114 protein-coding genes, 3 tRNA genes and 1 pseudogene (1 of these 118 cut by a window edge) are annotated in these 112,745 nt (G+C 55.2%); 47 read left to right on the forward strand and 71 right to left on the reverse strand.

Features of this window, described 5'->3' with window-relative positions; all coding sequences use genetic code 11:
• The 8 genes from cheR to AC4IC4_RS14175 form a co-directional block, all read right to left on the reverse strand.
• Positions 1–315: the 5' end (the start) of a protein-glutamate O-methyltransferase CheR gene (gene cheR, locus AC4IC4_RS14140; RefSeq protein WP_023312253.1), read on the reverse strand. 552 nt of this gene lie to the left of the window's left edge; the window shows 315 of its 867 coding nt (coding positions 1–315); its start codon is at positions 313–315; its stop codon lies off the left edge, out of view.
• A 19-nt stretch (positions 316–334) separates the two neighbouring features.
• The gene (gene tap, locus AC4IC4_RS14145; protein ID WP_491471354.1) at positions 335–1,936 is read right to left on the reverse strand and encodes a methyl-accepting chemotaxis protein IV; all 1,602 of its coding nucleotides are present in this window, start codon (positions 1,934–1,936) and stop codon (positions 335–337) included.
• A 44-nt stretch (positions 1,937–1,980) separates the two neighbouring features.
• Complete coding sequence (gene tar / locus AC4IC4_RS14150) at positions 1,981–3,648, reverse strand: methyl-accepting chemotaxis protein II (protein WP_491471355.1); 1,668 nt, start codon at positions 3,646–3,648, stop codon at positions 1,981–1,983.
• 84 nt (positions 3,649–3,732) lie between these two features.
• Complete coding sequence (locus AC4IC4_RS14155; protein ID WP_032647810.1) at positions 3,733–4,695, reverse strand: Csu type fimbrial protein; 963 nt, start codon at positions 4,693–4,695, stop codon at positions 3,733–3,735.
• Positions 4,692–7,076, reverse strand: coding sequence for a fimbria/pilus outer membrane usher protein (locus AC4IC4_RS14160; protein WP_491471356.1), 2,385 nt, complete (start codon positions 7,074–7,076; stop codon positions 4,692–4,694). The genes AC4IC4_RS14155 and AC4IC4_RS14160 overlap by 4 nt, the downstream gene beginning before the upstream one ends.
• Complete coding sequence (locus tag AC4IC4_RS14165) at positions 7,052–7,810, reverse strand: fimbrial biogenesis chaperone (protein WP_491471357.1); 759 nt, start codon at positions 7,808–7,810, stop codon at positions 7,052–7,054. The genes AC4IC4_RS14160 and AC4IC4_RS14165 overlap by 25 nt, the downstream gene beginning before the upstream one ends.
• 16 nt (positions 7,811–7,826) lie before the next feature.
• Positions 7,827–8,375 (reverse strand): Csu type fimbrial protein, encoded by a 549-nt coding sequence (locus AC4IC4_RS14170; protein WP_032647815.1) that lies wholly within the window; start codon positions 8,373–8,375, stop codon positions 7,827–7,829.
• A 12-nt stretch (positions 8,376–8,387) separates the two neighbouring features.
• On the reverse strand, positions 8,388–8,960 hold the full coding sequence (locus AC4IC4_RS14175; RefSeq protein ID WP_032647817.1) for a Csu type fimbrial protein: 573 nt from the start codon (positions 8,958–8,960) through the stop codon (positions 8,388–8,390).
• Between the two features lie 429 nt (positions 8,961–9,389).
• Here AC4IC4_RS14175 and AC4IC4_RS14180 point away from each other — a divergent pair, with 429 nt between their 5' ends.
• Complete coding sequence (locus AC4IC4_RS14180; protein ID WP_024909671.1) at positions 9,390–10,655, forward strand: dicarboxylate/amino acid:cation symporter; 1,266 nt, start codon at positions 9,390–9,392, stop codon at positions 10,653–10,655.
• Positions 10,656–10,761: 106 nt separating this feature from the next.
• Here AC4IC4_RS14180 and cheW read toward each other — a convergent pair whose 3' ends face one another.
• From cheW to flhD (AC4IC4_RS14210), 6 genes are all read right to left on the reverse strand, one after another.
• Positions 10,762–11,265, reverse strand: a complete 504-nt coding sequence (gene cheW / locus AC4IC4_RS14185) for a chemotaxis protein CheW (RefSeq protein WP_023312262.1) — start codon at positions 11,263–11,265, stop codon at positions 10,762–10,764.
• Positions 11,266–11,284: 19 nt separating this feature from the next.
• Positions 11,285–13,321 carry a chemotaxis protein CheA gene (cheA, locus tag AC4IC4_RS14190; protein ID WP_491471358.1) on the reverse strand — a complete coding sequence of 679 codons (2,037 nt, stop codon included), beginning with the start codon at positions 13,319–13,321 and terminating at the stop codon, positions 11,285–11,287.
• 4 nt (positions 13,322–13,325) lie between these two features.
• Positions 13,326–14,255, reverse strand: a complete 930-nt coding sequence (gene motB / locus AC4IC4_RS14195) for a flagellar motor protein MotB (protein WP_024909669.1) — start codon at positions 14,253–14,255, stop codon at positions 13,326–13,328.
• Positions 14,252–15,139, reverse strand: a complete 888-nt coding sequence (gene motA / locus AC4IC4_RS14200; RefSeq protein WP_008500417.1) for a flagellar motor stator protein MotA — start codon at positions 15,137–15,139, stop codon at positions 14,252–14,254. Before motA (AC4IC4_RS14200) ends, motB (AC4IC4_RS14195) begins: the two co-directional genes overlap by 4 nt.
• A 123-nt stretch (positions 15,140–15,262) precedes the next feature.
• Positions 15,263–15,841, reverse strand: a complete 579-nt coding sequence (gene flhC, locus AC4IC4_RS14205; RefSeq protein WP_008500416.1) for a flagellar transcriptional regulator FlhC — start codon at positions 15,839–15,841, stop codon at positions 15,263–15,265.
• 2 nt (positions 15,842–15,843) lie between these two features.
• Positions 15,844–16,194 carry a flagellar transcriptional regulator FlhD gene (flhD, locus tag AC4IC4_RS14210; protein ID WP_023336137.1) on the reverse strand — a complete coding sequence of 117 codons (351 nt, stop codon included), beginning with the start codon at positions 16,192–16,194 and terminating at the stop codon, positions 15,844–15,846.
• A gap of 795 nt (positions 16,195–16,989) precedes the next feature.
• On the opposite strand from flhD (AC4IC4_RS14210), the gene uspC reads away from it, so the two are divergent.
• Complete coding sequence (gene uspC, locus AC4IC4_RS14215; RefSeq protein ID WP_024909668.1) at positions 16,990–17,418, forward strand: universal stress protein UspC; 429 nt, start codon at positions 16,990–16,992, stop codon at positions 17,416–17,418.
• Positions 17,419–17,433: 15 nt separating this feature from the next.
• On the opposite strand, the gene otsA is transcribed toward uspC, so the two are convergent.
• The 5 genes from otsA to araF form a co-directional block, all read right to left on the reverse strand.
• Positions 17,434–18,858, reverse strand: a complete 1,425-nt coding sequence (gene otsA, locus AC4IC4_RS14220; RefSeq protein WP_417927555.1) for an alpha,alpha-trehalose-phosphate synthase — start codon at positions 18,856–18,858, stop codon at positions 17,434–17,436.
• The gene (otsB, locus tag AC4IC4_RS14225) at positions 18,833–19,636 is read right to left on the reverse strand and encodes a trehalose-phosphatase (protein WP_491471359.1); all 804 of its coding nucleotides are present in this window, start codon (positions 19,634–19,636) and stop codon (positions 18,833–18,835) included. The genes otsA and otsB overlap by 26 nt, the downstream gene beginning before the upstream one ends.
• Positions 19,637–19,812: 176 nt before the next feature.
• Positions 19,813–20,802 (reverse strand): L-arabinose ABC transporter permease AraH, encoded by a 990-nt coding sequence (gene araH, locus AC4IC4_RS14230; protein ID WP_193745657.1) that lies wholly within the window; start codon positions 20,800–20,802, stop codon positions 19,813–19,815.
• Between the two features lie 11 nt (positions 20,803–20,813).
• Positions 20,814–22,328 (reverse strand): L-arabinose ABC transporter ATP-binding protein AraG, encoded by a 1,515-nt coding sequence (araG, locus tag AC4IC4_RS14235; RefSeq protein WP_024909788.1) that lies wholly within the window; start codon positions 22,326–22,328, stop codon positions 20,814–20,816.
• Between the two features lie 71 nt (positions 22,329–22,399).
• The gene (gene araF / locus AC4IC4_RS14240) at positions 22,400–23,389 is read right to left on the reverse strand and encodes an arabinose ABC transporter substrate-binding protein AraF (protein WP_024909787.1); all 990 of its coding nucleotides are present in this window, start codon (positions 23,387–23,389) and stop codon (positions 22,400–22,402) included.
• Between the two features lie 787 nt (positions 23,390–24,176).
• Between araF and AC4IC4_RS14245 the strand changes: the two genes are divergently transcribed.
• Both AC4IC4_RS14245 and AC4IC4_RS14250 read left to right on the forward strand, forming a co-directional pair.
• On the forward strand, positions 24,177–24,680 hold the full coding sequence (locus tag AC4IC4_RS14245) for a non-heme ferritin-like protein (protein ID WP_024909786.1): 504 nt from the start codon (positions 24,177–24,179) through the stop codon (positions 24,678–24,680).
• A 157-nt stretch (positions 24,681–24,837) separates the two neighbouring features.
• A complete protein-coding gene (locus tag AC4IC4_RS14250; RefSeq protein ID WP_023336144.1) occupies positions 24,838–26,181 on the forward strand; it encodes an anaerobic C4-dicarboxylate transporter in 1,344 nt (447 codons plus the stop codon).
• A gap of 42 nt (positions 26,182–26,223) precedes the next feature.
• On the opposite strand, the gene AC4IC4_RS14255 is transcribed toward AC4IC4_RS14250, so the two are convergent.
• Together AC4IC4_RS14255 and azuC are read right to left on the reverse strand one after the other, a co-directional pair.
• Positions 26,224–26,475, reverse strand: a complete 252-nt coding sequence (locus tag AC4IC4_RS14255) for a DUF2766 family protein (RefSeq protein WP_008500405.1) — start codon at positions 26,473–26,475, stop codon at positions 26,224–26,226.
• A 107-nt stretch (positions 26,476–26,582) separates the two neighbouring features.
• Positions 26,583–26,666, reverse strand: a complete 84-nt coding sequence (azuC, locus tag AC4IC4_RS14260) for a stress response protein AzuC (RefSeq protein ID WP_014884364.1) — start codon at positions 26,664–26,666, stop codon at positions 26,583–26,585.
• Positions 26,667–26,900: 234 nt separating this feature from the next.
• Between azuC and yecR the strand changes: the two genes are divergently transcribed.
• Positions 26,901–27,239: a YecR family lipoprotein gene (gene yecR, locus AC4IC4_RS14265; protein ID WP_024909785.1), complete on the forward strand. Its 339-nt coding sequence runs from the start codon at positions 26,901–26,903 to the stop codon at positions 27,237–27,239.
• A 204-nt stretch (positions 27,240–27,443) separates the two neighbouring features.
• Positions 27,444–27,941 carry a non-heme ferritin gene (gene ftnA, locus AC4IC4_RS14270; protein WP_014884366.1) on the forward strand — a complete coding sequence of 166 codons (498 nt, stop codon included), beginning with the start codon at positions 27,444–27,446 and terminating at the stop codon, positions 27,939–27,941.
• Between the two features lie 36 nt (positions 27,942–27,977).
• Here the strand turns inward: ftnA and AC4IC4_RS14275 are convergent, their stop codons facing one another.
• The gene (locus tag AC4IC4_RS14275; protein WP_491471360.1) at positions 27,978–28,319 is read right to left on the reverse strand and encodes a hypothetical protein; all 342 of its coding nucleotides are present in this window, start codon (positions 28,317–28,319) and stop codon (positions 27,978–27,980) included.
• Between the two features lie 216 nt (positions 28,320–28,535).
• On the opposite strand from AC4IC4_RS14275, the gene tyrP reads away from it, so the two are divergent.
• Positions 28,536–29,747, forward strand: coding sequence for a tyrosine transporter TyrP (gene tyrP, locus AC4IC4_RS14280; RefSeq protein ID WP_024909783.1), 1,212 nt, complete (start codon positions 28,536–28,538; stop codon positions 29,745–29,747).
• A gap of 623 nt (positions 29,748–30,370) precedes the next feature.
• Here the strand turns inward: tyrP and AC4IC4_RS14285 are convergent.
• On the reverse strand, positions 30,371–31,039 hold the full coding sequence (locus tag AC4IC4_RS14285; RefSeq protein WP_491471361.1) for a YecA/YgfB family protein: 669 nt from the start codon (positions 31,037–31,039) through the stop codon (positions 30,371–30,373).
• A gap of 425 nt (positions 31,040–31,464) precedes the next feature.
• Here AC4IC4_RS14285 and AC4IC4_RS14290 point away from each other — a divergent pair, with 425 nt between their 5' ends.
• The 8 genes from AC4IC4_RS14290 to AC4IC4_RS14325 all read left to right on the forward strand — a co-directional run bounded on the left by AC4IC4_RS14290 (position 31,465) and on the right by AC4IC4_RS14325 (position 37,829).
• Positions 31,465–32,586 carry a branched-chain amino acid ABC transporter substrate-binding protein gene (locus tag AC4IC4_RS14290; protein WP_023312277.1) on the forward strand — a complete coding sequence of 374 codons (1,122 nt, stop codon included), beginning with the start codon at positions 31,465–31,467 and terminating at the stop codon, positions 32,584–32,586.
• Positions 32,587–32,685: 99 nt separating this feature from the next.
• Positions 32,686–33,600, forward strand: a complete 915-nt coding sequence (locus tag AC4IC4_RS14295; protein WP_032646250.1) for an ABC transporter permease subunit — start codon at positions 32,686–32,688, stop codon at positions 33,598–33,600.
• A gap of 11 nt (positions 33,601–33,611) precedes the next feature.
• On the forward strand, positions 33,612–34,886 hold the full coding sequence (livM, locus tag AC4IC4_RS14300) for a high-affinity branched-chain amino acid ABC transporter permease LivM (RefSeq protein WP_024909780.1): 1,275 nt from the start codon (positions 33,612–33,614) through the stop codon (positions 34,884–34,886).
• On the forward strand, positions 34,883–35,758 hold the full coding sequence (locus AC4IC4_RS14305; protein WP_491471362.1) for an ABC transporter ATP-binding protein: 876 nt from the start codon (positions 34,883–34,885) through the stop codon (positions 35,756–35,758). Before livM ends, AC4IC4_RS14305 begins: the two co-directional genes overlap by 4 nt.
• Positions 35,755–36,471, forward strand: a complete 717-nt coding sequence (locus AC4IC4_RS14310; protein WP_248165060.1) for an ABC transporter ATP-binding protein — start codon at positions 35,755–35,757, stop codon at positions 36,469–36,471. Before AC4IC4_RS14305 ends, AC4IC4_RS14310 begins: the two co-directional genes overlap by 4 nt.
• A gap of 154 nt (positions 36,472–36,625) precedes the next feature.
• Positions 36,626–37,117, forward strand: coding sequence for an Hcp family type VI secretion system effector (locus tag AC4IC4_RS14315; protein ID WP_024909777.1), 492 nt, complete (start codon positions 36,626–36,628; stop codon positions 37,115–37,117).
• Positions 37,114–37,593: a DUF2778 domain-containing protein gene (locus AC4IC4_RS14320; RefSeq protein ID WP_491471363.1), complete on the forward strand. Its 480-nt coding sequence runs from the start codon at positions 37,114–37,116 to the stop codon at positions 37,591–37,593. Before AC4IC4_RS14315 ends, AC4IC4_RS14320 begins: the two co-directional genes overlap by 4 nt.
• Complete coding sequence (locus AC4IC4_RS14325) at positions 37,590–37,829, forward strand: hypothetical protein (RefSeq protein ID WP_491471364.1); 240 nt, start codon at positions 37,590–37,592, stop codon at positions 37,827–37,829. Before AC4IC4_RS14320 ends, AC4IC4_RS14325 begins: the two co-directional genes overlap by 4 nt.
• A 117-nt stretch (positions 37,830–37,946) precedes the next feature.
• Here the strand turns inward: AC4IC4_RS14325 and AC4IC4_RS14330 are convergent, their stop codons facing one another.
• Entirely contained in the window at positions 37,947–38,624 is a 678-nt protein-coding gene (locus AC4IC4_RS14330; protein WP_491471365.1) for a DUF2076 domain-containing protein, read from the reverse strand.
• Positions 38,625–39,296: 672 nt separating this feature from the next.
• On the opposite strand from AC4IC4_RS14330, the gene AC4IC4_RS14335 reads away from it, so the two are divergent.
• Positions 39,297–39,938: a hypothetical protein gene (locus AC4IC4_RS14335; protein ID WP_248244507.1), complete on the forward strand. Its 642-nt coding sequence runs from the start codon at positions 39,297–39,299 to the stop codon at positions 39,936–39,938.
• A 496-nt stretch (positions 39,939–40,434) separates the two neighbouring features.
• On the opposite strand, the gene AC4IC4_RS14340 is transcribed toward AC4IC4_RS14335, so the two are convergent.
• From AC4IC4_RS14340 to uvrY, 6 genes are all read right to left on the reverse strand, one after another.
• Positions 40,435–40,521 (reverse strand) — tRNA-Leu (locus tag AC4IC4_RS14340).
• Positions 40,522–40,532: 11 nt separating this feature from the next.
• Positions 40,533–40,606, reverse strand: a tRNA-Cys gene (locus AC4IC4_RS14345).
• Between the two features lie 46 nt (positions 40,607–40,652).
• A tRNA-Gly gene (locus tag AC4IC4_RS14350) sits at positions 40,653–40,728 on the reverse strand.
• A 152-nt stretch (positions 40,729–40,880) separates the two neighbouring features.
• Positions 40,881–41,429, reverse strand: a complete 549-nt coding sequence (gene pgsA / locus AC4IC4_RS14355) for a CDP-diacylglycerol--glycerol-3-phosphate 3-phosphatidyltransferase (RefSeq protein ID WP_023336158.1) — start codon at positions 41,427–41,429, stop codon at positions 40,881–40,883.
• Between the two features lie 56 nt (positions 41,430–41,485).
• Complete coding sequence (gene uvrC, locus AC4IC4_RS14360) at positions 41,486–43,318, reverse strand: excinuclease ABC subunit UvrC (protein ID WP_024909772.1); 1,833 nt, start codon at positions 43,316–43,318, stop codon at positions 41,486–41,488.
• Positions 43,315–43,971, reverse strand: a complete 657-nt coding sequence (uvrY, locus tag AC4IC4_RS14365; RefSeq protein ID WP_013096026.1) for a UvrY/SirA/GacA family response regulator transcription factor — start codon at positions 43,969–43,971, stop codon at positions 43,315–43,317. Before uvrY ends, uvrC begins: the two co-directional genes overlap by 4 nt.
• Before the next feature lie 388 nt (positions 43,972–44,359).
• On the opposite strand from uvrY, the gene AC4IC4_RS14370 reads away from it, so the two are divergent.
• Positions 44,360–44,413 (forward strand): hypothetical protein, encoded by a 54-nt coding sequence (locus tag AC4IC4_RS14370; protein ID WP_418885776.1) that lies wholly within the window; start codon positions 44,360–44,362, stop codon positions 44,411–44,413.
• 25 nt (positions 44,414–44,438) lie between these two features.
• Entirely contained in the window at positions 44,439–44,663 is a 225-nt protein-coding gene (locus AC4IC4_RS14375) for a DUF2594 family protein (RefSeq protein WP_008500345.1), read from the forward strand.
• Positions 44,664–44,729: 66 nt separating this feature from the next.
• On the opposite strand, the gene sdiA is transcribed toward AC4IC4_RS14375, so the two are convergent.
• The 9 genes from sdiA to AC4IC4_RS14420 form a co-directional block, all read right to left on the reverse strand.
• The gene (sdiA, locus tag AC4IC4_RS14380; RefSeq protein ID WP_024909771.1) at positions 44,730–45,452 is read right to left on the reverse strand and encodes a quorum-sensing transcriptional regulator SdiA; all 723 of its coding nucleotides are present in this window, start codon (positions 45,450–45,452) and stop codon (positions 44,730–44,732) included.
• Between the two features lie 221 nt (positions 45,453–45,673).
• Positions 45,674–46,426, reverse strand: coding sequence for an L-cystine ABC transporter ATP-binding protein TcyN (gene tcyN / locus AC4IC4_RS14385; protein WP_008500343.1), 753 nt, complete (start codon positions 46,424–46,426; stop codon positions 45,674–45,676).
• On the reverse strand, positions 46,423–47,091 hold the full coding sequence (tcyL, locus tag AC4IC4_RS14390; protein WP_014884380.1) for a cystine ABC transporter permease: 669 nt from the start codon (positions 47,089–47,091) through the stop codon (positions 46,423–46,425). Before tcyL ends, tcyN begins: the two co-directional genes overlap by 4 nt.
• A gap of 21 nt (positions 47,092–47,112) precedes the next feature.
• On the reverse strand, positions 47,113–48,099 hold the full coding sequence (gene dcyD / locus AC4IC4_RS14395) for a D-cysteine desulfhydrase (protein WP_032646305.1): 987 nt from the start codon (positions 48,097–48,099) through the stop codon (positions 47,113–47,115).
• 106 nt (positions 48,100–48,205) lie between these two features.
• Complete coding sequence (tcyJ, locus tag AC4IC4_RS14400; RefSeq protein ID WP_023336163.1) at positions 48,206–49,006, reverse strand: cystine ABC transporter substrate-binding protein; 801 nt, start codon at positions 49,004–49,006, stop codon at positions 48,206–48,208.
• An 86-nt stretch (positions 49,007–49,092) separates the two neighbouring features.
• Positions 49,093–49,644 carry a flagella biosynthesis regulatory protein FliZ gene (fliZ, locus tag AC4IC4_RS14405; protein ID WP_008500339.1) on the reverse strand — a complete coding sequence of 184 codons (552 nt, stop codon included), beginning with the start codon at positions 49,642–49,644 and terminating at the stop codon, positions 49,093–49,095.
• Between the two features lie 54 nt (positions 49,645–49,698).
• Positions 49,699–50,418: an RNA polymerase sigma factor FliA gene (locus tag AC4IC4_RS14410; protein ID WP_014170714.1), complete on the reverse strand. Its 720-nt coding sequence runs from the start codon at positions 50,416–50,418 to the stop codon at positions 49,699–49,701.
• Between the two features lie 129 nt (positions 50,419–50,547).
• The gene (gene fliB, locus AC4IC4_RS14415; RefSeq protein ID WP_032646306.1) at positions 50,548–51,753 is read right to left on the reverse strand and encodes a flagellin lysine-N-methylase; all 1,206 of its coding nucleotides are present in this window, start codon (positions 51,751–51,753) and stop codon (positions 50,548–50,550) included.
• A gap of 62 nt (positions 51,754–51,815) precedes the next feature.
• On the reverse strand, positions 51,816–52,640 hold the full coding sequence (locus AC4IC4_RS14420) for a flagellin N-terminal helical domain-containing protein (RefSeq protein WP_023312294.1): 825 nt from the start codon (positions 52,638–52,640) through the stop codon (positions 51,816–51,818).
• 401 nt (positions 52,641–53,041) lie between these two features.
• Here AC4IC4_RS14420 and fliD point away from each other — a divergent pair, with 401 nt between their 5' ends.
• From fliD to amyA, 4 genes are read left to right on the forward strand one after another with little or no spacing between them, the layout of a single operon-like run.
• Entirely contained in the window at positions 53,042–54,466 is a 1,425-nt protein-coding gene (gene fliD, locus AC4IC4_RS14425; protein ID WP_491471366.1) for a flagellar filament capping protein FliD, read from the forward strand.
• Positions 54,467–54,487: 21 nt separating this feature from the next.
• Complete coding sequence (gene fliS / locus AC4IC4_RS14430) at positions 54,488–54,892, forward strand: flagellar export chaperone FliS (protein ID WP_023312296.1); 405 nt, start codon at positions 54,488–54,490, stop codon at positions 54,890–54,892.
• A gap of 6 nt (positions 54,893–54,898) precedes the next feature.
• Positions 54,899–55,273 carry a flagella biosynthesis regulatory protein FliT gene (gene fliT, locus AC4IC4_RS14435; RefSeq protein ID WP_024909767.1) on the forward strand — a complete coding sequence of 125 codons (375 nt, stop codon included), beginning with the start codon at positions 54,899–54,901 and terminating at the stop codon, positions 55,271–55,273.
• Between the two features lie 52 nt (positions 55,274–55,325).
• Entirely contained in the window at positions 55,326–56,813 is a 1,488-nt protein-coding gene (gene amyA / locus AC4IC4_RS14440; RefSeq protein ID WP_024909766.1) for an alpha-amylase, read from the forward strand.
• A 94-nt stretch (positions 56,814–56,907) separates the two neighbouring features.
• Here the strand turns inward: amyA and yedD are convergent, their stop codons facing one another.
• Both yedD and fliE read right to left on the reverse strand, forming a co-directional pair.
• Entirely contained in the window at positions 56,908–57,321 is a 414-nt protein-coding gene (gene yedD / locus AC4IC4_RS14445; protein WP_024909765.1) for a lipoprotein YedD, read from the reverse strand.
• A gap of 74 nt (positions 57,322–57,395) precedes the next feature.
• On the reverse strand, positions 57,396–57,710 hold the full coding sequence (gene fliE, locus AC4IC4_RS14450; RefSeq protein WP_008500329.1) for a flagellar hook-basal body complex protein FliE: 315 nt from the start codon (positions 57,708–57,710) through the stop codon (positions 57,396–57,398).
• Between the two features lie 228 nt (positions 57,711–57,938).
• On the opposite strand from fliE, the gene fliF reads away from it, so the two are divergent.
• The 14 genes and pseudogenes from fliF to rcsA all read left to right on the forward strand — a co-directional run bounded on the left by fliF (position 57,939) and on the right by rcsA (position 69,473).
• Positions 57,939–59,618, forward strand: a complete 1,680-nt coding sequence (gene fliF, locus AC4IC4_RS14455) for a flagellar basal-body MS-ring/collar protein FliF (RefSeq protein WP_024909764.1) — start codon at positions 57,939–57,941, stop codon at positions 59,616–59,618.
• Entirely contained in the window at positions 59,611–60,609 is a 999-nt protein-coding gene (gene fliG / locus AC4IC4_RS14460; protein ID WP_023312301.1) for a flagellar motor switch protein FliG, read from the forward strand. Before fliF ends, fliG begins: the two co-directional genes overlap by 8 nt.
• Entirely contained in the window at positions 60,602–61,309 is a 708-nt protein-coding gene (gene fliH, locus AC4IC4_RS14465) for a flagellar assembly protein FliH (RefSeq protein WP_024909763.1), read from the forward strand. The genes fliG and fliH overlap by 8 nt, the downstream gene beginning before the upstream one ends.
• Positions 61,309–62,679, forward strand: coding sequence for a flagellar protein export ATPase FliI (gene fliI, locus AC4IC4_RS14470; RefSeq protein WP_008500325.1), 1,371 nt, complete (start codon positions 61,309–61,311; stop codon positions 62,677–62,679). Before fliH ends, fliI begins: the two co-directional genes overlap by 1 nt.
• A gap of 21 nt (positions 62,680–62,700) precedes the next feature.
• Entirely contained in the window at positions 62,701–63,144 is a 444-nt protein-coding gene (fliJ, locus tag AC4IC4_RS14475; protein ID WP_023312304.1) for a flagellar export protein FliJ, read from the forward strand.
• Positions 63,141–64,373 carry a flagellar hook length control protein FliK gene (fliK, locus tag AC4IC4_RS14480; protein ID WP_491471367.1) on the forward strand — a complete coding sequence of 411 codons (1,233 nt, stop codon included), beginning with the start codon at positions 63,141–63,143 and terminating at the stop codon, positions 64,371–64,373. Before fliJ ends, fliK begins: the two co-directional genes overlap by 4 nt.
• 106 nt (positions 64,374–64,479) lie before the next feature.
• The gene (gene fliL / locus AC4IC4_RS14485; protein WP_024909761.1) at positions 64,480–64,950 is read left to right on the forward strand and encodes a flagellar basal body-associated protein FliL; all 471 of its coding nucleotides are present in this window, start codon (positions 64,480–64,482) and stop codon (positions 64,948–64,950) included.
• 4 nt (positions 64,951–64,954) lie between these two features.
• Positions 64,955–65,959 (forward strand): flagellar motor switch protein FliM, encoded by a 1,005-nt coding sequence (gene fliM, locus AC4IC4_RS14490; protein WP_023336184.1) that lies wholly within the window; start codon positions 64,955–64,957, stop codon positions 65,957–65,959.
• Positions 65,956–66,369, forward strand: a complete 414-nt coding sequence (fliN, locus tag AC4IC4_RS14495; RefSeq protein ID WP_008500318.1) for a flagellar motor switch protein FliN — start codon at positions 65,956–65,958, stop codon at positions 66,367–66,369. Before fliM ends, fliN begins: the two co-directional genes overlap by 4 nt.
• 2 nt (positions 66,370–66,371) lie before the next feature.
• Positions 66,372–66,746 (forward strand): flagellar biosynthetic protein FliO, encoded by a 375-nt coding sequence (gene fliO, locus AC4IC4_RS14500; RefSeq protein WP_032641435.1) that lies wholly within the window; start codon positions 66,372–66,374, stop codon positions 66,744–66,746.
• Entirely contained in the window at positions 66,746–67,483 is a 738-nt protein-coding gene (fliP, locus tag AC4IC4_RS14505) for a flagellar type III secretion system pore protein FliP (RefSeq protein WP_024909733.1), read from the forward strand. The genes fliO and fliP overlap by 1 nt, the downstream gene beginning before the upstream one ends.
• A gap of 9 nt (positions 67,484–67,492) precedes the next feature.
• Positions 67,493–67,762 carry a flagellar biosynthesis protein FliQ gene (gene fliQ, locus AC4IC4_RS14510; RefSeq protein WP_008500315.1) on the forward strand — a complete coding sequence of 90 codons (270 nt, stop codon included), beginning with the start codon at positions 67,493–67,495 and terminating at the stop codon, positions 67,760–67,762.
• Between the two features lie 7 nt (positions 67,763–67,769).
• Positions 67,770–68,562 (forward strand): annotated as a pseudogene (gene fliR / locus AC4IC4_RS14515) (flagellar biosynthetic protein FliR); the annotation flags it as partial.
• Positions 68,563–68,849: 287 nt separating this feature from the next.
• Entirely contained in the window at positions 68,850–69,473 is a 624-nt protein-coding gene (gene rcsA, locus AC4IC4_RS14520; protein ID WP_008500313.1) for a transcriptional regulator RcsA, read from the forward strand.
• Positions 69,474–69,574: 101 nt separating this feature from the next.
• Here the strand turns inward: rcsA and dsrB are convergent, their stop codons facing one another.
• Positions 69,575–69,763 carry a protein DsrB gene (gene dsrB / locus AC4IC4_RS14525; protein WP_008500312.1) on the reverse strand — a complete coding sequence of 63 codons (189 nt, stop codon included), beginning with the start codon at positions 69,761–69,763 and terminating at the stop codon, positions 69,575–69,577.
• 129 nt (positions 69,764–69,892) lie between these two features.
• On the opposite strand from dsrB, the gene yodD reads away from it, so the two are divergent.
• Both yodD and AC4IC4_RS14535 read left to right on the forward strand, forming a co-directional pair.
• On the forward strand, positions 69,893–70,120 hold the full coding sequence (yodD, locus tag AC4IC4_RS14530) for a YodD family peroxide/acid resistance protein (RefSeq protein WP_013097742.1): 228 nt from the start codon (positions 69,893–69,895) through the stop codon (positions 70,118–70,120).
• A 300-nt stretch (positions 70,121–70,420) separates the two neighbouring features.
• Positions 70,421–71,221: a mannosyl-3-phosphoglycerate phosphatase-related protein gene (locus AC4IC4_RS14535; protein ID WP_208763035.1), complete on the forward strand. Its 801-nt coding sequence runs from the start codon at positions 70,421–70,423 to the stop codon at positions 71,219–71,221.
• Here the strand turns inward: AC4IC4_RS14535 and dgcQ are convergent.
• From dgcQ to AC4IC4_RS14550, 3 genes are all read right to left on the reverse strand, one after another.
• Positions 71,218–72,906 (reverse strand): cellulose biosynthesis regulator diguanylate cyclase DgcQ, encoded by a 1,689-nt coding sequence (gene dgcQ / locus AC4IC4_RS14540; protein ID WP_491471368.1) that lies wholly within the window; start codon positions 72,904–72,906, stop codon positions 71,218–71,220. The genes AC4IC4_RS14535 and dgcQ overlap by 4 nt on opposite strands.
• Before the next feature lie 73 nt (positions 72,907–72,979).
• The gene (locus tag AC4IC4_RS14545) at positions 72,980–73,162 is read right to left on the reverse strand and encodes a YodC family protein (protein ID WP_463727156.1); all 183 of its coding nucleotides are present in this window, start codon (positions 73,160–73,162) and stop codon (positions 72,980–72,982) included.
• Positions 73,163–73,240: 78 nt separating this feature from the next.
• On the reverse strand, positions 73,241–74,152 hold the full coding sequence (locus tag AC4IC4_RS14550) for a DUF808 domain-containing protein (RefSeq protein ID WP_148769024.1): 912 nt from the start codon (positions 74,150–74,152) through the stop codon (positions 73,241–73,243).
• Between the two features lie 178 nt (positions 74,153–74,330).
• Here AC4IC4_RS14550 and yedA point away from each other — a divergent pair, with 178 nt between their 5' ends.
• Complete coding sequence (yedA, locus tag AC4IC4_RS14555; RefSeq protein WP_157189394.1) at positions 74,331–75,245, forward strand: drug/metabolite exporter YedA; 915 nt, start codon at positions 74,331–74,333, stop codon at positions 75,243–75,245.
• Here yedA and AC4IC4_RS14560 read toward each other — a convergent pair.
• The 3 genes from AC4IC4_RS14560 to AC4IC4_RS14570 form a co-directional block, all read right to left on the reverse strand.
• A complete protein-coding gene (locus AC4IC4_RS14560; protein ID WP_491471369.1) occupies positions 75,217–75,708 on the reverse strand; it encodes a very short patch repair endonuclease in 492 nt (163 codons plus the stop codon). The genes yedA and AC4IC4_RS14560 overlap by 29 nt on opposite strands.
• A complete protein-coding gene (locus AC4IC4_RS14565; RefSeq protein WP_491471370.1) occupies positions 75,689–77,104 on the reverse strand; it encodes a DNA cytosine methyltransferase in 1,416 nt (471 codons plus the stop codon). The genes AC4IC4_RS14560 and AC4IC4_RS14565 overlap by 20 nt, the downstream gene beginning before the upstream one ends.
• A 61-nt stretch (positions 77,105–77,165) precedes the next feature.
• Positions 77,166–77,867, reverse strand: coding sequence for a phosphohydrolase (locus tag AC4IC4_RS14570; protein WP_491471371.1), 702 nt, complete (start codon positions 77,865–77,867; stop codon positions 77,166–77,168).
• A 284-nt stretch (positions 77,868–78,151) separates the two neighbouring features.
• On the opposite strand from AC4IC4_RS14570, the gene ompC reads away from it, so the two are divergent.
• On the forward strand, positions 78,152–79,315 hold the full coding sequence (gene ompC / locus AC4IC4_RS14575; RefSeq protein ID WP_491471372.1) for a porin OmpC: 1,164 nt from the start codon (positions 78,152–78,154) through the stop codon (positions 79,313–79,315).
• Between the two features lie 55 nt (positions 79,316–79,370).
• On the opposite strand, the gene AC4IC4_RS14580 is transcribed toward ompC, so the two are convergent.
• The gene (locus AC4IC4_RS14580; RefSeq protein ID WP_208763038.1) at positions 79,371–80,234 is read right to left on the reverse strand and encodes an N-acetylmuramic acid 6-phosphate etherase; all 864 of its coding nucleotides are present in this window, start codon (positions 80,232–80,234) and stop codon (positions 79,371–79,373) included.
• A gap of 164 nt (positions 80,235–80,398) precedes the next feature.
• On the opposite strand from AC4IC4_RS14580, the gene AC4IC4_RS14585 reads away from it, so the two are divergent.
• Complete coding sequence (locus AC4IC4_RS14585) at positions 80,399–82,015, forward strand: sensor histidine kinase (RefSeq protein WP_024909744.1); 1,617 nt, start codon at positions 80,399–80,401, stop codon at positions 82,013–82,015.
• Entirely contained in the window at positions 82,012–82,731 is a 720-nt protein-coding gene (gene dcuR / locus AC4IC4_RS14590) for a two-component system response regulator DcuR (protein WP_491471373.1), read from the forward strand. The genes AC4IC4_RS14585 and dcuR overlap by 4 nt, the downstream gene beginning before the upstream one ends.
• Here the strand turns inward: dcuR and AC4IC4_RS14595 are convergent.
• Both AC4IC4_RS14595 and AC4IC4_RS14600 read right to left on the reverse strand, forming a co-directional pair.
• Positions 82,712–83,674 carry an FAD:protein FMN transferase gene (locus AC4IC4_RS14595; RefSeq protein ID WP_491471374.1) on the reverse strand — a complete coding sequence of 321 codons (963 nt, stop codon included), beginning with the start codon at positions 83,672–83,674 and terminating at the stop codon, positions 82,712–82,714. The two genes, dcuR and AC4IC4_RS14595, sit on opposite strands and share 20 nt — an antisense overlap.
• Positions 83,675–83,768: 94 nt before the next feature.
• A complete protein-coding gene (locus tag AC4IC4_RS14600) occupies positions 83,769–86,549 on the reverse strand; it encodes a flavocytochrome c (RefSeq protein ID WP_417927570.1) in 2,781 nt (926 codons plus the stop codon).
• 608 nt (positions 86,550–87,157) lie between these two features.
• On the opposite strand from AC4IC4_RS14600, the gene AC4IC4_RS14605 reads away from it, so the two are divergent.
• The 4 genes from AC4IC4_RS14605 (at position 87,158) to AC4IC4_RS14620 (ending at position 92,871) form a co-directional block, all read left to right on the forward strand.
• The gene (locus AC4IC4_RS14605; protein ID WP_073961501.1) at positions 87,158–88,666 is read left to right on the forward strand and encodes an anion permease; all 1,509 of its coding nucleotides are present in this window, start codon (positions 87,158–87,160) and stop codon (positions 88,664–88,666) included.
• A gap of 182 nt (positions 88,667–88,848) precedes the next feature.
• A complete protein-coding gene (gene fumA / locus AC4IC4_RS14610) occupies positions 88,849–90,498 on the forward strand; it encodes a class I fumarate hydratase FumA (RefSeq protein WP_048990634.1) in 1,650 nt (549 codons plus the stop codon).
• A gap of 281 nt (positions 90,499–90,779) precedes the next feature.
• Positions 90,780–92,078: an MFS transporter gene (locus AC4IC4_RS14615; protein ID WP_491471375.1), complete on the forward strand. Its 1,299-nt coding sequence runs from the start codon at positions 90,780–90,782 to the stop codon at positions 92,076–92,078.
• 1 nt (position 92,079) lies between these two features.
• The gene (locus AC4IC4_RS14620) at positions 92,080–92,871 is read left to right on the forward strand and encodes a substrate-binding domain-containing protein (RefSeq protein WP_491471376.1); all 792 of its coding nucleotides are present in this window, start codon (positions 92,080–92,082) and stop codon (positions 92,869–92,871) included.
• Here the strand turns inward: AC4IC4_RS14620 and psrA are convergent.
• The 20 genes from psrA to flgB all read right to left on the reverse strand — a co-directional run bounded on the left by psrA (position 92,846) and on the right by flgB (position 111,771).
• Positions 92,846–93,745: an L-proline-binding transcription factor PsrA gene (gene psrA, locus AC4IC4_RS14625; RefSeq protein ID WP_491471377.1), complete on the reverse strand. Its 900-nt coding sequence runs from the start codon at positions 93,743–93,745 to the stop codon at positions 92,846–92,848. The two genes, AC4IC4_RS14620 and psrA, sit on opposite strands and share 26 nt — an antisense overlap.
• A gap of 101 nt (positions 93,746–93,846) precedes the next feature.
• On the reverse strand, positions 93,847–94,368 hold the full coding sequence (locus tag AC4IC4_RS14630) for a chemotaxis protein CheW (RefSeq protein WP_491471378.1): 522 nt from the start codon (positions 94,366–94,368) through the stop codon (positions 93,847–93,849).
• The gene (gene cheA, locus AC4IC4_RS14635; RefSeq protein WP_491471379.1) at positions 94,365–96,296 is read right to left on the reverse strand and encodes a chemotaxis protein CheA; all 1,932 of its coding nucleotides are present in this window, start codon (positions 96,294–96,296) and stop codon (positions 94,365–94,367) included. Before cheA (AC4IC4_RS14635) ends, AC4IC4_RS14630 begins: the two co-directional genes overlap by 4 nt.
• The gene (gene motB / locus AC4IC4_RS14640; protein WP_491471380.1) at positions 96,283–97,188 is read right to left on the reverse strand and encodes a flagellar motor protein MotB; all 906 of its coding nucleotides are present in this window, start codon (positions 97,186–97,188) and stop codon (positions 96,283–96,285) included. Before motB (AC4IC4_RS14640) ends, cheA (AC4IC4_RS14635) begins: the two co-directional genes overlap by 14 nt.
• Positions 97,185–98,081, reverse strand: coding sequence for a flagellar motor stator protein MotA (gene motA / locus AC4IC4_RS14645; protein WP_491471381.1), 897 nt, complete (start codon positions 98,079–98,081; stop codon positions 97,185–97,187). The genes motB (AC4IC4_RS14640) and motA (AC4IC4_RS14645) overlap by 4 nt, the downstream gene beginning before the upstream one ends.
• 83 nt (positions 98,082–98,164) lie before the next feature.
• Positions 98,165–98,740, reverse strand: coding sequence for a flagellar transcriptional regulator FlhC (gene flhC / locus AC4IC4_RS14650; RefSeq protein ID WP_491471382.1), 576 nt, complete (start codon positions 98,738–98,740; stop codon positions 98,165–98,167).
• 2 nt (positions 98,741–98,742) lie between these two features.
• Positions 98,743–99,093 (reverse strand): flagellar transcriptional regulator FlhD, encoded by a 351-nt coding sequence (gene flhD / locus AC4IC4_RS14655; RefSeq protein ID WP_025759751.1) that lies wholly within the window; start codon positions 99,091–99,093, stop codon positions 98,743–98,745.
• Positions 99,094–99,454: 361 nt separating this feature from the next.
• A complete protein-coding gene (gene fliA, locus AC4IC4_RS14660; protein WP_491471383.1) occupies positions 99,455–100,180 on the reverse strand; it encodes an RNA polymerase sigma factor FliA in 726 nt (241 codons plus the stop codon).
• A gap of 158 nt (positions 100,181–100,338) precedes the next feature.
• Positions 100,339–101,964: a methyl-accepting chemotaxis protein gene (locus tag AC4IC4_RS14665; protein ID WP_491471384.1), complete on the reverse strand. Its 1,626-nt coding sequence runs from the start codon at positions 101,962–101,964 to the stop codon at positions 100,339–100,341.
• A 71-nt stretch (positions 101,965–102,035) separates the two neighbouring features.
• Entirely contained in the window at positions 102,036–102,929 is an 894-nt protein-coding gene (flgL, locus tag AC4IC4_RS14670; protein ID WP_491471385.1) for a flagellar hook-associated protein FlgL, read from the reverse strand.
• 10 nt (positions 102,930–102,939) lie between these two features.
• Positions 102,940–104,574 (reverse strand): flagellar hook-associated protein FlgK, encoded by a 1,635-nt coding sequence (flgK, locus tag AC4IC4_RS14675; RefSeq protein ID WP_491471386.1) that lies wholly within the window; start codon positions 104,572–104,574, stop codon positions 102,940–102,942.
• A 93-nt stretch (positions 104,575–104,667) separates the two neighbouring features.
• On the reverse strand, positions 104,668–105,588 hold the full coding sequence (flgJ, locus tag AC4IC4_RS14680; protein ID WP_491471387.1) for a flagellar assembly peptidoglycan hydrolase FlgJ: 921 nt from the start codon (positions 105,586–105,588) through the stop codon (positions 104,668–104,670).
• Positions 105,588–106,715, reverse strand: coding sequence for a flagellar basal body P-ring protein FlgI (locus tag AC4IC4_RS14685; RefSeq protein ID WP_491471388.1), 1,128 nt, complete (start codon positions 106,713–106,715; stop codon positions 105,588–105,590). The genes flgJ and AC4IC4_RS14685 overlap by 1 nt, the downstream gene beginning before the upstream one ends.
• A 1-nt stretch (position 106,716) precedes the next feature.
• A complete protein-coding gene (locus AC4IC4_RS14690; RefSeq protein WP_491472829.1) occupies positions 106,717–107,403 on the reverse strand; it encodes a flagellar basal body L-ring protein FlgH in 687 nt (228 codons plus the stop codon).
• Between the two features lie 62 nt (positions 107,404–107,465).
• Positions 107,466–108,248 carry a flagellar basal-body rod protein FlgG gene (gene flgG, locus AC4IC4_RS14695; RefSeq protein ID WP_491471389.1) on the reverse strand — a complete coding sequence of 261 codons (783 nt, stop codon included), beginning with the start codon at positions 108,246–108,248 and terminating at the stop codon, positions 107,466–107,468.
• A gap of 19 nt (positions 108,249–108,267) precedes the next feature.
• Positions 108,268–109,005: a flagellar basal body rod protein FlgF gene (locus AC4IC4_RS14700; protein ID WP_491471390.1), complete on the reverse strand. Its 738-nt coding sequence runs from the start codon at positions 109,003–109,005 to the stop codon at positions 108,268–108,270.
• Between the two features lie 9 nt (positions 109,006–109,014).
• Positions 109,015–110,214: a flagellar hook protein FlgE gene (gene flgE, locus AC4IC4_RS14705; protein ID WP_491471391.1), complete on the reverse strand. Its 1,200-nt coding sequence runs from the start codon at positions 110,212–110,214 to the stop codon at positions 109,015–109,017.
• A 22-nt stretch (positions 110,215–110,236) separates the two neighbouring features.
• Positions 110,237–110,941 carry a flagellar hook assembly protein FlgD gene (locus AC4IC4_RS14710; RefSeq protein ID WP_491471392.1) on the reverse strand — a complete coding sequence of 235 codons (705 nt, stop codon included), beginning with the start codon at positions 110,939–110,941 and terminating at the stop codon, positions 110,237–110,239.
• A gap of 8 nt (positions 110,942–110,949) precedes the next feature.
• Complete coding sequence (flgC, locus tag AC4IC4_RS14715; protein WP_259566646.1) at positions 110,950–111,354, reverse strand: flagellar basal body rod protein FlgC; 405 nt, start codon at positions 111,352–111,354, stop codon at positions 110,950–110,952.
• A gap of 6 nt (positions 111,355–111,360) precedes the next feature.
• Positions 111,361–111,771: a flagellar basal body rod protein FlgB gene (gene flgB / locus AC4IC4_RS14720; protein WP_491471393.1), complete on the reverse strand. Its 411-nt coding sequence runs from the start codon at positions 111,769–111,771 to the stop codon at positions 111,361–111,363.
• Positions 111,772–112,008: 237 nt separating this feature from the next.
• On the opposite strand from flgB, the gene flgA reads away from it, so the two are divergent.
• The gene (gene flgA, locus AC4IC4_RS14725) at positions 112,009–112,704 is read left to right on the forward strand and encodes a flagellar basal body P-ring formation chaperone FlgA (protein WP_491471394.1); all 696 of its coding nucleotides are present in this window, start codon (positions 112,009–112,011) and stop codon (positions 112,702–112,704) included.
• The last annotated feature ends 41 nt before the right edge of the window (positions 112,705–112,745 follow it).

The following is a 112,745-nucleotide window of genomic DNA, read 5'->3' on the forward strand; positions in this document are numbered from 1 at the left end:
GACCGGGAAGTGGTGGGCTTCACGGAAAAACGCCGTCAGGTTGGTGGTTAACGAGTTAATAAAAGCCTGCCACTCCGCGCTGTTCTGGTTCGCCTCGAGCATGCTCAGATAGCGGCCAAAATCATCCAGCCCCAGCGTGCGCAAGCGCCGCACCAGACGGTTGTAGACCATGTCGCGCTTATGATCCGCAAGCACGATCCCCGCACGCTGGTAGATTAACTGACATATCCGACGAAAATGCGCGTCGGACAGCGCGAGGCGCTGTGTCATCTGCAACAATAATGACGTTTGCCCAGGGGGCATTGGTGATGTCATAGCGCCTTCTTAATTACATTCAGGATACAACTGGCACGGCCTGCGACCGCCCGACTTCTGTTACTGCTTCAACGTGCTCTTTCACATTAAACACCGCGACCAGTCCGGTCAGACGATCTGCCTGGCTGGCCAGCTGATCGGTTGCCGCTGCCGCTTCCTCAACTAACGAGGCGTTCTGTTGCGTCACCTGATCCATCTGGCTGACGGCTTGTGCAACCTGTTCAATGCCGCGACGCTGTTCGTCCGACGCCGAGGCAATTTCGCCCATAATGTCGTTCACCCGCGTCACGGAGGTGACGATCTCGTGCATGGTTTTCGCCGCCGTATCCACAAGCGTTGAGCCCTGCTGAACGCGCGAGACCGACTCTTCGATCAGCACCTTAATCTCTTTCGCCGCGTTGGCGCTGCGGCTCGCCAGGTTACGCACTTCCCCTGCCACCACCGCAAATCCTCGCCCCTGCTCCCCGGCGCGCGCGGCTTCAACGGCGGCATTCAGCGCCAGAATGTTGGTCTGGAACGCGATACCGTCAATCACGCTGATGATGTCACCAATTTTCTGCGAACTGGTGGCAATCTCCTGCATGGTGCTGGCAACATGGGACGCCTGGTCTCCGCCTTTCTTCGCCGTCATCGCCGCCTGTTTTGACAGGTCAGACGCCTGACGCGCGTTATCGGCGTTCTGGCTTACCGTCGCGGTCAGTTGCTCCATGCTGGCCGCCGTCTGCGCCAGCGAAGCCGCCTGCTGCTCGGTGCGGGACGAGAGATCGTTATTGCCCGCCGCAATCTCTGAGATCCCGGTGTGCATGGCATAACTGCCCTGCCGCACGTCGCTCACCGTTTCCCGCAGCGATCCCTGCATCGCCTTCAGGCTGGCAAAGATCGCCGAAATTTCGTTCCTGCCGAACACCGCTACCGGACGCGCCAGATCGCCTTTCGCAATACTGTCGAAGTGGCTGCTGATAATCGCCAGCGGCTGGACAATCATTCTGCGCGACCAGAGCAGTGCGGCCCCGGTCAGCAGCCCTGCCAGAATCACCACCACGGCAAAGATGACGCCCGACATGTGATAGCTTTCACGGCTCTGTTCGCCGGCACGCTGAACAGACTGGTTAATATCCTGCTGCCACGCGTTAAAGCTGCCATCAAACGCCGCCTGCGAGGCCTGAACCGGCGCGGTCATAAAGTCCGACAGCTGGTTGTTCTCAAGCCACGTCGCCTGGTGGTCCAGATCGCTGTACCACTGTTCAAAGTTCGTCTTCATGGCGGCCTTCAGCGCTTTCTCTTTCTCGCTGTCGGCGGCCTGCGCCGTAAAAGCTTTAAACTGTGCGTCAGCCTGTTTCAGGCTGTCGCGCGCGGTCGCCATCAGCGCTTTAATGTCATCCGGCGGATAACTCAGCGCGGTTAAGGTTCCTGCCTTGTTCAGCGCAGTGCTTGCCTGCAACAGCACGGCACGCGTTTGTGCCAGTGCGGAGCGCTGCTGATTACTCGTCTCAACTTCCTGCAAATTCTGATAGCCATCGCGAAACGCCCAAAAAGACAACCCGTTACTGCCAACCTGCAACACACCGCAAAGGATCAGAATCAAAAACAGTGTGGTCGAGATACGAATACGATTTAACATCCACGCTCCCATCAAGCGGCAAGCAGCCGCGGTTTAATTGTCAGTCAAAATGTTTCCCAGTTTTCATCTTGTCCGGTCGTCGCGATGCGCGTACGGTTTGCAGCCGATTCAGCGGCTGGCGCGCGATACGTCGCCTGCGGGGTGACCGTGTTTCCAGCGAGTGAAGCGAGACGAAACGCCGAGACGGCCATCTTCAGACGGCTCGCCTGGTCTTCCAGCGCAGCGGCCGCCGCAGCGGACTCCTGCACCAGCGCGGCGTTTTGTTGTGTCACGCGATCCATTTCCGATACCGCCAGGGCAACCTGGTCGATACCACGACTCTGCTCATCAGACGCAGAGGCGATTTCACCCATGATGTCCGTCACGCGGGTGACGGCATTCACGATGTCATTCATGGTCTCCCCGGCGCTTTCCACCAGCACGGAGCCGGTATCCACGCGGGAGACGGAATCTTCAATCAGCGACTTGATCTCTTTCGCCGCGTTGGCGCTGCGGCTGGCCAGATTGCGCACTTCCCCGGCCACCACGGCAAACCCGCGTCCCTGTTCGCCCGCACGCGCCGCTTCCACGGCGGCGTTAAGCGCCAGAATGTTGGTCTGGAAGGCAATGCCGTCAATGACGCTGATGATGTCGGCGATTTTCTTCGAGCTGTCGGCGATTTCGTGCATGGTTTTCACCACGCCATCCACCACGCGACCGCCGCGCTGCGCCGTCTCGGAGGCGCTTTCTGCCAGCTGAGACGCCTGACGGGCGTTATCGGCGTTCTGCTTCACGGTAGCCGTCAGTTCTTCCATGCTGGCTGCGGTCTCTTCCAGCGCAGACGCCTGCTGTTCCGTACGGGAAGAGAGGTCGTTATTCCCCATCGCAATTTCGCTGGTGCCGGTATAGATCGCCTCGGATCCGTTACGCACGTTGGTGACGGTCTCCACCAGCGAGCGCTGCATATGGTCAACGCTGTTGGCCAGCTCGGTGATCTCATTGCGCCCGGACACGGTCAGCGTTTTGGTCAGATCGCCTGAAGCGATGTCGCGGATATGCGCAATCACGCGGCCCAGCGGGTTGAGAAGGATGTGACGAATGCCGTACCACACGGCTACCAGCACGATGACCAGCGCCAGCGCCAGCACGGCCATCTGCCATTTAGCGAAACGGTAGTCGTTCTGGCTTTCCGTAAATGCAGAGTGGTACAAGTCGCTGCTGGCTTTGGCATACTCACCCAGCGCCGCGCCGAGCGCGTTTTGCATCCCCTGCGTCGGCTGAGCGAAATAGGCATCCATGTTGCCGCTCTCCAGGAACTGGATCAGCTCCGTCAGCCCGGCAAAGTAGGCGTTGTACTTCTCATCAATGTTGGCGCTCGCCTGCTCCATCGCAGGCTGCGGAGCAATCTTTTTGAAGGCGTCGTAATGTTTTGCCGCGTCGGCAAGCGTCGCACGCGCGTTTTTCAACAGGTCCGTTTTCGCGCTGCTCTGCTGATTGTTGGGATCCATCATCATGCGCGCGGACGAGCGGCTCAGGTTGATACGCGTTTGCAGCATCAGATCCCACGTCGTGGTCAGTTCACTCTGCTGCAGCCGCAGATCGTTCGAGGCCACGAAGCTGTCCTGATTCTGTTTTAACGACGAGAAAAAGAGGCTACCGGAAATAAGCTGAAGAAGTGCGAAAATGACCAGCACCATCATGAGCATTGTGACAACGCGGATACGGTTCAACATACAACACCTTCTCATAGATTTATTAACGGTGTTATCGGCACTACCCACAGGAACTTTACATTTGAGAAAGGGAAAAGCGCGGGGCTAAAACGCCACGTCAACAATCAGCGTATCGGTGTAGGTTCCGGCGGGTGGCGTGGTCTGATTGGTCAGGACTTTCGCGGTGTAATTGTAGGTGCGCAGCAAGCCGTCGGTGCTGACCTGTGACGATACCGCGCTGGACCAGCGCTCGCTGCCGCTGCCTCCCCAGCGGTTACTGGTGGCTTCTTTATAGATGTCATAGCTCATGGCGTTGCTGCCGCTCACCATGCGCCGCACGTTGTTCAGCGCGTTAGCCCCGTTGTTAATGCCGATGGTATACGTACTGCCTTTGGTACAGGTGACGGCAATCGCCTGCGAAACGGTAGGGAAACTTTGTACCAGGGGTGCGCTGTTGAAGTTCACGTCCGGCGTGGTCATGGCGCTGCAATCGTTGGTAACAGTCATGTTCAGTAGAATGGTGGTCGTCGCGGTGCCCGCCTGATTGATTGTGCAAATGCCGAGCGCGCCCACGGAGCACACGCTGTAGTTAACGCTGAAGGTTAACTGCACCTGATATGGCCCGGCAGTGACGTTTTGTCCGGCGACGGTGCGAAAATAGAGCGGAATGTTGTACTGCTTTGACCCCAGCAGCCCCAGCAAGGTATTCCCACTCCAGGTATACGATTTACTTATCTGTACCTCGCTGCTGCTCGCGCAGCCCGAGAGTCCGCACAGCCGGGTGGGGATCACGTCCGTGATGGTCGCATCATCTGTCCGTTTCATGGTGGCCCGGCTGCTGCCCGAAACCGATGCGGCGGTGTAGGTCAGCGTCACCGAGTCGTTGGTCAGCAGATTCAGTATGGCATCACAGGACACCACCAGCGTGCCGGTGGTTTCCACCTCCCCGGTTCCGCTGAGCGCGAAGGAGGTGACGCTGCCAAATGAGGCATTGACCGTACTGACGGTACACGCCGCCCAGCCGCCGCCGGAGAACAGCAGCAGAATCAACAGCAGCAGGCGCGTCATGGCGCCTCCCGACAAATCAGCGGCCCGTAGGTTTTCAGCTTGTGTTCCGGATTGGCCCCCACGGTCAGGGTAGCCCTGCAGCGTTTTCCGTCAGGCGCTATCACCTCCAGCGGGTTCACATCACTAAGATTTTCCAGCCAGGCGATGCCGTCATACCCCACCACCGCATTGCTGCGCGAGACCCGTCGGACCTGGCTTCCCACCGGCAGCGCCTGCCCGTGCGCATCATGCAGAATAACGCTTGCCACCCGCTCCTGCTCCATCGGGAAATCAACCAGATAGCCGCTGTGACGGCGGATCGCGATCCGTCGCTCGGTCTCTTTCAGACGGGTATCCGCCGGCAGATTCAGGGTATCGATCCGGTAGCTTGCGGGGTAATACGCCGACACCCCGCTCACCAGCAGGTAGCCGTTGTTATTGGTTTTACCGACGGGCTGGTTCTCGTAGCTGACGGGCACATCCGGATGACCGTCGGTACTGATGACCACAAACGCATCGTTGATTTTATTCGCTGCAAACAGTTCGCCGTCCATCAGGACAATTGCGCCCATCGCCTCGCCCCACCAGGTCATGGTATCCCTTTCGCCATAACCGCCGCCCTGCAGCTCTATGTTGTTATTGCGCCAGCCCAGCGTCCCCTGTTGATAATCACTGGATCTTGACTGGTTGGCCCAGGCCATGTTCCAGCTAAACCCACCGTCAGAAGGCATGGAATGGTTATAGTTGATGCGCTGGGTACTGCCTGCATCCGGGGTATTTTCAACGGTGACGGCAGCGCTGTCGCGTGCACCCAGTGGCACCTGCAGCGACAGCGCGACCGTCCAGTCTCCCCGCTGCTGATCCCGGCTGCCGGCCAGGTAAATACTGCTCGCCCCCCACAGATTGCGGCTCCAGGAGAGATTGAGCAGCTCGGTTTTTTGGCTGTCGAAACTCTCCACGCCGATCCAGGCCGCACCGATGTTGCCGTACTGTCCCAGATTGAAGGTCAGAGAATACTGGTCCGTATTACGGCTGAAGCTGGCGATGGGTTTATCGTTTTCGTCATACACCATCGGCTGGTCGTAGAGGGCCAGATTGCCAAAGCCGCGGCCGCGACGCGTGTGCTGGGTGGCGACGCTAAACGCGCTGATGCTGTACTGGTAACCCCAGTTGATTTGCCCGCCCGCATCATCGCGCATGCGGCTCTGCGAGTAAGAGGTATTCACCACGCCAAACTGGCCGAGTTTTATCACGGTCCCCGCCCCACCCAGCGCCAGCTCCTGCGCCCCTTCCGCGTGGCCTTCCAGCGTTAGCCAGTCTGTTAGACCGTAGCGATACGAGCCGCTGCCCGCCGCGGAACCGTAGTCAAAATTCTTGATGCCGTAGTTACGCCTCAGGCTGCCCAGGGTCACGGCACCGTCGCTGAGCCCTTGTTTAAGCAGGTCGCTGGTGACGTAAAACGGTAGCGTGGTGCTCACCTGGCGCCCCAGCGCATCCGTCGTGACCAGCACCGCATCCCCGGCGCCGTTGATATAGGGCAGATTAGTCAGGGTGAAGGGGCCCGGCTGAAGCTGGGTTGAGCCGGAACGATAGCCATTGATAAAGAGATCGACCGAGGTGGGTACCGCGGCTTCCCCTGCGAACTCGGGCAGCGGCCACGTCACCAGATCGGGGCGCAGGGAGAAATCCCGCCCGACGCTGATCCCCCCCATCCGCACGCTGGAGCTCCAGCTCAGGGCATCGCTAATCACATCCCCGACGCTCCAGCTCATCGCGTCATCTTCGTTAGTGAACAGCAGGGTCGTGTCATAGCGAACATACCCTTCCTGCTGGCCGTCGTTACCGCTGAAATTTTCGCGCGCGTAGCCGGTGGAGGAAAAGGAGCCGTTCTCGTCGAAGTAGCGGAACTCATGCCAGAGCGACGCCTGACCGCCGATATGTTCCGTGTGGTTGGTGTAGAGATCGTAATTCAGCAGCGCCCCGCGCCCGTAGTGCGGTTTGGCCTGCGTCGCTTGCGCGCTGAACGGCGTCACCCGGGCCGTCACCCAGTCGCGGGGAACGGTCAGCAGCAGGCGCTGCGCGGCGCTGTCGTACTCCACCCGAACCAGGGCAAGCGAAGAGAGATTCACCTCTCCGGTGGGAACATGCGCCGGGGGCAGCCCCGCGCGCAGCAGGTCGGCGCTGGAGATAAAGAAAGCGCCTTTACGCTGCGTCACGGGCACAACCAGACCGGTATCGTAGTGGTTGACCACGAGGGCAAGCTGGAAAACCGCTTCATCATGTATCGCCTTTGCCTGGGGCGGCGGCGGTAAACTGTCGTCACCGGGCTCAGCCCAGGTTGCGGAACTGACGCAGAGCAGGATCATCATCGCCGGCTTCAGTTGACGGGCGTCGACTGCCATTGTGCGTCCCTGGCATTAATCTGCGCGCTCATCCGCTCTGGCTGACGAACGCCAGCGGGTACCGGCCAGCTGCGGGTGCTGCCCGGAAGGACGTAACCCAGTAATCCCTCCGCAACCGTGCGTTTCTGCCCTCCCTGCTCCAGCGCCACCTGGCTTAGCCTGACATGGACATCCCCGCGATTTCGGACCTCCAGCGCAGGCTGTCCACCCGCCTGCGTCACCCGCCAGCTCAGGTTTCGGGTCTCCACCAGCGCGTGGTGCGCGCCCTCTTTTATCGTCGGTATCCCCTGTCCATACACAAACAGAGGAATGGAGTATCGCATCTGCAATTTGAGGCCAATGGAGGGTTCGGCTTTAGCATCAGGCTGGGGGATTTCATCGACAATAATGCGGTAGGCCTGTTCGACGCCTGCGGGGACTGAAGTCTGTTTGATAAGGCGAATAAGCTGCTTGCTGCCCGTGCCAATCGTGACAATCGGCGGGCTGGCGACCACGTCCTGCTGCGCGGTATAACGCTCGTGTCCGTCCTCCTGCTTCCAGCGCACGATGCGGACCTGCATCGTCGTGGCGCTGTTTCCCTGGTTCTGGATCCACAGTTCCGTGGCATTGGCGTCCGCAGCAAGCCACGGATCGATCGGCCAGAGCAGAATGGTGGCTGCCGCCTGCGCCTGACCGGTTGCCACAGCCATTCCCAACGCGCCCGCCAGACAAACAGGTCTGAAAATTGGCTTCATCAACACTCTCCCTTTATTACCATGACAAGGTCACGGTGAGCTGATCGGAATACGTTCCTGCCGGGCTAAATCCGGTCAGTAGCGCCACGCCAAAAAGCGGCAGCGCGATGTTATTGCTGTTGCTATAGGTCACCGGTATCGCCTGGTTGACGCCAATTTCGCTGTTCGCGGCCAGCGAGCTGCTGCTGTAGAGCCGGTACGGCACCAGTTCTGTTCCGCCTGACCGCTTCATCCGGCGTACGGAGGCGTAATTCTGCCCGCCGTTAATGCTCATGCTCAGCGCCACGCCCGGCGTACAGGCGATAGACAACGCCCCGTTTGGCACAAAGCTGGTGCTGACCGGCGCGCTCTCGACGCCGTTATGGGTGCCAAAATCCAGCGTACCGAGAAGCCCTCCGCTACCGGTTGCTACCGCGCATCCCGGTACAATCGTCGCGCTGACCTTAAACGACTGTGATGTCACCGCATTCGCCGCGGGCATCATGAGCAATCCGACGAGCAGCGCGAAAAAAGGCTGCACGTGTCCCTCTGCGCATGTACGCAGACCTGTGAGAGTTGCCTTCATGGCTATTCGGGACTAATAGGTTACGCTGACGTTAATCGTGTCGGTGTAGGTTCCCGGGACGACCGTCACGCTGTTACCACCGCCGGTAATACGTCCGTAGAGGGTGTAGCTGTCCACCCCTCCGGCCGTTGAGGCGATCGGCAACGCGGCGTTGTTGGCAATCACGGTGTTAAACCCGCTGTCGCTGTACAGGCTGTAAGCCACGCCCTGGGCCGCGTTGGCCGTATTAACCAGATAGCGTTCAGGCGTACCCGGCGAACCGACAACGGTTCCGGGTGCCGTAGAATGGGTATTACCGGTGATCGCCACCGTGTAGCTGGCGGTCGTACATTGAATGGTGAAGGTGTTTCCGCCGCTGGCGCCGCTCAGCTGCGTCGTAAGAGTGGAAAAGGTTGCCGGATGGGTACCGAAATCGAGCGTACCGAAGTTAATGCCACTTTGCGCGGGCGATCCGTTTATCAGACAGCCATTTGTCAGCGTCAGCGTCGCGCCGATGGTGCCACTGCTGGTGACGGCCAGCGCCTGATGGGCCGTTGTCGCAGTCAGTAAGGTTCCTGCGCAGATCAAAAGGAGTTTTCTTTTCATTTACCACCCTCCAGAAGACGTCTCCGTTCCCTTGCCACATTTTATTTTTGTCGTTCAAGATGTTAGCCCCGCTTAAGGTTCCTTTGAGGGGGTTATTGAGAATTTAGTTTACGGATATCGCTTCGACCACCCGCCCCTCAACGCATAAGCCATATGTCTTATTGACTTAATTTCCTTATTAATAACAGAGAGTTAAATTTATTTAATCCGCGATTTTATTTTTTCCGGAGAGAATATATCCATTAAAGTGTGATGCAGATCACAATATATCGTCAGGGCAATAACAACAAAATTAATAAAACTTAAAAAGGTGTTGTATCCCCCTACACTTTGCGTCAATTTATGTGCCGAATAATTTCCTGCATCGTAATAAAAAATTTATATGTATCGATGCGGGCTACATCTGAAGCGCATAGAGGGTCTTTTTTCGTGGCAAGTGCAAACAAACTCACACTCTTCATCGTGATATTCATGCTGGCGGGTATTCTTTCAGGGGCAGCAATTCATGAATATGCATCTGCGGATGCCATCACAGCCTGGTCGGATAACATTACCCTTCTGACCGATATTTTCCTCCGTCTGATCAAAATGGTCATTGCACCATTGGTCTTCAGCACGCTCACCGTCGGCATTATGAAGCTGGGCGAAACCTCCACTATTGGCCGCGTTGGCGGTAAAGCGATGGTGTGGTTTATTAGCTCATCCGTGCTCTCCATTCTGGTTGGCCTGTTTATCGTCACGCTGGAGCATCCGGGAAGCGGTCTGAACCTGACGATCCCAACCGAAGCGGTGGATACCGGTCTGGCCGTTGGCGGCATGACGCTGAAAGCGTTCCTGTCGCACACCATTCCAACCAGTATCGCCGGGGCGATGTCGAACAATGAGATCCTGCAGATTGTGGTGTTCTCGATGTTCTTCGGCATCGGCGGCGCGTCGCTGGGGCAGAAATTCAACGCGCCGCTGGTAGCCGCGCTGGATGTGGTTTCCCATATCATGCTGAAGGTCACGGGTTACGTGATGTACGTAGCTCCGCTGGCCATTTTTGCGGCGATCTCCTCCGTGATTGCCACGCAGGGTCTGGGTATTCTGCTGAACTACGCATCCTTTATTGGCGGCTACTATGTTGCCATTCTTCTCACCTGCATGGTGCTGCTGGCCGTGGGTTACATGGTGCTGAAAAAAGAGGTGTTCCGCCTGGTCAGCATGCTGAAAGATCCGGTCCTGGTGGCGTTTACCACCAGCAGCTCTGAAGCCGCCTACCCTAAAACGCTGGAGCAGCTGGAGCGTTTTGGCTGCTCGCGCAACATCGCCTCTTTCGTTCTGCCGATTGGCTACTCCTTCAACCTGGTGGGTTCGATGGTGTACTGCTCTTTCGCTTCGATGTTTATCGCTCAGGCGTACAACATTCACCTGAGCTTCTCGGAAGTGACGGTTCTGATGCTGACGCTGATGCTGGCCTCCAAAGGGATTGCGGGCGTACCGCGTTCATCCCTGGTGGTGCTGGCCGCGACGATCCCAAGCTTTAACATTCCGGTGGCGGGTATTCTGCTGCTGATGGGGATCGACCACTTCCTGGATATGGGCCGTTCCGCGATTAACGTTCTGGGGAATGGTATTGCGACCGCGATGCTGTCGCAGAATGAAGGTGCGCGGGAAGCTGAAGCGGAAGCTGAGCTGGTAAAGCAGGAAGCGTAAGGGTATGAAAAAAGGGTGAGGCCTGATGCCCTCACCCCAACCCTCTCCCGCAGGGAGAGGGAGCAAACACAAAAAACGGCAACCTGGGTTGCCGTTTTGCATTTACCTACGCTACGTGACTCGCCGCGATATCCAGCAGCGCCATCTCATCGCTGTTCAGCAGCTTCTCGATGTTCACCAGAATCAGCATACGCTCGCCGAGCGCGCCCAGACCGGTCAGGTATTCGGTCGACAGCGTGACAGCAAACTCCGGCGCAGGACGGATTTGGTCAGAGGTCAGGGAAAGCACATCAGATACGCCGTCCACCACGATACCGACCACGCGCTGCCCCAGGTTCAGAACGATCACCACGGTGTTGTCGTCGTAGTCAACGTCGCCCTGGCTGAACTTCACGCGCAGGTCCACGATTGGCACAATAACGCCACGCAGGTTGGTGACACCTTTAATAAAAGCAGGCGTGTTAGCGATGCGGGTAACCTGGTCGTAACCACGGATTTCCTGCACTTTCAGGATATCGATGCCATACTCCTCATCGCCTAAAGTGAAGACCAGGAATTCCTGCCCTGATGGCTCGCCCGCCAGTTTCGTTACATTACTCATACCGGTCATGTTATTACCTTCTACTTAATCAGGCGGCTGTGTACGCCACACGTTGTTCACGATTTAATCCCTGAAGCGCCGACACATCGACGATCAGCGCCACGCTACCATCACCCAGAATGGTGGCGGCAGAAATACCCGGCACTTTGCGGTAGTTACTTTCGAGGTTCTTGACCACCACCTGGTGCTGGCCAATCAGCTGATCAACCAGCAGCGCGTAGCGGCGGCCCGCGCTCTGCAGGATCACAACGATACCCTGCGTGGCTTCTGTCTTCGCCCCGTCTACTTCGAACACTTTCCACAGTTCCACCAGCGGCAGGTACTCACCGCGCACTTCAAGAACGCGCTCGCCGCCCGCCAGCGGATGCAGATCTTCTTCACGCGGCTGGAGGGATTCCATCACGGCGTTCAGCGGCAGGATAAAGACTTCGTCTGCCACTTTGACTGACATGCCGTCGAGGATCGCCAGCGTGAGCGGCAGAAGAATGCGAATGGTAGTGCCGGAACCCTGTTTAGACTGGATCTCAACGTGGCCACCCATCTCCTGGATGTTACGTTTCACCACGTCCATGCCTACGCCGCGTCCGGAGACGTCGGTCACCTGCTCTGCGGTAGAGAAGCCCGGTGCGAAGATCAGCATGCCCACTTCTTCGTCGGTCATGTTTTCATTGACCGCCATCCCCTGCGAAATTGCTTTTGCCAGGATGCGCTCGCGATTCAGACCGGCGCCGTCATCGGTCACTTCGATGCAGATGTTCCCGCCCTGATGTTCCGCAGAGAGGATCAGGTTGCCGACCGGGGATTTTCCGGCGGCAATGCGGTTTTCCGGCAGTTCGATACCGTGGTCGAGACTGTTACGCACCAGGTGCGTTAACGGATCGATGATGCGCTCGATCAGGCTCTTATCCAGTTCGGTTGAGCTGCCCATCAGGGTCAGTTCAATCTGTTTATTCAGCTTGCTGGCAAGGTCGCGCACCAGACGCGGGAAGCGGCTGAAGACATATTCCATCGGCATCATACGGATGGACATGACCGATTCCTGCAGGTCACGGGCATTACGCTGCAGCTGGCCCATGCTGGTGATCAGATCGCCATGGGTGACCGGGTCGAGTTCGTTTGAACGTTGCGCCAGCATCGACTGGGTGATCACCAGTTCGCCCACCAGGTTAATCAACTGGTCAACCTTCTCAACGGCAACGCGGATACTGGTTGACTCGCTGGAGCGCGCGGCAGGTTTTTCACCACGGCCAGGCGCAGCGGCCTCTTTTGGCACTGCCTTCAGCGCCGGGGCCGCAGGCGTCACAGCCGGTGCAGCGGCCTGAGCGACAACAGCCACCTCTTCCGCAGCCGCAGGGTCGTCAACCGCAGCCGTTTCGGTTTCGAAAGCGATCTGGTCAGCTTCAATCACAAAGCACAGCACCGCCACGATATCGTCCTGGCCAATCCCGTCATCAAGCGTCGCGGCCAGGCTGTCTTTGCCTTTTACCACGTTGCTTAATTTCGCCAGGTTACCCAGCTCTTCTTCCAGCAGGTTGACTTCGTTCTCTTTCAGGCGTGACAGCACAACGCGCAGTTTGCCCGCCTGCGCAGCGGCTGGTGCGGCCTCGTCGGCAGCAACCGCATCGACAACGCTCAGTTTCGCGGCCGGAACCACCGCTGCGGCAACCTCACCTTTTGCTTCCAGCGCGAGCTGGCGCAGCGCATTGCAGATGTATTCAAAGCTGGCGGCATCAGGCTCTGCCGAACTTTTATAGGCGTCGAGCTGTTCCTGCATAATATCTTTGGTTTCCAAAAACAGGTTGATAATGTCGGTATTGAGCTGCATCTCACCGCGTCGTGCTTCATCAAGCAGGTTTTCCATTAAATGGGTCGTTTCCTGCAGGATGGTAAATCCAAACGTTCCGGCTCCGCCTTTAATAGAGTGCGCCGCACGGAAGATGGCATTGAGCTGCTCGGAGTCCGGTGCTTCGGGCACCAGGTCGAGCAAGTGTTGTTCCATATCGGCCAACAATTCGTCGGCTTCATCAAAGAATGTCTGGTAAAAATCGCTAATATCCATGCTCACGCTATCACCTCGGATTGGCTGGTGGCGATGTTGGAACGGCAGCCGAAGGAACGGCCCCAGGCTGTTTTAAATCGTCCAGTGACTCATTCTGACTTTCGGCGTTTTCATGCAGGATGGCCTGCTCCGCCTGCTGGTTCAGCACTAAAAGACTGATACGACGGTTGATGGCATCATCCGGCCCGCGGTCGGAAACGCGCATGGTTGCGGCCATGCCGACTACGCGCAGTACCTTGCCATCATCAAGCCCACCTGCCACCAACTCGCGACGCGAGGCGTTGGCACGATCGGCAGAAAGCTCCCAGTTGCTGTATCCCTTCTCCCCATTGGCGTACGGGAAATCATCCGTGTGTCCTGACAGGCTGATTCGGTTAGGAATGCCGTTCAGCACCGGTGCAATACCGCGCAGAATGTCGCGCATGTACGGTTCGACTTCCGCACTCCCGGTTTTAAACATTGGGCGGTTCTGGCTGTCGATAATCTGAATACGCAGCCCTTCCTGCACCAGGTCGATCTTCAGATGTGGGCGCAGCGCGCGCAGCTTCGGATCCGCCTCAATCAACTGATCGAGATCGCCACGCAGTTTCTTCAGACGCGCCTGCTCCATCTTTCTTTTCAGCTCGTCGATGTTCGGCTCTTTTTTCACCTCACCCTTCTGCTGGGTGTAATCATCGCCGCCGCCCGGGATTGGGCTTTCGCTGTTAGAAATACGCGGCCCACCGGCCACCGCCGTTGCCAGCGGTGTGCGGAAATATTCGGCAATCTGGATCAGTTCTTTTGGACTGGAGATGGAGATCAGCCACATCACCAGAAAGAACGCCATCATTGCTGTCATAAAGTCGGCGTACGCAATTTTCCACGAGCCGTGTGCGCCATGCCCGCCGCCCTTGTGCTTGCGTTTTTTTACGATGACGATCGGATGGGACTGGTTTTTCATGCGTCCTCAGTTGTCGTCTGTTGGTTTGGGTTTTTCACCGCACGCACGTGTTCTTCAAGCTCGATAAACGACGGACGCTCGCTGGAGTAAAGCGTTTTACGGCCAAACTCAACCGCGATCGGTGGCGCGTAACCGTTGAGGTTAGAGAGCAGCGTGATCTTCACGCACTGCATCATTTTGGTGGTTTCCGCGCTCTTCTGGCGCAGAACGCTTGCCAACGGAGAGATGAAGCCGTACGCCAGCAAAATACCGAGGAAAGTCCCCACCATCGCATGGGCAATCAGCGCACCGAGCTCGGCTGCCGGACGGTCTGCCGAGGCCAGAGCGTGAACTACCCCCATTACCGCAGCAACGATACCGAATGCCGGAAGCGAGTCGCCGACCAGCGCCAGGCTGTTGGCCGGCACTTCAGATTCGCTTTCGTGAGTTTCGATCTCTTCGTCCATCAGCGCTTCGATTTCGAAGGTATTCATGTTGCCGCTGATGATGAGTCGCAGATAGTCGACGATGAAGTCCAGCATCATGGCATCAGCAAGAATGCGCGGATAGCTGGCAAAAATTTCGCTCTCTTTCGGGTTTTCAATATCCCGTTCAAGCGAGAACATCCCCTGCTGACGCGACTTCGCCATCAGGCGATAGAGCAGTGCCAGCAGATCCATATACATGCTTTTGGTGTATTTCGAGCGACGGAACAGCAACGGAATCGCTTTCAGCGTGCCCTTGATCGATTTACCGTTGTTGCCAACGATAAAAGCCCCTACCCCTGCACCGCCGATGATAATAAGTTCAGCCGGTTGATAGAGTGCTCCAAGGTGCCCGCCGGTCATCATGTAACCGCCGAAAACTGTACCGAGAACTACCAGGTAACCTAATAAGATAAGCACGACATCATCCTTCCGCTAGTGACTATGGCAAGGACGTCCAGCTCGCAGCGTTGACCGTTTGCGGGGTAAAAAAAAGCAGCGGTAATTGCTTACCGCTGCTGGAATCTTTCCCACACGTTCGGGTTAAACAGCTTGTTCGATCTGTTCATCCAGCAGTTGTGGAATAATATCGGCAGCATCCCGGGAAAGTTTACGTCTTTTTACTGCGCGGGATGGAGGCTGACATAAACTACAGGCGAAGCTGCCTGCAGGCTGATGAGCGTGGGTAATAAAATTGCCGTTGCAGCAGTTGCAGCGCGACAGCTCAAGCATTCCGCTCTCAACAAAACGCACCAGCGTCCATGCGCGGGTCAGCGCCAGCAGAGGGCCTTCTTCCTGCTGTGGGCATTGTTCAAGGTAAAGTTTGTACGCTTTGATTACGGCGTCAACGCCGCTACACAAACCAGTTTTGAGAAGATACTGCCAGGCATTACAGAACATGGAAGCGTGAATATTCTGCTCCCACGTCATAAACCAGTCGGTAGAAAACGGCAGCATGCCTTTCGGCGGGGGACTACCACGTAACTCTTTGTACAGCTTGATGAGACGGCCACGGCTCAACTGAGTCTCGCTTTCCAGCATTTGTAAACGAGCACCCAGTGTAATCAGCTCCATGGCCAACTGTATGTCACGCGCTTCCTGAACAATGCTTTTCTCGCTCATTGCTAGGCCCTTTTCTTACGGGCTGCGTCATCAGGCTGGCTGATTTCGTTAAGCAAGCGAGTGGAGAGAAGAATACCGGTATGGATCTGTTGAAGATCGTCCACACGGGAATCCTGCGTCAGACGCGTTATTGTCTGCGAATCATCGAAACGGAACTGGCAAACCAGTTGATTCGTTTCAGCCAGTTTAACCATCTGCGGGAGGGTTAAGCCGCCCAGCATGGTTGCCATCTCTTCGTTAATACCCAGACGAAACATCGCGGACGCCTTGTCCTGACTAATCAAACGCTGCGCGAGCAGTAAATACGACAAATTGATGTCATAGATATGTTTTAGCAACTCGGATGTATGCATTGTTCCCATCCCGAATAACCAACTATTATTTTTATGCGGAAAGACCGCACCCCGTGATGTCGCCGGGAAATCACCCGGTATAAAAAAGAAAAGGCTAAATGCATAGTTGAATTTAGGTTTGTATTCACTGAAACGCGTAAGAGAGAAACCGCGAATGCGTCTCTTACATGTTTTATCATTTCTTACAAATAACTAAGATTTTTCCTAATTCGACGCAAACTCTACTCGTCAGTTTTGTCACATACAATCCAGCCACCCTCAAATTTAAAAAAAATGTGATCCACGTCACACAATTTAAGTGAATATGCCCCATAAATCCATCAGTATGACTTGTAATTTGTTTATTTTTTAACCAATCAGTACTGTTTTGTATTCTTAATTGACGAATACTCATGCAGACGGGCGATCCGAACTGGCATGCAACGTGCTTTAACCGCCGTAAGCGCTACGCTGAAACATTTACAACAACCCCCTCTCCGGGAAACATTTTTCTTACCGTGAAAAAACATATAGTTATGCAGGTAGCACAAAAAAGATGTTTCAGGACGTGATCATTCGAAATGAGTTTGTAACGCGCCAAAACGATTTAACAGTTAAAGCGTGAATTTGTGTGATTTACGTTAAGTTGTTAATTTTTTTCATTTAGGCGCATTTTTCAGTTATTCTTCTTATAAGAATAATTAATGAATAATTATGATAAGCTTCACACTAATGTCGTAATCAGCTCTTGCAGAACCAGGGAATTCGCGGTAAAGGTGATCAAACGCTGTCTGACAGACACCTAAGGAGTGCGCCATGAGTTACTCCCATCTTCTTGTTTCCGTTGCAGTTTCTCCAGAAAGTCATCAACTCGTTGCCCGGGCCGTTTCCATTGCCAGACCCCACAATGCCCGCATCAGCCTCATCACGCTCGCCGCAGAGCCAGAGATGTACAATCAGCTGGCCGCCCCCATGCTGGAGGATATTCGTGAGGTCCTTCAGGAAGAAACGCAGCAATTTCTGCGCGAACTGGTGGAAAAGGCACAATATCCGGTTTATGAGACAATTATTGCGACCGGTGAACTTAACGCCCATATTCTCGACATGTGTCGTAAACAACATATTGATTTAGTGATTTGCGGGAATCATAACCACAGCTTTTTATCGCGCGCAGCCTGTGCGGCGAAATCCATTGTCGCATCGAGCCAGGTTGATGTGCTGTTAGTGCCACTTGGGGGGAGTTAACCCCCCAGTGGAAAATCAGGCGAGTTTAGGGAAGGTCGCGATCTTTTTTTGCAGATCGCCTTCATGACTTTGCGGGGTGATATCCCGGAGATCCTGAATAAAACGTGCCTGCCAGTGGTTAATGTCGTTCTTACGGATCGTCTCCATCATATCAGCATGACGGGAAATACGTTCCGTGAGCGGCATAGTCAGGGCACGATTCAACGCGTTTGCCACATCGTCCCTATCATAAGGGTTAACGATAAGCGCCGACGTGAGCTCATTTGCGGCGCCGGCAAACTGGGAGAGCACCAGAACCCCCGGGTCGGCAGGATCCTGGGCCGCCACATACTCTTTCGCGACGAGGTTCATCCCGTCGCGCAGCGGCGTAACCAGGCCAACATCCGCGTAGCGGAAGACCTTCATCAGAATCTTACGGTCAAAGTGCTGGTTCAGATAAAACAGCGGCGTCCAGCCCAGCTGCCCATAGCGGCCATTAATGCGCCCTGCTTCTGTCTCCAGCTGGTGGCGAATATCCTGATAGGCCTGAACCTCACCGCGCGACGTCGGCGCAATCTGGGTATAACGGATTTTACCGTGATGCTGCGGATATTTATCCAGCAGCGTTTCATACGCCAGGAAGCGTTCCGGCAGCCCTTTGGAATAATCAAGACGCTCAACCGAGAAGATATTTTTCACGTGTTTGAGTTCATTCTTAAGCTGCGCCAGCTTCGGCGGCAGCGGGCCGGAAGCCTGCTCCGCGATTTCGTCAGGTTCAATCCCAATTGGATACACTTCGGTGTGGAACGTTTTCCCCCACGCCGTATGGGTTTTCCCGCCTTTGGTCACCAGACGCGCTTTACCTGACACGGAGTCAAGGAATGCGAGGCGGTCATTTTCGGTCTGGAAGCCCAGCAAATCGTAATCACACAGCGCCTCGAGCAGCTCTTCATGCGGCGGGAGCGCGGTAAAAATTTCCGGCGTCGGGAACGGGATGTGCAGGAAGAAACCAATCCGGTTATTTACCCCTCTTTTTCGCAGCTCTCTGGCGAAGGGCAACAGGTGATAATCGTGGATCCATAAAATATCGTCTTCTTCGATTAATGGCAGCAGTTTATCCGCCAGCAGCGCATTCACGCGCGAGTAGCCTTCGAAGGATTCACGCTGGAATTTGACCAGGTCAAGACGATAGTGAAACGCGGGCCACAGGACGGCATTCGAGAACTGCGAGTAATACTCGTCGTAGTCTTTCTCTTTCAATGCAAATGAAGCCCACGTAATGTTTCCGCGCGTCACCTTTTTGAGCGGTTTCTCTTCTTCACTGATTTCCCCACTCCAGCCAAACCACAGCCCGCCAGCGGCTTTTAAGGCACCTAATACCCCTACCGCCAGGCCACCCGCACTGGCTTTTTTATCGTCAGGCGGTGCGATTCGGTTAGAGACGACGACTAAGCGACCCATAATGGTTTCCCCCTTTGCTTTGCGCTATTTGTTGTTGTTGCTGGTTAGCGATGTCAGATATCCACTGCCAGACGCTGGCGACATCCGCCAGTCGCCATTCGGCAACAGTGTCACCAGGCCCCACCTTGACGGCGATCCCTCCGGCCTGATTCACCACGCGAAACCCGGCCTCGTCGGTCAGGTCATCCCCAATGAAAACGGGCGTTCGCCCTTTGAAAGGCGGCGACGCCATAAACGCGGCGATGGCCGCGCCTTTATTAATCCCTTTCGGTTTTAACTCAACCACGCATTTGCCGGGCTGCAACGCCAGCTGTGGATGCGCATCTGCCACCCTCTGAGCAAGCGCAAGTACGGCCTCCTCATGCTGCGGTGCCTGACGATAATGCAGGGCAAAGGCCATGCCTTTGGCTTCCAGCTCGGTGCCAGGCAGCGCTTCCAGCGCGTCAGATAGCTGCTTATGGAGCGTTTGCGTGAGTGCGTCGGGGAGTGAAACGATATGCGTTTGATCATGGATGTCGCGGCGCTCCGCTCCGTGTACACCGGCTAGCGGAAAGTGGTATGGACTGGCGAGCAGATCCAGCTCGGCCATTGAGCGCCCTGATATCAATGCCAGTGCTCCCTCATTCATGAGTGAGAGCTGATGCAAATCCTGTAACACCGCCTCCGGAATAGACACCTGATCGGGGTGCGGTTTTATCCCGGCGAGCGTGCCGTCGAGATCAAAAAAGAAAGCATAGTGTCCGGGCAGTACAGGCGGTGCGGTTAACATGTCAGCCACCCTTTTCCTCCTTACGGTTTACGAGAGGTAAACGCCTTTACCTCTTTCATAGCCATGTAAGTATAGACAGTGTGACGTGGCTCGCCATTTGACAACCGCCCCGCCAGTATTACTGGCGGGGCGGTTAAGGGGTCAACTAAGGTTATAAGTTGAGCAATAAAAGACAGGAAAAAGGGTTACACGGTACGCTTCGCTTTTTGCTTGTAACGGTCGAAAATCACCGCTGCCAGCAGGATCAGACCACGAACCACGTACTGCGAGAACGGTGAAATATTCAGCAGGTTCATGGCGTTCTCCACCGTCCCTAAAATCAGGATACCGGCCACCACATATGAGATTTTTCCGATGCCGCCCTTGAGGGAAACGCCCCCTAACACGCAGGCCGAAATGACGATCAGCTCGTAACCGATAGAGGTCATCGGCTGACCGCTGGTCATACGCGACGCCAGAATAATCCCCGCTGCGGCAGAAACCAGCCCTGAGAGCACAAAGATAATAATTTTAGTGCGTACGACCGGCACCCCAGCCAGACGGGCGGCCTCTTCATTACCGCCAATCGCCAGCGTATTACGGCCAAAGGTGGTCCGGTTGAGCAGGAAGCCGAACAGGATCAGGCAGGCCACCGTCAGCCAGATAGGCGCAGGCAGACCCAGCCAGTTGGCATAACCCAGCGTAAAGAAGCGCTCGTCTTCAATCCCCACCGCTTTACCGTCGGAGATGATATAGGCCAGCCCGCGGACAATTTGCATCGTCGCAAGCGTGGTGATCAGGGCGTTAATCTTCAGGCGCGCGATAACAAAACCGTTCACCAGACCGCTGATGACGCCGAGTAACAGACCGGCTAAGACGCCAATCCACAGGCTCTCCGTCATGTTGATCACCACGGCCGTCGTGACGCCCGCACAGGCAATCACCGACGCCACCGACAGGTCAAAATCGCCGGAGGCCAGGCAGAACAGCATCCCGCAGGCCACCATCCCGGACATGGAAATGGCCAGCCCCAGCCCCTTCATATTAATGAAGGTGGCAAAATTAGGGACAAAGATCGCGCAGGCAAGGAACAGTGCGGCAAAAACCACCAGCATGCCGTACTGATCCCAGATACGTCCAATACTCAGCGCCGACTTCGACTTCGGCACTCCGGATGTAGTAACAGAGGACATCATTAACTCCTTACTCAGGCGACAGCCTGGCTAACTTTAGGCATGGCGAGGTTCAACGCCTGTTGTTCATTCGCCTGTTCATGAAGTAATTCGCCGGCAATTTCGCCTTCACGCATCACCACAATGCGGTCGGCCACGCCAAGCACCTCCGGCAGATCGCTGGAGGCGAAGAGCACCGCCACGCCGCGTTTTGCCAGCTCATAGATCACGTTATAAATCTCGTGTTTTGCCCCCACATCGATACCGCGCGTCGGCTCGTCCAGCAAAATGACCTTCATATCTTCTGACAGCCAGCGGCCTAAAATTGCCTTCTGCTGGTTTCCGCCTGACAGATTCATGATCAGCTGTTCCGGACCCGGCGTTTTGATATTCAGCGAGCGAATATGGTGGTCGGCGTTACTCGACTCCCAGCTATCGTTTATCAGGCAACCGGCGCGAATAAACTTACGACGGGCAGAAATATTGATGTTGTCGCGCACCGAGTGCACCGGAATGATCCCCTCGGCTTTCCGGTCTTCCGGGCAGAGCATCATCCCCGCCCCGATCGCGTGGGCCGGTTTCTGGATATCTACCCGTTCGCCGTCAATAGAGACCTGACCATCGGTAATACGGGTACCGCCGAACAGACCTTTCATCAATTCGCTGCGCCCCGCCCCCACCAGACCAAACAGGCCGACGATTTCACCGCTGCGTACGGATAACGAAATCGGTGTTCTGACGCCCGGCGCTTTGACGTTATCCAGGCGCAGACGTTCCGGGCCGTACGGGCGCGGTTGCCAGTGATAAATATCGCCCAGATCGCGTCCGACCATCGCCTGAACCAGCTGGTCATGGTTCACCTGCGCCATGTCGGTAAAGGTGCGCACATAGCGTCCATCTTTAAAGACGGTGATGGCGTCGCTCAGGGCAAATATCTCTTCCATACGGTGCGAGACATACAAAATCGTGCGGCCTTCCTGACGCAATTCGCGGATCACGCGGAACAGATTTTCGATTTCACGTTTAGAGAGCGAACTGGTGGGTTCGTCGAAGGCAATAATTCTGGCGTTACGCGCCAGCGCCTTGGCAATTTCAACCATCTGCCACTGGCCGATGGAGAGGTATTTCAGCGGCGTCTGGGGATCGACGTCCAGGCCCAGATGCTTAAGCTGCAGCCCCGCTTCATAATTAAGTAGCGAACGATTTACCACGCCGCCTTTGTGCGGGAGCTGTCCCAAATAGATGTTTTCCGCCACGGTCATCTCAGGAATGAGGTGCAGCTCCTGGTAGATGATCGCCACCCCGGCATTGAGCGCCGCCGTGGTATCGGCAAACGCCACCTCTTCGCCGCGTATGGCCAGCGAGCCGGTAGTGGGCGTGTAGTTGCCGCTGAGGATCTTCAACAGCGTGGATTTTCCCGCACCGTTTTCCCCCATCAGGGCGTGAACCTGGCCGGCATAGCAGTCGAAGCTGATATCGGTCAGCGCGTTAACACCGGGAAAAGTTTTCCCGATGCCGCGAAAAGAGAGATACGGATCAGACTGTCGCATAACGTCTCCGTGATTCCTGTAGTGTGTACGTCTGGCCCCTCACGAAGGATGAGGGGCACAATCACCGCGTATTACTTCCCGCCCAGTCCTTTTTTCGCCAGCTCCTCTTTGAAGTTGTCGCGGGTAATCAGCACCACGTCGGTCACTTCGGTAAATTTCGGCGGCTCAGCCCCTTTGGTGACCCAGTTGTAGAGCATCTCACTGGATTTATAGCCGTGAACGTCCGGGCTTGGCAGCAGAGAACCGTAGAAGCCGGTAGCCTGCGCTTTGGACAGCTCGCTGACGGCGTCAACGCCGTTGATGCCAATCCCGATCACGTCAGGCGCTTTAAAGCCCTGGCCTTCCGTCGCGCGTACCCCACCCAGCACGGTGTTGTCGTTCATGCCGACCACCAGCCAGTGTTTGACCTCCGGATGTTGAACCAGCATAGAGTTCGCGGCGTCGAAAGCACCCGGGATATCGTTAGATTTGGTAGGGACTTTGTAGATCTGTTTTTCCGGGAAACCAGCCGCTTTCAGCGCGTCCATTGAACCGGAAGTACGGCGACGTGCGGTGTCCAGCTCGTCTGCGGTAATGGCCATCACCGCAGTCTCTTTGACATCCCAGCCGCGCTTTTGCATCTCTTTATAGAGTTCCTGCCCCTGGCGTTCGCCGATTTTGGTCGCCGCCATCATCACCAGCGGGACGCTGTCCATCGGCTTGCCTTTGGCGTTAACGAACTGATCGTCAACCGCGATGACCTTCATATCGTAACCGCGCGCTTTCGCCGCGATGGCCGAACCGAGCTTTGGATCCGGAGTACAGATAACGAAACCTTTCGCACCGCTGGCCGCCAGGCTGTCGATGGCGTTCAGGGTTTTCTCACCGTCAGGCACGGCGATTTTAATCACTTCAAAACCTAAATCTTTCCCGGCTTTATCGGCGAATTTCCACTCAGTCTGGAACCAGGGCTCTTCGGGCTGTTTTACCAAAAAACCGAGTTTTAAATTCTCAGCGATAGCGGATTGTGACATAACGGCAGCCAGACCGATGGCCGCCAGCGCTTTAGTAAATTTGTGCATGGTAAACTCCAGCTTTAGCATTCTTTTCTGTAGGGAATATGTGCGTGCTTCTTATTTAATCGGACTTAAAACAAGGCATTAGCGCTTACCTCGTCATAAGCGTTATTGCTGGTGATAGTTTTAGCGGGAAATTAATCATCCATAAGAGAGCCCCATCACACCGCAGAATTACAGTAATTGCGTACATAAATTCAGCGAAAAATGACATAAAAAAGGCAGGATTTGTCAGACAAATGAAAGTGGGTTAAGCAGAATTATCCATAAGATTAGCTAAGAAATCCCTGATACCCCTCAGCGGACTAAACGTCACCTGGCGTTAAAGGGGTTCAAGATGTTTTTCATCAAAAATGCACCAGGCACCTGAACACGGTTATTCCGCAGAATTTGATTTAGCGCAATTTTATTAGCACATCATATATTCGAAACGATTAATCCGTATTTCTCTTTTTCACGGAGTATTATTCCAACTTAATATTTTCGAAAGAGTAACAGTGTATCACTGCAATAAAAATTGTTAATTATTAGAGCATTAAACCATATTCAATTCATGGCAAGCTGATTGCATTTCTGTACTATATTAAACTTTGTAATGTATGGTAAATACAGCCCAATTAAGAGTTTTCTTAGACCAAAGACAAGGGTATGCTTATTTATATCGAACACAGGAAGTGAATTTCGGTCGACTTCGGTCACGGCAGAATGTGTATTTCTGCTCTTTTCTTCATATTTGCCTGACGCTCAGGTTAAGCAACGGACATCACGTCCCACAGTCAATAAGGATATGAGTATGGCTACCCAAACGATGATGCAAAAACTTAACGCGCAGATGAACCTTGAGTTCTACGCCTCGAATCTGCACCTTCACTTAAGTGCGTGGTGTGCCGAGAATAGCCTCACGGGATCTGCCACATTCTTTCGCTCTCAGGCGCAAAGTAACGTCACCCATATGATGCGTGTCTTTAACTTCCTGAAAGCCGCAGGGGCAAATCCTGTCGTTAAAGCCCTTGATGGGATCAATGAAAATTACTCTTGCCTGGAAGAACTGTTTCAGAAGACGCTTGAAGAGTATGAACAACGCTGCAGCACCCTCAACAAACTGGCCGATGAAGCCAAAGCGCAGCAGGATATTACGACGCTCAGATTCTTACGCGATATGGATAAAGAGCAGCAGCAGGATGGCCTGCTGCTGAAGACGCTGGCGGATGAGATCCATAATGCGCAGCAGGCGGGTTTATGTCCTGAGCAAACCGACCGTCATCTGCTCGACATCGTGGCGGTGCAGCACCACTGAGTTTTTTGGCCTGCTCCCATCCGGAGGAGCAGGCTCCCTTCACGTCTCCAACCTTCTGCTTTTGCTGAAATTTAACAAATCAGATCTGGCTCCCAATGATTAACCACACAACGTGTGATGATTTATTTAGTTACATAATCATTGACGAGGGAGCATCATGATCACCATTGAGTTTGTTGTCATTCTCCTCTGCCTGCTGACGGGTACGCGTTTCGGCGGTATGGGGCTCGGGTTAATCAGCGGTATTGGTCTTTTTATTTTATGTTTTGTCTTTGGTCTGCAACCGGGTAAGCCGCCGGTAGACGTTATGCTGACCATCCTCGCGGTGATTGGTTGTGCCGCTACGCTGCAGACTGCGGGTGGCCTCAACGTCATGATGCAGTTTGCTGAACGTCTGCTGCGCAAACACCCACAGCACATCACCCTGCTCGCTCCATTCACCACCTGGATGCTGACCTTTCTGTGCGGCACCGGGCATGTGGTCTATACCATGTTCCCCATCATTGCGGATATCGCCCTGAAAAAAGGGATCCGCCCCGAGCGCCCTATGGCCGTGGCATCGGTCGCGTCGCAGATGGCGATTACCGCCTCCCCCGTGTCCGTTGCCGTGGTGTCGCTGGTGTCTATCCTGGCGGCCCAGCATGGCATCGGCCACGCGTGGGGGATCCTGGAAATTCTCGCCGTGTCGGTTCCCGCTTCACTTTTCGGCGTAGCTATTGCTGCCCTGTGGAGTTTACGCCGCGGAAAAGATTTGGCGGATGACGTGGAGTTTCAGGAAAAGCTGAAAGATCCTAAGCAGCGCGAGTTTATCTACGGTGGAACGGAGACGTTAATGAATCAGCGTTTCCCTAAACAGGCCTACTGGTCCACGTGGATTTTCTTTGCCGGTATTGCCGTGGTCGTTTTGCTGGGTGCGTTCCCTGAGCTGCGCCCCGCCTTTGAGCTGAAAGGCAAAATGACGGCGCTGTCGATGAACCTTGTTATTCAGATGATGATGTTAATTGCAGGGGCCGTGATGCTGATGGCCTGTAAGGTCAATGCGTCGGCGATTTCCAACGGCGCGGTGTTTAAGGCCGGTATGGTCGCGATCTTCTCGGTGTTCGGCGTGGCGTGGATGAGCGATACCTTTTTCCAGGCGCATCTCGACGAGTTAAAGCTGGCGCTGGAAGGCGTCGTGAAAAGCCACCCGTGGACGTATGCTATTGTGCTGTTTCTGGTGTCAAAACTGGTGAACAGCCAGGCGGCTGCGCTGACGGCCGTTGCGCCTATGGGCCTCATGCTTGGCATCGACCCGAAAATGCTGATCGCCTTTTTCCCTGCGTCATACGGCTATTTCGTCCTGCCGACCTACCCAAGTGATTTGGCCTGCATCGGCTTTGACCGTTCAGGCACCACCCGCATCGGCAAATTTATCATCAACCACAGCTTTATTCTGCCTGGGCTGATTGGGGTAAGCTGCGCGTGCGCGGCGAGCTACCTGCTGGTCCAGACGTTCTTTTGACAGTATCAAGGGGCGACACATGCCGTCGCCCATTTCCCGGTTTTAGTGGGATTCACCCTGCGGCGTGAATCGCAGTTCAATCAGGGCGATGGCTTTCTGGATCGCACGAAGCGTAACCGGATCGGCGGCAGCGGGATGGCTGGCGAAATCGATGTTTTTCAGCTGCGTAGACATCTTCTCGCGCACTTCAACCGGCGCAATCACGTCAAGAACATCAAGGATTTGTTTGATAACCAGCTGACAGGCGACAACGTCAGAGACCAGTTCCTGATCGGCGCTCAGGTTTTGTGACATGGGGTTTTCTCCTTATTTAAAGGCCGCCATAGTAGCAAAACACACCCCTGGCATCTCCCCTTCATCGCCTTCAGGTATAAAAAAACCCGCCGAAGCAGGTTTTTTTATCAGAACATGGCGCCCGGCGGCACGTCTTTGAAGGTGCGGCAGTAATTGGCCCACATACTTTTCAGGATTTTGCGCAGTTTCACGATGATGCTCCATTAACTTGTTATACAACTTTATTATCAACGTGACTATAATATGACCACCATCACAAAAATCAACACTTTTGTGATGCACATCACATTTATATCAGAGCATGGCCTGAAAGCGCTCACCGCGGACCCGTTGCGAAGAGTGAGGGCAGATTGTCCGGCTATTCCAGCCATTGCAGCGGGCATCTGCGGGTACGATAACGTATTTCCATCCACTCAGAGCGAATCATGAAAAGAGTCATTGTAGCCGGCACAATCCTGCTGCTCGCGGGATGTACTATTAACCGCCAGGCTGAAGTCAGCAGCCTCGACGCGCCGAACGGCATCGTCCGCCTCGACTACGGCCAGGCTGCGCTGCAAAATGCGTATTCCGATGAGTATGTGAATAACGGCACGGCGGCAAAAGCGTGTCAGAGCATGGGGTATGCCACTGCCTCAGCCTATGGTCAGCCCATTAAAACCTGCACTCTGACCAGCGGCTCTTTGTGCCTGAACGAGAGCGTGACTATCCAGTATAAATGTATGGGTTACGCCGTTAATCCTAAGTCAACTAATCCGTGGTATTAATCGAAGCTGCCAGCGCATGCTGGCAGTTTATTTCATTATGAACAAAAATAATTCTCATTAATAAGTTATAAAAATCGCCAATGCGTTTTATTCCCATTCGTATTTTAAATAAATAAAATAAAAATTTTACGTTTTGCAAATAATTAAATAACAAATTATAGTGTCGCTCATTGTGAACCAGAAATAATAATCCGGAGCGTCACCATGCTGAAAACTGAAATGATCGACAAGCTCAACGCACAAATGAACCTTGAGCTTTTTTCATCCCTGCTCTACCAGCAGATGAGCGCCTGGTGCAGCTACCATAGTTTCGAGGGCGCTGCCGCGTTTCTGCGTCGTCACGCTCAGGAAGAGATGACCCACATGCAGCGTCTGTTTGATTATCTGACAGATACGGGCAGCCTGCCGCGCATTGAAACCGTGGCATCACCGTTTGCTGAGTATAATTCTCTCGATGAACTGTTCCGCGCCACCTACGAGCACGAGCAGCTTATCACGCAGAAAATTAACGAACTGGTTCATGCCGCGATGACCAGCCAGGATTATCCAACCTTTAATTTCCTGCAGTGGTACGTCGCTGAGCAACACGAAGAAGAGAAGCTGTTTAAATCCGTGCTGGATAAATTATCTCTGGTGGGGAAATCTGGCGAAGGTCTTTACTTTATTGATAAAGAACTCTCCACTCTTGATACGCAGAATTAATTTCAGCGCGGTGCCGGTTTCCGGCACCGCGTTAATTTACATACACCCCGCACAGCTGGTGCAACGCCAGTCATGGGGATTCACGGCCTGGTAAAAATAGCGGTAGCTGGACGTCTCCAGCGGAATACCCACCTCGAAAAACAGATCCGTTAACCAGTCGACATTCTCGATGATCCACTCATCTTCCTGTAAGCCTTGTGCAAAGGTTTCATCTTCAGGATCAATAATCGAATAGATTGCCCAGGTGCCCATATCCTTTTCGCGGCGGGACTCGGGAAGGTTCAGGGGCTGATTCTGCCAGCTGATTATCCAGTGACCATGGCACAACAGGTTACCTCCCCGGCTCCATGCCGCGGTAAAGGGATTCTCCCCTGCCATAAGACCCTCACTTAATTTGATAATTTGTATTTATTGTTTACGTTACGCCGGAATGTCGGGCAGCAGTATTGCCCTTATGAGGTAGGCATAGGCCTGGGTCATTAATACGTAAATAATTTTTTACACCACTTGTAACGGTGATTTGACGAGTAACGGCTTTTCCCTTACTCTGCGCCGCAGATTTTGTCGCGGTTAAGAAGCGTTGTAGAGGAAAGCGTGAAAAACAGAACTCTGGGAAGTATTTTTATCGTCGCCGGAACGACAATTGGCGCAGGAATGCTGGCAATGCCCCTGGCAGCCGCGGGCGTGGGATTTGGCATGACCCTGCTGCTGCTGGGAACGCTCTGGGCGCTGATGTGTTACACCGCCCTGTTGCTGCTTGAGGTATACCAGCACGTACCCGCCGACACCGGTCTGGGTTCGCTTGCGGCACGCTATCTCGGACGCTACGGCCAGTGGATAACTGGCTTTAGCATGATGTTCCTGATGTACGCCCTGACCGCCGCCTATATCAGCGGTGCCGGGGAGCTCATCGCCTCCAGCGTCAACGACTGGTTTGGCTCTGACATTACCCCTGCGACGGGCGCCATCTTCTTTGCGCTCATCGGCGGCGGCGTGGTCTGCGTGGGCACATCGCTGGTCGATCTGTTTAACCGTTTTCTGTTCAGCGCTAAAATTCTCTTCCTGATTGTCATGCTGGTGCTGCTGGCGCCGCACGTGCACAAGGTTAACCTGCTGACGCTGCCGCTGGAAAAAGGGCTGGCGCTCTCCGCGATCCCGGTCATTTTCACCTCGTTTGGCTTCCACGGCAGCGTGCCGAGCATCGTCAGCTATATGAACGGCGATATCCGAAAACTGCGCCGCGTCTTTGTTATCGGCAGCGCGATCCCGCTGATTGCCTATATTTTCTGGCAGCTGGTGACGCTGGGCAGCATTGACTCTTCAACCTTTATTGGGCTGATGGCGCAACACGCTGGCCTGAACGGTTTTCTGCTGGCACTGCGCGAGGTCGTCACCTCCCCACACGTGGAGCTGGCGGTACATCTGTTTGCCGACCTGGCGCTGGCAACCTCATTCCTGGGCGTGGCGCTCGGCCTGTTTGATTATCTGGCCGATCTGTTCCAGCGCCGCAATACCGCGGCCGGACGGTTACAGACGGGCGCAATTACCTTCCTGCCGCCGCTGGCGTTCGCGCTGTTTTATCCGCGCGGATTTGTGATGGCGCTGGGGTACGCAGGGGTAGCGCTGTCGATCCTTGCCCTCCTCCTCCCTTCCCTGCTGGCATGGAAAAGCCGCCAGCAGCATCCTCAGCAAGGGTATCGCGTGGCGGGCGGAAAACCGCTGCTGTGCGTTGTGTTTGGCTGCGGGGTGGTGATTATTCTGGTGCAGGTGTTGATTGCAGCCGGGATGCTGCCGGAAGTGGGTTGAAATGTATATCCCAATGGCAAGTCCATTTTCTATGTAATAGCAGGGGATAATTCCGTTCACTAATACTCTTCTGCTACCTGTTTTGTCCGCTGCGGTGAACGTGTTAAGGGGGCTATCGCCGCCCCCTTAACAATCCCGGCTCCCGGCAAGAAAATCGCCGCTTCGCGGTGCCCTCATCTTATTCCTTACGGCTTTTCGGGGACGGGCGGATGCAACGTCCCTGTAAAGCCGCCCTCGCCGCGCATCCATGCGCGTCGCCCCGGCCTCCAGGAAACGATTCGGCGATTTTAGCCGGACTCCCGCCCCCTCCATCTTCTTCATCGTCTGCATGGGGCACGGGTGTTGCATCCCCGCTAAAATCGGCGAACCGGAGACCGGGGGACAAGGGCTGGACGCCATGGATGGCGGCCAGAGGCGAAGCGAGACAGGATGTCGAGTTGAGCCGACCGCAGGCAGACGGTCGTGAGGTGAGCGCAGTGCGAAGCACCGATTTTCCGCGGGGCCGCGGGGATCGATAAGGGGGCCGCGGTGGCCCCCTTATCTCGTTCACAGGTAAAGATCGTATTATTTTCTACTGACTGGAGGTGAACGAAACAAATCCACCTAAGTTAATAAAAAATTGATCAGTGCAAACAGCAGCTCTTAAACTTCTTCCCGCTGCCGCAAGGACACGGATCGTTACGCCCGACCTTTGTGCCGTTCACAATCGGCTTCTTCGCTTCCGGCTGCTGCGGGTTGTCTACCCAGTATTGATATAAACGCAGTGCCGCAGGCTGGATGCTCTCGATGCTGGCGATGTACTCCTCTTCGGACAGTTCATCCAGCTTTTCGCTGTTCTCTTCCGTTCCGTGCAGCGCAATCACTTCAAGATCGGCCTTCAGGGCTTCCGGCAAGGCTGACCAGTCCGTCAGCGCCACGCCGCGCATATAGCCGTAGCACCACTCTTCCACCACGGTATAGCTCTCACCGTCAACGTCGTTATAGCCAAACATCGGTTCGAACTGATCCGGGTATTCACTCAGGCGCTCGGCAATATCGTTCATGTGCTTAAAGCAGAGATCGATAAAACGGTTCATCTCACGATCGTTTTTCCAGCGCGGAATGTACTTCTCGCCACCCCAAACCGCCACCAGCCAGGCATCTGGCTCAACGACAACAGGACCGGAAAGCACTGCGGTAAGCATGCCGTCCAGTTCGGACACGTCAATCACGGACGCGTCATCATGACCGTAAGACATTAACGTCTCTTCAAGCCACGCCATTTCGCTTTCATTCAATGGGCCTTCAGTCATCGCTGATACTCCTGCAAAAAAGGAAACGATCCTAACACATATCTCACCCCTCTCCGGGCTGAAGTTTAGGTCTTTATTGCTGCAAAAACGTGCAAACCGTGACCTTTGCACAACTTATGGGCTTTATTGTTAACGATATGTGATCTCCGCTGTAATTTCTTCTCCTCCCGCAAGGCGGCATAATGCGGCGCTCTATACTCAAACATGTCGCATGCTCGTCAATGGGTTAACCATTCTGGCAACGTTTTTGCTTAACGTTCTTCGCGCGTCCCTGCGCAGGGAAATCTCGCCGTAATATGCAGGATGCCGTCTGTATCGTGTTCGTTTAGTGCATTTTGTTCTTGCTCGTGTTTCGGATTGGCTGCGCCGTCGGGCGTTCGGGTTTACGCCGTGGTGCAAAAACCTCTTTGCTAAGGAACATAATAATGTCGCTGAAATTTATCAGAACTCCTCTTTCTCTTGTGTTGGCCGGTTGCCTGGTGACGGCGTTTTCCGCCCGGGCAGATATTGTGATTGGCGTGGCCGGACCGTTCACGGGTCCGAACGCCACCTATGGCGATCAGTACTGGCACGGCGCAACGCAGGCCGCTGAAGACATTAATGCCGCAGGCGGCATTAACGGTGAGAAAATCAAACTGGTTCAGGGGGATGATGCCTGCGAGCCCAAGCAGGCCGTAGCCGTCGCCAACCGTTTAGTTGACCAGGATAAAGTCAACGCCGTGGTCGGCCATTTCTGCTCCTCTTCCACCATGCCCGCATCCGAGGTGTATAGCGACGCAGGCATTATTGCGATTACCCCCGGCTCAACTAACCCGCTGATCACCGAACGCGGCATGAGCGATATGTTCCGCATGTGCGGCCGCGACGACCAGCAGGGTCAGGTTGCCAGCGACTTCATCATCGACAAGCTGAAAGCCAAGCGCGTGGTGATCATTCACGACAAAGACACCTATGGTCAGGGTCTGGCTGACGCCACCAAAGCGGCACTGGCGAAACGCGGGGTTCAGGATGTGATGTACGAGGGGTTATCCCGCGGTGAAAAAGACTTTAACGCGCTGGTCACCAAGATCGGCGCGCAAAAACCGGACGTCGTGTTCTTCGGTGGCTGTCACCCGGAAGCCGGCCCGCTGGTTCGCCAGATGCGTGAGCAGGGCGTACAGGCAAAATTCTTCTCCGGGGACTGTATTGTCAACGAGGAGATGGTGACCGCTGCGGGCGGCCCGCAGTATACCAATGGCATTTACATGACCTTCGGTAAAGACCCGCGCCTGATCCCGGACGGTAAAGCGGTTATCGAGAAATTCCGCGCCGGTAAATTCGAGCCGGAAGGTTACACCCTCTACTCCTATGCCTCCGTACAGGCCATTGCCGCGGCCTTCAAGGCCACCGGCGGCAAGGACTCCGCTAAAGCCAGCGAGTGGCTGAAGGCCAATTCCGTCGACACGGTGATGGGCAAAAAAGCCTGGGACAGCAAAGGCGATCTGAAGGTCTCTGACTACGTGGTTTACCAGTGGGACGACAAAGGAAAATATAAGGAAGTGCAGTAACGGGACGGAGTCACGCTCAACGTCGGCGGGCCTGCCCGTCGGCGCGTAATAAACATCAGGCTGCGCGGCTCGCGCAGCCTATAAAACGAGCGCGCTAAGATGAGTACATTCTTCCTGCAACAGTTAATTAATGGCTTAACGCTGGGTTCCGTCTACGGCCTAATCGCCATCGGCTACACCATGGTGTACGGCATTATCGGGATGATCAATTTCGCCCACGGCGAAGTGTATATGATTTCCGCCTATCTCTGCGCCATTGGCCTGGCGCTGCTCTCGTTCTTCGGCCTGCAGTCCTTCCCGCTGCTGATCCTCGGCACGCTGGTGTTCACCATTGTGGTCACCGGGGTGTACGGCTGGACTATCGAGCGTATCGCCTACAAGCCGCTGCGCAACTCCACGCGCCTGGCGCCGCTGATCTCCGCCATCGGGATGTCGCTTATCCTGCAAAACTACGCCCAGCTGAGCCAGGGCCCGCGCCAGCAAGGGGTACCGACCATGCTGGACGGCGTCATTCGCCTGCATCTGGGCGAAGGGTTCGTGCAGATAACCTACACCAAAGTGTTTATCCTGGTTGCCTCGTTTGCCGGCATGCTGGTGCTCACCTGGATAATTAACCGTACCCGGCTGGGCCGGATGTGCCGCGCGGTGCAGCAGGATCGCAAAATGGCCTCCATTCTGGGTATTAACACCGACCGGATTATTTCGCTGGTCTTTGTCATCGGCGCGGCGATGGCCGGTCTGGCGGGGGTGTTGATCACCATGAATTACGGCACCTTTGATTTCTACGTCGGGTTCGTGATCGGCATTAAAGCCTTTACTGCAGCAGTACTCGGCGGCATCGGCTCCCTTCCCGGCGCGATGCTCGGTGGCCTTATCCTGGGCGTGGCGGAAGCGCAGTTCTCGGGCATGGTGAACTCGGACTATAAAGATGTCTTCTCGTTCGGCCTGCTGGTCATGATCCTTATTTTCCGTCCTCAGGGCCTGCTTGGACGCCCGATTGTGGCCAAAGTGTGAGGGAGAGAATAATGACATCACACGGTTTTTCACTTAAACGCTGCATTCTGGACGCGATTTTTTCCGGGCTGATTGCGCTGATTATCTTCGGCCCCATCGCGGGCGTGGTGCTGGACGGGTACAGCTTTAACTTCGCCGGGCAGCGACTGGCCTGGATGGTTGGCATCGTCATGTTCGGACGCTTTCTGTTGAGCGCCTTTTTAGGTACCGCCCCGGGGGCCCGTTTCCAGGCGCGCTTCGAGGCCGACAGCGCGGGCGTATATGTCCGGCCGCCGGAATACAAAAGCCGCATGCGCTGGATTATTCCTCTGGTGATTACCCTTGCGATTTGCTTTCCGTTTGTCGCCACTAAATATGTGCTGACCGTCGCCATTCTCGGGCTGATCTACGTGCTTCTCGGTCTGGGGCTGAACATCGTCGTAGGCCTGGCCGGTCTGCTGGATCTGGGATATGTCGCGTTCTACGCGATTGGGGCGTACGGTCTGGCGCTGGGGTACCAGTATCTCGGCTTAGGCTTCTGGAGTATGCTGCCGCTGGCGGCAATCATGGCCGCCGCCGCAGGCGCCCTGCTCGGTTTCCCGGTACTGCGCATGCACGGTGACTATCTGGCCATCGTCACCCTCGGGTTCGGGGAGATTATTCGCCTGATACTGAACAACTGGCTGACCTTCACCGGCGGACCCAATGGCGTGTCGGCCCCTCCCCCCACCTTTTTCGGTCTGGAATTTGGACGACGCGCGAAAGAAGGCGGCGTGCCCTTCCACGAATTTTTCCACCTGACCTACAACCCGAACATGAAGTTTATTTTTATCTACGCGGTACTGTTCCTGGTGGTGATGCTGGTGCTCTACATTAAGCACCGCCTGACGCGGATGCCGATTGGTCGGGCGTGGGAAGCCCTGCGTGAAGACGAAATTGCCTGCCGCTCAATGGGGTTAAATCATGTTCTGGTTAAGCTGTCCGCCTTTACGCTGGGCGCGTCGACCGCGGGCATTGCCGGGGTGTTTTTCGCCACCTATCAGGGGTTCGTGAATCCAACCTCCTTTACCTTCTTTGAATCGGCACTGATCCTCGCCATTGTGGTACTGGGCGGTATGGGCTCGACGCTGGGCGTGGTGCTGGCCGCCTTTGTGCTCACGGTCACGCCGGAACTGCTGCGCAGTTTTGCCGAGTACCGAGTCCTGCTGTTTGGCATGCTGATGGTGGTGATGATGATCTGGCGTCCACGCGGTTTGATCCGCATTAATCGCAGCGGGTTTGCCGTGCGTAAGGGCGTCGCGCCATGAACGAAACGATATTACGCGTTGAACATTTGATGATGCACTTTGGTGGGATTAAGGCGCTAAACGACGTCAACCTGGACGTGCAGCGCGGCTCCATTACCGCCCTGATTGGGCCAAACGGGGCGGGAAAAACAACCGTGTTTAACTGCCTGACGGGCTTCTACAGGGCCTCCGGCGGCAACATTTTGTTTAACACCCGCAATAAAACGACCAACGTGATTCAGGTCCTTGGACAAAAATTCCAGCCAGGTGACTGGATTAACCCCGCGCAGTTAGGGCAACGTCTGTTCTACAAAATGTTTGGCGGAACGCATCTGGTCAACCGCGCAGGGCTGGCGCGCACGTTTCAAAATATCCGTCTTTTTCGCGAAATGTCGGTCGTGGAAAATCTGCTGGTGGCGCAGCATATGCGGGTGAACCGCAATCTGCTCGCCGGGATCCTGAATACGCCGTCCTACCGGCGGGCGGAAAGCGACGCCCTGGACAGAGCCTTCTACTGGCTGGAAGTGGTGGATCTGGTGGAGTGCGCCAATCGCCTGGCGGGAGAGATGTCGTACGGCCAGCAGCGGCGTCTGGAAATTGCGCGGGCAATGTGCACCGGGCCAGAAATGATCTGTCTGGATGAACCCGCCGCAGGGCTGAACCCGGTTGAAACGCATAAGCTGAGCAGCATTATTCGCTTTCTGCGGGATCACCATGACATCACGGTATTACTGATTGAGCATGATATGGGGATGGTGATGGAGATTTCGGACGACATTATCGTGCTCGACCACGGCGATGTGATTGCCAGAGGAAAACCCGAGCAGATCCAGCATGACGAAAAGGTCATTGCCGCCTATCTGGGCACGGACGAAAGCGAGGTCACCCTATGAACGAACCGCTGCTGGCTTTTCGCGAGGTGGATGTGTTTTACGGCGTCATTCAGGCGCTGAAGCAGGTCTCCCTCGAGGTGAATAAGGGTGAAACCGTGGCGCTGATTGGCGCAAACGGCGCGGGTAAATCGACATTGCTGATGTCCATCTTTGGTCAGCCTCGTATCCGCAACGGACAGATCCTTTTCGGCGGTGAAGATATCAGCCATAAATCCACCCACTACGTCGCGTCCGGCGGCATTGCGCAGGCGCCGGAAGGCAGACGAATTTTCCCGGATATGACCGTTGAAGAGAACCTGCTGATGGGGACCATTCCCATCGGCAGCCAGTTTGCCGCTGAAGATATGCAAACCATGTTTGACCTTTTCCCTCGTCTTAAAGAGCGGCGTAAACAGCGCGCGATGACCATGTCCGGCGGGGAACAGCAGATGCTGGCGATCGCCCGGGCGCTGATGAGCCGTCCGAAGCTGCTGCTGCTGGATGAACCGAGCCTGGGCTTAGCTCCGATTGTGGTTAAACAGATCTTCCAGACGCTGCGTGAGCTGGCCCGCAGCGGCATGACCATCTTTCTGGTGGAGCAGAATGCGCACCATGCATTGAAGCTGTCTGACCGCGGGTATGTAATGGTTAACGGGCAGATCCGGCTGAGCGGCAGCGGTGAGGAGCTGCTGGGGAATCAGGAGGTGAGGAAGGCGTATTTGGGCGGGGTGTGATTTGATACCTAAGGAACCATTAGGAGTAATTTCATATAAATAACAATGAGATATTCACGAAAAGTATAGCACGCAATGCCTTGAGAAGGCCTGGGTTTGTTGATTTATTAGTCTCTGACAATAACGTCAAACTCACTGAAAAGGAGCGTTCAGAATGGCTATACCTGCATATCTTTGGCTTAAAGATGACGGAGGTGCGAATATCACAGGTTCTGTAGATGTTCAGCACCGTGAAGGTAGCATTGAGGTTTTATCGTTTGGCCATGGTTTACACATTCCAACCGATGGCAATACGGGGAAACTAACCGGTACCCGCGTCCACTCCCCACTAACAATCGAAAAAGAGTTTGATTCATCCTCGCCTTACCTTTACCGGGCTGTAGCAACTGGCCAGACCCTAAAGTCAGCTGAAATCAAATGGTACCGTATAAACGATGCAGGGCAGGAAGTTGAGTATTTCAACATGCTTTTAGAAAATGTGAAAATCGTAGGGATCACGCCTGTAATGCATAACGTAAAAAATCCCTCAATGGAAAAACACAATCACCTTGAGGCGATAGAACTGCGTTATGAGAAAATCACATGGAAGCACTGCGACGGGAATATCCAGTTTACTGACGGCTGGAATATTCGGGTTACAGCATGATTATTGCTCGCTATGCATTGAATGGCTTACCGTCATCTATTCTTACCGTTCCGGGGGTAGGAAACTTTCCGGCATTCTCAGGCCAACTCTATGGCAGAAACAATCCGACTATGGCAAGCAAACCAGAAATCGGGCCAATCCCGCCTGGACGTTACTTCATCGTGAACCGACAGAGCGGAGGCAGGCTCGGTGGACTAAGTGATTTTGCCCTGAAAAATATTTATGGTACCGATCGCTCAAAATGGTTTGCCTTATACAAAGATGACTGGCAGATAGATGATCAAGTATTTGTTGAAGGTGTCCGGCGTGGCCATTTCCGCCTCCATCCTATAGGACCAAGAGGGTTAAGCGAAGGCTGTATAACCCTTCTTCATCTGAGTGACTTTGATTACTTGTTCGAAGCTCTTATGAAAACAACTATGATGCCAGTACCTTGCACGAGCTTTAAAGCTTACGGGACAATAACAGTAACATGAGGACTTTTATAGAAATCACCTTAAGCCTTGCAATCGGTCTTATCAGTTTTCTTTTATACACGCGCTGGCTTTTTATTTTGATACCTGCCGAATGGGCTTATGCCGTGATGGATCATTTCGGCACATACGGGATAGAAGCACTGGAGGATACGTTAGTCGATATCGCCTCTTTGTTTGGATTGCTTCCGGCAGTACTTACAGGTTTGTTAGTAAGAAAAGCAGTAAAAAGAATGTGACTTATGAGCCTTCAGGCTTAGCCTCGAAGGCTTTTTTGACTCGGAAACGCAAAACCCCTAAAGTTGGATGTCCAACTTTGGGGTTCACTTCATTTCTGTGGTTTCACGATAACGTCGTTAAATAAAACTGTCGTCGTCATTGCTGTAGTCGTCATCTACATCGTCGTTCTGCCAGGTGTCGTTATTATTGCCGAACGGATCGTCCTGGTTGAGGAAACGGGTGTCAGAGACGTTATTAACGTCGCCGTATTGATTACCGACAAACGGTTCACCACCGACGGGCATTGTCGGTTCTTCGATGATGTTCACGATCTCTTCCGGCCGCGACTGATGGAACATGCTGGTAAGCATCTCGGCCAGCGCGATGCCACCGGCCACGCCAGCGGCTGTCTGGAGTGCGCCAGCCATAAAACCGCCGCCGCGAGTAGCCGGCGCTGGCGCCCGTGAGTAATCCTGCGCCGGTGGCTGCTGCGGCTGGGCATTCCAGCTGTTGTCAGGCTGCGGGTTACTTTTCCCACCACCAAACAGGCCGCCGAGGAAACTGCCGCCCGTCGAGGGTTTGCTTTTTTGCGCGGCTAATTCGCTTTCAAGCTCCTGAACGCGGGTCTGCAGGCGTTTCAGGGCCGCTTCCTGAATCAAAATCGATTGCGCCATATAGTAGGGGGCCGCAGGCTGCTGCCTGACGAATTCAGCGATCTGACGCTCTGCATCTGCGTCCCGTTGGCTGTTTTGTTGTCCGGCCTGTTTCAGACGCTCGAAAAGGCCGTTGATAAGCTGCTGTTCTTCATATTGCATGACAATAACCTTCCGCTCTCCAGGGTGGATACCAACCAGTTTATCAGCGACGGCAATCTGTGTCTGGGGAGTGAAATGTTTGTTTAAGATTGGTTGCAAGTTAGCTGAAAATCGCCCTGCTTTCCGGGCTTGATATTAGAGAGTTAGGCTTAACATTCTGGTATGGTAGCAAATTCCCGGGCACAGCGCGATCGTGATGACGATGAGATACGCTCACTTCGCGCTAAACTGGAGGCACAAAAAAACCACCTTTCGGTGGTTTCACGACACTGCTTATTGCTTTGATTATTCTTTGTTTTCCCATGGTAGCCGGAGTGGGACTTGAACCCACACAGCGCGAACGCCGAGGGATTTTAAAAACTATAAGAGAGTCTTACGTATCATGAATTTATGATACGTAAGACTCTCTTATAGGGTAATCACTGGTGATGGTTGCACTTCTGCTGCCACTATTTTTGGAAAGCTAAATTCAGTTTTTCTCACAATCAAGCGGAAGGTCAAGCGTTTGAATGGCTGCTTCAAAAACAGCGTCTACATGGCGTCGACGCTTCGACAAAAGTGTAACACTACAATCCCCCCTCAACTCGGTGGGGCTTTTGCATTTTCTTTTTCGTAGTATCCTCATTATTATTCTGTATGTTACAAAAACAAAAACCATAAGGAAGGTTAGAAATGGACAGCGCGAAATCCCTGGCAAAAAGGATGCTGAAGAGTCTGGATGCTGGCGATTCCGGCTTCCTGATTTCTGTAGCGCAGGGAATGCTCTCTTTTCCGGTTAGCATGTATTACCTCGGTTATGACTTCATAGACACGGCTCATCGCCATGCTAATTTTGATGATCGTGTGAGGATGGCGAACATGCTCAAACGAGGAATATCGGTTAATCAGGAAGCTCAAAAAATAGTTAACGCCGTAATCAGAGAGTTCATGTCAAAAGTTAACATGGATAATATTCAGGGGATTGCACAAAATTTTACCGGCGTAATGGCTGGTAAATTCATATTCGCTGAGCTAACCGGAGTAAAACTAGGTGCTGCCGTATCGTCACGCATTATGACCTCGTTCGCCGCTGGCGTGGTCATCGGAAGCGCTCTCACGATTGGCGCAGAAACATCGAGAGCTATCTATACGGCTAGAAAGCTTGAAAACCAGAACCCTGTACTCTACTACCGACTTAAGAGTATGGGTGATTTAGATCTTCTGTATTTTCTTGTTGAAGAAAAATTGAAACCTTTTCTTGACGCATGCAGCGTAGCAGATGTAAACAAGCATGAATTTAACGAAGTATGTAAATACTTTTTTGGTGGGTTATGAACGCTCAGGACATTATCAAGTTAATAGCATCCCGAATTTTGCGCGGGTTGGGAATGGGAATTGCTTCTGCGGGGCTATTGTCCTGTATTTACTTCTTTTCATTTTCAAAAGACGAATCCCGTTTTATCTGGGGTGCAGCGTCTGGTGCTCTCATTGTCCTTGGTTACTTTATATACCGAATTGCGATACTCAAGGTTTTTGACGAACGTTGAAGACCTCAATTGCTCATACTCCATCAAAAAGCCCACCGATTGGTGCGCCTGGCGTTGGAGGGTCAGGGTTAACTGCTTCCTACCATAATGAGATGACGGAAAAGCATCGGATGGGATGAAATCAGCTGGTAGCTTATCGCGTGGTGCGTGTTTGGTTGATGCTCGCGGGGCAGTAATGCCCTCTTCTTGTGTCGAAGATGAATGGTGAAAAAAAGACAATAAAAAACCACCTTTCGGTGGTTTACACGACACTGCTTATCATTGATTTTATTCTACTTTTCCCATGGTAGCCGGAGTGGGACTTGAACCCACACAGCGCGAACGCCGAGGGATTTTAAATCCCTTGTGTCTACCGATTCCACCATCCGGCCAGGGAAGAAAGTGGAGGCGCGTTCCGGAGTCGAACCGGACTAGACGGATTTGCAATCCGCTACATAACCGCTTTGCTAACGCGCCGTTAAATCTTTAAAGCTGACACCCGCTACTGCGCATGTCTTTAATCTGGAGCGGGAAACGAGACTCGAACTCGCGACCCCGACCTTGGCAAGGTCGTGCTCTACCAACTGAGCTATTCCCGCATGTCATCAAGTAATTGTCTAACCACTTGATTTCATTATCGTCCGGCTGACTGTGCCGCCGTTCGATGCGTTGCATTCTACTGATATGACGTTATGAGTCAACGTTATTTTTTACATCCCCGGATCGTTTGCTGAAATTTACGGCGAAACGATCACTGATCAAGCAAATCCCCGCGCGCAGCGTTCAAATATTGCAGCATAGACCACAGGGTCAGCACTGCCGCGACCCACAGGAGGCCAATCCCCGCCCACTCAACCCAGGCGTTCGGACGCCAGAGCATCCAGACCAGCGCCGCCATCTGCGCCGTCGTTTTGACTTTACCAATCCACGAGACCGCTACGCTGCTGCGTTTCCCCAGCTCCGCCATCCACTCGCGCAGTGCAGAGATGATGATCTCACGGCCGATCATGGTTGCCGCAGGCAGCGTTACCCACCAGGTATGATAGTGCTCGGCCACCAGCACCATGGCGATAGCGACCATCACTTTGTCCGCCACCGGATCGAGGAAGGCACCGAAACGGGTGCTTTGATTCCAGCGGCGCGCCAGATAGCCATCAAACCAGTCTGTTACCGCTGCGATCAGGAAGAGCAATGCGCAGGCAAAAGGTGCCCAGACAACCGGCAGGTAAAACGCCAGCACAAAGAACGGGATGAGTACAACACGAAAAAGAGTGAGCAACGTAGGGATATTATATTGCATAGTGACGGTAACTATTTGTTGTCAGTAAAATTTAGCTCTATGTTGCTACAGAGCCCTCAATGTTTCAACGAGTAGTAGATCTTTTCTGCCAGCCCTTGCGAAATACCCGGCACTTTTGCAATTTCCTCCATGCTGGCGTTGAGTAATCCTTGCAATCCGCCCATATACTTCAGCAGCATCTGACGACGTTTTGGCCCCACGCCTTCGATCGTCTCCAGTGAACTGGTGTTTTTCACCTTCGCCCGTTTTTTGCGGTGACCGCTGATGGCGTGATCGTGCGATTCATCGCGAATATGCTGGATGACGTGCAGCGCCGGGGAGTCCGGTGGCAGACTGAAGCCCTCACCTTCCGGCTCGAAGAACAATGTCTCCAGCCCGGCCTTACGATCGGCCCCTTTTGCGACACCCAGCAGCAGCGGATGGTTTTTATCCCAGCTGACATCAAGCGACTCAAATACTGCTTTCGCCTGGCCGAGCTGCCCTTTCCCGCCGTCAATCAGGATCACATCCGGGATTTTGCTCTCCTCTATGGCTTTACCATAGCGACGACGCAGCACCTGATTCATCGCCGCATAGTCATCACCCGGCGTGATCCCGGTGATGTTATAGCGGCGATACTCGGCTCGCAGTGGGCCATTCGCATCAAACACCACGCAGGACGCTACCGTCTGTTCCCCCATCGTATGACTGATGTCGAAACACTCCATCCGTTTCACTTCCGGAAGCTTCAGCAGCGCCGCCAGGGCCGTTAAACGCTGGTGCACCGTCGACTGCTGCGACAGCTTAGTGGTGAGTGCCGTCGCCGCGTTGGTTCGCGCCAGCTTGAGATAACGCGCACGATCGCCGCGCGGTTTGGTTTGAACATTCACCCGGCGGCCCGCCAGTTCAGAGAGCGAATCAGCCAGCAGGGTTTTATCGTCAAGATTAAAATCGAGCAGGATCTCAGAAGGCAACGTGCGCATCTGGCTCCCCTGCAGATAGAACTGGCCGACAAAGGTTTCCACCACTTCACCCAGCTCGGTACCGCCAGGGACCTTCGGAAAATAGCTGCGGCTGCCGAGCACTTTGCCCTGTCGAATGAAAAGAACGTGCACGCAGGCCATCCCGGCGTCAAAGGCGACGCCGATGACATCAAGATCGTCACCGGTATTCGAGACAAACTGTTTCTCCGTGACTCTGCGCACCGCCTGAATCTGGTCGCGAATACGCGCTGCCTCTTCGAACTCCAGAGCAGCGCTGGCTTTTTCCATCCGCGCGATCAGCTGCGTTAAGACCTGATCGTCTTTTCCGGCTAAGAACAGGCGCACATAATCCACCTGCTGCGCATACTCTTCTTCACTCACCAGTCCGGCCACGCACGGTCCCAGGCAGCGGCCAATCTGGTACTGCAGGCACGGGCGCGAGCGGTTACGGTAAACGCTGTTTTCACACTGGCGGATCGGGAAGATTTTTTGCAGCAGCGCCAGCGTTTCACGCACGGCATAACCGTTAGGGAACGGCCCGAAATATTCACCCTTCGCATGTTTTGCCCCGCGATGCATGGCGAGGCGCGGATGGGTGTCGCCGCTCAGAAAGATAAACGGGTAGGATTTATCATCCCGCAACAGGACGTTATAGCGCGGCTGGTAGAGCTTAATATAGTTGTGCTCAAGCAGCAGCGCTTCTGTCTCTGTATGCGTGACGGTAACATCAATATTCTGAATGAGTGAGACCAGCGCTTCGGTCTTACGGGAGGCCAGATTGCTGCGAAAATAGCTGGAGAGACGTTTTTTAAGATCTTTAGCCTTCCCCACATAGATAACCGTACCGCCAGCGTCATACATGCGATAGACGCCAGGCTGGCTGGTTACGGTTTTCAGAAATGCTTTTGAATCGAACACATCACTCACTGACTTAACAACGTCTCCGCATTACACAAACCATGTCGGATGGCCAGATGCGTCAGTTCGACGTCACCATGAATGTTCAGTTTACTGAACATCCGATAACGATAGCTGTTTACCGTTTTCGGGCTGAGATTCAGCTGTTCCGAGATCTCATTCACCTTCTGACCTTTGGTGATCATCAGCATAATCTGCAATTCACGCTCGGACAAACTGGCAAACGGTGATTCGGTTTTCTCGGGCTCAATCTGACTCAGCGCCATCTGCTGAGCGATGTCGGACGCAATATAACGCTGTCCGGCAAACACGGAACGGATAGCATTGACGACTTCCTGCGGTGCAGCACCTTTACTCAGGTAACCCGCGGCCCCCGCCTGCATTACTTTCGCGGGCAGTGGATTTTCGGTATGCACGGTCAGCATGATGACTTTGGTGTCTACAAAGGTACGCGCGATTTTGCGTGTTGCCTCAAGACCACCGATACCGGGCATGTTCATATCCATCAGCACCACATCGGCGGAGTTAGTACGGCACCATTTTACCGCATCTTCACCACAGCATGCCTCACCGGCAACTTTAATACCTTTAATATCTTCAAGAATGCGTCGTATCCCTGCGCGCACCAGTTCGTGGTCATCAACAAGAAGGACGTTGATCAAAGGAAATGTCTCCAGAATAGGGATAACGCTACTGAGTGATAATTTGGTTTATATTAACGGTTTTCCTGACAAGATTAAAACGTTAAAAAACCGGCTATTCGATTTTGCTCTCGTTTTTGGAAATTAGCCTGTACAGGCGGTGGAAAGAGAGGCCGTGTTTTTAGGGCTCTTGCGGCTTTTTTTAATCATCTGTATTCAAAAAGTTACAAAAAACTTGCAGGCTTTCCCTGCAAAAAAAACAGATCTCAAATTTTTGTAACAATAATTAACGGCAAGCGAGCCGGGCATAAGCAATTAATAGCCTGTAACAGCGCTTCAGTTTACCGGTACGTTCTGTTTACGCAATTAAACATCCACGTAAAAGTACGAAAAACAACCGCTGCATTTTTTGCTTCAGCTTGTGGTATACTCCGCCGCCTTGACTTTCGTCGTCGCGCTTTAGCGCCGTTTAATAATGAGGAAAATAAATGAGCACACCTGAATTTGCCACTGCGGAGAATAACCAGGAACTGGCACAGGAAGTAAACTGCCTGAAAGCACTGCTGACGCTGATGCTGCAGGCGATGGGCCAGGCTGATGCCGGTCGTGTGATCATTAAAATGGAAAAACAAATCGCGGAGATGGAAGACCAGGCTGAATCAGCGGTATTTGCTAACACCGTTAAGCAAATCAAGCAAGCGTACCGCCAGTAACAAAAAACGGCTGGATGCAGTGCATTCAGCCGTTCGCTCGTCTGTCACGCAGAACGTTTTACGGAGTCAGATCAGTCCCGTTGCCGCCGCATAGCATGCGATCTGGGTCTTATTGGGCGCGTTAAATTTCTTCTGCATATTCTTCTGATGGAAGTTAACGGTATTCTCTGAGATCGAGAGAATGATCGCTATTTCCGCTGACGTCTTCCCTTCCGCAGTCCATTTCAGAATTTCACGTTCGCGCTTGCTGAATTTCATTTCGGGTGGCATGACCATCTCATGGTCAAAACGCATCAGAGAGGTTAAGGCCATTTGCACCAGCATTTGCAACCGCAGTTCTATTTCCTCATGGGATAATGGCCCTTCCTGTACACGTGTACGAGAAACAGAGAGGAAGCCGAGCGCATGATTTGGCAGCATCAGGCACTGCGTTATTCCCGCGCGTAAACCGTGGTCCTGGGCGCTATGCCATAATTCCTGCGCCTCAGCGAATAATGCGTCTGTCCAGGGGAGATGCCCCTGAATGAAATTCTCCGCTTTTAAAACCGGATCGATCGCGAAATAGTTCGCGGATTGATATTGCGCCATCCACAGCTTGGGGTAAGTGGTTTGCAGGGAGATCTTAGGGCGTGTAAATGGCACGGGATGGCGCACGCAAAGCGCGTAATAATCGAATTCCAGCGCCTGAGTTTGTCGCTCCAGCTCCTGATATACCTCGGCGGCACAGGTCAACTCCTGAAACCGGAGGGAGCAATCCCGTCGCCAGGTGAAAAAGTCTAAATCCTTCATACTTACTAAATGAAGCCTCTGAACAGATAATCATTATTATGGTGAATATAAGCTAACACAGAAAACTTTTTTCTAACCACAAAATATCGGCAATAGCACAATTAACTTTACTATCGATAAGGTTTACCCGAGCCGGATGGAATAAAAAAACAGAGGCCTTCACAAAGAGGGAGAATAATTTGCTCCAGGGTAATTTTCTGGAGCAAATGCGTGCAAAAATGCTACTGCATAAGGAATTTTTCAAGGAACTGACGGGTTCGCGGCTGTTGAGGGTTGGCGAATAAGCTTTTCGCCGGCCCCTGCTCCACAATCCGCCCCTGATCCATGAAGATGGCTCTGTCAGCAACATCGCGGGCAAAGCTCATCTCATGCGTCACGATCACCATCGTCCGTTTTTCCTGCGCCAGCTGGCGAATGGTGTTCAGCACCTCACCCACCAGTTCCGGATCGAGCGCAGAGGTCGGTTCATCAAAAAGGATCACGTCCGGGCGCATCGCCAGCGCGCGCGCTATCGCCACGCGCTGCTGTTGCCCTCCCGACAGACGCCGCGGATAGCTGGTCTCTTTCCCCGCCAGCCCGACTTTGGCCAGCAGCTCGCGAGCGCGCGCCGTCGCTTCCTCTTTAGGCTCACCTTTAACGATAACCGGCCCTTCAATAATGTTCTCCAGCACCGTACGGTGCGGGAAGAGGTTGAAGTTCTGGAAAACGAAGCCGACATGCTGGCGCAGACGGCGAATCAACCCTTTCTGCTGGCTGATGGATTTCCCGGTATCAATCGTTATCTCCCCGACCCGAATGGTGCCGCCTTCCGGCTGTTCAAGCAGGTTAATGCTGCGCAGCAGCGTGGTTTTCCCTGAGCCGCTCGGCCCAATGATTGCCACCACTTCGCCCTGCTCGACTTCAAGATCGATCCCGTGGAGCACCGTTTGACCGTGGAATTTTTTCACCAGGTTTTTGACGTCGATAGCACTCATTTTGGATCACGCTCCTGGCGGTTAAGCTGGTTTTCGAAATAGTTTTGCAGGGCAGACAGCACCGTCGCCATCACCCAGTAAATCAGCGAGGCAGCCAGATACATAGTAAAAACTTCAAGCGTACGGGAGGTGATGAGCTGTGCCTGACGGAACAGCTCCGGTACCTGAATCGTTGCCGCCAGGGAAGTATCTTTCACCAGACTGATGAAGCTGTTGCTCAGCGGTGGAAGCGCCACGCGCGCCGCCTGCGGCAGAATGGCCCGGCGAAGCGTCTGCCATGGCGTCATCCCGATACTGGCCGCCGCTTCCCACTGCCCTTTGTCAATGGAGGAGATGGCCGCACGCAGGGTTTCAGAGGTGTACGCCGCAGTATTGAGCGACAGACCAATCATCGCTGCGGGAATCGGATCCAGCTCGATACCAAACTGCGGTAAGCCGTAGTAGATCATAAAGAGCTGGGCGATAAGCGGCGTACCGCGAAAGACGGAGATATAAAAACGCGCCAGCCAGCGCACCGGCAGGATGGGTGACATGCGCATTAAGGCCAGCACAAATCCCAGTACCAGCCCGAAGAACATCCCGCCGATACTGAGCTGTAACGTAAATACCGCACCTTTCAGCAGATACGGCAGAGAATCAATAACCAGTTGAATACTTTCTTGCATTATTATTTTTCGACCTGACTTTTAGACATGAGGATGGTAGGCAAACAGCGCAGGCGCCCCGCCTGTATGGACAAATAAAATCGGCCCTTCATCCTTAAAGCGTTTCTGCGCAATGCCATCAATCAGTCCGGCCATCGCTTTGCCGGTATACACCGGATCGAGCAGTATCCCCTCGAGGCGGGCCAGCAGTTTCACCGCTTCCATGCCCTCTTCGTTCGGCGTGCCGTAACCCGGCGCAAAATAGTCATCCCAGAGCAGAATATCGGCCTTTGCCTTCAGCTCCAGCTGCGCGGCGACCGCCTGCTGTAAAGTCACCACTTTCGGCTTCTGATCCGCGACGCTACGGGACACCGTCACGCCAATCAGCTCGACGTCCGGCAGCAGTTGCTCCAGCCCTACCGCCAGCCCGGCATGCGTGCCTGCACTGCCGGACGCGACCACCACGGAGGAGAGGCCCACCGCGCCCTCGCACTGTTGGGCAATTTCCAGCGCACTTTCCACATACCCCAGCGCGCCCAGCGCATTCGAACCGCCAACAGGGATAACGTAGGGGCGGAAACCCTGCGCTTCCAGACGCGTCGCCAGCTCATCAAGCTGGGCGGTCGGGTCGGTCAACGCATCCACCATTTCGACCTGTACATTAAACAGGTCCAGCAGCAGACGGTTACCGTTGGTGAGATAGTTTTCTGCCCGCGTGCCAATCGGGTTTTCCAGCAATGCCACGCAATGGAGTCCGAGCTTTGCCGCCACTGCCGCCGTCTGACGAACGTGGTTGGACTGGATAGCCCCGGCAGTGATGAGCGTATCCGCGCCCTCGCGCAGGGCGTCCGCCGCCAGAAACTCCAGCTTACGCAGCTTATTGCCCCCCATCGCCATGGGCGTCACGTCATCACGCTTAATAAAAATATCGCGCCCTAAATAATCAGAAAATCGCGGCAGGTACTCCAGCGGCGTCGGCGCACCGATAAACTCCAGGCGAGGAAAGCGCGTTAAATTCTGTAGTGACATGGGTTCTCCGGTAACTCTGACAAAATGTGATATTTTTCATTATGCACGCAGACGCGAAAGAAATAAAAAAGGCGCTTTTAAAAGCGCCTTTTTTTACGTCAGAAACTTATTTCGTGACGTCTGCACCGAACCACTTCTCGGAGAGCGCTTTCAGGCTTCCGTCTTTTTGCATGTCAGCAATCGCGGAATCAATCGCTTTGACCAGGTCTTCGTTACCTTTACGCACGGCCACGCCTGATTCCTGACGAGAGAACGCATCACCCGCTACCGCCAGGGTGTTGTTGGTTTTCTTCACCAGATCCAGCGCTGCCAGGCGGTCAACCAGAATGGCGTCGATACGGCCCACGCGCAGATCCTGGTATTTCGTCGGGTCATCATCATAGGTGCGGATATCCACGCCCTGCACGTTCTGGCGCAGCCACTCTTCGTAGTTAGTCCCCAGACCAACACCGACTTTCTTCCCTTTCAGGTCTGCGGCAGTTTTAATCCCGCCTTCGTTGCCTTTCTTCACCAGCGCCTGAATACCGGACACGGTGTACGGCGTAGAGAAGTCATACTTTTTCTTACGCTCGTCAGAAATGGTCACCTGATTAATCACCACATCAATACGTTTGGAATCCAGCGACGCCAGCATACCGTCCCATTTGGTCGGTTTCAGTGACGCTTTAACGCCGAGGTGCTTCGCCAGCTCTTCAGCAAACTCCACTTCAAAACCGGTCAGCTTACCGTCATCGCCCTGGAAGCTGAACGGAGGATACGTTCCTTCCAGCCCGACCAGCAGCGTACCGCGCTCTTTTACTTTATTCAGCAGGTTTTCTGCGGCGAACGTTTTCACGCTCATGCCCGCAACCAGCGCAACGGCCATAACACCCATCAGCGCCTGACGACCCAGAAGTGCAAATTTCATAAATACCCCGATATAGTGGAATTTTTACGTAGTGTAGAGAAATCGCCTGTAACGTCAAAGGCGACTGCGCTACATCTTATTCTTTTTTAATATATATCAGAAGTTGTTCCGGCGTGGGCTTTCTGCTTTATGGCACCCGGCATTTGTACCTTGTATTGCGCATACTTGCGCAGCGCAATTCGGTAGTTATTGGTGCTGGTCGCAGGCAGCCACGGCTCCAGATTTTCATCCAGATAACCGGTTTTCAGCAGATCACGAGAAATATTGTTTACGGTCAGATGTTGCCCAAGGCGACGCAGGCGAACCACATATTCGCGAACGGTGCCGTGGCTCATCTCCGTTTGTTCAAACAGGAATTGCTTGAAGCCGATGATGTCGAAGAAGTCGCTTTGCTCTTTGCAGTGGAGATCCCCACAGAAACGGCAAAGCGCCACCCACTCTTTTTGCTCTTCGAGCCATGCTGCTTCGTCCATCAACGTGTCGAGACGCGAAATCGCAATCTTATTGACGATTTCGCCCCGGCGAACCAGCGTGATACGATCGAGTAACTTGTTACAGTGGGCGCAATGCGTCTGGCTGTGTTTAAAGTCTTTCAGGTAGCGGCTTAAAGGCCGTCTTTTAGATTGCTGCACCGTCATGATAACTCCTGGTTGTCAATACGTTGTGCGGCATTTTTCAGGTGAATCAATCACCTATAACTTACCCAGCTTGGTTCGTAAGCGTTTAATGGCCTGGCTGTGCAGCTGGCTCACCCGCGACTCTCCCACCTCCAGAACAGCGCCAATCTCTTTGAGGTTAAGCTCTTCCTGGTAATAAAGGGTCAATACCAGCTGTTCGCGTTCAGGCAGAGCTTCAATAGCCTCCATGACGCGCTGGCGTAAATTCCCTTCCATTAAATGGTGTAACGGGTTTTCTTGCTGGTGCTCATCCGTCACCAGCTCGATGCTATCGCCATGCTCTTCGCGCCACTCGTCATAAGAGAAGAGTTGGCTATTATTGGTATCGAGCAACATCTGACGATACTCTTCAACAGCAATGCCAAGACGTTCCGCCACTTCGGTTTCCGTTGCGTTACGTCCCAGTTCCTGTTCCAGCTGCCCCATCGCATGCGCCACTTCGCGCGCGTTGCGGCGAACACTGCGCGGCACCCAGTCGCGGCTGCGCAGCTCGTCCAGCATCGCACCACGAATACGCTGAACTGCGTAAGTCGTAAATGCCGTTCCTTGCAGAGCGTCGTATCGGTCAACTGCATTCAATAACCCGATACCGCCCGCCTGTAGCAGATCGTCGAGTTCCACGCTCGCCGGCAAGCGCACCTGGAGGCGCAATGCTTCGTGACGCACCAGCGGGACATAACGCTGCCACAGCGAGTGTTTATCCATTACACCTTCAGCGGTATAGAGTGAATTCACGATAAACAGCCCTGCGTTAGTTGAGTTATCGGCATGATTATCCGATTCTGCAGGGCGTTCAATTGGATGAAAAAGGGGGATAAAATGAGGTTATTCTGAGGTTGCCCACAACAGGGGCAACTTTTCTGCCTAAATTAACAGTTGTAACAATGAAAGATCGTCGCCCAGCTTGACGCTATCTATATGTTGATGAAAGAGCTTTCCCGCTTCCTGATTATGCTGGCTAAGGGAGTGGAAGCTGTAAATAACATCAATAATATTATCTTGTTCAATTTTTCCCGCCACGAGAGCCTGACCGGCAAGTAACGTTTTCAGGAAATAGAACTCCGCAACGATTAAATAAAGATTATTCAACATGCTGCGGCCATTGTTCTGTGGGAAGCCCTGCTCCCAGAGTTTGTATTTAAAAAAGTTCTTAAATAAATGGTCATTGGTCGCCAGGTAACTGCCCGCCACATCGCGCCAGACGGACTCGATGTTCTCCATGACCTTCTCTGCCGGTACGGCATCACCGACAGATTCGAACTGTTGATAAAGCTGAGTAAAATAACGGTTTAATACCGCGCCGCCGCGAGCGGTCGCTTTCTTCGTAAAGTAGCTCTGGATAAGTGAAATTAACGCGAATTTCAGGCTGTAGTTCTGATTAAACCCGCCCAGTTCCGTTTTGATTTTACCGCTCACCAGTTCGTTAACCAGTGAGAAATAAACCGTTTCAAGCGTGCCGATATTCTCTTCGAGATTCTCGAGCTTTTCAGCCACCATGAGGAATTTCACCACGGCGTAAACCTGCTCTTCAACGCAGACCGCTTCAACGCTGAAAAGGTTCTGGCAGAAGAGATTGATGACCTTTGCTTTTAAATCAATCATTGGCGCAGTATTGACGTCCTGCTGGACAATGACAGATTCCATCATCGACATAGACTCCCGATCGTTCAACAGAAGTCGGGTCACTTCCGGACACGAGAGGTTCAGCGATTTTTCGATTTCATTTTTATAGACCCGGTTTGTCCGTGGAAACGACGAACAGGTTGGGCTTAACGCCTGCGCGCCCATGGCGCTATGAATAGAACAGAGTTTTTCAGTATCCATAAACGGGCAGTTTTTACTTTCCGTATGGAAAATCACTTCGCCCCAGTTGCCATACTGTTTTTTGGTAACTTTTATCGCCGTTTTCGCCGTATGACGAATGGCGGCATTTTTACTGTTCAGGTAGCGGTTAACGGAGGATTTATCAAACGCGATGGTCCAGCCCTGACAACAATGTTCACGGCATTCCCCACCGACACATGAAAAATCTGCGACCAGCTTTGGTTGAGTGACACTGATTTGTTTCACAGGCGGATTCTCAAATAGCAGAGATAAAAAAACCCCGCCGAAGCGGGGTTTCACGCGTAATATTAACGCAGCAGAGACAGAACGGTCTGTGGAACCTGGTTTGCCTGAGACAGAACAGAAGTACCAGCCTGCTGCAGGATCTGCGCGCGGGACATGTTGGAAACTTCAGTTGCGTAGTCAGCGTCCTGGATACGGGACTGAGCAGCAGACAGGTTGTTAGAGGTGTTGTTCAGGTTGTTGATTGCAGAAGTGAAGCGGTTCTGCACAGCACCCAGACCAGAACGTGCTTTATCAACGGTAGCGATAGCTTTGTCGATGGTGTTCAGGTCAGTAGCGGTCATTGCTTTCAGGTCGATAGCGTTCACGCCCAGAGTAGTAGAGTCAGCTTTAGCGCCGCTCAGATCCAGGTTGATGGTGTCGCCGTCGTTAACGCCAACCTGAATTTTAACCACACCAGCAGTACCTGCAGTGCCGTCCAGCAGTTTGATGCCGTTGAAGTCAGTTTTGCCCGCAACACGGTCGATTTCAGCCAGACGAGCGGTAACTTCATCCTGCAGAGAAGCCAGGTCAGATGCGCTGTTGGTGCCGTTGCTTGCCTGAACAGCCAGTTCACGAACACGCTGCAAGTTGTTGTTGATTTCGTTCAGAGAACCTTCAGCAGTCTGCGCCATGGAGATACCGTCGTTGGCGTTACGTGCAGCCTGGGTCATCCCTTTGATCTGAGCGGTCATGCGGTTTGCAATCGCCTGGCCAGCAGCATCGTCTTTCGCGCTGTTAATACGCAGACCGGAAGACAGACGCTCGATAGCAGTGCCCAGAGAAGACTGAGATTTGTTCAGGTTGTTCTGAGTGGTCAGGGACAACAGGTTAGTATTGATAACTGCCATAATTTTGTTTCCTTCAAAAATTGGGTTTTAGGTCCGGTGCCTAACACTCACAGCGTCTCTCACCGTCAACAAGGTTATCGACGGGTCCCCAAAAGACTTTAGAATCAATTTTGAAAAAATTACAAGCTGATGATTATTAATGATTTTATTTTTAAAAAATCAATTAAGGTCCGCCAGAGGCTTATTATTTACGCTTTTTAAATGCACAAAGAGATGGCAAAAAAGGCACACACTTATTCGTGTTTTCAATGCAGTGATAATGACCCTAAAGTGCAATCCTTTCATTTACCCCGCCAGGACGCGTCTATTCTTTGGATTATTTTTTTCTCGCCATCGTAAACTTTTACCTTGAGAGGCCGATAAGAGTCCTGAACTACTTTCGTATTTTAAGGAAAATATGCATGGCTACTATCAGTAACCTCGGGATAGGTTCTGCAGGACTCGGGGATTTATATAATCAGTTGGAAGCGGCAGAGAAAACCAAGCTGACGACGATTACTTCCCAGCAATCAACGTATAACGCACAGCTAAGTGCTTACGGCAAGCTGCAGAGCGCCATGACATCGCTGCAGACTGCGACCGCTGCACTGGGTAAAGCAACCACCTGGAACTCAACGTCCGTTAGCAGCACCAACACGGCCTTTACTGCCACCACAACGGCTGACGCGTCCGTGGGTTCCTTTGTGGTTAACGTCAACCAGGTTGCAAAAGCACAGGCGCTCACTACCGGCTCCTATGCAAACAACACGGATCTGCTCGGCGATACGACAGGTACAACGCGTAAAATCACCATCACCCAGCCGGGCACGAAAACGCCTTTAGAGGTCACGCTGGCCGATGGCGATACGTCTCTGGCCGGGATCGCGAGCGCCATTAATAAAGCGAACGGCAACGTTACCGCCAGCGTCATTAAAGCGAAAGACGGTGATTACCGCCTGATGCTGTCATCAAAAACCACCGGTACCGATGGTGCGATGACCGTCAGCGTCACTGGCGACGCCAAGCTGCAAAGCGCCATTGGCTACGACTCAACCACCAAAACGGGCGCGCTGACGGTAAACACCGACGCGCAGAACGCGATTGTTGTGGTGAACAACATCTCTATCGAGCGCCAGTCGAATACCATTACCGATGCGCTGCCTGGCGTCACCTTCTCAGTGAAGGCCGAAAGCAAAGCCGATGAAACTCTTGAGGTTTCGCGCGCAACGGATGCAAACCAGAAGGCGATTACGGACTGGGTCACGGCGTACAACTCGCTGCAGTCCACCATTAACAGCCTGACGAAATATGTGCCAGTCGATGCAGGCTCTGGCAGCCAGTCTACCAGCAACGGCGCGCTGGTCGGTGATGCGAACGTGCGTGGGGTTCAGTCTCAGCTGCGCGGCCTGCTGACCGAAGTGCAGACCGGCTCCATTCAGATCATGGCCCAGTTGGGGATTACCCAGGACCCGGTGAAAGGCGCGGACGGTACCGTCGGTAACCTGAAAGTCGACACCGATAAGCTGAAAAAAGCGCTGACCGACAACCCGAACGCCGTACAGCAGTATTTTGTCGGTGACGGAAAGAAAACCGGTATGGCGACCCAGATGAACAACACGCTGACCACCATGCTCAGCACCAGTACCGGCAGCGCCGGGGTGATCCAGAACGCGAAAGACGGGATCAACAAAACGCTGAAAACGCTGGGCGAACGTTACGATGCCATGGATGCTCAAATTGAAGCCACCATGGCACGTTACAAAACCCAGTTCACCAGTCTGGACGTATTAGTCACCAAAATGACCAGTACAGCCAACTACCTGACCCAACAGTTCTCACAAAAGTAGTCGTAGCCTTCAGGAGTGGATATGTATAAGACCTCTGGTGTTCAATCCTATCAGCAGATAGGAGTCGAAAGCGCAGTCATGAATGCCAGTCCACACCAGCTGATTGTCATGTTGTTCGACGGGGCGCATAGCGCCCTTGTTCGCGCGCGTTTGTTCATGGAAGCCGGACAAATTCGCGAAAAAGGCGAAGCCTTATCCAAAGCCATCAACATCATCGACAACGGTTTAAAAGCAGGACTGAACATGGAGGTTGAGAGCGAGTTGTCCGGTAACCTTGCCTCCTTGTACGAATATATGGTTCGACGTTTGTTACTGGCGAATGTCAGTAATGACGTAGACGCAATTGTTGAAGTCGAGGGTTTATTAAACAACATTGCGGATGCGTGGAAGCAAATCGGCCCCAATGCGTCCTCTATATCAGGATAATTTTTGATGAATAATCCCAGCGCAGCGCTTAGCCACTGGCAGGCGCTACATGCTCAGAGCATTGCTATGCTAAATCTCGCACATTCTGGTCAATGGGATGCGCTTATCGAGCAGGAAATGCATTACGTTCAACTGGTGGAAAAGATTTCGCAAACGCCCATCATGTCATGCCCTCCGGCTCAGGTTGAGCAAGCGCGTGCGCTGCTGGAAATGATCCTTGAAAATGAGAATGCGCTAAAGGCACTGTTGAAAGTCCGCATGGACGAACTGCGCAGTCTGATTGATCAAACCGGTAAACAGCAATCCATCACTTCTACCTATGGAAAGCTGTCAGGGAATATTCTTTATCCAGAAAGTTTTACCCGCGACACACAACTATGATTTCTTCATCCATACTCCAGAAGTCTGCCAACCGGCTTCTGGAGCAAGGATGATGAAAAACCCCACCCTGTTACAATGTTTTCACTGGTATTACCCTGCTGGCGGTGAATTGTGGCGAGAGGTCACGGCGTTAGCTCCCAATCTTAACGAAATCGGCATCAACATGATCTGGCTGCCGCCCGCCTATAAAGGTGCGTCCGGCGGGTATTCTGTTGGCTATGACTCTTACGACCTGTTCGATCTCGGCGAGTTTGACCAGAAAGGCAGTATTGCCACGAAATACGGCGACAAAGCGCAGCTGCTGGAGGCCATTAACGCCCTCAAAAGCAACGACATTGCCGTGCTGCTGGACGTGGTGGTCAACCACAAAATGGGTGCCGATGAGAAAGAATCTGTCCGCGTTCAGCGTGTGAATGAACAGGACCGCACGCAAATCGATGACGAGGTCATCGAGTGTGAAGCCTGGACCCGCTATACCTTCCCCGCCCGCGCCGGGCAATATTCCCGGTTTATCTGGGACTACAAATGCTTCAGCGGCGTCGACCATATAGAAAACCCCGATGAAGACGGCATCTTTAAAATCGTCAACGACTACACCGGCGAAGGCTGGAACGATCAGGTTGATGATGAGATGGGTAACTTCGATTACCTGATGGGCGAAAATATCGACTTTCGCAATCACGCCGTGACCGAGGAGATCAAATACTGGGCCCGCTGGGTCATGGAACAGACGCGCTGCGACGGTTTTCGTCTGGACGCCGTTAAGCATATTCCCGCCTGGTTTTACAAAGAGTGGATTGAGCACGTCCAGGAGGTCGCCGACCAGCCGCTGTTTATCGTGGCGGAATACTGGTCCCACGAGGTGGATAAACTTCAGGCCTATATTGACCAGGTCGAAGGCAAAACCATGCTGTTTGATGCCCCCCTGCAGATGAAATTTCACGAGGCGTCACGTCAGGGCCGGGATTACGACATGAGCCAAATCTTCACCGGTACCCTGGTGGAAGCCGATCCGTTTCATGCGGTCACCCTCGTCGCGAACCATGACACTCAGCCTCTGCAGGCGCTGGAAGCCCCGGTCGAAGCCTGGTTCAAGCCGCTGGCCTACGCGCTAATCCTGCTGCGGGAAAATGGCGTGCCGAGCGTCTTTTATCCGGATCTCTTCGGCGCCAGCTATGACGACACGGGAGGAGACGGTGAAACGTACCATATTGATATGCCGGTCATTGAGCAGCTTCACGAGCTGATCCTCGCGCGTCAGCGTTTTGCGCACGGCGTGCAGACGCTGTTTTTCGACCATCCTAACTGCATTGCCTTCAGCCGCAGCGGCACGGATGACGATCCCGGCTGCGTGGTGGTGATGTCAAACGGGGACGATGGTGAAAAAGTGATTTGTCTTGGGGAAAACTACGGCAACAAAACGTGGCGGGATTTTCTCGGCAATCGCGAAGAAACCATCACTACGGCGGCGGATGGCGAAGGCACTTTTACCTGCAAAGGCGGAAGCGTGAGCGTGTGGGTAATAGAGGATGCGCTGTAGAAACAATGCCGGGTGGCGCTGACGCTTACCCGGCCTACGGGACGGTACTTTTGTAGGCCGGGTCAGGCGAAGCCGCCACCCGGCAAAAAAACGGCTACGGAAGCTTACTCGCCAGCGGATTCTTGCTCAGGTAATCGGCACACTCAACCGTTGGACGATCGACCTTCTGCAGCTCCAGCCCGTCGTACTCAAGCGTCAAGCCATCGCGCTCCAGCGGATAGATATCGAGCTTACGCGTCACGTTGTAATAACTGTCTGAACGCAGCATGATTTTACCCGGCACGGCAATCACGCGCTGCCACTGACGGCAGTCCAGCGTATCGCCCTCCTCCGTCACCACCAGCGTGGCAATCGCATTCGGGCTGACCATGTTGCTCTGCGGCCCTTTCGACTGCCAGTACCCCGCCAGATGCGCCGGGACAGGATGCTTAATCACGTCGTTATAGTTATCGACCTGAACGCACCCGGTCAGTGCCAGCAGCGCGCCAGCAATTGCTATTTTTTTCATCATCTTTCCTGCATTCGAAGAAAAAAATATTGTGGCATTAAAGCGCTGCGGCTGCCAGCGAAGATCGACAGGTCTTAAACCTGCATCCCCATCACTTCCTGATAGGCCGACACCAGCTTGTTACGCACCTGGATCCCCATCTGCAGAGAAACCGAGGCTTTTTGCAAATCGGTCATCACATCATTCAGCGCCACGCCCGGCTCACCGAGGGTGAACTTTTCTGCCTGAGTGCGCGCTGCAGTCTGGGTATCGCTGATACGGTCAAGAGCGGCATGCAGTTGCCCTGCGAAGCTGATGCTCGGCTGCTGATCTGCCACATTCTGATTACGGGCCGTCATCGCCGTTGCCTGCAACTGACTGATTACCCCTTCAATGCCCTGTATAGCCATGACTTTCCCCTGGATGGTTTTTTACGCGGTCAAGACTAACAGCTTGTCAATAAGATAATGGCGGTAAATAGCATGAAAAAACCAGGTTATTTGACCCATAGAAAATCACGAATCATCAAATAATGGCAGGGCCATCAATATGGAACTTTTGTCGTGTTTGCCGACCCGGGAGTCAGTTTTGTTTCTCTACACGAATAACGTAAACCACCAGGATTTAAGAGGTGCGCAATGAGTGCAACAGCATCGACAGCGCCGCAGAATAAATCACTCGAGTGGATGAACCGCCTTCGCGCGAATCCTAAAATCCCGTTGATCGTGGCAGGCGCTGCCGCAATTGCGATCCTTGTAGCGATGGTCCTGTGGGCGAAAAGCCCTGATTACCGGACACTCTACAGTAACCTTTCCGATCAGGATGGCGGCGCCATCGTCACCCAGCTTACCCAGATGAACATCCCTTATCGCTTTGCCGATAATGGCGGTGCGCTTGAGGTACCGGCAGATAAGGTGCACGAACTGCGTCTGCGTCTGGCTCAGCAGGGGCTGCCGAAGGGCGGCGCGGTGGGCTTTGAGCTGCTGGATCAGGAAAAATTCGGTATCAGCCAGTTCAGCGAGCAGGTGAACTACCAGCGAGCGCTGGAAGGTGAACTGGCCCGCACCATTGAAACATTAGGCCCAGTGAAGAGTGCCCGCGTGCACCTGGCGATGCCTAAACCTTCTTTATTTGTCCGTGAACAGAAATCACCTTCGGCTTCCGTTACCGTGAACCTCGAACCTGGCCGCGCGCTGGACGAAGGGCAAATCAGCGCGGTGACGCATCTCGTCTCCAGCGCCGTCGCCGGTCTGCCGCCGGGTAACGTAACGCTGGTTGACCAGAGCGGTCACCTGCTGACGCAATCCAATACCGCCGGTCGCGATCTCAATGACGCGCAGCTGAAATATGCCGCCGATGTCGAAAGCCGTCTCCAGCGTCGTATTGAAGCGATCCTCGGCCCGGTTGTGGGTAACAGCAACGTACACGCGCAGGTTACCGCGCAGATCGACTTCGCGAATAAAGAACAAACTGAAGAACAATACAGCCCGAACGGCGATGCGGCTCAGGCGGTAATGCGTTCACGCCAGATCAATTCGAACGAGCAGGTCGGCGGTGCATACCCAGGCGGCGTGCCGGGTGCGTTGTCTAACCAGCCGGCCCCGGCTAACGCGGCGCCGATCTCTACGCCGCCGGCCAATCAGCAGAACGGTCAGCAAAATAATCAGCAGACCACCTCAACGGCCAGTAACGCCGGTCCGCGTACCAGCAGTCGTAACGAAACCACGAACTATGAAGTGGACCGGACGATTCGCCACACTAAACTGAACGTGGGCGATATTCAGCGTCTTTCCGTTGCGGTAGTGGTGAACTACAAAACGCTGGCGGATGGCAAACCGTTGCCGCTGACCGCCGAGCAGATGAAGCAGATTGAAAACCTGACCCGTGAAGCGATGGGTTACTCCGAGAAGCGCGGCGATACCCTCAACGTGGTGAACTCACCGTTCAACTCGGTTGAAGAGACCGGCGGTGAACTGCCGTTCTGGCAACAGCAGGCGTTTATCGACCAGCTGATGTCCGCAGGACGCTGGCTGCTGGTGCTGATTGTCGCGTGGCTGCTGTGGCGTAAGGGCGTCCGTCCGCAGCTCCAGCGCCGCGCTGAAGCCGAAAAAGCGGCTCGCGAACAGATGAATGCGCGTCAGGAAACGGAAGAAGCGGTTGAAGTGCGCCTCAGCAAAGATGAACAGATGCAGCAGCGTCGTGCTAACCAGCGCATGGGCGCTGAGGTCATGAGCCAGCGCATTCGCGAAATGTCAGATAACGATCCGCGCGTCGTGGCGCTGGTCATCCGCCAGTGGATGGGTAACGAACATGAGTAATACGCTTACGGGCACCGATAAAAGCGTCATCCTGCTGATGACCATTGGCGAAGATCGCGCGGCAGAGGTGTTTAAACACCTCTCCCAGCGAGAAGTGCAAATTCTCAGTGCGGCCATGGCCAACGTGCGTCAGATCTCCAACAAGCAGCTGACTGAAGTGCTGGCAGAGTTTGAACAGGAAGCCGAACAGTTTGCCGCGCTGAACATCAACGCCAACGACTACCTCCGTTCCGTGCTGGTCAAGGCACTGGGCGAAGAGCGTGCCTCCAGCCTGCTGGAAGACATTCTGGAAACCCGCGATACCGCCAGCGGTATCGAAACGCTCAACTTTATGGAACCACAGAGTGCTGCCGACCTTATTCGCGACGAGCACCCGCAGATTATCGCCACCATCCTTGTCCACCTTAAACGTGGTCAGGCGGCCGATATTCTGGCGCTGTTCGAAGAGCGCCTGCGTCACGACGTGATGCTGCGTATCGCCACCTTCGGCGGCGTCCAGCCTGCCGCGCTGGCGGAGCTGACCGAGGTGCTGAACAACCTGCTCGACGGCCAGAACCTCAAGCGCAGCAAAATGGGCGGCGTGAGAACAGCGGCGGAAATCATCAACCTGATGAAAACGCAGCAGGAAGAGGCCGTCATTACGGCGGTTCGCGAATTCGACGGCGAGCTGGCACAGAAAATCATCGACGAGATGTTCCTGTTCGAAAACCTCGTCGAAGTGGACGACCGCAGCATCCAGCGCCTGCTCCAGGAAGTGGATTCCGAGTCGCTGCTTATTGCCCTCAAAGGCGCCGAGCAGCCGCTGCGCGAGAAATTCCTGCGCAACATGTCTCAGCGTGCGGCCGATATCCTGCGCGACGATCTTGCCAACCGCGGCCCGGTTCGTCTGTCTCAGGTGGAAAACGAACAGAAAGCCATTCTGCTTATTGTTCGTCGTCTGGCGGAAACCGGCGAGATGGTGATTGGCAGCGGAGACGACACCTATGTCTAATGAGCTGCCGTGGAAGCGCTGGACGCCGGACGATCTGGCTCCTCCCCTCTCCGAGTTCACGCCAGCCGCGATCCCGACCGAGGAGCTTGACCCGGACGTCGAGCAGCCCGAGCTGAGCGAAGAAGAGCAGCAAGCACAGATGCTGGCTCAGCTGCAAATGCAGGCGCACGAGCAGGGCTACAATGCCGGTCTGAACGAAGGCCGGCAGAAAGGTCACGAGCTGGGGTACCAGGAAGGTCTGTCGAAAGGGTTAGAGCACGGTATCGATCAGGCGCGCCAGCAGCAGGCGCCGATCCATGCCCGCATGCAGCAGTTGGTCAGCGAGTTTCAGCACACGCTGGACGCGCTGGACAGCGTGATTGCCTCGCGACTGATGCAGATGGCGCTGGAAGCCGCGCGTCAGGTGATCGGCCAGACGCCCGTGGTGGATAACACGGCGCTTATCAAACAAATTCAGGGCCTGCTGCAGCAGGAGCCGCTGTTCAGCGGGAAGCCGCAGTTGCGCGTCCATCCGGACGATCTGCAGCGCGTGGAAGAGAGCCTGGGCGCGACGCTAAACTTGCACGGCTGGCGCCTGCGTGGTGACCCGTCGTTACATCACGGCGGCTGCAAAGTCTCTGCCGACGAAGGCGATCTGGATGCCAGCGTCGCCACCCGCTGGCAGGAACTGTGCCGCCTGGCGGCACCGGGAGTCGTCTGATGACTGCGCGCCTCACCCGCTGGCTCACCACGCTCGACAACTTTGAGACGAAGATGGCGCAACTGCCATCTGTTCGTCGTTATGGGCGACTGACGCGCGCCACCGGTCTGGTACTGGAGGCCACCGGCCTGCAGCTGCCGCTGGGCGCGACCTGCGTGATCGAGCGTCAGGACGGTCTGGAAACGCGTGAAGTGGAAAGCGAAGTGGTCGGGTTCAACGGCCAGCGCCTGTTCCTGATGCCGCTTGAAGAGGTGGAAGGCATTCTGCCCGGCGCGCGCGTGTATGCCAAAAACACGTCTGGCGACGGGCTGCAAAGCGGGAAGCAGCTGCCGCTTGGCCCTGCCCTGCTGGGCCGCGTGCTGGACGGCAGCGGGAAGCCGCTCGACGGACTGCCCTCCCCGGACACCACCGAAACCGGCGCGCTGATCACCCAACCGTTTAACCCTCTGCAGCGAACCCCTATCGAGCATGTGCTCGACACCGGCGTGCGCCCGATTAACGCCCTGCTGACCGTGGGACGCGGGCAACGTATGGGCCTGTTCGCCGGGTCAGGCGTGGGTAAATCCGTCCTGCTCGGCATGATGGCGCGCTACACGCAGGCTGATGTGATCGTTGTAGGTCTGATTGGCGAACGTGGTCGTGAAGTAAAAGACTTTATTGAAAACATTCTGGGAGCGGAAGGCCGCGCCCGCTCGGTGGTCATCGCCGCGCCGGCAGACGTGTCGCCGCTGCTGCGTATGCAGGGTGCCGCGTATGCCACCCGTATTGCCGAAGATTTCCGCGACCGCGGCAAGCACGTGCTGCTGATCATGGATTCCCTGACCCGCTACGCGATGGCGCAGCGTGAAATCGCGCTGGCCATCGGTGAGCCACCGGCGACCAAAGGCTACCCGCCTTCGGTATTCGCCAAACTCCCTGCCCTCGTTGAGCGCGCGGGGAACGGCATCAGCGGCGGCGGTTCCATCACCGCGTTCTATACGGTACTGACGGAAGGCGATGACCAGCAGGACCCGATTGCCGACTCCGCGCGCGCGATCCTTGACGGTCATATTGTGCTGTCGCGTCGTCTGGCCGAAGCCGGACACTATCCGGCCATTGATATTGAAGCCTCTATCAGCCGCGCAATGACGGCGCTGATAACCGAGAAGCATTACGCCCGCGTGCGTAACTTTAAACAACTCCTCTCCAGCTTCCAGCGCAACCGCGATCTGGTCAGCGTGGGGGCGTATGCCAAAGGCAGCGACCCGATGCTCGACAAAGCGATTACCCTGTGGCCGCAGCTGGAGGCATTTTTGCAACAAGGCATTTTTGAACGCGCCGACTGGGAAGATTCAATTCAGGCACTGGAGCTGATTTTCCCGCAGGTGTAACACAGGTGGAGGGCGAAGGTCATGGCGCAAAACAGCGCGTTATCAACGCTGAAAGATCTGGCTGAAAAAGAAGTTGATGATGCCGCATTGCAGCTTGGCGCAATGCGACGCGGGTGCCAGCAGGCTGAAGAACAGTTGAAGATGTTGATCGACTATCAGCATGAATATCGCACCAACCTCAATACCGATATGACACAGGGCATTGGAAGCCAGCGCTGGATTAACTATCAGCAGTTTATCCAGACGCTGGAGAAGGCGATAGATCAGCATCGCCAGCAACTTAACCAGTGGACCCAGAAAGTCGATACCGCGCTGAATTTCTGGCGTGAGAAGAAGCAGCGGCTGCAGGCCTGGCAGACTTTACAGGACCGACAGATCGCGGCAACGACCCTGGCGGAAAACCGTCTGGATCAGAAGAAAATGGATGAGTTTGCCCAGCGCGCATCAATGAGGAAACCGGAATGATCACACTGCAACAACTGCTGATGAGCGACAGCGACCTGTCAGGCGGCATGCAAACAGGGAAAGGCACCGACGGTGCACAGGACTTTCTCTCTCTGCTGGCGGGCGCCCTGTCGGACGCAACGGGCAAGGGCAAAGATGCGCCGCTGACCCTGGCTGACCTGAAAGCCGCCGGTAGTAAGCTGTCAAAAGTGGCTCAGGACGCCAAAGGGGATACCACCCTGCAGGCCAAAATTGCCGACCTGCTCTCGCGCCAAACCGCGTTGAATGGCAATGAAACGTCGCCCATCACCTCGCTTGATACGCTGGTTTCCGGGCTGGTTCCGCTGTCTAAAGGTGACGCACTGAAGACGCTCAATGCGGCAAACAGCAAGGATGACGGTAAAAGCGAGCTGAGCGAAGAAGAACTGGCCGGATTGAGCGCCCTGATGGCGATGCTGCCGCACCAGCAAACTACCGCCTCTCGCGTGGCGGGCAGTGACGGCGTTTCGGCCACCGCAACGCTGAATTCCGCGACGCTTTCGCACAATGGTGCGGACCAACCGTCCCTGAACGCGCCTGCGGGAAGCCATGATAAAGCGCAGAATTCTACGCCTTATCAGAGCCAGGTGAAAAATAACGAACTTGCCCTGTCGGGCAACGCGCCGACAACCCCGGCCCTGGCCGCAGCGGCAGAGAAGCAGGAGCTCGCCAGTTCCTCCTCCTCAGCCTCCCCAACGGCTACCCTGGCACCGATTATGTCCAGCCATGCTACCAGTCAGACGGCCGCCACCGTCGCCACCGCGCCGGTGTTAAGCCAGCCTCTGGGCACCCACGAATGGCAGCAATCCCTGAGCCAGCACATCACCCTGTTCACTAAGCAGGGCCAGCAGACAGCCGAGCTGCGTCTGCACCCGGAAGATCTGGGTCAGGTGCAAATTTCGCTTAAGCTGGATGATAACCAGGCGCAGCTGCAGATGGTCTCTGCGCACAGCCATGTTCGTGCGGCACTGGAAGCCGCGCTGCCGGTACTGCGGACCTCACTGGCGGAGAACGGCATTCAGCTTGCGCAGAGCAGCGTCAGCAGCGAGAGCTTTGCCGGGCAGCAGCAGTCCTCATCCCAGCAGCAGCACCAGGCTTCGCGTTCCGGCAACGCCGGCGGTTTTAATGAAGAGAGCGATGAGCTACTGCCTGTTCCTGCTGCCCTGCAATCCGCCGCACGCGGTAACAGTGCCGTAGACATCTTCGCCTAAACGCCAGAGGTAGCGTGATTATCCCCGTCTTTTCCACGCTTTGACGACAGCAGGACACGGGATAATCACCTTATTAAGCTGTACCGAAACAGGAAGCTCGTATCAGATGACTGACTCCGCTATCACCAAAAAAAGTAAGCGCTCCATCTGGATCCCGCTGCTGGTGTTGATCACGCTCGCCGCCTGCGCCACCGCGGGCTATAGTTACTGGCGTATGCAGCAGAAACCTACCACCGCTGCAGCCAAAGCTGAAGCGCCGCCTCCGCCGGCTCCAGTTTTCTTCCCGCTGGATACCTTCACCGTCAATCTGGGTGATGCGGATCGTGTGCTTTATGTTGGCATTACGCTGCGCCTGAAAGATGAAGCCACTCGTTCACGTCTGAACGATTACCTTCCGGAAGTGCGCAGCCGCCTTCTGCTGCTGTTCTCTCGTCAGGACGCTTCGACGCTGGCCACCGATGTGGGTAAGCAAAAGCTGGTCGACGCCATTAAACAAACGCTGGCGACCCCGCTGGTAAACGGCCAACCTAAGCAGGAAGTCACTGACGTTCTGTATACAGCATTCATTCTGCGGTAACGACATGGGCGACAGTATTCTTTCTCAGGCAGAAATCGATGCGCTGCTCAACGGCGACAGCGATAACAATGATGATCCTAAACCGGGTATTGGCGGCGATAGCGATATTCGTCCCTATGACCCGAATACCCAGCGTCGCGTGGTACGTGAACGTCTGCAGGCGCTGGAGATCATTAACGAACGTTTTGCACGTCAGTTCCGTATGGGGCTGTTTAACCTGCTGCGTCGTAGCCCGGATATCACGGTCGGTGCGATCCGCATTCAGCCGTATCATGAGTTTGCCCGCAACCTGCCGGTGCCAACCAACCTTAACCTGATTCATCTGAAGCCGCTGCGCGGCACCGGTCTGGTGGTGTTTTCCCCAAGCCTGGTGTTCATCGCGGTGGATAACCTGTTCGGCGGCGACGGGCGTTTCCCGACCAAAGTAGAAGGTCGTGAATTCACCCACACCGAACAGCGCGTCATTAACCGCATGCTGAAGCTGGCGCTGGAGTCCTACAGCGACGCGTGGAAAGCGATTAACCCGCTGGAAGTGGAGTACGTCCGTTCTGAGATGCAGGTGAAATTTACCAATATCACCACCTCCCCGAACGATATCGTCGTTAACACCCCGTTCCACGTAGAGATCGGTAACCTGACCGGCGAGTTCAACATCTGCCTGCCGTTCAGCATGATCGAACCGCTGCGCGAGCTGCTGGTTAACCCGCCGCTGGAGAACTCCCGCAACGAGGACCAGAACTGGCGTGAGAACCTGGTCCGCCAGGTCCAGCATTCGCAGCTTGAGCTGGTGGCGAGCTTCGCCGATATCCCGCTGCGGTTATCTCAGATCCTGAAATTACAACCCGGTGATGTTTTGCCGATAGAAAAACCCGACCGCATTATTGCCCATGTGGATGGTGTCCCCGTGCTGACAAGCCAGTACGGCACGATTAACGGTCAGTATGCGTTACGCGTTGAGCACTTGATCAACCCGATTTTGAATTCGCTGAATGAGGAACAGCCCAAATGAGTGACATGAACAATCCGTCCGATGAAAACAGCGGAGCACTGGACGATCTGTGGGCTGACGCGTTAAACGAGCAAAAAGCGACCCCGGCCAAAAGTGCAGCGGATGCCGTATTCCAGCAGCTCGGCGGCGGTGATGTCAGCGGCACGCTGCAGGACATCGACCTGATTATGGATATCCCGGTTAAGCTGACCGTTGAACTGGGACGCACCCGTATGACCATTAAAGAGCTACTGCGCCTGACGCAGGGTTCCGTGGTGGCCCTTGACGGTCTGGCCGGTGAGCCGCTGGATATTCTGATCAACGGCTATCTGATTGCTCAGGGTGAAGTGGTGGTGGTGGCCGATAAATACGGCGTACGTATCACCGACATCATTACCCCGTCTGAACGTATGCGTCGTCTGAGCCGTTAAGCATGAAAACCCAGGCAACACTATCGCAACCTTCTGCCGTTCCCGGCTCGCCTCTGCTCCAGGTGAGCGGGGCGTTGTTCGGTATTATTGCCTTTATTCTTATCGCCGCCTGGCTGGCGAAGCGCTTTGGCCTTGCGGGTAAAACCGCCGGTGCCCGCGGCCTGAAAGTCAGCGCCAGCACCACGCTGGGGCCACGCGAACGCGTGGTCATCGTCGAGGTGGACGACGCGCGTCTGGTTCTGGGCGTAACGGCCTCAAACATCAGCGTATTACATAAACTGCCGCCCGCCCCTGCTGTGGTGGACGAGCGCGCAGACGCCCCTGCGGATTTTCAGTCCGTCATGAAGAGTTTGCTTAAGCGTTCCGGGAGATCCTGATGCGCCGTTTGTTATCCCTGACGCTTGCGGGCGTTGGCCTGTTTGCTCCCGCGGTTTATGCACAGCTGCCCGGTCTGGTCTCCACCCCTCTAGCGGGCGGCGGACAAAGCTGGTCCCTTCCGGTCCAGACGCTGGTGTTCATCACCTCGCTGACGTTTATTCCAGCCATCCTGCTGATGATGACCAGCTTCACCCGCATCATCATCGTCTTTGGTCTGCTGCGAAACGCGCTGGGCACCCCTTCCGCACCGCCAAACCAGGTTCTGCTTGGACTGGCACTGTTTTTGACCTTCTTCATTATGTCGCCGGTGATCGATAAGATTTATACCGACGCCTACCAGCCGTTCAGCGAAGATAAAATCTCCATGCAGGAGGCGCTGGATAAAGGCGCGCAGCCGCTGCGAGAGTTTATGCTGCGCCAGACGCGCGAAGCCGACCTTGCCCTCTTTGCCCGCCTGTCCAACACCGGCGAGCTGCAAGGACCGGAATCTGTGCCAATGCGTATTCTTCTGCCTGCCTATGTCACCAGCGAGCTGAAAACCGCGTTCCAGATTGGCTTTACCATCTTTATTCCGTTCCTGATTATCGACCTGGTGATCGCCAGCGTCCTGATGGCGCTCGGGATGATGATGGTGCCACCCGCGACCATTGCCCTGCCCTTTAAGATCATGCTTTTTGTGCTGGTCGACGGCTGGCAGCTGCTGGTCAGCTCGCTGGCGCAGAGTTTCTACAGTTAAGGAACGGCAATGACACCCGAATCGGTCATGATGATGGGCACGGAGGCGATGAAAATCGCGATTGCTGTTGCCGCTCCGCTGCTGCTTGTCGCGCTGGTTACCGGTCTGATTATCAGTATTCTGCAGGCCGCCACGCAGATTAACGAAATGACGCTGTCATTCATCCCGAAAATCATCGCCGTGTTCGTGGCGATTATCGTGGCCGGACCGTGGATGCTGAACCTGTTGCTGGACTATATGCGCAACCTGTTTACCAATCTGCCGTACATCATCGGCTGACCTGACGATGCTGCATTTCACCAGCGACCAGTGGGTTCAGTGGCTCGGCGTCTATTTCTGGCCGATGCTGCGCATCATGGCGCTGATCTCCACCGCCCCCATTCTTAGCGAGAAATCGATACCCAAGCGCGTCAAGGTGGGACTGGGCATTATCATCTCCATTATCGTCGCCCCCTCTCTCCCCCCTGTGGATATTCCGATCTTCTCGGCGAACGCGGTGTGGGTCGCCCTGCAGCAGGTGATGATTGGCGTCGCCGTCGGCTTTACCATGCAGCTCGCCTTCGCCGCGGTGCGTACCGCAGGGGAACTGATCGGCCTGCAGATGGGGTTATCGTTCGCCACGTTTGTTGATCCCGGTAGTCATCTCAACATGCCCGTGCTGGCGCGCATTATCGATCTGCTCGCCATGCTGCTGTTCCTGTCATTCAACGGCCATCTGTGGCTTATCTCCATGCTGGTTGATACGTTCCATACGCTGCCGATTGGCGAAAATCCGGTGAATAGCAACGCTTTCCTGGCGCTCACCCGCGCGGCGGGGCTGATCTTCCTGAACGGGCTGATGCTGGCGCTGCCGATCATCACCCTGCTGCTGACCGTCAACCTGGCATTAGGTTTACTGAACCGAATGGCGCCGCAGCTTTCGGTGTTTGTCATTGGTTTTCCGCTGACGCTGACGGTTGGAATTTTATTAATGTCATTACTGATGCCACTTATCGCTCCCTTCTGTGAACATTTATTCGGCGAGATATTCAACCTGTTAGCGGATATTGTCAGCGAACTGCCTCGTAAATAATAGCCCGCACTGTTGCTACTGTCTTTCTGAGGATATTCCTAAAATAAAACGCGAAAAACATCTTCCAGGATATATCTGACGCGGTTTAATTGTTTCTAACCATCTCACAATACTTAATATTTACTTTACTTTAAGAAGATTCCTGGCAAATTATACGTAACTTTACGGGATAGTGAGTCCGCCTGAAAGTCTTTGTCATGCTCACAGGTTTATTATTTTTTTCCATCCCGTATGGCTGTTTTGAGCTCTCAGGCAGATGGTGAATTATCGTTACGCATTGAGTGAGGGTATGCCATGTCAACGATCATTATGGATTTATGCAGCTACACCCGGCTAGGGTTAACCGGGTACCTGGCAAGCAGAGGGGTAAGAAAGAGAGACATCAACGATGCACACACCGTTGACGAACTCGCAGCCGCTTGTGACGAACTAAAACCAGGCGTGGTGTTTATTAATGAGGACTGTTTCATTCACGATCCAGCCAACAGTCAGCACATTAAGCAAATCATTAATCAGCATCCTAAAACCCTGTTTATTGTTTTTATGGCGATCGCGAATATCCATTTCGATGAGTATTTGTTGGTCCGTAAAAATTTATTGATCAGTTCTAAATCGATTAAACCCGAGTCGCTGGATGACATTCTGGGTGATTATTTGAATAAAGAAGTTAAGAATGTAGGAGCGGTTAACTTACCCACCCTATCATTAAGCAGGACTGAATCAAGTATGCTGCGAATGTGGATGGCGGGACAAGGAACTATTCAGATCTCGGACCAGATGAATATTAAAGCGAAAACCGTTTCGTCACACAAAGGAAATATTAAACGGAAAATTAAAACGCATAATAAGCAAGTGATCTACCACGTGGTACGCCTGACCGATAATGTGACGAACGGGATTTTCGTCAACATGCGTTAGTCGCTTAAGACCCTGTGCACCCTACCTTTGATCTCTGGCCTGGCCAGAGATTTTTGCTTCTATGAGGTTGTCGGGCACGCGCTGTGCTACCCGACGCCGTGCTAGTCAGCTTTCTCAACAAAAATGCCGTCCGGATGCCCCAGTTCGTTAAAAAACCAGATGCCGAGCGGGTAGTCTTCCAGTGATACCAGATACATTGTACCTTCGCTAAACTCTTCAATTGCCAGCACCACGCCCGGGCGGCGTGGCCCACCGTCCGTTTTAACCGTTACCCGATCGTTGACCTTCATACATTCCTCCTCTGGTTTTGAGCCAGTGTAGAACAAAACGCAAAAACACACATCGCCGCCCGGCGTGAATGGCGTTTTTATCTACAGTCTATACTTAGCGATGGACCCGGCTGAATGAGGAACCCCGCAATGAAGACCGATAAAGAGTACAGCGACACCATCAAGCGCGAAGTCGAGGTGGATGTCGATGCCCTGCTGGCCGCCATCAATGAGATCAGTGAGTCAGAAGTCCGCAGGACGGACGACAATTCGGACCGCGTCATTGTTAACGGAAGGGATTATCACACCTATCGTGAGCTGGCCGAGGCCTTCGAGCTTGATATTCACGACTTTAGCGTGTCTGAAGCCAATCGGTAGGGCGAAAAAAATCCCGGTCATGGGGATGACCGGGATCAAAACTTGCTTATGCAAGAAGCACTTGAAAATTCGTTACACCAGGAAATCTGATGTACACGCCACACTATCCCCAACGAATTTGTCTGACAAGCATATATTCTTAGGATGAATATAATATTTTTAACATAATGCTTTTTGTTATGAGCAATAACATACGCCGAATGCGGGTTTGCCAGGGACTGTTCCCATTTCTCCTGTTAACACTTCGGTTATTTTTTAGGAATTTTCTTAGAACGCAACGCAGCTATCACGGGAGTCACTATGCCTTCACTGCGGGATACCTTGCTGATTTTTTCTGACCTGGATGGCTCGTTGCTGGATATTCATACCTATGAGTGGCAGCCCGCAATGCCCTGGCTGGACAGGCTACTGGATAATCAGATACCGGTCATTCTCTGCAGCAGCAAGACCGCGGCAGAGATGCTGGATATCCAGCAGGATCTGGGTCTGGAAGGCCTGCCTTTTATTGCCGAGAACGGCGCGGTAATTCAGCCTGACGTGCGTTGGGAGAAGGTTCAGCGCCAGATCAGGGGGATGACGCACCGGGATATTCGCCCGCGGGTCGAACACATTCGCCTGCAGACGGGCTTTAAGTTCACCACCTTTGACGACGTGGACGATCGCGTTATTAGCGAGTGGACCGGACTGACGCGCTACCGTTCGGCGCTTGCCCGCAAGCATGAAGCATCCGTCACGCTCATCTGGCGCGATACCGACGAGAAACTGGTTCAGTTTGAAGAGCAGCTGGCGCACAGCGGTCTGAAATGCCTGCAGGGAGCGCGCTTCTGGCATATTCTGGACGCCCGCTGCGGTAAGGACGTGGCGGTTAACTGGCTGATTGCGCAGTACCGCGAGCAGGAAGAGATCGAACCCACCACGCTGGGGCTCGGCGACGGCCCTAATGATGCACCGTTGCTCGACAGCGTTGACTTCGCGGTGGTCATCAAGGGGATTAACCGCCAGGGCATCACGCTACGGGACGATAACCCCGGGCGGGTTTATCACACCCGGCAGCCCGGCCCCGCGGGCTGGCAGGAGGGACTGGATCACTTCCTGTCCTAATCCCGCCAGACGACCCGGTTACGGCCGCACTGTTTGGCCTGATACAGCCGGGCATCCGCCACGGACTGCAGCTGTTCAAACTCGTAGTTACCCGCTTCATCCGCGCTGCTGACCCCCAGCGATGCGCTGATGCGCAGAGTCGTGCTCTTCTTCACCAGGATCTCCTTGCTGTCGATCCGGCAGCGAATGCGGTCCGCGACGCCTCTCGCCTCTTCCAGACCGATCCCCGGCAGGACAACGCAAAACTCTTCCCCGCCTACACGCCCTGCCACATCATTTTTGCGTAGCGCGCTGGCAATCAGTCCTGCTGTATGCGATAGCACCTTATCACCGGCCTGATGGCCGAAACGGTCGTTGATGTTCTTAAAATGGTCGAGATCGATCTGAATCACCGAGAACGGCAGCGACTGCTGGCGACAGGTTTCCGCCAGCAATTTTGCGCGATCGAACAGCGCGCCGCGGTTATTCAGCCGGGTAAGCGGATCATGCCAGGCCTGCCACTGGAGCGAGTGCTGAAGCGTGTACATGTTACTCACCATCCGACGGATCACCAGCCACGAGATCAACAGCATGGCGGTAAAGAGCGCCCACAGCAGCGCCAGAACAATACTGATGCTGCCGAAGTCGTCCTGCACTCCTTCGTGCAGGGTGTGGATCCGCAGGACAACGCCATCGAAGTGATCGAGCCGCTCCCAGCTAACGAAACGGCTTCCGAGGCGGATCCCGCCGCCGGTAGCGTGCTCAATAGCCTGCGCAATCTGCGCCGTTTCGCGTTCGTCAAAATGGTTAACCGCGTTTTCCGCGTGGGCTGAGGTGGCAATCATATTGAGCCGGGTATCGTACAGCTGATACTCCCCCTCCGTTCGATCTTCCGTCGCATCGGCCAGCAGACGCTGCATCGTGCTCAACGTAAAATCCATCGCCACGACGCCATACCAGTAATGATCGAAATAGATGGGAACGCTGGCGGTGATCGTACGTTCATCATTGGTCCAGGATGAAGGGGTAGAGATAAACCAGCGCACCGCGCGAGCGCGATTGTTCCGTTCCGACTGCTGGGTAAACCAGGACTGCGTGACCAGATGATAATAGCGGGAGGTGATATCACCCGCCTGGTCAGGTGTATCCGTGGAAACGAAAAATCCGGCGCGGGACACGTAGATCACGCGCGCTTCCGTTTGCACTCTCGATGACGCCAGCCTGAGCAGATACCCCACTTCGAGCGCGGCAGAAATTTCGTGGCTGAGGCGCTCGGCGTCACGATTCAGAAGCGTGGTTTTTTCGACGAACGCGTCCGAAACGCCATTAATGGGAAGGGTGCGTTTTTTATCAACGGCAAGCTGCCAGGTGGGGAGCGTGCGGACGGTGTTAAAGCGTGACACCGCGTTCTGTAATGCATCAAATGCCAGCGGCGTCTGGATTGCATCACGCATGCCCTGACGGAACAACAGCATCCTGTCCACGCTGTTCTGTAACTGCCTGTCCAGCGAACTGGCCACCGTATCCAGATGGTTGCGCTGGCTGGAGATATACGCCTCTTCGAGGACCACCACCTCACGCCAGGTCAGGAGCGTGGAAAACACCAAAACGACCAGAAAACAGAGATTAACAATCAACCCCGGATTGCTACGCTTATGCAGCCATTGCAAAAATGATTGTCTTACAACAAAGGTATCGCGCTGCACACACACTCCATGATGACGGCCTTACACCCGGTACGTGAGATAAAAACGCCCGGCAAAGCCGGGCGTTATGTGATTAAGCCTTGTCCCGCTGGTGCTGCCCGTCCCCCGGCTGAAGCTCATCTTCACGAAATGCTTCCCGCTTGATGCTATAGCCATCGTGCCACCGACATTCCACCATTCCGCTGGAAAACCCGGTGACAATCATACGTGGGCCGCCCTTCTTAGGCTTAACTTCATCACTGACCAAAAAGACCATACCTGCCTCCTGTATCAGGGTGAAACTGTTTCAATTTAGACGAGGAATGGTCTTTTTGCATCCCACAACGGGTAACAATTAGTGCGACGTGCCGCGTATTTTTTCAACCAGCTTCACCGCCGCGACCACGATAGCGCCAATGATAAAGCCCAGCACCAGATTCAGCAGCGTGGGCAGAATCGCCGCGACAACGGCACCCTGCGTCGAGGAAAAATGTTCGATAGCATGGTGCAGCGGCGCAATGCCGTGAACCACGATCCCGCCGCCCACGAGGAACATCGCCAGCGTGCCCACTACCGACAGACTCTTCATCAGCCACGGAGCCAGCACCAGCAGGCTTTTGCCGATGCCTCTTGCTACCGCGCTCGACTTTTCTTCCAGCCAGTAGCCGATATCATCCAGCTTCACGATCAGTCCCACCAGGCCGTACACGCCTACGGTGACCAGAATGGCGATGCCGGAGAGGATAAGAACCTGATTCAGGAGCGGTGCGTCGGACACGATGCCCAGCGTAATGGCGACAATCTCCGCGGACAGGATAAAGTCGGTCCGAATGGCGCCTTTGACCTTATCGCGCTCGAAGGTTTTCGGATCCTGCGCGGCCAGCGCTTCAAGACGCTGCTGGCGCATCTCCGGCGTATCGCTCTGCTTGCGCGCGCTAAAGGAGTGCAGAACCTTCTCCACGCCCTCGAAGCAGAGAAATGCCCCGCCAATCATCAGTAACGGCGTGATGGCCCAGGGAATGAATGCGCTGATCAGCAGCGCCAGCGGCACCAGAATCACCTTATTCAGGAAGGAACCTTTTGCTACGCCCCACACCACCGGCAGTTCACGGTTTGCCCTTACCCCACTCACCTGCTGGGCGTTAAGCGATAAATCATCTCCCAGCACGCCTGCGGTTTTCTTCGCCGCCAGTTTTCCCATCACTGAAATGTCATCCAGTAAGGTGGCAATATCATCCAGCAATGTTAATAAGCTACTTCCTGCCAAAATCTTAATCCTTCATTTTTTGGTAATTAAGTGAATAGTATGGAGCAAAAGCGCCAACCCGGAAACAGGCACCTGACGTCAACAAAAAATTCACATCCGCTACACAATTAAAGGGCTCGCCAGCGCGATAGTTTTCGCGTTTACTATCAGCGAACTTTTTATTTCGTCGTGAGGGATTATGCGTTTCCGGCAACTGCTACCGCTCATCGGGGCACTCTTTTCGCTGTACATCATCTGGGGTTCAACCTACTTTGTCATTCGCATCGGCGTGGAAAGCTGGCCGCCGCTGATGATGGCGGGCATTCGCTTCCTCTCGGCGGGCATCCTGCTGCTGGCCTTCCTGCTGCTGCGCGGGCATAAGCTTCCCCCACTGCGCCCGATGCTGAACGCCGCCCTGATCGGCCTGCTGCTGCTGGCGGTGGGTAACGGGTTTGTGACGATTGCCGAGCACCAGAAGGTCCCGTCCGGGATCGCCGCCGTGGTCGTTGCCACCGTACCGCTGTTTACCCTCTGCTTTAGCCGCCTTTTCGGTATCCGCACCCGCAAGCTGGAATGGCTGGGGATCGGTATTGGCCTGGCCGGCATTGTTCTGCTCAACAGCGGCGGTAACCTGAGCGGGAATCCGTGGGGCGCGGTGATTATCCTGATCGGCTCGATGAGCTGGGCGTTTGGTTCCGTCTACGGTTCGCGTATCGAACTGCCGACCGGCATGATGGCAGGCGCGATAGAGATGCTCGCCGCGGGGATTGTCCTGCTGCTGGCCTCCGCGCTGACGGGAGAAACGCTGACCGCGCTGCCGGACCTGTCGGGCTTTCTCGCGGTAGGGTATCTGGCGCTGTTTGGCTCTATCATCGCCATTAATGCCTATATGTTCCTGATCCGCAACGTCTCTCCGGCTGTCGCCACCAGCTACGCCTACGTCAACCCGGTCGTGGCCGTGCTGCTCGGGACGGGACTGGGGGGAGAAACGCTCTCACCTGTGGAATGGATTGCTCTTGGGATCATCGTGTTTGCCGTCGTGCTGGTCACGCTGGGCAAATATCTGCTGCCGGCAAAACCGGTCGTCACCCCTTGCGAGGTGGAAAAGCCGTAAGCAGGTGAATGCCCTGCGTGTCGATCTGCGCGGTCTGGCCGCCGCCGCAGATCCACTCTTCCAGCCGTTCGCTCAGATCGGCATCGTTCAGCTTTAATCTGCCTCTCAGCGCACACTCCCAGACGATCAGCACCCGCCAGCCCTGCGCCAGCAGCGTGGTCAGATCCCGCTTGTCGCGCTCGACGTTCTTGCCAATCTTATCCAGCCAGAAATCGGTGCGCGTCGCCGGGACTTTAAACAGGTAGCAGTCATGATGGTGCCAGAAACAGCCGTGGGTAAAGATGATGCACTGCCAGGCGTCGATGACGAAATCGGGGCGACCCACAAGCGCGGGATCCTGCACGCGGAAGTCAAACCCCGCCTGCGTCAGCAGCCCGGCCAGTCGCTTTTCGATGGCGGTGTCACGCGTGCCGATGGCACGCATGTTTTTGCTGCGCGTCGCCTTATCGTGAACATCCGTCATTGACGGCCTCACCCTGACGGAGCGCCACCGCCTGTCTGATGCGCGAGGCCAGCAGTTTGGCCACAGCGGCGAACGCGGGAACCACCACCGAATTACCAAACTGGCGGTACGCCTGGGTATCCGAGACCGGAATGCGGAAGCGATAACCCTGCGGCGTTTCAAAGCCCATCAGCCGGGCGCATTCGCGGGGCGTTAAGCGTCGCGGACGGTGACGCTGATTGTACGGATCGTCAAAATCTTTTTCACCCAGTGCCTTGTCCCACCCTCTGTCGATCAGGATTTCCGCGCCGTCTTTGTAGTAGCGAGCAGACAGCGTGCGGGTCACGCTGTGCGGATCGTTCGGGTTTACCATCCCAAAACCGAAGCCGTTACCCTTTGCTTGATGTTTCTTGGCATAGCGGTAGAGGTATTTCCACAGCACCGGGGTAAGGATAAATTTCGCGTCAACGACGGGTTCCAGCAGGTCGGCCACGGTAGGACGCCGCTCGGGATACAAAGACGGGATATCCCGCAGGGTGAAATCCCCCTTGAGATTGAGATCGCGGCGGAAACCCACCAGCACGATACGTTCGCGGTGCTGGGGCAGGAAATGTTTCCCATCAATGATTTTGGGATCGTCCGCGCCCATGTCCTGTGAATCGGCCACGTCATAACCCAGCTCATCCAGCGTTTGCATGATAATGCGGAAGGTTTTCCCGCCGTCGTGGCTTTTTAAGTTTTTGACGTTTTCCAGTACAAAAATGGCCGGACGACGGGCGTCAATGATGCGCGCCACGTCAAAAAACAGCGTTCCCTGGGTATCGCAGGCGAAACCGTGGGCGCGTCCAAGCGCATTCTTTTTGGAGACGCCAGCCAGCGAGAAAGGCTGACACGGGAAGCCAGCCAGCAGCACATCATGCGCCGGGATCGTCTGACGAATGTGTTCGGCGGCCTGTTCATCGCTCACGCCGCTTTTATGGCTCAGGGTGACATCGCGGATATCCGCGTTGAAATGATGCTCGTGCGGATCGCAGTACCAGTTGGCCTTGTAGGTCCGCACGGCGTGCTTGTTCCACTCGCTGGTAAACACGCACTGTCCACCGATGGCTTCAAAACCATGACGAATGCCGCCGATACCGGCAAACAGATCGATAAAGCGGAAGGCATAGTTCGGGTGCGCGGCAGAAGGACGCGGAAGCAGGTTTTGCAGATAACGAAACTCGCCTTCACTCAAGCGACGCCCTGCTCGCTCGCTGGTCAGCAGACGTTTAAGGATCGCCGGGCTCCAGTGGCTCTCGCCGTGCGCCACCAGCAGACTGGCCAGCGTTTTAGCATCATAGATATCCAACAGCTGGCGCAGTAAGGCCTGCACCGTTGCCGTTGATTTCTCAGCCTGCGCGGGCGCGGGCTCTGTCACTGATCGATTTTCCTGCATTCTTTTAACCGGAGAATAAAGACTGGGAACAGATTACCACAGTTCAGTTGCGCAAACTGCGACGGAAGCGGTTCAACACCTGGCTATCCAGCCCGAGGCAGTCGCCGTGTAATTCGGCGCTGAGTTTCGCCATAAACTGGATCAGGAAATCGGCATTGTGACGTGCCAGTTCGCGGCCCATTTCCGTTTGCATTGTATCAGGCAATCTCAGCAGCTTGGTCTGAAAATGGTCGAGGGCAAACGCACGGTCGTCGAGGGGACGCGCATCGGCAAAGGGATCTTCGGCATCAAACAGCGGCACGCCCAGCGCGCCCGAGACGGCAAAGACGCGCGCCAGGCCAATAGCGCCTAACGCTTCCAGCCGGTCTGCATCCTGCACAATTTTGGCTTCCATACTCTGCGGCGCAATCCCGGCGCTGAAGCTGTGTGCCTCAACCGCGTGCGCAACGGCGGCAACGTGCTCTGGCGGAAAGTCCAGGAAGTCGCGGCGCAGAATGTCACCCGTCTTGCGTGCTGCCAGCTCTGATGACCGGCTGCGTTCGGGATGGTTTTTCGGCAGGCTGACAATATCGTGAAAATAGCATGCGGTCAGGATCACCAGCGGCTCTACCGTGTGGTGAACCATGATTTTTTGCGCCGTCATCCAGACCCGTCGAAAATGTGAAATATCATGTGCGGTATCGTCGGTGCTGTGGTTTTCCTCGAGCCAGCGCTCAAATCTGTGCTGCCACCGGGCAAGTTCCATCGTCATGTCCTGTTGTTTCAATGAGAATGAAATATAAAATAGCTGAATTAAAACAATTTAAAAATAGAATTCCGAAATACTTAATAATAATTACATCATATAAATTCAATTAATTAATTCACTGGAAAAATAAAGAGATCAATAGAAATATTTAGCAATATTTCATAGAATTTAATTACATTTATTTTTGAAACTAAACGACATCTTCTGGAATAGTATCGACCCTGTAATTACGGAGAGTAATTACATATATTCATATAAATTATCTTTTAAGGGAATATATAATGAAAAGAAAAGTTCTGGCAATTCTGGTACCCGCGTTATTAATGGCAGGCGCAGCAAATGCGGCTGAGATGTACAACAAAAACGGCAACAAAGTTGACCTGTACGGCAAAGTCGATGCGCGTCATACCTTCTCTGACAACCCTGGTGACGACGGCGACGAAACCTATGTGCAGATTGGTTTCAAGGGCGAAACCCAGATCGCTAACGACCTGATCGGTTACGGTCAGTGGGAATACAAAACCTACGCTAACGATACCGAAGGCGCGGGTGACAAATCATTTAACCGTCTGGCATACGCTGGCCTGAAATATGGCGAATACGGTTCATTTGATTATGGCCGTAATTACGGCGTCGTGTATGACGTAGAAGCCTGGACCGATATGCTGCCTGTATTTGGCGGTGATTCGTACACCTGGACCGATAACTTTATGAACGGTCGTGCGAACGGTCTGGCAACTTACCGTAACCAGGATTTCTTCGGCCTGGTTGAGGGTCTGAATTTCTCGCTGCAGTATCAGGGCGCGAATGAAGGTCAGGATGCAACAGAAGATCAGGAAGGCACGAAAAACGGTCATAAAGACGTACGCTTCCAGAACGGCGACGGCTTCGGCATGTCTACCTCTTATGACTTCTCTGGGGATCTCTCCGGCCTGAGCCTGGGTGCTGCGTACTCGTCTTCTGACCGTACTAACGCACAAGAAGCTGCGGGGGTGAATAATGCGCGCTTTGCCAGCGGTAAAACAGCAGAAGCATGGACCATTGGTGCGAAATATGACGCCAATAACGTCTACCTGGCAATGATGTATGCTGAAACCCGCAACATGACGCCATACGGTGATTATGGTATTGCAGATCAGACTCAGAACTTCGAAGCGGTAGCACAGTACCAGTTCGACTTCGGCCTGCGTCCATCCCTGGCATGGGTTTACTCCAGGGGCAAGGACATGACTTATCCAGGCAACGCCAGCAACCCTCAGGGTCAACATGGCGACATGGACCTGGTTAACTATATCGACCTGGGTATGACCTACAGCTTTAACAAGAATTTCTCTACCTATGTTGACTACAAAATCAACATGCTGGACAACGATGATAGCTTCTACGAAGCCAATGGTATTTCCACCGATGACATCGTTGGCGTAGGCATGACCTACCAGTTCTAATCTCCAAAAATATCAAAGGCCGCAATTGCGGCCTTTTTTATATATTCACTTTATATTACGGCGCTTCCTGCAGCGCCACGCGGATAAACCCATTATTCTGCGCCAGCAGTTCATGGGCTTTCCACGCATCCAGCCCTGTCAGCACCATTAATACCGCCGTCTTACAGTGATGGTTACAGCTCTCCAGCGCGGCTTTTGCCTCCGTCCGGCTGCATCCCCCCGCTTCCATCACAATCGCGATTTGTCGTTCAGCCCATTTGGTTGTGCCTGCCTCAAGATCCACCCGCAGGTTGCTGTAAACCCGTCCGGTTCGGACGGCCAGCCCGGTGGCGATCATCGAGAGGATCATTTTCTGCGCAATCCCCGCTTTGGTGTTGAGATAGCCTGCGACGACGTCGGCCCCCAGCTCCGGCGCGATAACCATGCTCGCCAGCTGTGCAGCTTCACTTTGCGCATCACCGGTAATAATGGCGACCGGTGAACCCAGCGACCACGCATGGCGCATTGCCCCCCAGACCCACGGCGTTTTTCCGCTGACGGTCACGGCCAGCATCATATCGTGTTCACCAAACTTGATGGCCTGCAAATCGGCAACGCCGCGCTCGTAGCTCCCTTCCCCTTCTTGTGCCGTAACGGCCACCACCGGAGTTTTGCCCGGCGCATAATCATCGGCAACCTGTTGCGCAATGCGCCCTGACGGCCCAGCGCCAACGATGACCAGTCGACCGCCGTGGCTGAGCGTCGCAGCGGCGTTGTCCACCACGCGGGCGAGAGTAGGTAAACAGGGGGTAATCGCAGCAGAAATGAGTGCATCATCCTGGTGAATGACTTTCAGCATGTCCAGCGTGGACAATCTATCAATATTCATCGTGCTGGCGTGCCGTCTTTCCTTGACCGAACCGGTAAGCATAATGCTCATAAACAGCCTCCTTATTATGAGTACCCACACACTATAAAGTGTTTTATATAGATGACCTGCGAGGAGGGTCACGAAAAGAGGACCCAATCCACGCCTTTACATGGCTTTAAGAAAAGCGCGTCATCGGCGATAATTACCCCTTTCTTAATCCTCGCGGAGTGTTGATGAGCGATTTGCAGCCTTTCCTTTCGACGCGCAAGCGCCCCATGAAACTGAACACGCTGGTCACGTTGATGGTGTGCGCGATTATTGCCTCTGTGCTGCTGGTGGTCTTTGCGCTCTACTCCGTACAGATCACCCGGGCGACCCGCGATGATGTTAAAGACACTGCGCTCGGCATTGCCCGCACCCTCGCCGACAGCCCCGAGATACAGCGCGGCCTGATGCAGGCACCGCAGGAGAATATTATTCAGCCCATCGCCCAGGCGGTGACGAAGCGAAACGATCTGCTGTTCACCGTGGTCACCGATATGCGCGGGATCCGCTATTCACACCCGAACGAGGCGCTGCTGGGGCTGCATTTTATCGGTGATGATTTAACCCCCGCGCTGGAAGGCAAAGAGAACGTATCGGTTAACCGGGGCGCGCTCGCCGAAGCGCTACGCGTTTTTACGCCCGTCTACGACGGCCAGCACGAGCAGATCGGCGTGGTGGTGGTCGGTATCTCCCTGAATAAGGTTGAAGAGCAGATTGCCCGCGGGCGGTTAAACGCCGTCTGGACCATTTTATTCAGTATTTTTATGAGCTCTATGGCAATTTGGGGCCTGGTGCGGGTACTGAAACGCATCCTGTTCGGACTCGAACCTTACGAAATTTCCGCCCTGTTCGAACAGCGTCAGGCGATGCTGCAGTCGCTTCGCGAGGGGGTGCTGGCCGTCGATATTCACGGACGGGTGACGATGATCAACCAGACCGCCAGAGAAATATTGCTTCTCCCCTCCGGCAAGCAGACCGAAAACGCCAGCGCGCCCCTGCTGGCCAGCCTGCGTGAAGTCTCGAAGACGGGCGTCGCGCGCCAGGATCAGGAGATCAGCTGTAACGGGCGTCTGTTGCTGTGCAATATGGTGCCCGTTAAAAGTCAGGATCGGGTGATCGGCGCCATCACCACCTTCCGTGATAAAACGGAAATCAGCCAGCTGATGCAGCGTATTGATGGCATGGTCAATTACGTCGACGCCCTGCGCAGCCATACGCACGAGTTTATGAATAAACTGCATGTGATTCTGGGCCTGCTGCACATGAAGCGCTACGACAAGCTGGAAGAGTACATCATTCAGACGGCACAAAATTACCAGACGGATATCGGTACGATACAGAGCAAGGTAAAATCCCCGGTTATCGCCGGGTTCCTGCTGGGTAAAATCAACCGGGCGAAAGAAGCGGGCGTCACCCTGACGCTGGCAGATGAATGCCAGATACCGGATACCGCGAGTGAAGAACAGGTCGCGGTGCTGATCACCGCGCTGGGTAACCTCATTGAAAACGCGCTTGACGCGATGGAAGGACAGCAGGAAGGTGAGATCGGCCTGCTGCTGCATTATCAGAATGGCTGGCTAAGCTGTGAAGTCAGCGACGATGGCCCCGGCATTGATCCCGCTCAGCTGGAGTCTATTTTTACCAAGGGCTTCTCAACAAAAGGTGAAAACCGCGGCGTTGGGCTGTTCCTTGCTCGCCAGCAAATCCAGAACCTCGGCGGCGATATCACCGTCGAGTCTGAGCCAGGCGTATTTACCCAATTTTTTGTTCACATCCCCTGGGATAGCGAGAGGAATATCGCGTGATAAATGTATTAATTGTCGATGATGACGCCATGGTAGCCGACCTCAACCGTCTGTATGTCAACCGTGTTGAAGGTTTTAGCTGCTGCGGCGTCGCCTCCACGCTAAACCAGGCCGAGGCCATCATTAATAACCCCAGCCAGCCTGTCGATCTGGTGCTGCTGGATGTCTATATGCAGCAGGATAACGGTCTGGATCTGCTGCCCGTTATTCGCGCATCCGGTCGCCCAATCGATGTGATTATGATCTCGTCCGCTGCCGACGCCGCCACGATCCAGACCTCCATTCATTACGGCGTGGTGGATTATCTGATCAAGCCGTTCCAGTTCCCCCGCTTTGAAGAGGCGCTGAACGGCTGGAAGGCAAAGCACAATCTGATGGGTTTGCACCAGTATTATGAGCAGGCCGACGTCGACCGGCTGATCCACGGCGGGGCGCCGGAACTGGCCGACAGTAAAAAGCTGCCGAAGGGGTTAACGCCGCAAACGCTGCGCACGATTTGCCAGTGGATTGACGCTCATCCGGAGACGGAGTTTTCTACCGATGACCTGGCAAACGCCGTCAATATTTCCCGCGTGTCCTGCCGTAAATACTTGATTTGGCTCGCGCAAATCAATATTCTGTTCACCAGCATTCATTACGGCGCCACCGGCCGTCCGGTGTATCGCTACCGTCTCCAGCCGGAGCAGACCGGCCTGCTCAAGCAATACTGTCAGTAACGCGGTAGTCGTTATCCAGCAGGGTAAAGCGGAAGTGGTGCATCGAGGAGATCACCACTTCTTTTGTTTTGGTCACAAAGATTGCTTCAATATCGGGTCGCGCGCACAGGGCAGCACAGCCCTTCTCCACACCCATGCCATACATCAGCGTGGTCCAGATATCGCCGTCGATGGAGTCTTTCGAAATAATCGTCACGCTGTCCAGTTCGTTGTCCAGCGGATACCCGGTGCGCGGATCGAGAATGTGGTGATAGCGCTTGCCGTTTTGTTCGAAGTAGCGCTCATACGTTCCCGACGTCACGACGGACAGGTTCTCTACGGTCATCGTGCCGATCAGCGCGTCACCGGCGAACGGTTTTTTCAGCCCCACGCCCCAGCCGCCTTCTGGCGAGCCTAACGTCTGGATGTTTCCGCCAAGGTTGATCAGCCCCAGCTCAGCCCCCTCTTTACGAAGGTAATCACGCACCCTGTCGGCGATATAGCCTTTGGCGATGGCCCCCAGATCGATCTCCATCCCCACCCGGGTCAGAAACACGCTGCTGCTGGCCTCATCAAGGAGAACATCCTCTGGGCGGGTCATCGCCAGCAGCGACGCGATTTCATCGGCAGGCGGAACGCTGTCCCCCTGAAAACCAATCTTCCAGCGCTTCACCAGCGGACCGATCGCCAGATTAAAGGCGCTGTCCTTGAGCAGGCTTGCCGCTTTTGCACAGCGGATCAGATCAAACACCGGTCGGCTGACGGTGACCGGATGCTGCCCGGCCGCATGGTTGATATCCATCACCTGCGAGTGCGCGCGGTTAACGGTAAGCAGGTCTTCATACTGTTTGATCAGGCGAAACACGCGGGACGCGAGGGCTTCGTCATGGGAGAAGAGCTTCAGGAGGATGGGTGAGCCCATCAGGACGGCGGAGTAGCTGTAAACGCGATGGCTATCAGGCATGGTATGAGTCCTCAGATGTAGCCCCGGCAAGCACCGCGCCGCCGGGGAAAATGCCGGATAGCGCTGCGCGCATCCGGCCTACATAGCAGGTGCCTTACCTCTTTTTCGAACGCAGAGCCGCCTGATGTCCTGCAAGGGTACCAAAAATAATGATATCTGCCACCGCGTTACCGCCGATACGGTTACCGCCGTGGATCCCGCCGACCACTTCACCGGCCGCAAACGCCCCTGGCAGCACGTTGTGGTTGCTGTCCAGCACGCAGGTTTCGGTGTTGATGGTCACGCCGCCCATGGTGTGGTGCACGCCCGGCGCAATCTGAATGGCGTAGAACGGCCCTTCGTTGATCGGTGCACGCAGCGCGGTGGTACGACCAAAATCGTCATCGTGCTGTTTCTCAACGAAACCGTTGTAACGTTCCAGGGTCGCGAGGAAAGCGTGGTAATCCATGCCGAGCGCTTCCGCCAGGGCTTTCGGCGAGCTGGCGCTGGTCACGAAGCCTTTGGCAATGTACTCATCCGCGGCTTTGTTTTTGGCGCGTACGTGCTCGTCAAAGACGATGTAAGCGTATTTCTCCGGCAGCGCGATGATTGACGCCGAGACTTTATCGCGGGTCGACATTTCGTTGTAGAAGCGCTCCCCTTTCTGATTGACCAGAATCGCCCCGCCGCCGCGAATGGATTCGGAAATCAGGTACGAGGTTTTCTGCTCGACGGTTGGGTGAATTTGGATTTCGCCCATATCCACAGTGCCCGCCCCGATACGCTCCAGCAGCGCGATGCCGCCGCCGGTAGCCCCTTTGTGGTTGGTGGTGACGAACCCTTCCAGATCCGGACGGTATTTCACAACCATCTGGCTGTTGGCGCTGAAGCCGCCGGTAGCGACAATCACGCTTTTGGTTGCCACGGTGACGGTTTCGTTCTCTTCGGTGGTCAGGCGCACGCCGGTGACTTCACCGTTTTCGAAGAGAATGTCGCTGACGGAAGTATCCAGCATCACCTCGATGTTGCGTTTGTTCACGTTACGCACCAGGCCGCTAATCAGGTAACCGCCCACCGCAGAACCGTCTTTTGGACGGTGAGTACGGTCGATGCTCATCCCGCCGGTGGTGGTGATGTCGTTCAGCATAATGCCGCGGGTTGCCAGCCACTCAATTGCCTGCGGTGCGTTCTCGACGAAGCGGCGCAGCAGTTCAGGGTTGTTCTTGTTGCCGCCGCCTTTCAGGCTTTCCTGGTAGAACAGCTCTTTGCTGTCCTGAATGCCCTTCACGCGCTGGAAGCGGGTTTCAGCGGCGTTCATCCCGGCAGAGGCTTTAATGGTGTTCCCGCCGATGGTCGGCATTTTCTCGACAATCAGCACGCTCGCGCCTTCGTCGTGAGCCTGAATCGCCGCCGCCAGACCGGCGCCGCCGCTGCCGACAACGACCACGTCCACGCTGCGGGTTTCGTTCGGGTCAACGCCCTCTTCCGCTGCCAGCGCCTTGCTGGATTTCAGCATCGCTTTCGAGACCGCTTTCTTCACCGCTTCACTCTGGCTGGTTGCGCCGGTGATGGCATCCACGTGCGGGGTATTAGCGTCCAGAATGCGGGTACGGATCTCTTCAAAGCTGGTGACGAACTCAACGTCTTCGCTCGGGCCGGAGGCCAGCTCGATGTCCGCAATGCGGTCGGTTTCCAGGCTGACGTTAATCACCAGTTCGTTAGCGTCATCCTGCACTTTCTCAGCAAAGGTACCCGGTTTGAATTTGGATTCGCCCATGCTCATGTCGCGGATCATCGCTTCTACCAGCGAGAAGCGCCACAGCGGTTCAGGAATGCTCAACGCCTCGCGTTTGGTGCTGTCCATAAACAGCTCAAGGCTTTCGCCAGCCGCGATGCGGTCTGTCCAGTCAGGATAAGCGATGGTGGCGCGGCCCACGGCAATCAGGTCGTAACCGTGTTCCAGCGCTTCGTTGGCATCCGCGGCATTCACCACGCCGCCCACGCCCATGACCGGAACCTGCGCCAGCGTTTCAGAACGCATCGCGCAGTATTTTTCGATAAGCGGCGTCGGGTCCTGGGTGTCGACAATGGAAGGTCGCAGGGTGGCGCCGACGGAGAAGTGCAGGTAGTCCACGCCGCGCGCCGCCAGTTTCTCCAGCAGGTACATGGTGTCGTCAAAGCGGATGCCCGGGATTTCCATCTCTTCAGGGGAGAAGCGGTAGCCAATAATAAATGCGTCGTCCGCGTACTGACGCACCATCTTATGGGTGATATCCAGCACCGCCAGCGGGAACTTCGCGCGGTTATCGCGGCTGCCGCCCCACTCGTCATCGCGCTGGTTTGAATTCGGTGAGTAAAACTGCTGAATCAGATAGGTATTCGCCCCGTGGATTTCCACGCCGTCGAAACCGGCCTGGATGGCGCGGCGCACGGCCTCACCAAACTTGCCGATCATGCCTTCAACTTCTTCAGCGGTCAGAGCAACTGGCGTTGCGGCACCTTCACGCGGCGCAGCTACGGCGCTCGGGCCAACCGGGGTACGGCCACCAATCAGTTTCGGGTCAACCATGCGGCCGCCATGGTAGATCTGCAGCAGAGCCTTAGAGCCTTTGGACTTAATGGCCTCTGCGATTTTCGCCAGCCCGGCAATTTTCTCGTCATTATCAATACCGATTGCGCCCGGGAAGGCGAGGCCGAGATCGTCGACGAAGCAGCACTCCACAATGATGGTGCCGATACTGCCGGAACGGGCACGATAGTACTCCACCAGTTCACTGGTAACGGTGCCGTCGTAATAGCCGGTACAGGTGGTCATAGGGGCCATTAACAAACGGTTTTTCAGTTCAGTACCATTCGGTAATGTGAAGGGGCTAAGAATGCGTTCGTTAGTGCTCATAATAGAAACTCCAAACTTTAAAAATTAAGAATTCGTTATCGGATTGGTTTTTTAGTTCGTCGTTATTTGCCGATGTCATGATATTAATATAATGATTTTTTTAGCTTCTAAAGTTATTACGTTAGTTAAAAAACTATTTAATCCCTGCAATAACACAAATAACACATTGGTGTTAGCGAATGTAATTCAGTCATTCACAATAATTTAAAATTCGTTAAATGATTAATGGTAAAACCATTTCACCATAACACATAAAAACCGTTTAAAATCAATACAATGAAAAATAACAAAAGGTAAACATGTTACAAGAATGATAAAATTTACTCATAAAATACGTAATACCCACATACGCCTGAGTGGTTATTAATAAAAGCATAAAAATAACGCTGCAACTCTGTTTTTTTGATCCCGATCAATAGTTATGGCATCCAAAAGCGCAATATAAAAACATCATCATTTTTTAATTTAGCGCCTCAATAAAAGCGTTAAATTGCTATTACTGAAAATACAAAACAGCATCTTTAATAACTAAAAAAAGCAAAGAAACTTAAGAAAGTGATTTTGTTTTTCAGTGCAGCCGAATTTTTGACAACTTAAGACGTGAAACTATGAATACAAAAACTGCTGTAACGCCCCCTGTGGCGAACCAGGCATCAAATGGAAACGCAAAACGATTGCTGATGATGGCGTTACCCATCGTCGTCGCCGTACTGCTGCTGTTTGTTCCGGTACCGGAAGGACTGCCTCCTTACGCATGGCACTACTTCGCCATCTTCGTCGGCGTGATCGTCGGTTTAATCTTCGAACCCCTGCCGGGTGCGGTGATCGGTCTGACCGGCGTGGTCGCCATTGCCCTGTGCAGCCAGTGGGTGCTGTTCAGCCCTGAGCAGCTGGCTGACCCGAAATTCAAGCTGGCAGGCGCCTCCTTTAAGTGGGCGGTGAGCGGGTTTGGTAACTCTACCGTCTGGCTGATTTTCGGTGCCTTTATGTTCGCCGCAGGCTATGACAAAACCCGCTTCGGCCGCCGTCTGGCGCTGATTCTGGTGAAATACCTTGGCCGTCGCAGCCTGACGCTCGGTTACGCGATTACGTTTGCTGACCTGCTGCTGGCACCGTTCACCCCATCCAACACCGCGCGCAGCGGCGGGACCATCTACCCGATTATCGCTAACCTGCCGCCGCTGTACGGTTCAAAACCGAACGACCCAAGCGCGCGTAAGATTGGTTCTTACCTGATGTGGGTGGCGATCACCGCGGCCTGTATCACCAGTTCAATGTTCCTCTCCGCCCTCGCACCGAATCTGCTGGCTCTGGCGCTGGTGAAAAGTACGGTAGGTATCGACATCTCCTGGGGCACCTGGTTCCTCGCCTTCCTGCCGCTGGGTATCCTGCTGATTCTGGCCATGCCGCTGCTGGCCTACTGGTTCTACCCACCAGAAGTGAAGGTGAACAACGAAGTGCCGCTGTGGGCGACCCGTGAGCTGGAAAAACTGGGCAAACTGTCCCGCAATGAAATCCTGCTGCTGGTGTTCGTGTGCTGCGCGCTGCTGATGTGGATCTTCGCCGCTGCGTGGATTGAACCCGCTATGGCTGCCCTGCTCATCGTGGGCCTGATGCTGTGGACCGGCGTGCTGGAGTGGAACGATATCACCGGTAACAAAGCCGCATGGAACACCTTCGTCTGGTTCGCGACCCTGGTTGCGCTGGCGGATGGCCTCTCCTCTACCGGCTTTATCAGTTGGTTAGGCAAAGAAGGCGGTCTGTTGATGAGCGGTATCTCTCCGGGCGTGGCGACCATCGTCCTGCTGCTGGCGTTCTACCTGCTGCACTACCTGTTTGCCAGCACCACCGCGCACACGACGGCGCTGCTGCCAGCGATGCTGACCATCGCCTCCACCATTCCGGGCATGAATATGGAAGTGTTTGTTCTGCTGATGGTGACCTCGCTGGGCGTAATGGGGATCATCACCCCGTACGGCACTGGCCCAAGCCCGATTTACTATGGTAGCGGCTACCTGCCAACCAAAGACTACTGGCGCCTCGGCACCATCTTCGGTGCCATCTTCCTGGCGGCCCTGCTGCTGATTGGTTATCCGTGGATGTCCATGATGTTCTGATTCCTGACCGCCGGACTTCTCCTCCGGCGGTTTTATTTTTTTATACCCTAAATAATTCGAGTTGCAGGAAGGCGGCAAGAGAGTGAATCCCCAGGAGCTTACATAAGTAAGTGACTGGGGTGAACGAACGCAGCCAACGCACATGCAGCTTGAAGTATGACGGGGATGTGGAGCAATACGCTATGTCAAACAAACCCTTTATCTACCAGAACCCCTTCCCTCTTTCGCATGACGACACCGAATACTACCTGCTGACCAAAGAGCACGTCTCCGTTGCCGAGTTCGAAGGCCAGGAGATCCTGAAAGTGGAGCCGGAAGCGCTGACTCTGCTGGCGCAGCAGGCCTTCCACGACGCCGCATTTATGCTGCGTCCTTCCCACCAGAAGCAGGTTGCCGCCATCCTCAACGACCCGGAAGCCAGCCAGAACGACAAGTACGTTGCCCTGCAGTTCCTGCGCAACTCCGAAATCGCGGCCAAGGGCGTGCTGCCGACCTGCCAGGATACCGGCACCGCTATCATCATGGGTAAAAAAGGCCAGCGCGTCTGGACCGGCGGCGGTGACGAAGCGGCCCTGAGCCAGGGCGTGTATAACACCTACATTGAAGATAACCTGCGCTACTCGCAGAATGCGGCGCTGGACATGTATAAAGAGGTGAATACCGGCACCAACCTGCCGGCGCAGATTGATCTCTACAGCGTGGACGGGGACGAATACAAATTCCTGTGCATGGCAAAAGGCGGCGGTTCTGCCAACAAAACCTATCTGTACCAGGAAACCAAAGCGCTGATCACCCCGGCAAAGCTGAAAAACTATCTGGTTGAGAAGATGCGCACTCTGGGAACTGCGGCCTGCCCGCCTTACCATATCGCGTTTGTGATTGGCGGTACGTCAGCGGAAAGCACGCTGAAAACCGTGAAGCTGGCCTCCACGCGCTACTACGACGCGCTGCCAACCGAAGGTAACGAACACGGCCAGGCATTCCGCGACGTTCAGCTCGAACAAGAGCTGCTCCAGGAAGCCCAGAACCTCGGCCTCGGCGCGCAGTTTGGTGGTAAATACTTCGCCCACGATATCCGCGTGATCCGCCTGCCGCGCCACGGCGCCTCCTGTCCTATCGGCATGGGCGTCTCCTGTTCCGCAGATCGCAACATCAAAGCGAAAATCAACCGCGATGGGATCTGGATTGAAAAACTGGAGCACAACCCGGGCCAGTACATTCCTGAATCACTCCGCCAGCAGGGTGAAGGCGACGTGGTGAGCATCAATCTGGACAAACCGATGAATGAGATCCTGGCGCAGCTCTCCGCTCACCCGGTCTCTACCCGCCTGTCGCTGAACGGTACCATCATCGTGGCGCGCGACATCGCCCACGCGAAGCTGAAAGAGCTGCTGGATAACGGTGAGGAACTGCCGCAGTACGTCAAAGATCATCCGATCTACTACGCAGGCCCGGCCAAAACGCCGGAAGGCTACGCGTCTGGCTCACTCGGCCCGACCACGGCGGGACGTATGGACTCGTATGTGGACTTACTGCAGTCCCACGGCGCGAGCATGATCATGCTGGCGAAAGGCAACCGCAGCCAGCAGGTAACCGACGCCTGCCATAAGCACGGCGGCTTCTACCTGGGCAGCATTGGCGGCCCGGCTGCGGTGCTGGCGCAAAACAGCATTAAGAGCCTGGAATGCGTCGCGTATCCGGAGCTGGGCATGGAAGCCATCTGGAAGATCGAAGTGGAGAACTTCCCGGCGTTTATCCTGGTGGATGACAAAGGCAACGATTTCTTCCAGCAGATCCAGAACCAGCAGTGTAAAGGCTGTTCACAGCGCTGAGTAAGAGATGCCGGGCGGCGCAACGCTGCCCGGCGGTAACTGGTTACTCTACGTCTGCGTTATGTCACAAAACCGAGATATCAGCCACTTAGCTACATTAGGTGAATTAAAAATCAATTAGTTGTTAAGTTATTGTTGCCATTAATTGTATTTTTCCGGCGAATAATATTCATGCAAAAAATGCATCAGCCGATGCGGCATTTGCGCTTATCTATTTCCTCATCCTGATCCAGTTTTCAGAAACAGACGCGTAAAACGTCAACAATAAACTGGAGATAACCATGTTTTCCTCAACCTCACCTGCAACCGTACGTTCGAAGGCGGGCGCGATACTTCGCGTGACGTCCGGCAACTTTCTTGAGCAGTTCGATTTCTTTCTGTTCGGCTTCTATGCCACCTACATCGCCCACACGTTCTTCCCGGCGAGCAGTGAATTTGCGTCGCTGATGATGACCTTCGCCGTCTTCGGCGCAGGATTTTTAATGCGTCCGATCGGTGCAATCGTGCTTGGCGCGTATATCGACAAGGTGGGGCGCAGAAAGGGGCTGATTGTCACGCTGTCCATCATGGCGGCGGGGACGTTCCTGATTGTGCTTATCCCCTCTTATCAAAGCATCGGCCTGTGGGCGCCGCTGCTGGTGCTGACGGGGCGTCTGCTGCAGGGTTTTTCCGCCGGTGCCGAGCTTGGAGGCGTCTCAGTTTATCTGGCTGAAATCGCCACGCCGGGCCGCAAGGGCTTTTACACCAGCTGGCAGTCCGGTAGCCAGCAGGTCGCCATTATGGTCGCCGCAGCGATGGGCTTTGCCCTGAATGCCCTGATGGAGGAGAGCGCTATTCGCGAATGGGGCTGGCGCATCCCGTTCCTGTTCGGCTGTTTAATTGTGCCGTTTATCTTTTTCCTGCGCCGCAAGCTGGAGGAGACGGAAGAGTTCAGCGCGCGCCGCCATCATCTGGAGATGCGTCAGGTCTTTAAAACGCTGCTTGGCAACTGGCAGGTGGTCGTCGCGGGCATGCTGATGGTAGCGATGACCACTACCGCGTTCTACCTTATCACCGTCTACGCCCCCACCTTTGGCAAAAAGGTATTGATGCTGAGCGCCTCGGACAGCCTGCTGGTCACGCTGCTGGTGGCGATCTCTAACTTCATCTGGCTGCCGGTGGGCGGCGCGCTGTCGGATCGTTTCGGCCGCAAGCCGGTGCTGATTGCCATGACTCTGCTGGCGCTGGCGACCAGCTACCCGGCCCTGACGCTGCTGGCGAACGCGCCCAGCTTCTCGATGATGCTAAGCGTCCTGCTGTGGCTCTCCTTCCTCTACGGCCTCTATAACGGCGCGATGATCCCGGCCCTGACGGAGATTATGCCGGCTGAAGTGCGCGTGGCGGGCTTCTCGCTGGCTTACAGCCTGGCAACAGCGGTCTTTGGCGGCTTTACCCCGGTGATGTCCACCGCGCTGATTGAATACACCGGTGACAAAGCCTCGCCGGGCTACTGGATGAGCTTCGCCGCGGTGTGTGCCCTGCTGGCGACGCTTTATCTCTATCGTCGCAGCACAATGCGCCTGCAGGTTCAGAGAGGATAATATGCACAAATTTTTACGTTCAGGACTGACCGGGCTGGCATTGATGGCCACCAGCGCAGGCGTGCTGGCCCAGGAGGTGAAGGTCATGATTTCAGGTGGATTCAAAGCCGCCCTGGAAAAAATGGCGCCGCAGTATGAAGCCCAGAGCGGCGACCACATCGTGCTGATCCCGGGGCCGTCCATGGGACAAACGCCCCAGGCGATCCCCAATCGGCTGGCGCGCGGCGAAAAAGCGGACGTAGTGATCATGGTCGGGGATGCGCTGGAAAATCTGGCAAAGGACCGGATGATCCAGGACGGTTCCCGCGTTGAGCTGGCGGACTCACCCATCGGCGTGGTGGTCAAAGCCGGATCGCCAGTGCCGAATATCGCCAACGGGAATGCCCTGCGTCAGACCCTGCTTAAGGCCAGCTCTATCGCCTACTCCGACAGCGCCAGCGGCAGGTATGTCAGCCAGGCGTTGTTCAAAAAACTGGGGATTGAAGAGGAGGTGACGGGTAAAGCGACGAAGGTCGAGCGGATCCCGGTTGCCTCTGAAGTGGCGAAAGGAAAATACGCCGTGGGCTTCCAGCAGGTCAGCGAGCTGTTACCCGTGCCCGGCGTCACCTTTGTCGGCAAACTTCCGGATGATCTACAGTACATAACCCGTTTTGCCGGTGCGGTCACCGCCCACGCGGAGTACCCGTCGGGGGGTAAAGCTCTGCTGGATTATCTCTCTTCAGCAAAAGCGCAGGAGACCATCACCGCTACCGGAATGATGCCCGTCGCTACGCCGCCCGGTAGCGCGCAGTAATGAGTGTCTCCAGCTCGGCGGCAATCCATGACTGAATGCGTCCGCTGCGCCGGATCAGCCCGACAGTGCGTTTGACTTCGGGCTCGATCAGCGGGATGTGGGTCAGAATCGAATGTTCAGAGTGCGGCATTGACATGGCGGGGACGGCAGCAATGCCTATCCCCGCCTCGACCATTCCCAGCATGGTCGTGACGTGGCGCGTCTCGCAGATCCCCGGACGCTCCGGCTTAATATGTCCGAGCATCTGATCGAGCAGATTGCGGTTTCCGGACGTAATATCGAGGCTAATGTAATCCTGCTGATAGAACGCCTGCCAGGTCAGGCTCTTGCGGTCCGCCAGCGGGTGATCGCGTCGGCATGCGGCGACATACACATCCTCCACCAGCGGAATAAAAGTGATATCGGTCTGAAGGCTTCTCGCAAAGCAGATGCCGAAATCCGCCTGGCCGCTGGCGACCGCTTCAATGACATTGCCCGCGCTGCTGTCGATGAGCTTAATTCGCACGCGTGGGTAGCGGCTGTGAAACTGGCGGATCACCTCCGGCATAAAATGGCAGGCTGCGGAGGGCACGGTGGCGACGGTGATAAGCCCGGTGCGTTCCTCACTCACCTTATCGATATCCGCCAGCATCGACTCCACGCTTTCCAGAAGTTGCCCGCAGCGATCGGCAAAGGATTGTCCGAAGAGGGTCAGCGTCACGCGACGGGTGGTTCTGTCGAACAGTTTCGCGCCGACAGCCGCCTCGAGCTTCTCAATGCGACGGCTCAGGGCGGACTGGGAGAGGCAGATAGACTCCGCGGCGATGCGGAAATTACCGTACTCCACCAGCGCTCTGAACGCGTAAAGATCGTTGAGGTCGAAATTGACGGGCATATTTTCTGGCAATCCTTAGCGCTTTCAGGAAACTCGGACATTCATAATAGCGACTTATGAATCAGCGGCAACCTCTGCCGCTGATGTCTGTCTGGAAAACGCTACACGGCGCAGTGGGTGTCGTTATGCGACGCCGTCACCGCATCGACCAGCGTCAGCTCCTCGCGGCTCAGCAGCATTTCAATATTCACCAAAATAATCATTCGACTGTCGAGCACCCCCAGCCCAAGCAGGTAGCGTCCGGAGAGCACCGAGGCGACGTCCGGGGTCGGTTTGATTTTATCCACGTCCATTGACAGCACATCCACCACGCCGTCAACCACGATGCCCACCACGCGGTCGTTCAGATTAAGGACAATGACCACCGTACTGTCGTCCTGCGACGGATCGGGCAGCTCAAAGCGCACGCGCAGATCGACAATCGGCACAATCACGCCGCGCAGATTGGTGACGCCGGTAATAAAGTTCGGCGCGTTCGGAATACGCGTCAGGCGATCGCAGCCGCGGATCTCCTGCACTTTAAGGATATCAATGCCGTACTCTTCATCGCCCAGGCGGAATACCAGGTACTCCTGCGCGATGGCGTCGGGTGCGGCGGGTTTACTCGCGGTTGCTACTGTCATGCGTTTACCCCCTCCCTCTGGGGTTGTGGAGCGTTGAGCGTTGAGAGCTCAACCACATCAAGGATCAGCGCCACGCTGCCATCGCCAAGGATGGTGGCAGCAGAGACGCCAGGAACTTTGCGGTAGTTATGTTCAAGGTTCTTGACCACCACCTGCTGCTGACCGATAAGCTGATCGACCCACAGCGCATAGCGGCAGCCCGCGCTTTGCACGATAACCACGATGCCATCGTCGGCAGGGGCCTCGCCCGCCACCGAGAGACGCTGGCGCAGCAGCACCAGCGGCAGATATTCGCCCCGCACCTGCAGCAGACGCTCTTCACCGACAAAGCGGCACAGCATCTCATCGGTGGGTCGCAGCGACTCCATCACCGCGCCAAGCGGCAGGACGTAAATCTCCTCCCCCACCTTCACCAGCATGCCGTCAAGGATGGCCAGGGTCAGCGGCAGGATAATGCGGATGGTGGTGCCGGCTCCCGGTGTGGAGAGCACGTCCACGTGGCCGCCCATCGCCAGAATGTTGCGTCGCACCACGTCCATGCCGACGCCGCGCCCGGAGACGTCCGTCACGCTCTCGGCGGTGGAGAAACCGGCGGCGAAGATCAGCATCCACACGTCGTCGTCGCTCATGGTATCGCTGATGGTCATCCCCTGCGAACGGGCTTTGGCGAGGATTTTTTCCCGGTTCAGCCCTGCCCCGTCGTCGCTCACTTCAATCACGATATTGCCGCCGTGATGTTCAGCCGAGAGCGTCAGGCTCCCGGTGACCGGTTTACCTTTTGCGACGCGCACCTCTTTCTCTTCAATGCCGTGGTCAAGGCTGTTGCGCACCAGGTGAGTCAGCGGGTCGATAATGCGCTCGATCAGGCTCTTATCCAGCTCGGCGGAGCCGCCTTTCAGGGTCAGCTCGACCTCCTTATTCAGGCGTGAGCCGAGGTCGTGTACCAGTCGCGGGAAGCGGCTAAAGACGTAGTCCATCGGCATCATACGGATGGACATCACCGACTCCTGCAGCTCGCGGGTGTTACGCTCCATCTGCGCAACGCAGCCGGACAAGAGATCGTAGCTGGCAGGCTCAAGGGTACGCGACAGCTGCGAGAGCATGGCCTGAGTGATGATCAGCTCGCCAACCTGGTTGATGATCTGATCCACTTTACTCACTGCCACGCGGATGCTGCCGGACTCCTGACCGGCAGCCCGGGGAACCGACGGTGCTTTTCGGACAACAGCGTCTGGCGCAGCCGGTGGCGGCACGGGCACAGGTGCCGTTGCGGGTTCGGCGGGGCGAACCTCAATCTGCTTGCTGTCGAGCACAAAGCAGAGCACAGCGGTGATATCGTCCGCTGACGCAGTGGTCTGCAACGTCACCGTCATGCCGTCTGACGTCGCCTCCACCTCAGTCATTACGCCCATATGGTTCAGCTCGTCGCGCAGCATCGCCTGCTCGCGCGCCTCGACGTCACGCAGGGTCACGATCAGCGTCGCTTCCGTTCCCGGTTCCGGGCTGGCTGGCGCTGGCGCGGGTGCCGGCGTCGTGGGCTGCTGGCCTTCAAGGGCAATCTCCCTCAGGGCTTCGCAGATATAGCGAAATTGAGCGTCATCAGGCTCCTGCGAAGACTGATAGGCTTCCAGCTGCGCTTGCATAATGTCCTTACATTCCAGAAAAAGGTTGATGATCGACCGGCTGAGCATCCTCTCCCCTGCCCGCGCCTGATCGAGAAGGTTTTCCAGCAGGTGGGTCGTCTCCTGCAATGCGGTAAAGCCAAAGGTGGCCGCGCCCCCTTTCAGAGAGTGTGCCGCCCGGAAAATGGCATTCAGCTGCTCCTGGTCCGGCGCCGCCACGTCAAGCTGCAGCAGATGCTGTTCCATGTCGGCCAGCAGCTCTTGCGCTTCGGTAAAAAAGATCTGCGAAAAGTCATTCATGTCCATCGGTATAGCCCTGCACGTTTTGCAGATTAATGTCGCTCAGCACGCTCTCTGCACGCTGGGCCTGGGTATCTTCCAGACGGATCTCCTGCTCTTTCGATCGGCTGAGGACCAGAATGCTGATGCGGCGGTTCACCGCGCTCTCAGGCGGCGTGTTATCCAGCGGCATCCTGCTGGCTGTGCCGATCACGCGCAGGAAGCGCTCATCGTTGAGCCCGGCCCTGACCAGCACCCGACGGGCGGCGTTCGCGCGTCCGGCGGAAAGCTCCCAGTTACTGTAGCCGCCGTCGCCACCGGCATAGGGCAGCGAGTCGGTATGCCCCGTCAGGCTCAGCGCGTTAGGCAGCTCCTGCAGCAGCGGCACCAGCGCCTGCAGAATGCCGTTCATATAGGATTCCGGAAGCTCGCTTCCCACGCGGAACATGGGGCGGTCCTGCGAGTCGGTGATCTGGATCAGCAGACCGTCGTTGGTCAGGTTCAGCAGGATGTTGGACTTAAAGTTGTTCAGCCGCGGATCGGTTTCAATCATCTTCTGCAGCTTCTCTTTTGCCTGCTTCAGGCTTTCAAAACGCTTGTGCTTATCGATATTGCTCAGCTGTCCTTTGAACACTTCGCCCTGCCGCTTGAGAATGTCATCCCCGCCGCCGGGAATGAGGCTGTCGCTGAGGCTGGTTTTATCGCCGTTTGCCATCGACGGCTTCAGCGGCATGCGGAAATAGTCGGCAATCAGCTCCCTTTCCATGTCCGTGGACTGCGACAGCAGCCACATCACCAGAAAGAACGCCATCATCGCGGTCATAAAATCGGCATAAGCAATCTTCCAGGTTCCGCCGTGGTGCGCGTGTTTTTTCTTTTTGCGCTTCCGTGAAATGATGACTGGCGTGACGTTTCTCATGCTGCGCTGTCCGATGATTTCATTTTCAGGGTGGCGTTGGATTTCACCTCACGCACATGCTCCTCCAGCTCTTCAAACGACGGACGTTCGCTGGTGAAAATGGTCTTACGGCCAAATTCCACGGCAATCTGCGGGGCATAGCCGTTCAGGCTGGAGAGCAGGGTCACTTTGATGCACTGCAAAATTTTGACCTGGTCGGAGCTTTTCTGACGCAGCAGAGTCGCCAGCGGCAGCACGAAGCCATAGGCGATGAGGATGCCGAGGAAGGTCCCTACCAGCGCGTGGCCGATCAGGACGCCCAGCTCCGCCGCCGGGCGATCCGCCGAGCCCAGAGCGTTCACCACGCCCATCACCGCGGCCACAATGCCGAACGCCGGAAAGGCGTCCCCCACCGTGTTCAGGCTGTGGGCCGGTACTTCCAGCTCTTCTTCGCAGGTTTCGATCTCTTCATCCATCAGGGCTTCGATTTCGTGGGAATTCATGCTGCCGCCAATCATCAGGCGGAAGTAGTCGAGGATAAAGTTGGCGAGCATCGGGTCGCTCATCAGGCGGGGATAGGCGCTAAAGATATCGCTGCTTTGCGGGTCTTCGATGTCCTTTTCCAGCGACATCAGCCCGTGCACCCGGCTCTGGGAGAGCAGCAGGAACATCAGTGCCATCAGATCCATGTACACCGCTTTGTTGTAGCGCTTGCCCATAAAGATTTTGACCAGCGCTTTGCCCGTCGCTTTCAGGGATTTGATGTTATTGCCAACGATAAACGCCCCGACCCCGGCACCGCCGATGATCAACAGCTCCAGCGGCTGAAACAGCGCCATCAGGTTACCGCCAGACAACAGAAAACCACCAAAAACGGTCGATATGACAACAAGATAGCCAACAATAACTAACACGATTTCTCCTTTTACATAATTTGACCGATGCCGGGAAACCCGGCATCAGGTAAATGCCATCTTGCGCACAACCGTTAGGGATATCAGGCCGTCAGGATCTCCGGCCCGGCGAACGACCCCAGCAGGCCGGGATTGCTCACCTGGGATTTTTTAAGCGCACGCGACGGCGGACTGCACAAGCTGCAGGTAAATGGGTTTTTGATAAATTCGGTGGTGACGACAAAACCGCCGCCACACACGCTGCAGGCTTTACGCGAAATAATGCCGCAGTCGATAAAACGTAATAATGTCCAGGCACGGGTCAAACCCAGTACCGGCTTATCATCAGAGCAGGTGCTGCACTGTTCCAGATAAAGACGATAGGTCTTCATCAGCATTTCAATAGAACGCCCCTGTTCGGTCTTTTTCAAATAGAGGTAAATGTTGTAGAACATGGACGAGTGAATATTCTGTTCCCACGACATAAACCAGTCTTCTGAAAAAGGCAGCATCCCTTTCGGCGGTGGACAACCGCGTAATTCTTTATATAAACGCAGCAGACGGCGACGGCTCAGGGAGGTTTCTGATTCCAGCACCTGCATTCTCGCCCCGAGGGTAATTAATCCCATGGCGATATTCACTTCATCAATTTCCTGCAGCAGACTTTTTTCACCACACATAATTATGCCTCCTCCGCCGTAACCGCATCTTCTTCACTTAATGCGTTCAGAAGATGGGTCGACAAAATAATGCCGGTGTGGATCTGCTGCAGTGCTTCAATGCGTGAATCCTTGGTCAGATTTTCAATCACTACTTCATCATCCACGCGCAGACGACAAATAAGCTGATTGGTCGTCGCCAGCTTCATTAATTGCGGCAGCGAAAGCTCTTTAAGGTTATCAATGGTTCCTTCGGATAACCCCAGGCGAAAACCCGCCGCGAATTTATCCTGACGAATCAGCTGCTGGGCCAGCAGCAAATAGGACAGGTTGATATCATGAATATTTTGCAGGTACTCGTCGAAATTAGACACAGGCGAAAACTCCCAATGTTATTCAGCCTAAAAAAGGCATGTCAGTTAAGATAGATAACGTTTCCGAACTGATGCAGAGAGTCTTTTGGTATTGATATTCACTCAGGTAAGGAAATCTTCCTCAGTAAATGCTTCTCGTACTTCTCAATGCCAAAGGAGGCTGCATCACAAAACTGGCAAAATCATAAACACCAGGCATTTTCCGAACAAGCGACAGAAATTTCTCCAAATCCCCAAATTGCTGTTAACCTATTGATTTAAAAAGTTAATAAAGCATTGTTAAACGTTATTAAACCTTGATTTTAATGATTAATCCTGTGGGTAAATCTTTGTTAACACTGTGAATGTTAAGAAGCTGTATTTATATGCACGCTGATTCGATACGACTTCTTAACCTTTTCACCGCCAGGCTGTGTAGCTGGCTCACGCGTGTTTCCGTGATCCCCAACACCAGACCAATCTCTTTCATGTTCAAATCCTGAAGGTAATACAGCTGTAATAGCACCTGCTCTCTTTCCGGTATGAACTGAATATGTTCTGTGAGTCGCTCCAGTAGATTTTCCCGGACCGCATGATTCAGCGGATTAAGCGATTCGTTTTCGTCATCGCTCGTTTCCCAGCTGTCGGCATAATTTTCCTGCAGCTCATCAACCGAATACATCTGGCTGGCATTATTATCCGCCAGCATCTGCTGAAATTCCTGCAGCGATACGCCCATGCGCTCTGCAATTTCAGCCTCGGTGGCTTCCCCCCCTTTTTCCTGTTCGATTTGCTGAATAATCGCGACAATTTCCCGCGTATGGGTGCGAACCCGTCGCGGAACCCAGTCGCTTTCTCGCAGCTCATCTAATAACGCCCATTTCACCCGCTGGGTAATCCACGCCGTGAGCGTGACCCCTTTTTTCGGATCGAAACTGTCGACCGCACTTAAAAAGCCAATCGATCCTGCCTGAATTAAGTCATCCAGCTCGACGCTGGCAGGAAGCCGCTTATGTAAACGCAGCGCTTCCTGCCGCACCAGATAGTGATACTTTGACCAGACTACCGATTTATCTTCCAGCCCTTCGGCCGTATAAATACCATCCACGATTGCATTCCACCCACTATTCTCTGCGAGAATTATCCGGTGTAATGGCGCATTCAAATAGTGCGATAAGCCTTTATAAAAATGCGCATTCTGTTACTTCGCGTGAATTTTCACGCATCGTGGAAATATGTCGTTATTAATGACGGTAATTGACAGAATTAAAAGGTTTCCCACTGGGCCAGATCGGGTTCTTTCTGGCGCGATATTTTTTCCGGCGCTGGCGTGACGATCAGCGGGCGGCTCTCCTGGTTAAGACGAAATTGCGCCACCAGTTTCTCCAGCGCGTCAGACTGCGCCTCCAGTTCACCCGCCGCCAGTGCAGCCTCTTCCACCATCGCCGCGTTCTGCTGCGTGACCAGATCCATCTCGTTTACCGCCTGCGAGATCTGGTTGATGCCCGCGCTCTGCTCGTCCGATGCGGAGGTGATTTCGCCCATAATCTGGGTCACCTGTCCGACGGAGGTCACAATCTCCTGCATGACGTGGCTTGCCTGTCCGACCTGTCGGGAACCACTATCAATCGTGTTCACGCTGGTGTTGATCAGCTGATTGATCTCTTTCGCCGCATCGGCGCTGCGTTTGGCCAGGTTACGCACCTCTTCGGCCACCACCGCAAACCCGCGCCCCTGCTCACCGGCACGCGCTGCTTCCACCGCCGCGTTCAGGGCAAGGATGTTAGTCTGGTTGGCAATGCTGTCGATCACGCCGTTGATATCGGCAATCTGACGCGAGCTGGTGGTAATCTGGGCCATGATCTGCTCCAGGTTCTGCATGACCTCCCCACCGTTCTGGGCATTCGTGCTGGCGCTTTCCGCCAGTTCACGCGCCGCGTGGGCGTTGTCAGCATTCTGACGCACGGTGGTTTTGATCTGCTCCATGCTGGCCGCCGTCTCCTGCAGCGCCGCCGCCTGCTCTTCGGTACGGGACGAGAGGTCATTGTTGCCGTGAGCAATTTCCTGCGCATTGTTGTGAATACGCTGCACGCTTTCACGGATGCCGAACACGGTTGCGGCCAGCGACGTGCGCATCTTCTCAAGTTCCCTGAGCATATTGCCGATTTCGTTCTCGCTGCCGGCCTCAATCTCTTTGCTCAAATCGCCGTCGGCGATACGCTTAAGGACGTCCACCGTGATCGCCATACGCTGAACCAGGGTCTGACGCAGCCAGAAGCGGATCACAAACAGCAACGCAACCGCCAGCAGCACGACGAGCAGTCCAACGCCCAGCATAATTTTATAACCCCGCTCGGAAGCCTGAATCACCTCTTCGCTCACGCGCGCGCTGGCATCCGTGTACTGCTCAACCTTATTACGCAGGTTGGTGCGCAGCTCCATATCATGCTCCAGAGAGCCGCTGTACCCCGCCGGGTTTTGCAGATAGCCGAGTTTGACCTCCGCCACCTTGTAGACGTCGTTAAAGGCCGCATTGACCTCCGCCGCCAGGCGACGCTCCTCCTCCGTATTGAACGGTGAGGCCATAAAGTCGTCCATATTACTGCGGGCGGTTTTCACCACGTTGCGCGTATGGCTGGCGACATTCTGCGAGACCGGGTTGCCCAGCGCCGCCTGCAGCATCATGCCGTTGGTGTTCGCCATTACCGCGCTGATATTGTAGGCCGCATCGCGCATCTGATCGTTATTCTCAGAGGCCACGACAATACGTTTGAAATTCTGGTTGCTGGACACGGCATTAAAAACGGAATACGCCGTGACGCCGAAAAGCATCACCGCGAACAGCCCGATAATCAGCGTGACGGTGCTGTAAATTTTGAGTTTCGCTAACATAGTTTTCCACCCTCCGCGCACGGGTGTGCCGTACGCGGTAGCGTCTGAAATGAATAAAGAGGTCGTTCGAATTACAGATTAAACAGATTCATCTTCTGCATATTCTTGTAAACGAACATCGAGGCATTAAAGGCCAGTTCCGACATCTGCGATTCCGATACCAGCGACACCAGCACGCTGGTGTCGGCGCCGATGGCGTCCTGTATTTTCACAATGGTGTCGTTGATCAGCACGTCGCCGGTCAAATCCAGGGCATCAAGCTGCTGCAGGTTGGTGCCCAGTTCAGCCTGCGCCTTACCCAGAAGGTCAATACCGTCATCGATACCTTTGCTGGCGGCTTCGAGGGCGGCACGCATCGCGTCGTAGTCGATCGGATCTTTGGTAAGCTCCGCCACGGCATCGTCGAGAAGGCCAAAAATATCATCGAAGATTTCATCACCCAGATGGCCGGTTTGCATCGTGGTGCCGTCTGCCACCGTCTGCTGACGCGCTTCATTTCCGCCCTGATAATTGCCGTTTTCATCAAACGCTGGCGTATCGGTATTAAAACCGCTGAAGATATAGCGACCGGCGGAATCGCGGCTGTTGGCGAGATCCAGCAGATTGGCGCGTATGCCCTCAATCTCTTTGCCCAGCGCCCGGCGATCCTCGTCAGAGTAGGCGTCAGATCCTGCGGCAACCATTTTTTCCTTCAGGGTGGTGGTCATCAGGTTGCCGACGCCATTGAGAATATTGTCCTGATATTCCAGCGCACTGCGCACGCGGGAGCGCACACCGCTGTACATCTCCAGCTGCGCCAGCGCGTCCTGATGCTTCACCGCGTCGGTGGCGGCCGTCGGGTTATCGGAGGCCTTTAACAGGGTTTTTCCCGCCGACATCCGCAGATAAATCTCGTTACTTTGGCCCATGCGCTTTGTCATCGACTCCGCGCTCTGCTTATACATATAAAGCGTGCTTACTCGCATTTTCTTTTCCTTAGCGGATGGCCAGCAGGGCATCGAACATGGCGTTGGCGGTCTGCAATAGCTGCGCACTGCCCCGGTAATACTGATGGAACATATCGAGGTTGATATACTCCTCGTCCATATTCACCCCGGACAGGGCCTGTTTGGCGTCGTATTTGGTGCGCAGATCGGTTTCCGCGCTGGTCGCGTAGGTTTTGACCTCGCGGGCGCTTTCCCCGATTTTGCCCGCCAGGCTGGCATAGGCCGCACTGAGCGTATCATTCCCGATCAGCGCCTCTTTCTGGATCTTCAGCATCTCTTCGAGGTTTTTGTTATTCCCCGACCCACCCGTTACGTCAGCAGCGGCGAATTCCTGTGCGCTGGTGATTTTGCGGCTGATACCTTCGGCGGCACCGGCCATAGGGTTGAGGGTGAACTTATCTCCTGCAACGGCACCCCCCGCTGGCGGTAATGTTATCTCGATACCGTCGAAGCTAAGTTTGCCACCGGCGATGGTCGCAGGTACGGGACGACCATCCTCACCTTTAACGACCCAGTCTGTCCCATCGAAACTAATGTCGTAATTCTCAGATTTAACCTCTCTGAAATTCACAACCGCGATCGGATCCAGCGAACCAGAACCTGTGTTCTTCGCATTGGCAATGGCCTTGATATCCGGCAGTGAGAACAGGTCCCCGCCCGAGCTGCCATCAGGCGTAAACCCGTCCCGGTTCTGCCCGTTCATCCGGTGCGCCATCATAAAGGCGATCTGATCCAGATCCTGGCGTGCCATCGTGAGGTCTTCGTTGCGGAATTTAAACAGCCCGGCCAGACGCCCCTTGGTGATGCTGTTTTCATCCAGCGGCGACGCCTTACCGTTAGCATCCACATAGGAAACGATGGTTTTATTCGGGTCGGCATCCGACGGTGAGGTTTGCAGTTTGTAGGCGGTATCGCCGGAGACCAGCGGGCGTCCATCTGACAGCGTGACCGTGACGCGACCTGACGTCTGATCTTCGGTCACCGTGATGCCAAGCTGCTCGCTCAGCCCCTCCAGCAGCGCGTCGCGCTGGTCCAGCAGATCGGCAGGCGGTGCGCCATTGCCCTGCAGGCGCTCCAGTTGCTTATTCAGTTGCGCCAGCTGTTCGGTAAAGCTGTTAATCTCGTTGGCGCTGCGCTCAATCTGGGTATTGGTGCTCTTTTCCAGCCCCGTCAGACGCTTGGCGCTGGCGTTATAGCGGTTGGCCAACACCTCAAGAGAGGTAAACACCGCCGCACGTGCCGGACCATCATCCGGGGCACCGCTCAGCGTCGCCATATCCTTAAACAGCTTATTTAGCGAGACGTCCACGTTATCCGCCTCGTCGCCCAGCATATTGTCGATATCTGCCAGCTGTTCCATCCGTCCGGTGAGGGACGCATAGGTGGAGAGGGAGTCCCGCAGCTGCGTGTTGGCGAAGGCGTCGTAAGCACGCTCCACCCCGCCGATGCGCGCCCCGTAGCCATAAAAACCCTGCGGCGTCGACTTCCCACCGAGCTCACCGATAAGCAGGCTGCGGCGGCTGTAGGTGCCGGACATGCCGTTGGTCAGGTTATCGCCGGTCACCCGGATCGCGGCCTGCGCCACGCTGATGCCATTTCTGGCTAAGTTGTAAAGGTTGTTCATACGCTCTGGATATTCCCTGATTGCGGGCCCGACATTGATTTCCGGGCCAGATGTTCATGGCTCTGCTTATTTCATCGGTGATGGCAAAATTTTCTAAAAAATTTTGTCGAGATCGTGCTTATAGGCATTCACCCCCTGCTGAATATCCCCTTTCACCTTCTGAATAATGGTGATCAGCTTTTTGGCGTAGGCCGGATCGGTGGCATAGCCGCCCGCCTGCAGCGCTTTCGCCCCCTGCTCCGGCGAGCCGGATTGCACCACGCCGCGATAGCGCGGGTTGCGGGTCAGCAGCTTCGCGTAGTCCGCCAGCGCATGTTCATAGGAGTCGTAGACGCGGAAAGCAGCTTTCACCTTCTGCTTCACGCCGTTGATGTATTCGGTAGTGGTGATTTCGGTGGTTTTTCCCTGCCAGTCGCCCGTCGCTTTAATCCCGAACAGGTTATGGCTCGGGCTGCCGTCTGCCGCCGGGATTTCGCGCTTGCCCCAGCCGGACTCCAGCGCAGCCTGGGCGAGGATCAGGTGCGGATGCAGCCCGCTCTGCTGCGCGGCCGCCTGAGCCGGACGCAGCAGACGGGAGATAAACGGATGCGCCCCTTCCGCCGGTTTGGCGAACGACACCGGCGCGGGCAGGCGCAGTGGGCCGGTGGCGGGCGTGGTGGAAAGCCCCGGTCGCAGGAGATCGCGCCCCGGCGTGCTCACGACGGGTTCATCACTCTCCCCGCCCAGCTGGCGGACGATAAGATCGGCAAAGCCGAGCTGACCACTCCCGGCAATATTCTGCGCCACCTGCTGATCGTGCATGGCGGTGTACATCTCGGCGGACTGGCTGTGAAGCAAATCGTCCTTGAAGGTGGCATCGCGCATGCTCTTCATCATCATCTGCACGAAGATCCCTTCCATCTGCTTCGCCGCCGCCTTCAGCGCGCCGGGCGACTGCCGCCCGGCCTCCCGTTTCAGGGTGTCCAGCGAGCGGACGTCAAAGGCGGGTTGATCGAGCTTGTCGAAAGCGTTCATCAGTTCACCTCCAGCTTCGCCCGCAGACAGCCGGCGTTTTTCATCGCCTGCAGAACCGACATCAGCTCGTTTGGCGTGGCGCCCAGGCCGTTGAGGGCGCGGATCACCGCGTTCAGATCGGTACTGCTGCGCACGTGCTGCAGCGAACCGCCGCTGTCGCGCACGGAGATATCGGTCTGCGGCACCACCACCGTCTCGCCGCCAGCGAATGGGGTATCCGGCTGGCTGATGATGTTGTTTTGCATCACCTCCACCGTCAGCGACCCGTGCGCTACCGCGCAGGCGTCCAGCGACACGTGGCGGTTCATCACCACCGAGCCGGTACGCGAGTTGACAATCACCTTCGCGTCCTGGACGTTGACCCGCAGCGGGATGTCCTGAATGTTGGCGAGGAAGCGCACGCGGGACGGCCCGTCCGGCGGTGCGAAGAGGCGCACGGTGCGGGCATCTTCCGGGATCGCCGCCCCGCCGCTGTAGCGCTGGTTAATGGCGTCGCTGATCTGCTGCGCCAGCGAGAAGTCGCTCTCGTTGAGCTGCAGACGCACGATGTTCTGGGTGGCGAAGTCGTTCGGCACCTCGCGCTCCACGGTCGCCCCACCGCTGATGCGCCCGCCGTTCAGCTGGTTCACCTGCACGCGGCTGCCGCCCGCCTGCGCGCCCGCGCCGGAGATCAACACGTTGCCCTGGGCAATGGCGTAGATCTGGTTATCCGCCCCTTTCAGCGGGGTCATCAGCAGCGTGCCGCCGCGCAGGCTTTTGGCGTTCCCCACCGAGGAGACCACGATGTCCAGCTTGTCGCCCGGACGGGCAAACGGCGGCAGCTCGGCGGTGACCATCACCGCGGCAATATTTTTCAGCTGCATGTTGGTGCCCGCCGGGACGGTGATCCCGAGCTGCGAGAGCATGTTGTGCAGGCTCTGGCCGGTGAACGGCGCCTGCATGGTCTGGTCGCCGGTCCCGTCAAGGCCGACAATAAGCCCGTAGCCCATCAGGGCGTTGGACCGCACCCCCTGCACCGTCGCCAGATCGCGGATACGTTCCGCATGTACCCCTTTGGGTACCGCCAGCATCATGCCGTACAGCAGAATGCTGAGAAAAAACAGGATAGATTCTTTTTTCATGGTCATATCAGAAAGGAGAAAGGTTCAGGAACAGGCGCTGCAGCCAGCCCATGTTCTGCGCTTCGTTGATGTAGCCGTTGCCGACATACTCGATGCGCGCGTCCGCCACCTGGGTAGAGGGTACGGTGTTGCCGCCGCTGATAAAGCGCGGGTTGACCACGCCGGAGAAACGGATGAACTCAGTGCCCTGGTTGATGGCGATCTGCTTTTCGCCCACCACCCGCAGGTTGCCGTTGGGCAACAGCTCGTTCACGGTGACGGTGATGGTGCCGGTAAAGGTATTGCGCGCCGCCGCGCCGCCTTTGCCGGCAAAATCATTTTTACCTTCGGCGTTGAAATCCGCTTTGCCGTCGCCGAGCCAGCTACCCGCCGCGGTTGGCACGGCAAGCAGCTCCATACCGGCCGATCCATTACGGTTAGCACTGGCGGAGGAGCTTTTACTCGCGCTCACGTTCTCCTGCAGCAGGATGGTCAGCGTGTCGCCCACGTTACGCGGACGGCGGTCTTCGAACATCGGCTGGTAGCCGTAGTTCATCCCCTGCCCGGCCTGGAACAGGGAACCGCCGGTGGCCGCCGGTGCCATCGGTAATGGTGTTGCCGTCGTCGGCCCCTCGACGAGAGGCTTTTGCATAATGTGCGCGCAGCCGCTGAGCAGCAGCGAGCCTGCCAGCAGCGCAGCCGCCGGGAAGTGCATAGAAAGTGTATTCATGTCAGTGTCGATAGCATGTCTGGCCGCACGCGCGGCCAGAGAGAGGATTACAGCTGGGAAAGCCGCTGCAGCATCTGGTCGGATGCCGAGACCGCTTTACTGTTGATTTCGTAGGCGCGCTGCACCTGAATCATGGTCACCAGCTCTTCCGCCACGTTCACGTTGGAGCCTTCTACATACTTCTGCCTCAGCGTGCCCGCGCTTTCCATTCCTGGGTTCAGTTCATTGGGTGCCCCCGAGGACTGCGTCTCTTTGTAGAGATTCCCCCCGATGCTCTCCAGACCAGAGCTATTGACAAAGGTGCTCACCGTCAGCTGACCGATTTGCTGCTCTTCCGGCTGACCGGGTACCTTAACGCTGACGATGCCGTCGCTGCCGATGGTCAGGCTGGTCGCATCCGCGGGAATAACGATCCCCGGTTGAATGGCATACCCTTCAGCGGTCACCAGTTGTCCGTCAGCGTTTTTGCCAAGCTTACCGTCACGGGTATACGCCGTGCTGCCGTCCGGCATCTGCACCTGGAAAAATCCGTCGCCTTCAATCATGACGTCGTACTCATCCCCGGTAGGATTCGGCACCCCCTGCGTGTGAACGCGCTGGGTGGCGACCGGACGCACGCCGGTACCGAGCTGCAGGCCGCTCGGCAGGGTGTTCTGCTCGGTGGACTGCGCGCCAGGCTGGCGCATGTTCTGGTAGAGCAGGTCCTGAAACACGGCGCGCTGACGCTTAAAGCCGTTGGTGTTGACGTTCGCCAGGTTGTTGGAGATGACGTCCATATTGAGCTGCTGTGCTTCCAGCCCGGTTTTTGCGATCCATAAGGAACGAATCATAGTGACTCCTTGCGCGGCCTTAGCTCACGCTTAATAGCTGGTTGGCCTTCTGGGCGTTTTCGTCGGCGGTGCGGATCACCTTCATGTTCATGTCGAAGCCGCGCGAGTTGGCGATCATCTGCGTCATGGCCTGCACCGGGCTGACGTTGCTGCCCTCGATGGCTTCCGGGGTCAGACGCAGGGTTTCATCCTGCGCCAGCGGGTTGCCGCCCGTGGTGCGGAACAGCCCGTCGTCGCCGTGCACCATCTCGTTCATGTCGGCATTGACCAGCTTCAGGCGGCCCACCGGCACCAGCGCCGTCGGGTCATCGCCCACGCCGAGCGCCGACACGGTGCCGTCGCTGCCGATGGTGACGTGGGACTGCGGCGGCACCTCCAGCGGCCCGCCGTCGCCCATCAGCGGACGGCCGTTGACGCTGAGCGCCCCGTCCTGATCCACTTCAATGGCGCCGTTACGGGTATAGCCTTCGCTGCCGTCGTCCAGCGCTACCGCCAGCCAGCCGTTCTGCGGCAGCGCCACGTCCAGACTGTGGCCGGTATGGGTGATTGGCCCCATGGTGGTGTCGTGAAACGGCGTCGACTCCGCTACCAGCGCACGGGTGCGCAGGGTTTCCCCTTCGATGGGGACCGAGCGAAACGCCGCCAGATGGGCGCGGAAGCCTGCGGTGGAGCTGTTCGCCAGATTGTTTGAGGTGACCGCCTGGCGGTTGAGCGCCGCGCTGGCGGCACTCATGGCGGTATAGATAGCGCGATCCATCGTTCAGCCTTAACGCAGGTTAACCAACGTCTGCAGCACTTCAGACTGGGTTTTGATGGTTTGCGAGTTGGACTGGTAGTTACGCTGATAGACGATCATATTGACCATCTCTTCACCCAGCTCAACGTTGGAGGTCTCCAGCATGCCGCCGTTGATGGTGCCGAAGCTGCCGCTGCCGGAGGTGCCGAGGAACGGCTGGCCCGTCTGCCCGGTTTCCGCCCACAGGTTATTGCCCTGCTGCGCCAGTCCGCCTGGGTTGGCGAAGTCCGCCAGCACCACCTGCGCCACGGTCTGGCGCTTTTGGTTACTGTAGATAACGATGACTTCACCGTTTTTACTTACTTCGTAACCGTTGAACTTGCCCGGCGCCTGGCCATCAATTTCACCGAGCATGATCTGGCTTTCACCGGAGTTTTGCGACAGGGCGCTCAGATCGAGGTTCAGGTCCAGCGCGGCAGAGCCGTTGTAGGCCGCCCCTTTAATGTTCAGTGAAACGGGAGTGGTTAGGTAGCCGTCGGTGCCGAAAGTCAGTGTCTTAGTGCTCCATTCGTTCGTCTTATCCGGTGAAGTGGCGTCGTGGGCATGAACCTCCCACTCCCCCTCTTTGGTATGGACATAGTACATTTGAATGGTGTGCTTATTGCCCAGGCTGTCGAAGGCCGTCACTTCGTTGACGTAGTTGTAGGTATCCTTATCGTCCGGGTCAAAAGGCGTTTTTGTAATGAGCTCTGCATCGGACTTGAGGTTGCCCGTCAGCGACCCACTGGTGGATGCCGCTGGCGGCATATCGTCTTTCGGAATGCGAATCGGCCCTACCTGCGCGCCGGGGTTAATCACCCCGTCCGTGGCCTGGTAGCCGGTCAAAAACAGGCCGTTGGTTTTGTTGGTGATGTAGCCGTTTTCGTCCTGCTCAAACTGGCCGTTACGCCCGTAAAACACGCTGCCTGCCGCATCGACCATGCGGAAAAAACCGCGACCGCCGATGCCCATATCCAGCGCCGAACTGCCGTTCATCATGTTGCCGTCGCCAAAGTTCTGATCGACACCGGCCACCTTCACCCCCATCCCCGTCGAGCCGGCGAAGATATCGGCGAAGGAGACGGAGCCTGCCTTAAAGCCGACCGTCTGGGAGTTGGCGATGTTGTTACCCACCACGTCCAGCGCTTTTGCCGCGGCGCTCAGACCGCTAAGACCTTGTGAAAAACCCATTATTTAGTTCCTGAAGTAATGTTTATTTTTGAATAACGAACACGTCTTCCGCGCTGATCGGATCGTGATTAAGCAGATGCAGAATCGCACCTCGCGGATCCATGGTGACGCCCTGTACCTGCTCCTGAATCAGACCGTACACCGTCGGGTTCTCCCCTTCGGCGTTGCTGGCCTCAAAGGAGAGGGTGTACTCGCGATCGCGTGGTGGCCCCGGCTCCGGCTTGAAGTTTTCCAGGTCGTCGAGGTTGAAGGTATTCATCCCCTTCTTGACGTTCTTCAGCTCGGCGGTATAGGCCTTGTCGCCGTCATGCAGCGTAACGGTGACCGTTTCGGCATCGTCCGACAGCGCGAAGTGGAAATCGTCGGAGTTGCTCGGTGGCTTCACGCCTTCCTGATGGATCCCCATACCCGGTTCGCGGAAAGAAACCTTCGCCTCTCCTTCAATCAGCACGGTGCGCCCGACCCAAGAGGAGGCGCTCATGCTGCCGAGCTGGGACATCATGGCGTAGACGTGAGAGACAGAGGTGTTGAGCTTCTCCACCCCCGCCGCCATGTTGAACTGCGCCAGCTGCGAGGTGAGCTGGTTGTTATCCATCGGGTTGGTGGGATCCTGGTTTTTCATCTGCGCCACCAGCAGGGTCATAAACTGGTTCGACAGATCCGCCGCGCTGTTGCCCGTGCCGGTGCCGCCCGCGCCGCTGTTGTTGTTAATCGAAGAGACCGCCATATGCGTCCTTACTGACCAAGAGTTAATGTTTTCAGCATCAGGCTTTTGGCGGAGTTCATCACTTCCACGTTGGCCTGGTAGCTGCGGGAGGCGGAGATGGTGTTGACCATCTCGTTCATCACGTTGACGTTGGGCATGCGCACGTAGCCCTGTTCATCCGCCAGCGGATTGCCCGGCTCGTAGACCAGGCGGTCCGGGGCGCTGCTCTCCACCACGTCGCTGACCTGCACGCCGCCAATTTCCTGACCGGCCGTGTTATCGACCTGGAACACCACCTGACGGGCGCGGTACGGCTGACCGTCCGGCCCCGCCACGCTGTCGGCGTTGGCCATATTGCTGGCGCTGACGTTAAGGCGACGGGACTGGGCCGCCATCGCCGAACCTGAAATATCAAATACGCTAAAGAGCGACATCGCTTATTACCCCTGACTGAGCACAGTCATCATTTTCTTAATATCCGCGCCGAGGAACGTCAGTCCCGACTGATATTTCACGGCGTTATCCGCGAAATTGACGCGCTCGCGATCCATATCCACCGTATTGCCATCGGCACTCGGCTGATCCGGAATGCGATAAAGCAGCTGACCGTCGTCAAACGGCATTGCTTTGCCTTCAATATGCTTATTTGACGTTAACGCCAGCGATACGGGTGATTTCGCCATGGCGTTATTGTCCATGGCGTTTTTTAACTGCTGTGTGAAATCGATATCCCGCGCCTGATAGCCAGGGGTGTCGGCATTCGCAATATTTGAAGCCAAAATATCCTGACGGCGCGACAGCAAACCTAACGCCTGCTGCTGAAAGCGAAAGGCGTCATCAAGTTTATTCATGACAACAGAACTCCTGTCTCGCGTTATTTAAACTGCGATAGTGTAGACAGCGCGGGTGAAATATCACACTGCGAAGACCCGACAGAAATAAGCCCATTTAAGGAAATAGAAATAATTCAAATAACGTTAATGCAATGATGAATTTAATTGCCGACAAAAGTGTCATTATTTGGAACAATTAAACCCCGGCACCTGCGTATATAATTTAGCCACTACCGTTATTATTAAGGCAATTAAATGAAACTCCGATTATTCAGCGCGGCGGTGGCCGTTTTGCTCTGCTCTGCCTCCGCCGCCAGCGTACCGTCTGACCAGACTGCAAAGCAGCGGCTGATGCTCAAGCTGGATGCCCTGATCAAACAGCCCGAAGGGGGCAGCGAGGTGGTGCGTACGGTAACTCTGCTTGCCACGCCTGCACAGCTGGCCGCCGTGTGCGATAACCCGGAGCTGAGCCTGGTGGGGCGCGATAGCCGCCTGACCGGCAAGCGCACCGTGCTGGCCCAGTGCGGCGCGCGTCGTCACTTCCTGCCGGTGCGCATCAGAGCTCAGGGCACCTGGTGGGTAGCGACCCAGAGCCTGCCCGGCGGAGCTATTGTGCAGCGTAGCGATATCGAACCGGTCACTGGCAATCTGGATAACCAGCCCGGCGGATTAATCTTTAACGCCGACGAGATCATCGGCCAGCGCCTGACCCGCGCCATCGACGCCGGGAAACCGCTGCTGGAAAACCAGCTGCGCCAGCAGTGGCGGCTGCGCGCGGGGCAGACGGTGGACCTGGTGACCGCCGGGGCGGGCTTTCGGATCCGCAGCCAGGGCAAAGCGCTGAACAACGCCGCGGTCGACGACGTGCTGAAGGTGAAAACCCCTGGCGGACGCACCGTCAGCGGAAAAGTGAGTGACGATGGGCAGGTGCTGATTCTTTCTCAACAATAAATTTTAGCTTTTCTGAGAATCACCGAAGAAAGAAGTATTGA

The organism is Enterobacter sp. Taxon_2 (genome assembly GCF_058355295.1).

What these genes read in the sequence shown, in the direction of transcription:
- tar (WP_491471355.1), bottom strand. Translation starts at nt 3,648, where the DNA reads ATGTTGAACCGTATCCGCGTTGTCACAATGCTCATGATGGTGCTGGTC.
- AC4IC4_RS14375 (WP_008500345.1), top strand. Translation starts at nt 44,439, where the DNA reads ATGAGCACACCTGAATTTGCCACTGCGGAGAATAACCAGGAACTGGCA.
- motB (WP_024909669.1), bottom strand. Translation starts at nt 14,255, where the DNA reads ATGAAAAACCAGTCCCATCCGATCGTCATCGTAAAAAAACGCAAGCAC.
- dsrB (WP_008500312.1), bottom strand. Translation starts at nt 69,763, where the DNA reads ATGAAGGTCAACGATCGGGTAACGGTTAAAACGGACGGTGGGCCACGC.
- fliS (WP_023312296.1), top strand. Translation starts at nt 54,488, where the DNA reads ATGTATAAGACCTCTGGTGTTCAATCCTATCAGCAGATAGGAGTCGAA.
- AC4IC4_RS14690 (WP_491472829.1), bottom strand. Translation starts at nt 107,403, where the DNA reads ATGCACTTCCCGGCGGCTGCGCTGCTGGCAGGCTCGCTGCTGCTCAGC.
- AC4IC4_RS14175 (WP_032647817.1), bottom strand. Translation starts at nt 8,960, where the DNA reads ATGAAAAGAAAACTCCTTTTGATCTGCGCAGGAACCTTACTGACTGCG.
- otsA (WP_417927555.1), bottom strand. Translation starts at nt 18,858, where the DNA reads ATGGGTCGCTTAGTCGTCGTCTCTAACCGAATCGCACCGCCTGACGAT.
- flgJ (WP_491471387.1), bottom strand. Translation starts at nt 105,588, where the DNA reads ATGAACGCTTTCGACAAGCTCGATCAACCCGCCTTTGACGTCCGCTCG.
- AC4IC4_RS14620 (WP_491471376.1), top strand. Translation starts at nt 92,080, where the DNA reads ATGCACAAATTTTTACGTTCAGGACTGACCGGGCTGGCATTGATGGCC.
- AC4IC4_RS14545 (WP_463727156.1), bottom strand. Translation starts at nt 73,162, where the DNA reads ATGGTCTTTTTGGTCAGTGATGAAGTTAAGCCTAAGAAGGGCGGCCCA.
- AC4IC4_RS14290 (WP_023312277.1), top strand. Translation starts at nt 31,465, where the DNA reads ATGTCGCTGAAATTTATCAGAACTCCTCTTTCTCTTGTGTTGGCCGGT.
- AC4IC4_RS14700 (WP_491471390.1), bottom strand. Translation starts at nt 109,005, where the DNA reads ATGGATCGCGCTATCTATACCGCCATGAGTGCCGCCAGCGCGGCGCTC.
- flgA (WP_491471394.1), top strand. Translation starts at nt 112,009, where the DNA reads ATGAAACTCCGATTATTCAGCGCGGCGGTGGCCGTTTTGCTCTGCTCT.
- flgC (WP_259566646.1), bottom strand. Translation starts at nt 111,354, where the DNA reads ATGTCGCTCTTTAGCGTATTTGATATTTCAGGTTCGGCGATGGCGGCC.
- AC4IC4_RS14285 (WP_491471361.1), bottom strand. Translation starts at nt 31,039, where the DNA reads ATGACTGAAGGCCCATTGAATGAAAGCGAAATGGCGTGGCTTGAAGAG.
- fliK (WP_491471367.1), top strand. Translation starts at nt 63,141, where the DNA reads ATGATCACACTGCAACAACTGCTGATGAGCGACAGCGACCTGTCAGGC.
- fliM (WP_023336184.1), top strand. Translation starts at nt 64,955, where the DNA reads ATGGGCGACAGTATTCTTTCTCAGGCAGAAATCGATGCGCTGCTCAAC.
- tcyN (WP_008500343.1), bottom strand. Translation starts at nt 46,426, where the DNA reads ATGAGTGCTATCGACGTCAAAAACCTGGTGAAAAAATTCCACGGTCAA.
- fumA (WP_048990634.1), top strand. Translation starts at nt 88,849, where the DNA reads ATGTCAAACAAACCCTTTATCTACCAGAACCCCTTCCCTCTTTCGCAT.
- flgE (WP_491471391.1), bottom strand. Translation starts at nt 110,214, where the DNA reads ATGGGTTTTTCACAAGGTCTTAGCGGTCTGAGCGCCGCGGCAAAAGCG.
- motB (WP_491471380.1), bottom strand. Translation starts at nt 97,188, where the DNA reads ATGAGAAACGTCACGCCAGTCATCATTTCACGGAAGCGCAAAAAGAAA.
- tcyL (WP_014884380.1), bottom strand. Translation starts at nt 47,091, where the DNA reads ATGCAAGAAAGTATTCAACTGGTTATTGATTCTCTGCCGTATCTGCTG.
- rcsA (WP_008500313.1), top strand. Translation starts at nt 68,850, where the DNA reads ATGTCAACGATCATTATGGATTTATGCAGCTACACCCGGCTAGGGTTA.
- AC4IC4_RS14710 (WP_491471392.1), bottom strand. Translation starts at nt 110,941, where the DNA reads ATGGCGGTCTCTTCGATTAACAACAACAGCGGCGCGGGCGGCACCGGC.
- pgsA (WP_023336158.1), bottom strand. Translation starts at nt 41,429, where the DNA reads ATGCAATATAATATCCCTACGTTGCTCACTCTTTTTCGTGTTGTACTC.
- AC4IC4_RS14665 (WP_491471384.1), bottom strand. Translation starts at nt 101,964, where the DNA reads ATGTTAGCGAAACTCAAAATTTACAGCACCGTCACGCTGATTATCGGG.
- AC4IC4_RS14685 (WP_491471388.1), bottom strand. Translation starts at nt 106,715, where the DNA reads ATGACCATGAAAAAAGAATCTATCCTGTTTTTTCTCAGCATTCTGCTG.
- AC4IC4_RS14320 (WP_491471363.1), top strand. Translation starts at nt 37,114, where the DNA reads ATGATTATTGCTCGCTATGCATTGAATGGCTTACCGTCATCTATTCTT.
- AC4IC4_RS14330 (WP_491471365.1), bottom strand. Translation starts at nt 38,624, where the DNA reads ATGCAATATGAAGAACAGCAGCTTATCAACGGCCTTTTCGAGCGTCTG.
- ftnA (WP_014884366.1), top strand. Translation starts at nt 27,444, where the DNA reads ATGCTGAAAACTGAAATGATCGACAAGCTCAACGCACAAATGAACCTT.
- AC4IC4_RS14245 (WP_024909786.1), top strand. Translation starts at nt 24,177, where the DNA reads ATGGCTACCCAAACGATGATGCAAAAACTTAACGCGCAGATGAACCTT.
- fliN (WP_008500318.1), top strand. Translation starts at nt 65,956, where the DNA reads ATGAGTGACATGAACAATCCGTCCGATGAAAACAGCGGAGCACTGGAC.
- tcyJ (WP_023336163.1), bottom strand. Translation starts at nt 49,006, where the DNA reads ATGAAATTTGCACTTCTGGGTCGTCAGGCGCTGATGGGTGTTATGGCC.
- fliF (WP_024909764.1), top strand. Translation starts at nt 57,939, where the DNA reads ATGAGTGCAACAGCATCGACAGCGCCGCAGAATAAATCACTCGAGTGG.
- AC4IC4_RS14165 (WP_491471357.1), bottom strand. Translation starts at nt 7,810, where the DNA reads ATGAAGCCAATTTTCAGACCTGTTTGTCTGGCGGGCGCGTTGGGAATG.
- fliP (WP_024909733.1), top strand. Translation starts at nt 66,746, where the DNA reads ATGCGCCGTTTGTTATCCCTGACGCTTGCGGGCGTTGGCCTGTTTGCT.
- fliI (WP_008500325.1), top strand. Translation starts at nt 61,309, where the DNA reads ATGACTGCGCGCCTCACCCGCTGGCTCACCACGCTCGACAACTTTGAG.
- cheA (WP_491471379.1), bottom strand. Translation starts at nt 96,296, where the DNA reads ATGGACATGAATGACTTTTCGCAGATCTTTTTTACCGAAGCGCAAGAG.
- livM (WP_024909780.1), top strand. Translation starts at nt 33,612, where the DNA reads ATGACATCACACGGTTTTTCACTTAAACGCTGCATTCTGGACGCGATT.
- AC4IC4_RS14630 (WP_491471378.1), bottom strand. Translation starts at nt 94,368, where the DNA reads ATGACAGTAGCAACCGCGAGTAAACCCGCCGCACCCGACGCCATCGCG.
- AC4IC4_RS14580 (WP_208763038.1), bottom strand. Translation starts at nt 80,234, where the DNA reads ATGAGCATTATGCTTACCGGTTCGGTCAAGGAAAGACGGCACGCCAGC.
- AC4IC4_RS14170 (WP_032647815.1), bottom strand. Translation starts at nt 8,375, where the DNA reads ATGAAGGCAACTCTCACAGGTCTGCGTACATGCGCAGAGGGACACGTG.
- AC4IC4_RS14155 (WP_032647810.1), bottom strand. Translation starts at nt 4,695, where the DNA reads ATGACGCGCCTGCTGCTGTTGATTCTGCTGCTGTTCTCCGGCGGCGGC.
- yedD (WP_024909765.1), bottom strand. Translation starts at nt 57,321, where the DNA reads ATGAAAAAAATAGCAATTGCTGGCGCGCTGCTGGCACTGACCGGGTGC.
- AC4IC4_RS14570 (WP_491471371.1), bottom strand. Translation starts at nt 77,867, where the DNA reads ATGGAACTTGCCCGGTGGCAGCACAGATTTGAGCGCTGGCTCGAGGAA.
- fliT (WP_024909767.1), top strand. Translation starts at nt 54,899, where the DNA reads ATGAATAATCCCAGCGCAGCGCTTAGCCACTGGCAGGCGCTACATGCT.
- fliZ (WP_008500339.1), bottom strand. Translation starts at nt 49,644, where the DNA reads ATGACGGTGCAGCAATCTAAAAGACGGCCTTTAAGCCGCTACCTGAAA.
- araH (WP_193745657.1), bottom strand. Translation starts at nt 20,802, where the DNA reads ATGATGTCCTCTGTTACTACATCCGGAGTGCCGAAGTCGAAGTCGGCG.
- AC4IC4_RS14560 (WP_491471369.1), bottom strand. Translation starts at nt 75,708, where the DNA reads ATGACGGATGTTCACGATAAGGCGACGCGCAGCAAAAACATGCGTGCC.
- AC4IC4_RS14600 (WP_417927570.1), bottom strand. Translation starts at nt 86,549, where the DNA reads ATGAGCACTAACGAACGCATTCTTAGCCCCTTCACATTACCGAATGGT.
- tap (WP_491471354.1), bottom strand. Translation starts at nt 1,936, where the DNA reads ATGTTAAATCGTATTCGTATCTCGACCACACTGTTTTTGATTCTGATC.
- yodD (WP_013097742.1), top strand. Translation starts at nt 69,893, where the DNA reads ATGAAGACCGATAAAGAGTACAGCGACACCATCAAGCGCGAAGTCGAG.
- flhC (WP_491471382.1), bottom strand. Translation starts at nt 98,740, where the DNA reads ATGTGTGGTGAAAAAAGTCTGCTGCAGGAAATTGATGAAGTGAATATC.
- psrA (WP_491471377.1), bottom strand. Translation starts at nt 93,745, where the DNA reads ATGCCCGTCAATTTCGACCTCAACGATCTTTACGCGTTCAGAGCGCTG.
- AC4IC4_RS14325 (WP_491471364.1), top strand. Translation starts at nt 37,590, where the DNA reads ATGAGGACTTTTATAGAAATCACCTTAAGCCTTGCAATCGGTCTTATC.
- araG (WP_024909788.1), bottom strand. Translation starts at nt 22,328, where the DNA reads ATGCGACAGTCTGATCCGTATCTCTCTTTTCGCGGCATCGGGAAAACT.
- fliO (WP_032641435.1), top strand. Translation starts at nt 66,372, where the DNA reads ATGAAAACCCAGGCAACACTATCGCAACCTTCTGCCGTTCCCGGCTCG.
- yecR (WP_024909785.1), top strand. Translation starts at nt 26,901, where the DNA reads ATGAAAAGAGTCATTGTAGCCGGCACAATCCTGCTGCTCGCGGGATGT.
- AC4IC4_RS14335 (WP_248244507.1), top strand. Translation starts at nt 39,297, where the DNA reads ATGGACAGCGCGAAATCCCTGGCAAAAAGGATGCTGAAGAGTCTGGAT.
- dcyD (WP_032646305.1), bottom strand. Translation starts at nt 48,099, where the DNA reads ATGTCACTACAGAATTTAACGCGCTTTCCTCGCCTGGAGTTTATCGGT.
- AC4IC4_RS14605 (WP_073961501.1), top strand. Translation starts at nt 87,158, where the DNA reads ATGAATACAAAAACTGCTGTAACGCCCCCTGTGGCGAACCAGGCATCA.
- AC4IC4_RS14255 (WP_008500405.1), bottom strand. Translation starts at nt 26,475, where the DNA reads ATGTCACAAAACCTGAGCGCCGATCAGGAACTGGTCTCTGACGTTGTC.
- flgL (WP_491471385.1), bottom strand. Translation starts at nt 102,929, where the DNA reads ATGCGAGTAAGCACGCTTTATATGTATAAGCAGAGCGCGGAGTCGATG.
- fliD (WP_491471366.1), top strand. Translation starts at nt 53,042, where the DNA reads ATGGCTACTATCAGTAACCTCGGGATAGGTTCTGCAGGACTCGGGGAT.
- araF (WP_024909787.1), bottom strand. Translation starts at nt 23,389, where the DNA reads ATGCACAAATTTACTAAAGCGCTGGCGGCCATCGGTCTGGCTGCCGTT.
- amyA (WP_024909766.1), top strand. Translation starts at nt 55,326, where the DNA reads ATGAAAAACCCCACCCTGTTACAATGTTTTCACTGGTATTACCCTGCT.
- uspC (WP_024909668.1), top strand. Translation starts at nt 16,990, where the DNA reads ATGAGTTACTCCCATCTTCTTGTTTCCGTTGCAGTTTCTCCAGAAAGT.
- AC4IC4_RS14275 (WP_491471360.1), bottom strand. Translation starts at nt 28,319, where the DNA reads ATGGCAGGGGAGAATCCCTTTACCGCGGCATGGAGCCGGGGAGGTAAC.
- fliJ (WP_023312304.1), top strand. Translation starts at nt 62,701, where the DNA reads ATGGCGCAAAACAGCGCGTTATCAACGCTGAAAGATCTGGCTGAAAAA.
- fliQ (WP_008500315.1), top strand. Translation starts at nt 67,493, where the DNA reads ATGACACCCGAATCGGTCATGATGATGGGCACGGAGGCGATGAAAATC.
- yedA (WP_157189394.1), top strand. Translation starts at nt 74,331, where the DNA reads ATGCGTTTCCGGCAACTGCTACCGCTCATCGGGGCACTCTTTTCGCTG.
- flgB (WP_491471393.1), bottom strand. Translation starts at nt 111,771, where the DNA reads ATGAATAAACTTGATGACGCCTTTCGCTTTCAGCAGCAGGCGTTAGGT.
- AC4IC4_RS14315 (WP_024909777.1), top strand. Translation starts at nt 36,626, where the DNA reads ATGGCTATACCTGCATATCTTTGGCTTAAAGATGACGGAGGTGCGAAT.
- AC4IC4_RS14250 (WP_023336144.1), top strand. Translation starts at nt 24,838, where the DNA reads ATGATCACCATTGAGTTTGTTGTCATTCTCCTCTGCCTGCTGACGGGT.
- AC4IC4_RS14160 (WP_491471356.1), bottom strand. Translation starts at nt 7,076, where the DNA reads ATGGCAGTCGACGCCCGTCAACTGAAGCCGGCGATGATGATCCTGCTC.
- AC4IC4_RS14295 (WP_032646250.1), top strand. Translation starts at nt 32,686, where the DNA reads ATGAGTACATTCTTCCTGCAACAGTTAATTAATGGCTTAACGCTGGGT.
- fliH (WP_024909763.1), top strand. Translation starts at nt 60,602, where the DNA reads ATGTCTAATGAGCTGCCGTGGAAGCGCTGGACGCCGGACGATCTGGCT.
- flhC (WP_008500416.1), bottom strand. Translation starts at nt 15,841, where the DNA reads ATGAGCGAGAAAAGCATTGTTCAGGAAGCGCGTGACATACAGTTGGCC.
- flhD (WP_023336137.1), bottom strand. Translation starts at nt 16,194, where the DNA reads ATGCATACATCCGAGTTGCTAAAACATATCTATGACATCAATTTGTCG.
- fliL (WP_024909761.1), top strand. Translation starts at nt 64,480, where the DNA reads ATGACTGACTCCGCTATCACCAAAAAAAGTAAGCGCTCCATCTGGATC.
- fliG (WP_023312301.1), top strand. Translation starts at nt 59,611, where the DNA reads ATGAGTAATACGCTTACGGGCACCGATAAAAGCGTCATCCTGCTGATG.
- AC4IC4_RS14595 (WP_491471374.1), bottom strand. Translation starts at nt 83,674, where the DNA reads ATGCCTGATAGCCATCGCGTTTACAGCTACTCCGCCGTCCTGATGGGC.
- AC4IC4_RS14615 (WP_491471375.1), top strand. Translation starts at nt 90,780, where the DNA reads ATGTTTTCCTCAACCTCACCTGCAACCGTACGTTCGAAGGCGGGCGCG.
- flgG (WP_491471389.1), bottom strand. Translation starts at nt 108,248, where the DNA reads ATGATTCGTTCCTTATGGATCGCAAAAACCGGGCTGGAAGCACAGCAG.
- sdiA (WP_024909771.1), bottom strand. Translation starts at nt 45,452, where the DNA reads ATGAAGGATTTAGACTTTTTCACCTGGCGACGGGATTGCTCCCTCCGG.
- flgK (WP_491471386.1), bottom strand. Translation starts at nt 104,574, where the DNA reads ATGAACAACCTTTACAACTTAGCCAGAAATGGCATCAGCGTGGCGCAG.
- AC4IC4_RS14305 (WP_491471362.1), top strand. Translation starts at nt 34,883, where the DNA reads ATGAACGAAACGATATTACGCGTTGAACATTTGATGATGCACTTTGGT.
- fliE (WP_008500329.1), bottom strand. Translation starts at nt 57,710, where the DNA reads ATGGCTATACAGGGCATTGAAGGGGTAATCAGTCAGTTGCAGGCAACG.
- cheW (WP_023312262.1), bottom strand. Translation starts at nt 11,265, where the DNA reads ATGACCGGTATGAGTAATGTAACGAAACTGGCGGGCGAGCCATCAGGG.
- AC4IC4_RS14310 (WP_248165060.1), top strand. Translation starts at nt 35,755, where the DNA reads ATGAACGAACCGCTGCTGGCTTTTCGCGAGGTGGATGTGTTTTACGGC.
- AC4IC4_RS14585 (WP_024909744.1), top strand. Translation starts at nt 80,399, where the DNA reads ATGAGCGATTTGCAGCCTTTCCTTTCGACGCGCAAGCGCCCCATGAAA.
- AC4IC4_RS14535 (WP_208763035.1), top strand. Translation starts at nt 70,421, where the DNA reads ATGCCTTCACTGCGGGATACCTTGCTGATTTTTTCTGACCTGGATGGC.
- ompC (WP_491471372.1), top strand. Translation starts at nt 78,152, where the DNA reads ATGAAAAGAAAAGTTCTGGCAATTCTGGTACCCGCGTTATTAATGGCA.
- AC4IC4_RS14420 (WP_023312294.1), bottom strand. Translation starts at nt 52,640, where the DNA reads ATGGCAGTTATCAATACTAACCTGTTGTCCCTGACCACTCAGAACAAC.